Origin of the sequence: Streptomyces sp. NPDC005483 (assembly GCF_040606035.1) — a bacterium.
Classification (GTDB): domain Bacteria; phylum Actinomycetota; class Actinomycetes; order Streptomycetales; family Streptomycetaceae; genus Streptomyces.
In genome coordinates, this window is the sequence record NZ_JBEXEA010000006.1 from 172599 (window position 1) to 285785 (window position 113187).

Sequence of the window (113187 nt, forward strand, 5' to 3'; positions counted from 1 at the left end):
TGCCTTCTGCCGGAACAGAGTTGCCTCGTCCTGCCCGCATCCGTAGACGGTGATGCCCGTTGCCGGGACCGCCGAAGAGGACGAAGTCGCCGGAGATCGGGGGCTGTCGGCCGCCTTTCGGGCTGATTCGCTGTGGGTCATGCCGACAGCCAAGATGACGGGGTGTTGCCGCGGTGTATGCGGTTTTCGATACGCCGACGATAAGCAACAGGCCGGTAGCGTCGAGCACATGGCTCATTTGATCGTCCATCCTATTCCGCTTTTCCCCTGCCCTCTCTCCCGGATCTGCGAGGCCTCGGCGTGATCCCGCTCAGCGTCGGTGAGATCGCCACGGTCGTCGGCGGCTCCATTTCCGGCGACGGCGACAGCGACGGTTCAATGATGGTGACCGCGCCGGCCGTGCTCGACAGCCGACGAGCCGAACGGGGCGGCCTCTTCGTCGCCTTCGCCGGCGAGCGCGTCGACGGCCACGACTACGCCGAGCAGGCAGGGCGGTTCGGTGCCGTCGCCGTACTCGGCTCCCGGCCCACGCCGCTGCCCACCGTCGTCGTCGAAGACGCCCAGGCCGCGTTGCAGGCGCTCGCCGCCCACGTCGTAGGCCGGCTGCGCGACGGGCTGACCGTGTTCGGGGTGACCGGCTCGCAGGGCAAGACCAGCACCAAGGACCTGCTGGCGGCCGTGCTGTCGAGCACAGGACCGACGATCGCCACGTTCGGCTCGTTCAACAACGAGCTCGGTGTGCCGCTCACCATGCTGCGCGCCGATGCCACGACCCGGTTCCTCGTCCTCGAGATGGGGGCCCGACATGTGGGCGACATCGCCCAACTCACCGGCCTGGTCGCGCCCGACATCGCCGTCGTCGTCAACGTCGGCCGGGCCCACCTCGGCGAGTTCGGATCGCGCGCTGCCATCGCCGAGGCCAAGGGCGAACTCGTGCGGGGGCTGGCGCCGGGTGGCACCGCCGTCCTCAACGCCGACGATCCCCGGGCGGTAGCGATGCGCTCGCTCACCGAGGGCCCGGTGCTGACCTTCGGCCGGGCGGAGCATGCCGACGTGCGGGCGTTCGGCGTAGTTCTGGACCGGCTCGGCCGACCGTCGTTCACGCTGCGGACCGCCGACACCTCGGCTTCCGTCGCGCTGCCGCACGTGGGCGCCCACCAGGCGTTCAAGGCGTCGGCTGCCGCAGCCTCGGCGCTGGTGGCCGGCGTACCGCTCGATATGGCAGCGGCGCGGCTGGCCACTGCCGCGCTGTCGCGGTGGCGCATGGAGCTGCGCGGCCTCGCCGGCGGCGCGATGCTGCTCAACGACTCCTACAACGCCAACCCCGACTCGACCCGCGCGGCCCTGGACGCGCTGGCCGCGATCGAGGGCGGGCGCCGCATCGCCGTCCTCGGCGAGATGCTCGAGCTCGGCGACGACAGCGGGGCCGAGCACCGTGCCGTCGGGGAGTACGCCGCCTCGCGGGCCGACCTGGTGGTCGCGGTCGGCAGGGCCGCCCTGTCGATCGCCGAGGGGGCGGGCGAGCGGGCGGTGGTGGTGGTGGCCGACAACGGCGCGGCCGTCGCCTGGCTGCGCACCCAGCTGGCCGCAGGCGATGTGGTACTGGTCAAGGCATCCCGCGGGGCGCGTCTCGACGAAGTGGCCGCCGCGCTCGCGTAGTTCGGCGAGGTGAGCGGGAGGAGCGACGGTCTGCCGGGGGCGCGGGGCGTTCGACGGCCTCCTCACGGTTCTGGACGAGATTGCCGCGGTGGGGAGATCCAGGCTCATCGCCCGCGCCGCTTGATGTACAGGTCGAACGCCCGGTAGACCAACGGCCGCAGCGGCCGGTCCCATTCGCCGGCGTACCTCACCGCCTGGCCGCCGGTGCCGACCTTGAACTGGATCAGCCCGGCGTGCGGATCGTCGGGGTCGAGGGTGGGTGTGATGCCGCGCAGGTCGTAGACGTCGCAGCCGGCCGCGAGCGAGTCTCGGATCATCGCCCATTGGCAGGCGTTGGAGCCGCGCACCTCTCGCTTGCGGGTCGACGAGGCGCCGTAGGCGTACCACGCGTGGGCGCCGACTCGGACCAGGATGGTGGCGGCGACCACGTCACCCTGGTGACGGGCCAGATAGAGCCTGATCCGCTCAGGGTCCTCCGCGGTCAGCGCCTCGAACATGGTCTGGAAGTAGCGCAGCGGCCGGGGTGTGAAGTGGTCGCGCTCGGCGGTGTGGACGTAGAGGTCGTGGAACACCTTCAGGTCCTCGCCGACCGTGACCTCGACGCCCTCTTTGGCCGCCTTCTTGATGTTGCGGCGCCAGAGCTGGTTCATGCTCCTGAGCAGGTCGTCCTCCGTCCTGCCGGCCAGCGGGATCTCGTACTTGAACTGCGGATGCCCGACCCCGAAGCCGTCTTCCGGGCTCTGCGGCAGCCAGCCGGCGTCCCTGAGCCGACCGGTCACCGCGGCGCCGACGGGGTCGTCCCGCTGCCCGGGCAGGTCGGTGAGCCGCTTGATGCCGGGGTCGGCGATCCCCTCCTTGACCTGAGCGGCGCTCCAGGTGTTCGTGCGCACCGGCGGGCCGAGCCGGATCGCGAACGCGCCGCGAGCCCTGAGACGGGCCGCCAGCGGGTCGAGCCACGCGTCGATGTCGCCGGACCAGTCGATGACCGGGCCCTCGGGCAGATAGGCCAGGGTGTAGCGCTCGAGCCGCGGCACCGGGCGGTGCAGGACGAGCCCGGCACCGACCAGCTGTCTGCCGTCGTACCAGCCGAGGGACTCGCCGCGCCACTCGGTCTTGACGCGGGCCCACGCCGGGGTCTGCAGGAAGCTGACCGACCGCTGCGTCCGCACGAACGCCAAGTGCTCGGCGGCGCTGATCAGTTCGACGGTCAGCCTGCCGCCGGGGATCCTGCGCCCTCGGTGAGGCGTGGTCCGGCTCACCGGTCCCCCGCCCTCGCATCGACGTTCCGGGACGACCCGGTCTTGACCGCTGTACGCGATGATTCGCTGTAGGACATGTCCGCCATTGAAGGGAGCGCGGTGTTGCCGGTCCGTATGCGGTTTTCGATACGCCGGCCATATGCGTCGTGTCGCCGCATGGAGCACAGGCGTGTGTGACGACGGGCGCGTCGTGAGGGCGAGGCCGGTGCTCCACGGCGTGCCGTGACCGCAGGCATGATGTGGGCCATGACTCACACCGCCCGTCGCATGTTCGAGCTCCTGGAGCCGATCTGTCTGGTCACCTTCTTCGCCGACGAGTGCAACGAGGAGCTGGCCGCGCTCGGCCACCGCACCTACTGGGACGGCTACTTCGCCAGTCGCGCCGCGCCGTTGGGACGGGTGCCGGCGCAAGTGGTGCACGCGGCCTTCTACAGCTTCGCCGAGGGAGAGGCCGCGCGGCACATCCCGAGCGCGTGGGAGACCATCCCGCCCGAGGCGTCCGTCGCCGCGCGGGAGCGGGGCAGCGCGGCTTCCCTACGGCGGATCCTCGGCGAGGAGCTGGTCGACTCCCCGGGCCTGGTGCGCGCCGCCGACCTCACCACCAAAGCAGCGACGAACGCGCCCATGGAAGGCCGGGTGATGTACGCGGGGATGCGTACCCTTCCGGTGCCGGGCGACCCGGCCGCCCGGCTGTGGCATTCCGCGACCATGCTGCGCGAGCATCGCGGTGACGGGCACGTCGCCGCTCTCGTCGGTGCGCGCATCGGCGGCACGGAGGCCCACGTGCTCTCCGCGCTGGAGATGGGCATTCACCCGCCGGAGTCGTTCGGGCGCATCCATCACCTGCCGAAAGAGCGGCTGACCGCGGTCATGGACGGCTTGCGCGAACGCGGGCTCGTCGACGCCCACGGCCGGTTCACCGACGCCGGCCGCGAGACCAAGCAACACATCGAAGACCTCACCGATGAACTCGCCGCCCCGCCGTACGACGCCCTGTCTCCCGCCGAACTCGACGAGCTGATCACCGAGCTCGAACCCATCACCGCGAGGCTGGTGGCCGCAGGGTCACAGTGACGAACGGGAACTGACGGGAGGAGGAGTCCGCTGCCCCAGCGCCCTACACGGCTGATGAAGGCTGCCGACTCACCGCCGCTACGCACCACCGGTTGACCATGAGGCGCGCACTCATTGCACGGCCAAGCCGCGCTACTCCCGAAGCCCAGCGCCGACGGACGCCCCCAGAGAGCAGACGTGCACCTGCGGGAGCCACCCTCACCCTGGCTGACGGACCGCCTGGTGCTGTGCGGAGGGGATCAGTTGTAACTGATGTAGCAGCGGATGGCCGTTCCGTCGGGGCTGGTGTGGACGCGTACCAGGTCGGCGAGGGAGTTCACGAGCAGCAGGCCCCGGCCGCCGAGCCTGTCCCGTGCGGGTGGGCGACGGCCGGCGAGCGGATCGTTCAGATACCCCTGGTCGCGTACCTCGCACACCACATAGCCGTCATCGGACCACATCCGCAGGGTGCCGGAACCCCCGCCGTGCACGACGCTGTTGGTCGTCAGCTCGGCCACGATCAGGGCCACGTCCTCCAGACGGACCCCGGAAAGACTGCGTCGCGCGGCCTGTTCGACCGCGAACTGCCGGGCTCTCGGCAGCTGGCCGGCGTCGAAGACGAGTTCCTCGGCCGCCGCGGGCTGTTCCAGAGGCTGGTTGTAGCGTGCAACCACGTACTCGGGGGCGTAGGCGGTGCTGGACTGTTCCCTGCCACCTGAGATGACCAGGGGATGGGTCGCGTACGCGTCGGTGAGTACCTGCTCGTCGAGACTGCCGACGTCGTAGGGGCACAGGATGGTGACGTCCCGGCCCTGGAATGCCGGGTTGATCAGTGCCTCGTGCTGGACGCACGCCGGGTACTCCACGGCGCTGCGGCCGGCCCAGATCGGCTCACCGATGATCCGAACCCGCTTCTCACGGTGGGCGTCCGCGAAGGCGCGCAGCACCCTGGGGATGATCCTCCCGGGGTTGCGCCCCGCCTCGGTCATGTCGAGGAGCGTCACGTGGGCGACGTCCTCGCCCAGGGCCGACTTGAGGATGTCGAGGTTCGGCCCGGGCACTGCCACCGCCACAGGCTCCCCGGCCCTCAGGCCGTCGCGGACGAACGGCACGGTGCCGTGCAGGTACTCCTCCTCGCCTCGGTAGAACAAGGCGGGATGGACGAACGGTTCGGTGCTGGGCTCCATCATCGTCCCATCACCTCGACAGTGAGCAGGTCCGGCCAGAACAGGTCAAGAACGCGCCGCAGGGTGGCAGGCGGTTCCTCGAGCACGATGCGTCGCCCCTGGGGAAGGCCCTGGGCGGTCACCGCCAGGGCGGACACGCCGGCGACATCGACGAAGGTGACCGCGGAAAGTTCCAAGTGGCACGCCTCTTCGTCGCTCCGAGCAAGGTGGTGCAGCGTCTGTTCCCAAGCCGGGCGGGTGAGCAGGCTGATCTCGCCTGCCGCCTGCCATCCCGGCCGGTCCGTCAGCGGGAGCACGCGCAGGGCGCCCGCGACGGGGGACGGCGATGCCATCGGCCCGCCCGCCTCCCTCGAACTGTCCACGCCCTCACCCCTGGTTGTCCGCTGTCGTGCTCCCCCAGTATCTCCTACCGGTGGAGTGCAGGCGACGACTGCTCGGCGGAGACGCCGTCCGGCGGCGCTCGGACCTGGCGCGCGAGGGCGCGCGAGTCCGACCGCTCGCCGCTGCGGGGCGACCGGGGTTCCGTTCACACCGACGCTGTAACGGACGGAGGGGTTCGGGCAGATGGTCGTCTCCCCCGGCGGAGAACCCGGACAGCCGGTCGGTGAGCCGGTGGTATCCCCGCGCAGCAGGACGTCACGCAGGGCGTGATCGTCCTCGACGACCAGGATCCTGTGGCCCAGGGTCATCCGTCGGTTCCCGGTCTGTGCCCGTCGTACCTGTGATGGCCCCTTCGGGCAGCCGCCAGGCGGCGGCACATAGGCACATCCCGAGCCAGCCGAGCGCGAACAACCAGCCGCCGACGACATCGGTGAACCAGTGCACGCCGAGGTAGACGCGGGTCAGCCCGACCAGGGCGCCCCAGCAGCCGAAGACGAGGGCGAGCAGGGTCCTGCCGCGTGGAGCGCGCACGTGCACCGCGATGACGAGGAGTCCTGCGGTGAGTGCCGCCGTGGTGGAGTGCCCGGAGGGAAAGGCCCAGCCCGAGGCGTGCGTGGCCCAGTGTGCGTGGGCTGGGCGGGGCCGGGCGACGAGCGCCATCACGCCGTAACGCCCCGCCTGCCCCGCCCCGAGGCAGCCGAGGCACAGGGCGGAGGCGAGGGCCCGTCCACGCGGAGTGCGCCCGGCGATGATCCCCGCCAGCACCACGAGGACGTACGGGATGACACCGGTGCCGGTGGCGGTGAGGCCGCGAGCCAGCGCCAGTGCCACGGCAGGGCGGTGGCCGACGGACCAGGACAACAGGTCCGCGTCGCCGTACAGCGGCTTCCCGTCACCGATCACGGTCATGGTCAGTACGCCGAACGCCGTCCAGGCGCCCAGACCGACGCTGCCGGCCAGGTCGCCGAGGTCGCCGCGTTTCATGACGCCAGTGCCGGCGGACGCGGCCGAGTGCTGGTGATCCGCCGGGCCAGGGTATTCAAACGGCGGCGCACCGCGAGCGCCGCGACGAGGGCGTCCACCACGACTCCGGCCGCGATGTGGTGCGGACAGCACGGACCGGCCCAGATCTTGAAGTCAGCCACCGTGCAGGCGGCCACGGCCGTGTGATCGCTGCGGAACGACCGGTCACCCGGCGCCGGGCACGCCTCCCGCGTGATCATCCGGCGCGTCGGACACGAGGCCGCCCTCCTGGGCGCGGCGAACACCACCGGACCGTAGGCCGACCAGGCCGACCAGGCCGGTACCAGGCCGCCGAACCGGCCGGGCGAGCAGTGAACGAGATCCACCACGCCGGTGTGGGCGGAGCCGTCGAAGGCGGGAGTCATCCGCCTGCCTCCTTCGCCTTGGCCGCACGGCGGGAGCGGTGCACCTCGGTGGCGAGCGGAATCAGTGACACGGCCACGATCACGGCGACGAGGGGCAGCAGGTAGCGGTCCACATCGGGGATGGACGAGCCCAGCGTGTATCCGCCCAGTGTCAGCCCCAGGCTCCAGACGAGCCCGCCGGCCATCTGCCACACGGTGAAGGTGCGCAGCGGAACACCCAGGGCCCCCGCCATCGGATTGAGCACGGTGCGCACCACCGGCACGAACCGGGCCAGCACGATCGCCCTGGCGTGTCCATACCGCTGCAGCAACTCCTCGGCCCGCTGCGCCCCTTCGTGCAGGCGGGCCGAGCGGCTGCGCGCGAGGAGTGCCCCGCCTGCCTTCCGGCCGAGCAGATAGCCGCACTGCGCCCCGGCAAGCGCGCCCACGACCGCGGCCACCAGTAGCGGAGCGAGGGACAGCTGCACGCCGTGCCGACCGCTCCTGGCGCACAGCAGTCCCGCTGTGAACAGCAGGGAGTCGCCGGGCAGGAAGAAGCCGATCAGCAGGCCCGTCTCGGCGAACATCACCAGGCCGACCCCGAGCACACCGAAGGCCGCCAGAAGCGACTGCGCACTGAGGACATTCACCGCTAGCTGTGGGGCTGCTGCGAACAAGGGTGCGGTCATGGACGCGGGCCCTCTCCTAAGGGGTGTGCGGGGGCACGCGTACGCGCCACCCAAGTGACTACAGATCTGTAGACGGTCTACTGAACTGTAGACGAAGACCGGAGCAGGCCGCGGCCCACGTCGGCGGCCGCAACCTCGTCGCCCGTGCTGCCTGGCGCCCGTCGCGAGCGGGAATGGACGGCGAGCACGCAAGGCACCGCAGGTCTTCGCGTAGTACCGCGGTACGACACGTGCGGCGCGGTTCAGCCTCCTGGTACCACCAAATCCGACCGATTCGGCACTTAGCGTTGCCGGTGTGGCGTCGGTGATCACGGACGCCGGAGACCGACAGAAAGAAACGCGAATGATCGACGCACGCCAGTTGACCAAGAGGTACGGAGAGAAGACGGCCGTCGACGGGCTGGACTTCGTCGTGAAGCCGGGCACGGTGACCGGCTTCCTGGGGCCCAACGGAGCGGGGAAGTCCACGACCATGCGCATGATCGTCGGCCTCGACGCCCCGACGAGCGGTTCCGTCACCGTGAACGGCCACCACTACGCCCAGCACCAGGCACCGCTCCAAGAGGTCGGCGCTCTCCTGGAGGCGAAGTCGATCCACCCGGGCCGCTCGGCGTACAACCACCTGAGGGCCCTCGCGCTGACCCACGGCATCCCGGGCCGCCGGGTCGACGAGGTCATCGACCTCGCGGGTCTGGGCAGCGTGGCGAAGAAGCGCGCCGGCGCCTTCTCCCTCGGGATGGGCCAGCGGCTGGGCATCGCGGCAGCGCTGCTGGGAGACCCGCAGACGGTGATGCTGGACGAGCCGGTCAACGGGCTGGACCCGGAGGGTGTGCTCTGGATCCGCAACCTCCTGAAGACGCTCGCCGAGGACGGGCGGACGGTGTTCGTGTCGTCCCACCTCATGAGCGAGATGGCTCTGGTTGCGGACCACCTGATCGTCGTCGGGCGCGGACGGTTGCTGGCCGACACGACCGTGGCGGACCTGATCCGCGAGGCGGGCGGCCACACGGTGAACGTGGCGACGCAGAACCCGGCGCGGCTGCGGGACGTGCTGGCCGGGCCGGGCGTCGACGTCACCGGCCAGATCGGCTCCGAGGAACTGCAGGTGACCGGGTTGACCCCCCGGGAGATCGGGCTGAAAGCCGCCGAGCACGGAATCGCGCTGTTCGCATTGAGTGCTCGAACCGTGTCGCTGGAGGAGGCGTTCATGGATCTGACCAGGGATGCCGTGGAATACCACGGCTCCACGACCGGGATCGAGCCCCTGGGGAGGCCCGCATGAGCACCCTCACCGCGACGGCCGAGGAATCCCGGACCGCCCCGTCCCGCCCCGTCTACCGGGTGACCGGACGCCGTGTCCTGTCCTCCGAGTGGGCCAAGCTGTGGTCCCTGCGCTCGACGTGGATCACCCTCGGCCTCGGCCTGCTGTTCCTGGTGGCCTTCGGACTGATCTCCGCGAGCCACTACAAGTCGGGGATCAACTCCGGACACACGGACCGGGACTTCGCCGATGCCACGGCCGTCAGCCTGTCCCTCTTCGGTACGAACTTCGCCCAGCTGGCCCTGGGCGTGCTCGGCGTGCTGGTCACGGCGGGGGAATACTCGACCGGGATGATCCGCTCGACGCTCGCGGCGGTACCGCGCAGACTGCCGGTGCTGTGGTCCAAGGCGGCCGTGTTCGGACTGGTCGCGCTGGCCGTGGGGACGCTGGGCGGCTTCGTCGCCTTCCTGATCGGGAGCGGCATCGTCTCGGGCACGCCCGCCGCCATGGACCTCTCGCACGCGGGCGTGGTACGCAGCCTGCTCGGCGCAGGGCTCTACCTCGGCCTGGTGGGCGTGATCGGCACCGCCCTGGGCGCCCTGCTGCGGTCGGTGGCCGGCGGGATCTCGGTGCTGGTGGCCTCCCTGATGCTCGTCCCGGGACTGATCTCCCTGCTCCCGAGCTCCTGGCAGGACGACATCAGCCCCTACCTGCCGTCCAACGCGGGACAGGCGATGTTCGCCCTGACCCACGACTCCACCACCCTGTCGCCGGGCACCGGGCTGCTGGTCTTCCTCTGCTGGACGGCACTGGCACTGGGCGGCGCGGCCTACCGGCTCGCGCGCACCGACGTCTGACACCTGCACCATGAACAGGTGACGCTCGTGACCATCGATGACATCAGCGGGATGGGACCGCTGGTCGCCCGTCTGTCCCGGGGCGGCCAGCGGCTGCGGCAGGCCGACCGGACACATCCGTGGGTCCTGGACACCGCGGTCGTGGCCCTGGTCTTCCTGCTGTTCTGCCTGCCCGACCTGCTCCACGACGGTCCGGGTGACGGTGACGGTCCGCCCCGGTTCCGGCTGGCCTTCACCCAGCTGCCCGTCGCGGGCATGCTGGCGCTGCAGGCCGGACTGGTACTGCCCCTGCTGTGGCGGCGCCGCAAACCCCTCCCGGCCTTCGCCGTCATCACCGCGGTGTTCGTCCTCCAGTGGTCCATGAACGTCCCGCTGCGCGCGGACATAGCTCTCTTCATCGCCCTGTACAGCCTGACCCTGCACGGGCGGCTGCGCCATCTGCCGTGGGCCTGTGCGGCCATGGCAGGCGCCATGGTGCTGGTTGCCGTACGCGTGTCCCCGGCGGTGTCCGTCTGGGACGCCCTGTTCTTCCTGCTGAGCACGGCGACCGCGGCTCTCGCGCTCGGCCTGATGGTACGGATCCGCCGGGCCCAGCTCGCCGGACTGCGGGACCGGGCAGCCCGGCTGGAGATCGAGCGCGACCAGCGCAGCAGGCTGGCCACGGCCACCGAACGGACCCGCGTGGCCCGCGAGATGCACGACATCGTCGGCCACAACCTGTCCGTCATCATCACGCTCGCCGACGCCGGCGCCTACGCCACCGACATGGCTCCCGAGCGCGGCAAGGAGGCCCTGCACCTCATCGGCGACACCGGACGACAGGCCCTCGGCGAACTGCGGCGCGTGCTCGGCGTGCTGCGCGAGGCCGCGGACGGTCCCGCCGCCGGGCCCGAACTCAGCCCGCAGCCCGGCATCGCGGACATCGGTTCAGTCTGCGCCAAGGTACGTGCCGCCGGACTGGAGGTCGTCTACCGGACATCCGGCGACGTGGACGGCCTGGACAGCGGGGTACAGCTGACCGTGTACCGCATCGTCCAGGAAGCCCTCACCAACACTCTGAAGCACGCCGCCACGGGCACCCGGGTGCGCCTGGCGATCCTCGCCGAGGGCAGCCGGCTGAGGATAAGGGTCCAGGACACCGGCCCGGCCATACGGCCCGGACCGCCGAACGAGGAAGGACATGGCCTGGTGGGCATGCGGGAACGTGCGGCCCTGTACCAGGGCTCCGTCAGCGCGGGGCCGACGGAGGGCGGAGGCTGGAGCGTCGAGGCCGTCCTCGACCTCACGCCCAGAAGTGGTGATCGATGACCACCGTGCTCATCGTGGACGACCAGCCGCTGCAGCGCTACGGCTTCCATCTGCTCCTGAACTCCGTCGCCGAGACCGACGTCGTCGGTGAGGCCGCCCACGGCGCCGAGGCGGTCCGCAAGGCCGCCGAACTGCGTCCGGACGTCATCCTGATGGACGTCCGGATGCCCGGCATGGACGGCATCGAGGCCACCCGCCGCATCGTCGCCGCCGGTGGCCGCTCGCGGGTCCTGGTGCTCACCACCTTCGACCTCGACGAGTACGTCCATGCCGCCCTGCGCGCCGGCGCCAGCGGTTTCCTCCTCAAGGACGCACGCCCCGAGGAGCTCCTGGCCGGCATCAGGGCCGTTGCCGTCGGCGACGCGGTCATCGCGCCCGCCCTCACCCGCCGCCTCCTGGACGAGTACGCCCGGTACGTCCCCGCTCACAGAAGCGACTCCACCGAGGATCCGCGGCTCAGCTCCCTCACCGACCGCGAGCGCGAGATCCTCGTCGCCGTCGGCAAGGGCTGGACCAACGGCGAGATCGCCGCCCGGTTCGTGCTGTCCGAGTCCACGGTCAAGACCCACGTCGGCCGGGTCCTGGCCAAGATCGGCGCCCGCGACCGCATTCAGGCAGTGATCCTCGCCTACGACCTCGGTCTCGCCCGGCCCAATGGAGACTGAACCGAGTACCGGTCGGCCATCACCGAGGACACGCGACCGCCTGCCCGGACGCCGTACTCACCCGTACGGCCCAGGGCGAGGAGGGCGAAGGCTGGGCAGCGAACCGGGTCAACGCGTCGAGCAGCAGGCAGACGCTGCCTTTCAGGCCAACGGCCGCACAGCCACCGCTGACTGCGTGTCAGCCGAGTTCAACAGCGGCCCCGTGCCATCCGATTGGCTTGCGGACAGCACCCTCGGGCCGCCGGGGAGCAGCAGCATCCCGCCATGTGGGAGTCCGAAGGAGGGCCGAGTGCCCCAGTCGGGCGCATTCGCGGTAGCGGCGGCCACTCCGCGGGTGTAGCGTCGTGATCCAGCAGTCGTGGTTCCGAAGTTCCGTTCGCCCGTGATCGCCATCACGGGCGTTCTTGCGTGTCAGCGCCTCTCCGGACCAGGGCGATCACCTCCCGGGCACGCAGGGTGCGGGCCCGGTTTCCCTCGAAGGAGACGGTTATGGCCAAGGGCACTGTCAAGTGGTTCAACAGCGAAAAGGGCTTCGGCTTCATCGAGCAGGAGGGCGGCGGCCCCGACGTCTTCGCCCACTACTCCAACATCGCCGCCCAGGGTTTCCGCGAACTGCAGGAAGGCCAGAAGGTCGAGTTCGACGTCACCCAGGGTCAGAAGGGCCCGCAGGCGGAGAACATCCGCCCGGTCTGATCGCGCTGTTGCGGCAAGGCCAGGCATCCTGACTTCAGGACGTCGGCCTTGCCGCCTGCCGCAATCGTGACCCGAGGGATGCTCCGGCTCCTCGGGTCACCGCGGCGACACCCGCGCCTCCAGCGCATCGACGTCGACGACGTGCGCGCTCGCCTCCGGCACCCCCAGATGGCGTAACGGCTCGCCCTCATTCTCGCGATTCCCTCGCCCCCGCGACCCGCGCCGGAAGGGCACCGCCGGTGCCGTAGCGGCGCAGCAGTCACACCCCGTACGCGGCGTGGACGACGTACACGCCCACCTGCCACCAGTCCGGTGCCGCACCTGGCGAACGGATCTGGAAGAAGTCGTCCATCGCGTGGACCGCGACCATCGGCCAGACCGAGCCGATCGCATACCGCAGCCCAGCACAGGTGAAGCCGGACAGGCCGCCGGACAGTATCTGCCACAGGGTGTCGTCCAACGGGGCACCGAAGAACAGGTAGTTCCGGAAGTGGCCTCCGCCGAACACGCCGCAAGGGCGATCCAAGTGCCCGCGAAACAGACGGCGTTGACGAGGGTGGCGCCGAGGTCGGGGGCGGAGCCAGGGGAGGCAGGATCACCTTGGCTAGCAGCACCAGCACCACATGCCGGGCGAGCGTGAACTCGACGGCACACCGCAGGGGTTGGCGGCTTACGTGGCCTTTCCACCGAAGTATGACGCGGTGAGCGTAACTGCGGGCACCCGCTCGCCGCCCTGCGCTTTCAGAATGCGTACCCTGCGCACAGTCATCCCGGTCTCCGGGTACATCCCTGACTCCCCCGGTCACTGGCGAGTGCCTGGAGGCGGGTCTCGAGAAGCTACGGGCGACGCCCCGTGGCCCCCCTACTGGCGGCATGTCCGTTCGGCCGTGGGCGACGACGTTTCAGTCCGCACCCGCGCCGTACTCGACGGAGGCACCGCCGCGCTCCTGGCGGGCCTGCGCCCCCTCGCCCGCTGGAACCCGCCGCATCTAGGGCCTGTCGTGTGGATCATCCCGGCGTCGCGAGGTCTGGTACGCCCTCCCCCACTGCCCGAAAGGCGTGGGGGGACCCCCAGCGGCGTTGTCGTCGGTCGCCGACGCTCCGCGTCGACTCCCTCCTCCGCCTTGCAGCTGCACGCACCAGACCCCGCTCGGCTCGGCTGAAAAGCACCGCACCTCACAGCCGGCCTGATCCAAACGACAGACCCTGGACGTCGACTACCCCGTCGACCGGGAACTGCGGCTGCAAGGGCGGGGGTTGACGCTCGTACCGTCGTACTTCTGCTGGCACAGACCCACGGCCCTCGCGGTTCCTGATCTCGATCCGGTTCTCGTCTACCCCGTCAGCAAGCTGCCGCTCGACATCGCCCGAGCAGGCGAGGAGCGGCTGGACCGACTCCTGGCCCAGGCCCAGGCGTCCTGCACGGGGCGTGACTCGTCGTCAGGAGACGAGACCGGGACGACATTTCGAAGAGGATCGAAACCGTAGCGAGCCGCGCAGGTGCGTGGCACTGTTTTCGCAACCGTTGAACGACCAGGGGGAACCACATGGGGCGAGCCGTCAAGGCCGCGCTGATCGCACTGTTGGTACTCGGCTGCTGCTCCGTCCTCGCTGCCAGGTCGGCACCGGCCCAGCGCGTGACGATCACGGCGCACTAGCGGGTGGGACGGAGGCAGCCACCGCTCCTCGTACCGGGTGAGCGGCGACTTCGGTACCGGAGCCGACGCGCGCGAACCGCTTGAGATGCGGGGCGGTGTCGGGTGCCCGTCGTGCTCCGCGCGGTCGAAGTGATCAGTTCACCGACTGTCACCTGTCTGCGTCACCGGAGGGCGCGTCGGGACTGACGTACTCACAAGATCGGCTGGTGCCCCGCCGGTTGCCCGGTCGCGATGTGGCGGACGGACATCCCCGGCACCGCTGATGTCCGGTGATGTCCGGTACCACAACGACGGACAGGACGATCAAACCGATCGCGGGCCCCGGCGCTGCCCTTGCACACGTAGTTGGCGGGGCTGTGCGCACGGCCCAGCGTCGGAACGGGCCTGTCGAGGCTCAGATCCCCTGCCGACCGAGGTCCCCCAGGGCGGTCACTGATCCGACTGACCCGGAGGACGCAGTCGAAAAGGCCGGTGTGCTGATGCCGGCGACGACCTCAAGGCCGCCGCGACCGATCGGGATGCTTCCCCTTATTTGCAGCGAGAGGCGACGTCGCCCTCACAGCACGGCGTGGAGTGCCGCTGCCCGTACCAACCAACCCTTGATGCCCGGGCCATCGGGCCCGGGCATCAATGCCTCGGCAGGCCCAGCTGCCGAGGCCGTGCAGCTGAGAAAACCCTTCTCTCAACGGACGGGGTTCGGGTCAGACTCCGATCGAGGACAGCCTCGGTCACCAGTAGTGGCGTCGGCCGGCGACCGCGTGCCCCATGGACCCCATGACCCAGAAAACGGCGCCCACCACGGCCAGGATGATGCCAAGGGTCCAAAGGATCGATATGCCGGTGAGGAAACCGACGACAAGCAGAATGACGCCGAGCGCGATCATGACGTGCCTCCTGGTGTGAGCTGACGTGTTACCTCCCGGATGCCCCGAAGCGGCAACATCACCCCACCCCCAGCAGTCAAGAAGCGATTACAGCGAACCCGTTGATCACCGTGGGAGTTTGTGTCTGCCCGTGCCCTCGTCGCTGGAACACCGGACGGCAACCCGGTCGCCCCGCTGCTCGGCTCCTCGACCTCACCAGCACCACCAGCACCACCAGCACAGTGATCACCGTGATCACCGCCGATGGCCTTCCACGCGGGCCAACAGCCCCGGCACATCACCCTGTACCCCGCGCAAGGGTCGGCCCAGGCATCCCAAAACCATGGTCAGCAGGCGACGTTGTGGGGAAAATGGCCGTCATGACGTACGAAGGCTCTTCCATCGACCCGTCCAAGCCCAGCATCGCCCGCGTCTACGACTACTTGCTGGGCGGCAAGGACAACTACGCCGTGGACCGCGAGATCGGCGACGTGTTCAAACGCGACCTGCCCGGCTCGGTGGCCATCGCCTTCGCCAACCGCGCGGCCCTCACCCGCGCGGTCGGGGAGATCGTGAAAACCACCGGTATCCGGCAGTTCATCGACCTGGGCAGCGGCCTGCCGACCGCCGACAACGTCCACCAGGTCGCACAACGGCACGCCCCCGAGGCCCGGGTCGTCTACGTCGACATCGACCCCCAAGTCCTGGTCCACGGCCGTGCGCTGCTGGAGAAGGACGAACGGACCCGTGTCGTCGCGGTCGATGTACGCGATCCCGTAGGCGTCCGCACCCACCCCGACACCCAGGCAATGATCGACTTCACCCAACCGGTCGCCGTCATGTTCAGCGCCATCCTCCACCACGTCAACGACGACGAGGACCCGGCCGGCATCGTCCGCTACTGGCGCGAGAACGTGCCTTCCGGAAGCTACTTCTTCATCAGCCACTTCCGCTCCGGCAACAACCCGGAGACCCAGGAGGCCGAGAAGGTCCTCCAACAGACCTTCGGCCGCGGCCGGTGGCGTACCGACGCGGAACTCGCCTCCCTCCTCGACGGCCTGGAGATCCTCGACCCCGGCATCGTCCCCGCCCCCCTGTGGCGCCCGGAACAGACCGCCACCCCCTGGAACGACAGCGGGGAACGGCACCTCACGGTCTGGGAACACCTCATCGCGGCTGCCCTCGCCCGCAAACCCTGACAACCGCGCAACCGGACAGGTCCTCACCCCACAACGTCTGATGGAAGGTCACTGTACGTGCACAGAAGTCGGGTATACGCGGTCATCATCGACACGCCCGAGGCCGACGCTGCCCGGGCGGCGAAGTTCTGGTCAGCGGCTCTCGGCGTCGATGCTCAACCGTTTCCACCGGCACCGCAGTTCACCACCCTCCATCAGGCTCTGCCGGGACTGACCACCGCCGTTCAAGCCGTCGACGACGCACCCCGTATTCACCTGGACATCGAGACTGACGACGTCGAGGCGGAAACCGCGCGCTTGACAGGCCTGGGCGCGGAGGAGATTTCGCGGTGGCAGGATTGCCATGTGCTTCGCGTACCTGGTGGCCAACTGGTCTGTGTGCTGCCGGTGGAGAGCGATCCCGAGGACTTCCAAGCCCGGGCCACCGTCTGGCCGTGACGCGGGGCGGCCAGATCGCCTCCGGGGTCCTGCGCACCGCACGCGGACCTCGCCCGCTACAGCTCGGCAACCTGCGGGCATCTGCCTGCTGACCGACCTGCCGCAGGTGCCCGCTCCGAAGGGCTATGTCGGCGGAACCCTGCCGGGTCGGTCGAGTTCATCCAGGCGCCCTACGACCGCAGGACCGCAACCTGGTGGCAGGCCACCGACGACCAGAGCAACGGCTTCCTCGGCCGTGTCCGCCTCTCCGACGACCTGGGAACGGGACGGCCCGACGACGAGGTAGCGGCCACCAGGAAGATGCATGACGAACGGCACATCCCAAGACCAGTCACCGGTGCACCTGCTGAAGTGGAGGTCCTGGTGGCTGCTGGAAGGATGGAGCTGGCGGAGAAGCGGCTCGGCATGCGCGGCTCGCACCAGTCCGGTGTCCATGTCCTCGCGGCGGAGCAGCCGCTGCCACGCAGCTTCCACGACATCACTCTGCCCAGGCTCGGCGCCATCGGTAGGACTCGGCGCGTCTATCGATCCCATGCGCCTATTCTGCCGACCCGTCCCGCTGACAGAGCTTTGCCGGATCCCCGTCTCGGGCGTGCAGCCGCAACGCACGCAAACTGTTCTGGACAGTCTGCCGGGACCTGGCAGAAGCCGCGGGCCTTCCCCAGCGTTGCTTAAATCCTCGGCCGCACCACCGGTCGGACAGTATCGGACAGAATTGGTCGCCGAAACCCGCCGCCTGGGGCGAACGGGCTGGGCGGCGAGCAAAGCGGAACCCGCTGCCGCGGCGCCCGCCGGCAAAATAACCAATTTCCCGCTCGCCCAGCCCGACGCGACCCCGAGAATTTACTCAGCAGCCAGTGGCGTTGTAATTCCAGAACGCCGCCTTGGTCTGCGGTCCGGCGATCCCGTCGGGAGTTCCGGCGTTTTCACCGACGTCGTTCAAGAACTTCTGGAGCGCCGTGATCGTGTTGGTCCCGACAACCCCGTCGACGGTACCGGCGTTGTAGCCCCAGGCGTTGAGCATCCTCTGGGCCGCCTTCCAGCTGTTGGTGCCCAGCTGCCCGTCCTCGGTACCGGCGTTGAAGCCCCAGGCGTTCAGGCAATTCTGCCAGTTCTTGGCCCGGGCCGTGTTCAGGCCGAGGTTGTTCACTGCGAGGATCGAAGCGTGCGGGCTGCTGACCGCGGGCTTGGTGGCGTGCTGCGAGGCCGCCACGCTCGCACCCGCACCCGCGAGACCTCCAGCGGCGATGCCGACGAGGGCGCTCGCGACAACGAGTGCCCTGGTCAGAGAAGTACGCATTGTTTCCTCTTTCCGATCGACGATGAAGGCATTGGCGCGACCACCCACCTTGGCTGTCCGCGCCGCCGTAAGCGTGCCAGGAACGTGCGTCTTAATCTCGCGAAAATGCGACCTATTTTTTCGTATGACTCAATTCAGGCCACATTTCAAGCACGCTCCGCGGGAGATTCAGTCAGAGAGTCGCGTGAATTCCGGCCGATGTGGCCACCGGCGTGTCGTAGCCGGGGCCATGCGCGGCTGCGGTTGACGCTTGGGCTGTGCGGTCGTCGGCCGTATGACCGGCATCAGGAGGTTGGGACGCATGCTTGTTCTGGGTCGCTCGCAGGTCGAGGCCCTGCTCGACATGGACTCGCTGATCGATGCTCTGGCCCTGGCGATGGCAGACCTCAGTGCGGGCCGCGCCTCGGTACCCGACCGCGTCGCCGCTCTGGTGCCCGAACGCGACGGATTCCTCGCGGCCATGCCGGGCTTCCTGCCGTCGGCCGGGGTGCTCATGACCAAGCTGGTGTCCCTCTTCCCGCACAACGACGTGGCGCGGTTGCCGACGCATCAGGCGCTGATCGTGGCGTTCGATCCGGACACCGGCGAGCCCACCGCCCTGCTGGACGGTACGGCCATCACCGCGGCGCGGACCGGCGCCTGCTCCGCGCTGTCGGCGCGGCTGCTGGCCCGCGAGGACGCGACGGTACTGGCAGTGCTGGGCACCGGCGTGCAGGCGCGGTCCCACGCCCGCGCGATCTGTCGGGTCCGCCCGATCCGGCAGATCCGCGTCGCGGGCCGGAATCCGGCGAAAGCCGCTGCCCTGGCCGCGGAACTCGCCGAAGCACTGCAGGTCGACGTCCAGGCGGTGTCCAGCTACGCCGAGGCACTCGACGGCGCGGACATCGTCGCCGCGGCGACGCACGCCGTCGAACCCGTGGTCCGCCGGTCGTGGTTGACGCCCGGGGTGCACATCACGTCCGTGGGGTACAACCCGGCAGGCCGCGAGATCGACGACGCCACGGTGACCGAGGCGCTGGTGTGCGTCGAATCCCGCCAGGCCGTGCTCGCCCCGCTTCCTGCGGGCAGCAACGACCTGCTCATGCCGATCCGCGACGGCCTCATCACCGCCGATCACGTGCACGCCGAACTGGGCGAACTCATCGCCGGCAGCCGACCCGGACGCACGGCACCGGACGAGATCACCCTCTACAAGTCGGTCGGCGTGGCAGCGCAGGACGCCGCGGCCACGGCCTTGGTCGTCGCCGCCGCCCGTGAGCAGTCGATCGGCGAGGAGACCACTCTGGGGTGATGCGCTCGCCATGCTCCTCGGGCTGTGCGATCTCCGTCAAAGCCGACGGGTCCGGCAGGGCGATCACGCGCTCTCCTCCATAGCTGCTCGTGTCGGCCACAGAGTCCTGGGACGACCTGGCCATGCAGACCCGGCCGTCCGTTGACGTACTAGGTACTGAGTGTAGATACTCAGGTATGACTGTTCCTCTGACGCTCCTCGGACTCCTTGAACGGGAGTCGAGCCACGGCTACGACCTCAAGCGCGACTACGACACCTTCTTCGGCAGGGGTAAACCGCTGCCGGCCGGGCAGGTCTACTCGACCCTCGGGCGCCTCGCCCGTGACGGGAAGGTCGAGGTCGGCGAGACCGGGCCCGGTGCCGGGCCGGACCGCAAGCGCTACGTGATCACCGACCTCGGGGTCACCCAGGTGGAGAACTGGCTGACCGAGCCGGTCGACGGCGAACTGCACCTGCAGACGGTGTTGTTCACGAAGGTCGTACTGGCGGTACTGCTGGAGCGCGACCCCCGCGTGTACCTCGACATCCAACGCGCCGCCCACATGGAGCGGATGAGGGAGCTGACGGAACTGCGCCGGACAGGGAGCACGATCGACTCGCTGCTCGCCGATCACGGCGTGTTCCATCTGGAGGCCGATCTGCGGTGGATGGACCAGACGGTGGCGCGGCTCGGCGCCCTGACAGCGGAGGTGCGCTCATGAGTGCGGACGACGGCTTCCTCGTGCAGGCGCGGGACGCAGTCCTGTCCTTCGGGCCCACGCCCGCGCTCCAGGGCGCGAGCCTCTCCGCCCGCGCGGGCGAGATCCTCGCCGTCACCGGCCCGTCCGGCTCCGGCAAGTCCACGCTGCTGCACTGCCTGGCCGGGATCCTCGTACCCGACTCCGGCGAGATCTGGTTCGACGGCCGGCGCATCGACACCCAGGGCGAGCCGGAGCGCAGCGCGTTACGCCGAGACCGATTCGGCTTCGTCTTCCAGTTCGGTCAGCTCGTCCCCGAACTGACCGCCGAGGAGAACGTAGCCCTGCCGCTGCTGCTGGCCAAGTCCCGCAGGGCCAGCGCCCTGGCCGAGGCCCGCTCGTGGTTCGGACGGCTCGGCCTGGACGGTCTCGAGGGGCGCCGCTCCGGCGAACTCTCCGGCGGACAGGCCCAGCGGGTCGCCCTGGCCCGTGCCCTGGTCTGCCGGCCCGAGGTGCTGTTCGCCGACGAGCCGACCGGTTCGCTCGACTCGCTCACCGGCGAGCACGTGATGGACCTGCTGGTCGACTCCGTACGCCAGGAGGGCACCACCGTCGTCCTCGTCACCCACGAACCGCGGGTGGCCGCCTACGCGAACCGTGAAGTCATCGTGCGCGACGGCACGGTGACATCCCTGTACGTCGAACGGCTCACCTCGTGATCCGCCTCGGGCTGCGCCTCACCCTGAGCGGCGGCAGGGAGGCCGCCGCCCGCCTCGCCGTCATGGTGGCCGCCGTCGCCCTCGGCGTCGGACTCCTGCTGAGCATCCTGGCGGCCATCAACGCCACCGCCACCCAGAACAGCCGGAACGCCTGGCTCAACACAGGCTCCGGCAACAGCGCGACCAGCCGGGCCGCCGCGAAGACAGACACCGACCCGTTGTGGTGGCTGCTGAGAGCGGACCGTTTCGACGGCAGAACCATCGGCCGTGTCGACGTCGCCGCCACCGGCCCGAACTCCCCAGTGCCACCGGGCCTTTCACGCCTGCCCGAACCCGGTGAGTACTACGCTTCACCGGCCCTCAGCAAGCTCCTGCACTCCACCCCGGCCGCCGAACTCGCCGGCCGTTACCCCGGCCGGCAGGCCGGCACGGTCGGCAAGGCGGCGCTCCCGGGCCCCGACTCCCTGATCATCGTCATCGGCCACCGCCCCGACCAGCTCTCGAAGCAGCACGGCGCCACCCAGGCCGCCGCGATCACCGCCGTGACCCCCAGCAGCTGCAACGGCACGAACTGCACGGTCAGGGTGGGCATCGACAACAGGGGCATCAAGCTCATCCTCTCCGTCGCGGGCACCGCCCTGATCTTCCCGGTGCTCATCCTCATCGGCACGGCGACCCGGTTGTCGGCCGCCCGCCGTGAACAGCGCTTCGCCGCGATGCGTCTGGTGGGCGCCACACCGCGCCAGATCTCGATGCTGTCGACCGTCGAATCGTCGGCCGCCGCCGTCATGGGCACGGCCGTCGGCTTCGGCCTCTTCTACCTGTTCCGTACACAACTGGCGGCGGTCGACCTCACGAGTACGCCGTACTTCGCCGGCGACCTCACGCTCGGGACGGGAGACATCCTGCTCGTCGCCCTCGCGGTCCCGTTGGGGGCGGCGATCGCGGCGCGGCTCGCCCTGCGCCGCGTGCAGGTCTCCCCGCTCGGGGTCACCCGGCGCGTCACGCCGCGCCCACCGCGGGTCTACCGCGTGATCCCGCTGGCCGCCGGTATCGCCGAACTCTCGTTCGCTATCGGCCGGGTGCCCAGGAGCACGAACGGCCAGATCTGGGTCTTCGTCCCGGGAATCCTGCTGGTCCTGACCGGACTGGTCATCGCCGGCCCCTGGCTGACCATGGCCGGCGCCCGTGTCCTGGCCCGGGTCACCAGCCGGCCCGCGCTGCTCATCGCGGGCCGACGGCTCGCGGACGACCCGAAGGCCGGCTTCCGCGCGGTCAGCGGGTTGGTCCTGGCCCTGTGCGTCACCTCCGTCGCCGTAGGAATCATCGGCTCGCTCAACGCCGAGCGGGGCATCCCGCAGGCTGGCCGGGCGGTCGCCGGAGCCTTGGACGCCAACTACGTGCAGGGCTTCGACGCGGCCACCGGGCGTCTGACCGGCAGTGTGGCGCCGCTCTCGAAGGCCGCGGTCAGCGATCTGACCTCCGTACCGGGCGTCAAAGGCGTGCTGATGATCCACACGAACCCGCTCGGCACTCCTGACCCGGCCCTTCGCGGCCCACAAGACGTCGGGGCCCCTCCCGTCGCCGGCCTGGCCTCGTGCACCGAACTGGCGAGAATGCCGGCGCACAGCGCATGCGCCCCCGGAGCCCGAGCGGCGTCGGTCACCCTCAACTACGGCACCTTCGGCACGTACGACTGGATGCACTGGCCCGCCGCATGGCCCGCGGCCGACATCTCCGCCCAGCGCCTCGCACGCCTCCCGGTCCGGGAGATCGTCGTGGCCACCGACGGTTCGACATCGGCGATCGAACGTGCGCGCACCGTCCTCGCGAGCGCCTATCCCGACCAGGACGTCCCGTTGACCGTCCGCGAGGACCATGCCCAAAGGGGCGCAGAGCTCGCCGGGTACCAGCAACTGGCCAACGTGGTCATCCTGGTCAGCTTCCCCATCGCCGGCTGCAGCCTGGCGGTGAGCGTGGCCGGGGGGCTGCGTGACCGCAAGCGCCCCTTCAGCCTGCTGCGGCTGACCGGCACACAACTCGGGGTGCTGCGGCGGGTGGTGCTTCTGGAGAGCGCGGTCCCGCTCCTGGTCGTCGCGGTGGTGGCGATCGGAATGGGCTTCCTGGCTGCGCAGTTGTTCGTACAGGCACAGTTCAAGTACTCGGTCCGGGCACCAGGAGCGCAGTACTACGCGATCGTGATTGCCGGCCTTCTCGCGTCGCTGGCGGTGATCGCGTCCACGATGCCGCTGCTCAGGCGCATCACGGGTCCCGAAACAGCACGCAACGAGTAGCGGCTGCGACGATGGCTCGGATCGCCGCCCCAGGCGGTGTCCGAGCCATCCCTCGTCCAGGCAGTATGGAATCACATCAACGCGGTTATCCGACAAGTACATGGCCCCGATCGAGGGAGGCGCGCTCACCCGATGCGGGCGCATCGGTCAGCGCCGGCGTACCACCCCGGTGCCGGATGCGTTGCAGCGGCATGGACCAAACATCCAGCACGACGGGATGCCTCCTGCCCCTTGGGAGACACCGCCTCCCCTATGCCGAACTCACGGACACGTACGGCATGAACGCGCCGATCTACACCGCCCTGGTGGCCGAGTGGTGGGCGCGGGGGCGCATAGTGCCCGGTCGGCACGATGCCCTGTGGGCCACCCCGGCCGCCCCACCCGCGACCGGGACGCCTGACGGTAGGGAATCTGGAATCGGCACCGTGGGCTGGGAGCGCGTTGACCTCTTGTGACCCGGCGCAGGCTGAGCACTCCGCCGGGCGCGCAGGCCGTCAGCCCCGCCTACGACCCGTGTCCGCAGTGCCCCATCCGCGCAGAGCTCGCGTACGGGCTCGGGCCTCGACGGCTGCGGTGTGGGCGTCAGGGCGGAGGGAGGACGCCGGGTTGAGCAGCGTGGCGAGCATGCCGGTGGCTTCCTGGAGGGCGACTTCCACGGCCGCCGGGGCGTACAGGGTGCCGCTGCCGTCGGGCGGTACGAGCCAGCGGAGGGAGCCGGTGGCCCGCTGGAGCGCCGGGACGGCGATCCACGCGCCGCGGCCGGCGTAGCGGACGCCGTCACCGACCCAGCGGCTGCGCGGATCCGGCGGCAGGAAGAAGCCCACCCGGTGGGAGACGAAGTCGGCGAGGGTGGGGCCGGGCTCCTGCCGCGGCGAGCGCAGCAGCACGTCGAGGGCGAACAGGCCCAGTTCCTCCGGCACGCTCAGCACGTCCCAGAACCGGCCGGCGGCCAGCACCGCGGTGCCGGAGTCCGATTGCCATGCCCGCTTGCAGTCCCGGGGGTCGGTCGCGGCGGCGGCGAGCCACTCCACTGCTTGCTGCGCCTGGTTCCTCAAGGACTCTCCTGTGCGGGGCGGCGTGCGGGTGGACCGGAACCTCTGACAGAGCGCAAGATCGTGCGAATTTCCGGTGGCGTGACCGGAATGCGCGGTGCCCATGCTGGTGCATATTTCTACGTGGCGGAAGGGGTGGCGCACCATGGCGCTTTGCTCTGGCGCGACCGATCGCGGGTTGTCGGAGCGCGCTGAGGCTGTCGGAGAGGCAGGCCTGTTGACGAGGTTCAGGGTCCGCGAACGGTTCACCCGTCTTCGCGCGTGGAAGTGCCGGGTGGCCTGGTGTGGATGGCCCACGGCGCGCGACCCGCTGGCTTCACTGGTACGGACGGCGCAACGCCTCGACTACGGCGCGGGCTGGTCCAGCGAGGCCGATGACGAGGACGAGCAGCCGTGAGTTGCCACACCGCAGCAGGGGAAAACCAACTGCCCGCCTGTCGTCCCTGCGGTCCGCGAGTCGTCGGTGTGGCCGGCGTGGACCAACGGTAGGCGCCGGCCGGAACGTTGCCGTGAGCGAGGGCGGTCAGCAGGCCGGCGCACGAAGGAGCGCCTGCGTCGAGACCGGACACACGCGGCACCCGCCGTCCTCTATCCGAGCATGAGCATCGCGTCGGCCACCTCGCCGACCGCCGCATCGGGGATCGCGGTGGCGGCCTCCTCGAGGATGAGCAACCGGGCCCGGGGGATCTCGCGGGCGATCGCCTCGCCATTGCCGACGGGGAAGAAGGGGTTGCGGCGGCCGTGGACGACGAGCGTGGGGACGTCGATCTAGGGCAGGCGCTCGCGCGTCCTGCCAGCCGGGAAGGTTTAGTTCGCCGTCGCGAAGCTGCCACGCCGACTGCCCGGCCGGACGGCGGTCCGGCAACGACCCGCAGCTGCTGCGACCGCTTCATTCGGCCAACCGTCGCGGCCGAGGTCGTCCGCAGACCCCTGCCCCGACGGGACCGCGAGGCAGGCGGGACGCGGTCGGCAGCGTCATCGCACGTGAGAAACCCGGCGACGTCGGCGGTCCTCCCCGGGATACTGGGCCCCCATGGATGAGGTCGAAGTCGTCGTCGCCCATTCCGAACGCGCGACCCTGCGCGTCGGCGACGTGTTCCTGAAGGTGGACGCCGATCAGGCGCGCATCGACGTCGAGGTGGAGGCGATGTCCCTCGCGCCGGTCCCGACCCCAAAGATCCTGTGGCGCAAGCCGCCCGTGCTCGCGACCGCCGCACTCCCGGGGACGACGCTCGGGCGCCTCGGCGGGCCGGCGACCGGGTCACCCACAGCGTGGGCCGCGGCGGGCGCCGCCATCCGGGAACTGCACGACGCGCCCCTGCCGCCCAGGCCCGGGCGAGCCGGCCGGAGCATCGTCGCGCTGGCGGCGGAACTCGACGACGAGTGCGAGGCGCTAGTGACGAACGGCCTCCTGCCCGCCGACCTGGTCACCCGCAACCGCCAGGTCTCCGAGGCCGCGCTCCGGCCGTGGACTCCGGCGTTCACACACGGCGACCTGCAGATCGCGCACGTCTTCGTCGACGGCGACGAGGTGACGGGCATCATCGACTGGTCCGAGGCGGGCCAGGGAGATGCCCTGTACGACCTCGCCACCTTCACACTCGGACACGAGGAGCACCTCGACGACGTCATCGCCGGCTACGGCACCGACATCGACCTCGACGTGATCCACGCGTGGTGGTCGCTGCGAAGTCTGCTGATCGTTCGCCCACTGATGGAACAGGGCTTCGACCCCTTCGCGCCGGGCTGCGAGGTCGACGTGCTGAGGTCCCGGATGTGAGGCTGCGCGGGTCCGGTACTGCTGCGGATGCGTTCTGAGGCATCGAGCCGACAAGTGGCGGCCCAGCCGAGGGTGACGCACGCGCGCGTCGAAGCCCAGTTCACGGTAAGACTTCCACACCACGGCAGAACGGCTTTCCAAACAGGGGGTCGCCGGAACACCGTCTCCTTCTGCCGTTTGTCTCTTCTCAACCGCCGCTCCAGGGGTCCGCCCTGCGCGCCAGCTTCTTCGCCTTCCCCCGTACGTCCGGGGGGAGACGGTGCAGAACCGTACGGGCCGCCCGGCGGATGGGTGGGACCGACGTGGTGCGCAGGTAGATGCGGTGCGGGAGCGTGGCCTGGCCCGGTGGGCGGACGGAGAGGCGGAGTTGGCCGGCCGCGCCACCCCATGCCGGAATAACCAACCGGGGTGGGGTGCCCACCCTGACCGCGCCGAAGCCTAGACCGAGGCCTGCGCCGAGCCCGAGGTCCGGACTGGCACCGCGCGTCGTGTCGTCGCTGCGTGTCACCCTCGCCCTGCGGCCCACGCCCAGGAGTTGGGCACTCGCCCAAACCACGTGCGTGCCTGGTTCCATCGCCCGGCCACCGGCCAGGGTGAGGGGGTCGATGGACGTTTCGCCGGTGAGTACGACGCGGTGGCGGCGACCGCCGAGCGGTTGTGTGCACGGGGTCAGGTCGGCGTCCGGATACCACCACAGGTCCCGGGCCGTGTCGCGGACCAGGAGTTCTCCGTGGGCGTGGCCGAGGGGGTGGGGGGCCTCCCAGCCCTCGGCGCCCTCGATGCCGGCCAGCAGGTCGGGGTCGAGGAGCATACGGCCGTAGCGTTCGACGAGGGTGAGAGGTTCACCGTCGGCGCGGCGCATGCCGATCGTGGTGGTGACGTGGAGTTTTCCGTCGCGCCAGCGGATGTCGTCGACGCTGACTTCAGGCCTGATGCCCCTGGTGCGTCGGGCGAGTTCGACGAGCGAGTCCAGATGGCCGTCCTCCAGCAGGTGGGCCCGGAGCCGGGTCAGGGCGGGGAGGCCGTCGCGGACACCGGACGGGTATGCCTCGAGGGCCATACGGCGGACGACGTCGAAGTGGCGTTCGAGGTCTTTGCCCGTGCGCTGGAGGATGCGGGGTTCGTTCACCGGGCGGAGGAGTTCGACGCGGTAGGAGCGGCGCAGCAGGTGGTTCTGCAGGGGGCCGGGCCGGGTGTCGTGCTTGATGGCCTCGACGACCGTGCGCAGGTGACCGTAGTAGTCCTCCGGGGTGGTGCCGCGGCTGCTGTTGTTGCCGCCGTCGTCCCGGCGGTTCCATATGTAGCAGGGGTGGTCGGCGAGGATCGAGACCGTCTTGGCGAGTACGTAGGCGCGGACCATGAAGAGTTGGTCCTCCAGCCGCACCCGGCCCTCGGGGAACCTGAGGTCGTGGGCGAGCAGGAAGTCGCGCCGGAACATCTTGTGCGGGGTGAGGCTCTCCATGAGAGGCGCGTCCTCGACCGTGCAGCGCTCCACGGTGCGTTTGAAGACGTTGCTGGGGCCCTGCATGGTGCCGATGACCTTGCCCAGAACGATGTCGGAGCCGTTGCGGGTGGCCAGCTTGTGCAGGTGCTCCAGGGCCGCAGGGGTCAACTCGTCGTCCTGGTCGACGAATTGGACGTACTCGCCGCGGGCTTCCCGGATGCCGACGTTGCGGGGTCTGCCGGGCCAGCCGGAGTTCTCCTGGTGGATCACGCGCACATGCGGGTGCTTGTCGGCCAGCTCGTCGAGGCGCTGCGCGGAGTCGTCTGTCGAGCCGTCGTCGACGTAGATGACCTCGTACGAGTCCTCCCCCAGGGTCTGGCGTAAAAGTGACGGCGCGCATATGTCGATGTATCGACCCGCGTTGTACACGGGCACCACGATGCTCACCTTGAGCATGAACGCTCCCCCTAAACGGAGACAACGCGTCTCCTGTTGTTCTTTGGACGTTCAGACTCTGGCAAAGGTTGTCTCATGCGAAGAAATCAGACGGCGGCCTCCGGAAATCGCTTTCACCTGCGGCGCGGCACGGTGGCCGGGTTCTGGAGGTGCCGAGGGAACTGGGGCGGGCAGTTGCCGCACTGACAGAAGGGCCGTGATGCACAGACCGTCGGCTTGCCTGATCGCCTGGGCATCCTCCTCGTCCTGCTCGCCACGGCCCAAGAAGGCCCGTTGGCCATCAGGTCGGTCTCCTGCGGTGTCTCCCCAGCGCTCATCGCGACACTGGGCGGACCGTCGCCCACGCACAGGCCACCGAGAGCAGAAGGTTCGACTTCGCCGCGATCCGGACCGCCCCTACGCTGCCCTGTCGGCGCTGGACGCGATCGACGCTCTCGAAGTTCGGAGGGGATGGCCAGGCGATGCCCCTGCCCGCCGCGCAAGGCCTCGGCAGATCACCGCCCGCGTGCCAGTCCACTCCCCCGGGGACGCCGCCCGCGCTTCCACCCTCAGTTGGTGAACTGTCCGACGCCCTGGCCCAGTTCCCGTCCGACGGACACCCCTGAAGGGCCGTCTGCCGCCCTGGCGTCAGCCGCAGCCGAGCAGTCCGGCACCGGCCTTGGCCGTGAGCACCCGGTGGACGGCGACGCCGACCTTGGTGCGGAAGGAGGCGTCGTTCGCCGTACGGGACTTGATCGCCTGCACCATGGCAGGCACCGTGGACGGCTTGACCGTGAGGACCATGTCACCGCCGGCGGCGAGGAAGTTCACCGCCCGCTGCCCCGGGGTGTAGGCCTGGACCGCGACGGCCTGGCCGAGGTCGTCGGAGATGACCACTCCCTTGAAACCCTCCTGGGCGCGCAGCAGTTTGCCGATCACGATCGAGGAGAAAGCCGCCGGATGCCTCGGGTCGATCTGGGTGTACGTCGCCGACGAGACCATCACGAACGGCGATCCTGCCTTGATCCCGCTGGTGAACGGCTCGAGGCTCGCGCTGGCGGCGGTGGTCACCTGGTCGACGACGTTCGCCGTGGTGTCGGTGTTGCCGATCACGCGGCCCAGCCCGGGAAAGTGTTTGAGGGTGGTCATGACCCCCGCCTCACGGAAGCCCGCGGCGAAGGCACCGCTGTGCGAGGTCACCACGGCGGGTGTGTGGCCGAACTCGCGGTGATAACGCCCGATGGGACCGTTGCGGGTGCCCAGGCTCGCGGGCACCACGTCCGCGACCGGCGCGAGATCGAGGTCGACCCCGGCCGCCTTGAGCTGCCGGGCCCAGCCCTCGGCACGGTCGCGCAGCGTCGTGGTGCTCCAGGTGCCCTGGGTCAGCGCGGCGGGGATGGCCGAGAATCCGGGGCCGCTGAGCACCTGGACCTGGCCGCCTTCCTGGTCGGTCGCCACGATCAGCCCGACCTTCCGCCCGGCGACCGTGTCCTGCTGGCCCCGCACCCCGTCGACCACGCGCTTCGTCGCGCTGATCCCGGCGGAACTGCGGCCTGTCAGCATGACGGACCCCACGTGGTAGGTGCGCAGCGTGCGCAGGTCCGTGGCGCTGGGGCCGGTGGCGGGGACGCCGCCCATGAGGAGCTGTCCCACCCGTTGTGCCGCGGTCATCTTCGCGTACGTCTCGTCGGCGCAGGTACGGGCAGCGACCGCGGAACCGGCGACGCGCGCACCGGATGTCGCGCGCGGAGCGGTCGACACGGCGACGCCGGGCGCCGCGCAGTCGGCGCATGTGGTCGCGACCAGCAGCGACGCGCCGAGTCCGACACCGGCACGCACAGCAAGGGGACGACCGCCCGCACGCGGTCGGGCGCATAGGGCCATGGTGAGCTCCTGATCCACTCGGGGTGCGGGGTCCGGGCCTGCTCGGCACGACGATCCCACGGCCGTCACAAACGCTACGCCGAACGGATACGGCGCGCGCGCCGTACGACGGCTGCCCCGCACGGGCACTGCGGGACCGGTGTCGTCACCACCCGAGACTCACCCTCGCTCGCCATGTGCCAAAAAACTTCGCACCGGCGGGGCTCCACAGCTGTACGTCAGTGGCAGGTTCCGGTCAAAGGTTGGCCAAACTCCCGGATGCCGTGTCCCGCCCGTGGTCGGGTCGCCAGCGACGGCTGTATACACCGCCCGTTTGGGAGGACCTGGTGTCAGCACCAACCCGTAAGAGACGATGGCTCACGATCTGTGCCATCACCGCAACCGCCGGACTCATCGCGATCCCCGCGAGCGCCGCGCCCGGCCGACACGGCAGCAGCCCCTTCGGAGCCCGCACACTCGACCAACTCGCCGCTGAGCGAACGCAGTCGGTGGGCGCCATGAGCCCCAAGGTGAAGGAGGACGACGGCGACGACGGCAACGAGGCCGACGAGATCGCCGAGGGTGCGGACCAGTACGCCGAGGCCCGCACCTCGCCCGGCATCGTCGCCCCGGGCGCGTACGGGGCCGCATGGACCAGCCTCACCAAACTGGCCGGCACCGGCGGCAGTTGGCACAACGTCACCGACCTGCCGTACAACTCCGACGACTCGCGCTACCGTGACATCGACTCCAACTCCAGCGGCGGCTCGGGCAATGTCACCGGCCGGATGGCCGCGGTGGCCGCCGACGACGGCGGGTACGTGTACGCGGGCAGTGCGGGCGGCGGGGTGTGGCGGTCCCGTGGCGGCGGCGGGCACTGGCAGCCCATCAGCGACCGGCTTCCCTCACAGTCCACCGGCGCGCTGGCCCTCGACGGCGGCGGGCGGCTGTGGCTGGGCACCGGTGAGGCGACCACCAACGCTGACGCCTACCTCGGCAGCGGCGTCTACGTCCTGACCGACCCGCACCACGGCACGTTCTCCACCCGCAGCCGGGTCGGTGGCCACGAACTGGAGTCCACCACCGTCCACGAGCTGCGGTTCGGCGGTGGCAAGGTGTGGGCGGCGACCAGCGAGGGCGTGTGGAGCCACTCCACGAAGAAGCTCAGCGGGGCCTGGAAGCTGGAGTACGCGCCCAACCCCGATTACCTGCCCGGTGGTTCGAAGGCCGGCGACCCCGCGGCCGCGTACAAGAACATCACCAACGACATCGCGATCGACCCGAAGAACCCCTCCAAGGTCGTTCTCGCGGTCGGCTGGCGCAGCGGTGACGACTACAACGGCTTCTACACCAAGGTGAACGGCGCCTGGACCCGGATCACCAGCGGCTTCGGCGACCTGCCCACCGACGCGGACAACGTCGGCAGCCTCACCTTCGCCCGCTCCGCCGACGGTTCGCGCTACTACGCCATCGACCAGTCGCCGGAGCAGCTGAACACCAATCCGGACAGCGGCCTGGAGGGCATCTTCGTCTCCAAGTCGGGCTCTCCCAGCGGCCCTTGGACGAAGATCGCCGACTACCAGGGCCTGGCCGCCTCCGGCTCGGCACTGACCTCTCCGGGCTACATGCCCGGCGTGCAGGCCTGGTACAACCAGTTCCTCAGCGTCGACCCGGCCGACCCCGAGCACGTGTACGCGGGTCTGGAGGAGGTGTACGAGACCAAGGACGGCGGCACCAGCTGGTCGACCGTCGGGCCGTACTGGAACTTCGGCTTCTCCTGCTGGAACATCGACCCCGCCAAGCAGACCGGTGACTGCAACCCGACCACGCACTCCGACCAGCACGGCGTCGCGATCGGCCGCTATCACGGCAAGAGTTTCGTGTACGTCGGCAACGACGGAGGCGTCTACAAGCGCCCGGTCAACGGTTCCCAGGACTCCTCCGGTCACGCCACCGACTGGACCTCGCTCAACGACGGCACGATCGACACCCTCCAGTACTACTCGGTCGGTGTCGGCAAGGACCTGGACCACGGCGGCGTCTCCGTCACCGGCGGTCTGCAGGACAACGGCCAGTCCGTCCTGCGCAGCAATGACAAGGTCATGGGCTCCAACTTCGGCGGCGACGGCGGCGACACCCTCACCGACCCCGCCGACGGCTGCAACATCGCCGAGGAGTACGTCTACCTCTCCATCCAGGTGACCCAGAACTGCGCCGTCAACGACGGCAGTTGGATCACCGACCCGAGCAAGGCCACGTCGTACAACGTCGCCCCGCCCGACAACGCCACCGGCGAGGCACGCTTCATCGCCCCGCTCGCGGCCGACGCGAAGAACAGCTCGACCTGGATCGCCGGCGGCCGCCATGTCTGGGTGCAGACCCACGGCTACGCCATCCGCAGTGGTGACGAGTGGAAGAGCGTGTACGACCTCGGCGAAGGCCACACCGCGACCGCCGTCGCCGCTTCGGGCGGCAAGGTGTACGCGGCCTGGTGCGGGCCCTGCAACAACCAGGGCTTCGCCCGCGGCATCTCCGTCGGGAACGCCGACGGCACCGGATGGCACGACATCGCCCTGCCGGCCACCGGCGCGGACGGCACCGTACCCAACCGCTACCTCAGCGGCTTCGCCATCGACCCGAAGAACGCCGACCACGTCTACCTCACGGTCAACGGGTTCTCGCGGCAGTGGACCGAGGGCCCGGGTGCCGGCGTCGGCCATGTCTTCGAGTCCAAGGACGGCGGGACCACCTGGAAGGACATCTCGAAGAACCTTCCCGACGTGCCGGCCGACTCCGCGGTCGTCACACCGAACGGCGGCCTCGCCGTGGGCACCGACCTCGGTGTCGTCTATCGCGCGCCCGGCCGCACGAGTTGGCAGCGCGTCGGCTCGCTCCCGGCCGTCGCCGTGCTCCAGGTGAAGCTGAGCCCCGACGGTCGCACGCTGTACGCGGCCACCCACGGCCGCGGTATCTACACGATCAAGGTGCGGGACTGCGACTGAGGCACCATCGGCGTCGCGGTGAAGGGGTGATCCCGGTTTCCGGGGTCACCCCGCCGTCGTGTGCGGCACCACGTTCACCTGCAGGGTGAAGGCCACGCCGCCCGCACCCGCCAGGTCCGGTTCCTTCGCCAGGGCGGTGATGTCGGCGGTGCCACCGCGCGTGCCCGCGCACCGCAGCACGGCCCTCGCGGCGCCGTCCGCCTCCAGGTGCCAGCCGGACGGCTGGACGAAGGCCGGCGCGGAGCTGCGTAGGGCGGTCCACCGCTTGCCGTCCGAGCGAGGGCGCAGGACGAGCGACACCACGGCCCCGGGCCGCACACACATCTGCCGCCGGACCGGATCATCCGGTGACACGGTGAGATCCACATGCCCGGTGGCACACCTCTTCGGCGCGGAGGGCGCCGAGGGCAAGGGGGACGACGCGGACGGGCTCCGCCCGGTCGAGCTCGCGGTCGGCTCCGTGGACGGGCTCGCAACGGTCGCCTCGGATGTAGCCGTCGACGGCGGCTCGGAGCTGTTCTCGGACGGCCCTCCCGACGATCCACCGCACGCCACCAGAACCACCACCCCCGCCATCACCCACCCCACGGCCCACCGTCGCATCCGCGCACCTCCCGACCAGGCTCCCGTGCACACCAGGATGCCTCACCCGGCACACCCCACGTGGCGCGCACCCGGCGCCGATCGCGGCCATGCTGGGAACGACGGAGCACCGGGCCAGGGGCACGAGGCGGTGACGATGACCATCGACGTGACGGTACGGCGAGAGATCCCGCTGCCTCCCGAGCGGGTGGCCGAGTACGCCATGGACTGGCGCCACGACGCCGAGTGGACGCAGGGCATCCGTACGGCGGAACTGACCCGGCCGACGGACGGCGGGGGCTTCGGGACGGGCGCCGAGGTCACCCGGACGGCGCGCTTCCTCGGCCGGCGCATCGACTACGTCCTGCGTGTGGCTGCGTACGAACCGCCGAAGCTGCTGGACATGATCTCCGTGGCCGCCCCCATGCCGATGCACGTGACCTACTCCTTCGAGACGCACCCGCGCGGCACGCTCGCGGCCATCCGGGTCCGAGGCGGTCCCGGCGGCCTTCTGCGCCTGGCAGGACCCCTGCTCGCCCGTCAGGTCCGCTCCTCCCTCACCAAGGATCTGCGCGACCTCGAACGCAGACTGCTCGAACGCAGACTCCCCGAGCGGCGAGGAGACCTCTGATGGCGTACGACGAAGGACTCGCCGAACGCATCCGCCAATACCTCGGCGCGGATCCCGGCGTCACCGAGAAGCGCATGTTCGGCGGCATCGCCTTCCTGTGCCAGGGCAACATGGCCGTCGGCGTGACCGGCGGCGACCTCATGGTCCGTGTCGGCCCCGACGCCACCGACGCGGCCCTCGCCCGACCCGGCACACGGCTCTTCGACATGACCGGCCGCCCGATGCGCGGCTGGGTCGTGGTCGCCGGTTCCGCCGTGACGGAGGACGAGTCCCTGGGAGCGTGGATCGACGAGGGACGCGCGTTCGCAGCGAGCCTGCCACCCAAGTAGCGGCACTGGCCGCCGCAGTGCGCGACGGACCAGTGACACGACGGGCGACTTCAGTCCTGCCGTCCGACCGCCTCCAGTACGGCCTTCAGCTGCCGCAGCGGATCCGGACCGGCGATGCGCAGTACGACCGTGTCCGCGCCGGCCGTCGCGAGTTCGCGGATGTGCTCGGCGGCCTGTGAGGCGGGACCCGAGACGGTGAACACCTCGTGTGGCGGGCGGCCGAGCCAGGCGCCGTGGCCCTCGATGTGCGGGTGCAGGGCCTGGGCCACCTCGTCGGAGTCGTCACCGATGCAGGCGAAGGCGAACACCATCAGGGCGTGGTCGGACCCGGCGCCGCCCTTATTGGTCAGCGCGCGTGCGTGCTCCAGGTCGCGCGGGCCGTGGCCCTCCGTGATCACGGTGCCGTCCGCGACCCGTCCGGACAGTTCCAGGGAGCGGGAGCGCACCACACCCGCGACCACCTTCGGCACCTCGGCCGGAGGGTGCGTCAACTCGACGCCGTCCAGACGGACTTCACGACCCGCCAGCTGCACCCGCTCTCCGCGCAACAGCGCACGGACCGAAGTGATCGTCTCCTCGAGCAGGGCCAGCGGGGAACGCGCCGCGGCACCCACCTGGGCCATCCACTCCTGCACCCCGTGCCCGATCCCGGCCACCAGCCGCCCGGGGAAGACCCGTGCCAGCGTGGCCAGTTCCATGGCCAGGAGCGCCGGGCTGCGCAAAGGGGCGGGGGCGATGCCGATACCCACTCTGATGCGTTCCGTGGCGCCGAGGGCCACGGCAGCCGCCGACACCCCACCGTTCCACCCGAGGTCCTCCACCACCCACAGGTCGTCCACACCGAGCGCCTCGGCCTGCCGCGCGAACCCGGGCAGCCCCTCCGGAGCCCAGTCGCGGTCGTACATCACACCGATCCGTACGTTCGTCATACGCCGGAACCTATGCGGAGCTGGCAACTGCTTCAACGGTGTATCCAGGCACGGGAGTTCAGCCACCTCAACCGGCGGCGTTCACGGGGTTCGGCCGAGCTGTGTTCGGAGGCCCTTGCTCAAGGCGGCGACGAGGTCGAACGCCGGATCGATCAGCCACTGCAGCTGGAGTCCGTCCCAGAGCGCGACGAAGGCGTAGGCAGCCTTCGCGGCCTCGATGTCCGCCGGCAGGCGCCCCTGGGCGATGTCGGACCGGAAGCCGTTCTCGACGAGGGTCCGGACCCGGTCGTACCGCTCGACGAACCAGGCATGGGCCGGGTGGGAGGCGGACGACGCCTCGGACGACATGACCGCCAGCAGTCGCAGCGCCTCCGGTCGCGCGAGGTTGCGCTCGGCCAGGGGGACGACCGCGTCGATGAGACCGTGATGCAGCAAGTCCCTTTCAAGACCTCCTGTTCGCGTTTGTCCGCGTTCTCGAGCGCCGCGATCAGCAGCGTCTCCTTGGTGGGGAAGTGATGCCGCAGGCTGGTGAAGCTCAGGTCGAGGTCGCGGGCGATCTCCCGCAGTGAGCCCCCGTGATAGCCGGTGACGGCGAAGGCCCGCTCGGCGGCGTCGACGATCTCGGCCTTGCGCCGTGCGGTGTTCGCGTACGGACCACGCCGCCCGGTCGTCCCTGCAAGGTCACCCATGATCCATCCGGTTCCCGCGCTGCGTGCTCGACGACGGGAGCGTGACCGAGACCCTGCCCCTCCTTCTCGCCCGGCGACCTCGACCTGGCCGCGTTCCGCCGTCTGATGGAGTACGTCGAGGAGATCGACGCAGAAGACCGCACCGTGCTCATGGTGCAGATCGAGAACGAGGTCGGACTGCTCGGCGCCTCCCGCGACCGGTCCCGGCAGGCGCAGCAGGCCTTCGCCCGGCCCGTTCCCGAGAACCTCCGCGATGTCGTGCTGTCCTCGCGGGACGCGGCGGCCGTACCCGCGGACGTGTGCTGGAGCGACCTGCCGGGCGATCCCTCGACACGCGACGAGTCGGTCATGGCCTGGGCACTCGCGAGCCACATCGAGAAGCTGGCGAGGGCGGGCCGGGCCGTCTCCCCCGTGCCCTTCTTCATCAACGCCTGGCTGGACAGCGAGATCGACCTCGACATCCCGGGCTTCGCGGTCGCCGGGGGCCAGGTCCCGGGCACCTTTCCCTGCGGAGGGCCGCTGCCACGCGTGGCCGGCGTCTGGCGAACGATCGCGGCCACGGTCGATCTGTTCGCCCCCGACTTCTACTTCAGCCTGCCCCAGACGGTGTTGGGCGACTTCCTGGCCATGTCGGACGGTCTCTTCATACCGGAGATGCGCCGTGACGCGGCGGGTGCCGGGCACGCGCTGCTCGCGATCGGCGAGTACCACGCTCTGGGCGTCTCGCCGTTCGGCACGGACTCGGCCGACCTCCCCGAACTCGCCGACCTTTCCGACGTCTACGACCTCCTCCGTCAGGCCGAGTCCGCGCTGACCCGCGCGGACGCCACACCGGCCGTCACCAGGGGGTTCCACCTCGATGACACAATTCCGCGCATCGAGCTGACCATCGGCTCGGTCGTCCTGACGGTGACCCGGTCGGCCCCCATCGGTGTCGACCCCACGGGCACATACGGTTACGGCATCGTCGTGGCCCAGGAGGAGGACGTCTTCCTCGCGGTCGGCCGAGGTTTCCGCATCGGCTTCACGGCCACGGATCCGGCGTGGCGGAGCGGCCTCGTATCCGTCACCGAGGGGCGTTACGGACCGGACGGCTGGACAGCGGAGCGCCGCCTCAACGGCGACGAGACCGCGGGCGGTACCGCCTGGCTGCATCCGCAGTCCGGGCCGGCTTCCGACAGCCCGTTCCCCATCCCCGCCCACAGCGACCTCGGGTATCTCCCGCTGCCGGATCTACCGCTTCCCCTCTCGAGAAGCACCAGCTCTGAACTGACTGCCGGGCTGCCGACTTCGCGGCGTCTCGTGCAGACACGCGCGACGTAGAGTCCGGTGACGGCCGCACCGGCTCCTCGCACGCAAACAGGGCCCTGCCTCGGCGAAGAGGCAGGGCCCGTTGGGGCGGTGCAGGTGGTCAGATTCCGGCACCGCGCCGCGCTCAGCCCCCGCTCTTGCGCCGGAACGACCGCTGGCTCGAAGCCGGGCCGTGCGCCCCACGGATCTTCGACGCGTTGGGGTTGGCAGCAAGGTCGGCGGCGTCCGCCTGCGCACCGCGCTTTCGTTCCAACGCCTCGCGGAACTTGCGCTTGAGATCGTAGTTGCCGTCGCTGTCGGGCGTGAGGGCAGACGTCTCGGTGTCAGCCGGCTCCGAACCTTCTGGGGACGCAGCTTCTGCGGTCATCGTGACCTCCTGGGTTCGGGCAATGGGAAGCCCAGCTTGTCATGCCGGGCGCGGTACGTGGCGCACCTGTTCCTTCCCCGGACCACCATCGACCTCACCGCACCCCCCACAGCAGCGCCTCTGGTCAGCCCACTCGCCTCAGCTCATTTCCCAGGAGCCCTAGGCGACCGTGAGGACGATCTTGCCTTGGATGTGTCCGCGTGCGGCGCGTTCATGTGCTGTTGCTCGCCGTCGCGGGCGCCGTCATCGCCGAGCAGGGCGTCGAGGTGTCGCTGCGCGACATCGCCCGCAGGGCCGGGGTAGGGCTCGCGACGCTGCTGCGCCACTTCCCCACCCGCGAGGCACTGCTCGAAGCCCTGCTGCGCACCAGCTTCGACGAGCTGACGGCGAAGGCGAGCGAACTCGAGACGTCCGGCTCGCCCGAAGACGCTCTCGTTTCCTGGCTGCGCGACTGCGTCGCATGGACCACCGAGTACCGGGGCGTGACCGTGCTGATGGCCGCCGCCATCGAGGACGCCGACTCCGCCCTCCACGCCTCGTGCGTCACCCTGCGTGCGGCCGGCGCACGGCTCCTCACCCGCGCCCAGACCGCCGGCACCGCCCGGGAAGACATCGACGGCACCGACCTGTTCGCGCTGATCGCGGCACTCGCATGGCTCGGCGACCAACCCACGCTCGCCCCACGCGCCGACCACCTCTTCGACGTCGTCGCAAGCGCCATCCTGAGGACGCCGGCGAGTATCGACCACAGGTGAGACGCCGCCACAGGAACCCCCACGGCAAACCGTTCGACACCGTTCGAGATCGTGGCACGATGTACGGCATGACGACGTACCGAAAGGCCCATGCCGCGTAGACGGCCAGGACACGTCCGGGACGGCATGCCCCGCCACCCGAGACCAGAAGCGACGCCGGTCATCGACGGCTTGTCGGCGCGTGCGCTGTCCGAGATCCTGCACCTCGAACGCACCCGCAACTACCTGCTTACCGGAGACGTCAGCGCGGCGGTGCGCCTGTGGAAGGAATACGTCCACCGACCCGAGCGCCAACTCTGGAACACCTACGAGTGGGGCGACATGCACTGGGACTGCTGCGGCGATCCCTTCGAAGCCCGCGCTCTCCTCGATGCCACGATGCAGGCCCTGTCGCGCAGAAGCGCTCGCGAACTCCGGCAGATCGTCGGCCGCTCCGACGCCGTCCTGAACGCATGAGCCGGGACTGGCCGAGACGTGGCAGCGGCACTCGGCTGGTGCGCCGACGCGCTTCCCGGGATGGTCGAGTGGTCCCCAGTCACGCCGCGTGATTGAGGGGCGCGGCCGCTCCTGTCGCATCACGGCGCGTACGTGCCCGCGCCCGCCGCCCGTGGGGCCGGCCGCACCGTACCGGTCAGCCCTCCAGGCCGACCGCCGCGTCGAGAAGGGGGCCGAGTTCACGAGCCACGGTCGTCAACGGACGTACATCCCGCTCCGCCCGCGCCATGAGGATCGCTCCCTCCAAAGCGCTCACCATGAGGGTGGCCAGCGCACCGGCGCGCTCCTCGGGTACGCCCATGTCGGCCAGTGCGTGGGCCACCGGACCGGTCCAGGTGGCGAACGCCTCCGCCACCGCCGTCCGTGTGGACGCGGTCGACTCCGCCCAGTCCACCGTGGCGGCGGCGACGGGGCAGCCGCCCGCGAAGCCGGCGCTCTCGTACTCGTCCGTCCACTGGCGCACCATCCCGGCGAACAGCCCGCTCGGTGTCGGTTCGGGCAGGGCGGCGAGGAAACGGGCCACGCGCTTGCCCGCGTAGCGGCCTGCCCACTCCACCGCCTCGTTGACCAGTTGTTCCTTGCCGCCGGGGAAGTAGTGCTGGAGCGAACCGCGCGGCGCACCGGCGTGGGCGGCGACCTCGCGCATGCCGGTGGCGGCGACCCCGTCGCGCCGGATGAGCTGGGCCGCGCTGAAGACCATCCGCTCCCGTGCTCCCCTCTCGGACACCGCCATCGCCGACCTCCGCATCTGATGCAGTACGAGGTTCACTCTATGACCGCCGTCATAGACATGCTTACTATGACCGCTGTCATAGCGTGCGGCAACGGCTCGGCCTCGGCGTGGGCCGGAATGGGCGGTGCCTCGTGAACGTGGGATTCATCGGCCTCGGAACCATGGGTCAGCCCATGGCCCTCAACCTCGCCCGGGCCGGGACGCCTCTCGTGGTGTGGAACCGCACTCCCGGCCGGAGCCAGGCCCTACGCGCCGCCGGAGCCGAGATCGCCGCGAGCCCGGCCGAGGTCTTCGAGCGGGCCGGAACCGTGTTCCTCATGCTGGCCGACGAGGCAGCCGTGGACGCCGTACTGGGGCGCGGCACCCCGGACTTCACCGACCTCGTGTCCGGACGGACAGTCGTCCACATGGGCACGACGTCGGCCGAGTTCTCGGCCGGTCTGCAGGACGCCGTCCGGGCTGCGGGCGGCAGGTACGTCGAGGCTCCCGTCTCCGGCTCCCGCATCCCCGCCGAGCAGGGTGAACTGGTGGGCATGACGGCCGGTGACGACGACGCCGTCGCCGCCGTACGCCCCCTGCTGGCCGCCATGTGCCGGGAGACGTTCGACTGCGGTGCGGTCCCCGGCGCGCTGCTGATGAAGTTCTCGGTGAACCTGTTCCTGATCACCCTGGTCACCGGGCTGGCCGAGGCGTTCCACTTCGCCGACCGCCACGGACTCGACCAGCGTCTGCTCCGGGACGTCCTGGACGCGGGCCCGATGGCCAGTGCCGTCTCACGGGTGAAGGGGCCCAAGTTGCTGGCCCGCGACTTCACCGTGCAGGCCGCCGCCGGCAACGTCCTGGAGAACAACCGTCTGATCGCCGAGGCCGCCCGCAAGGCCGACCTGGCCTCGCCGCTCCTCGACGCCTGCCACGCCCTGTACGGCGAGGCCGTCGAACTGGGCCACGGCGACGCGGACATGGTGGCCGTGCTGCACGCCCTGGAAGCCCGGACCGACGGCATGCCCGGCCCCGTCCGACCGCCGATGGACCACGCGAGGCAGCGATGAGCCTGACCGGACGAACGCCTGCCACCGCACCCCCACCGTGACGAACCTCCTGACCAGGCCACATGGCGCCGCACACCGCGAGTGGTCCGGAGCTGGTCAGAAACGCGGCTCGCGACCGGCGGCCTGCATACGATCGTCAGCGCAACCCACCCGGCGCGGGACACCAGGTCTTCGACCTGCGCAACACCTCAGGCACCCCGGCCGAGGTGTATCTCACCGAAGCCCGAACGAGCGCGGCCTGAGGCGAGGTCGAGGGCCTCGGCCCTGCTCCGCATCCCGCGAGAGTATTCGGACCCCCAGACCTGGGCCGAGTGGAACCCTGACGCATTGGGGCGACTCGAAAACCCCGATGTGGGAACCGGGAGAGAAGCCCTGACGCACGAAGGGGGTCGGGTGTGGCGACGCCCCGGCTCCCTCACCGGAGGAGAGGCCACGATGGCGCGCGAACACGACTCCCAGCAGGCCGTCCCGAACACGCCAGGGCTGCGCCCGGACAGCGCCGGCGTCAGGCGCCGTCGGCCCCTGCGGGCGCAGCACGTCGAGGAGACCGTCGAGGTCGCGGTGCCGGTGCGGACGGCGTACAACCAGTGGACGCAGTTCAAGGCGTTCCCCCGGTTCTCGAGCGTGGTGCACGGTGTGGAGCAGGTCAGGCCCACCGTGACCGCCTGGACCATCGGCTACGGGCCGCTGCGCCGCCGCTTCGCGGTGGAGATCGTGGAGCAGGACCCGGACGCCTACCTGGCCTGGCGCGGCCTGGAGCAGCGCCCCTCGCACCAGGGCGAGGTGGAGTTCCGGGCGACGGAGTCGGGCGGCACGGCCATCACCGTCCGGATGCTTCTGGAGCCGCGCGGAGCCACGAAACGGCTCACCGGCTCTTCCAAGGTCACGCAGGTGACCGCCCGGCTGGTGCGCCGCGAACTGCAGAACTTCAAGCAGTTCATCGAGGGGCTGGGACAGGAGGGCGGGGCCTGGCGCGGCACCATCCGCAACGGCCGGGTACAGCACGACCACCCGGAGCCGCCCAGGAGCCGTGTGGCCCAGTGGCCCGTCGGCTGACCCGCGTACCGACGCGGCAGGACACAGCGGCGAGCGAGCCGCGGCAACAGAAAGGCGATGCGATGCAGAACCCGCCCGGCGAGGAGCCGGAGACCACCCTCTCCGTGACACCGCCGAAGAAGTGGGCGGCCGGGGTTCCCGCGGTCGTGCACGCCCTGGAGTACTCCCTGGAGCAGACGTCACCACGCACCACCGGGGTGGACCTGCTGACCATGAACCAGGTGGGCGGCATCGACTGTCCCGGCTGCGCCTGGGCGGATCCGGCCCCGGGCAAGCGCCATCGCAACGAGTACTGCGAGAACGGCGCCAAGCACATCAACGACGAGGCCACCAAACGCCGGATCAGCGCCGACTTCTTCCGTGAGCACAGCGTCTCCGACCTGGCCGGACGCTCCGACATGTGGCTCAACCAGCAGGGCCGCCTCACCGAGCCGATGATCAAGCGGCCGGACTCCGACCACTACGAGCCGATCAGCTGGAACGACGCCCTGGGCGTGCTCGCCGGGGAACTCACCTCGCTCTCCTCCCCCGACGAGGCCGTCTTCTACACCTCGGGCCGGGCCAGCAACGAAGCCGCCTTCGTGCTCCAGCTCTTCGCCCGCGCCTACGGCACCAACAACCTGCCCGACTGCAGCAACATGTGCCACGAGTCCAGCGGCTTCGCCCTGAGCGAGACGCTGGGCACCGGCAAGGGCACCGTCAGCCTCGACGACCTCCACCACGCCGACCTGATCTTCCTGGTCGGGCAGAACCCCGGCACCAACCATCCACGCCAGCTCTCCGCCCTGGAGGAGGCCAAGCGCAACGGTGCCCGCATCGTGGCGGTCAACCCGCTCCCCGAGGCCGGGCTACGGCGCTTCAAGAACCCGCAGAAGCCGAGCGGGGTCATCGGACGCGGCACCCAGATCGCCGACCGCTTCCTGCACATCAAGCCCGGCGGCGACCTCGCGCTGTTCCAGGCCCTCAACCGCCTGCTGCTGGAGGCGGAGGACGCCCGGCCCGGCACCGTCCTGGACCACGACTTCATCGAGGCGCACACCGCGGGCTTCGAGGAGTTCGCCCAGCACGCGCGCGGCGTCGACTGGGACGACGTGCGCGCGGCGACCGGACTGACCCGCGAGGAGATCGAGAAGGTCCGCGACGAGGTCCTGCGCAGTGACCGCGTCATCGTCTGCTGGGCGATGGGCATCACCCAGCACAAGCACGGCGTGCCCACGATCCGGGAGATCGTCAACTTCATGCTGCTGCGCGGCAACCTGGGGCGGGCCGGCGCGGGCGTCTGCCCGGTGCGCGGGCACAGCAATGTCCAGGGCGATCGCACCATGGGGATCTGGGAGCAGATGCCGGACTCGTTCCTCGACGCGCTCCAGGAGGAGTTCGGCTTCGATCCCCCGCGGCCGCACGGGCTCGACTCGGTGAACTCGATCAAGGCGATGCGTGAGGGCCGCGTCAAGGTCTTCCTCGCCCTGGCCGGCAACTTCGTACGCGCCGCTCCCGACAGCGAGGTCACCGAGGAGGCGATGCGTTCGTGCCGGCTGACCGCCCACATCTCCACCAAGCTGAACCGGTCGCACACCGTCTGCGGTGACACGGCGCTGATCCTGCCGACGCTCGGCCGGACCGAACGCGACGTCCAGGCCGACGGCGAGCAGTTCGTCACGGTGGAGAACTCCATGAGCGAGGTGCACACCTCGCAGGGGCGCCTCGCACCGGCTTCTCACCTGCTGCTCAGCGAGGTCGCGATCCTGTGCCGACTGGCCCGCCGCACCCTCGGCGGCAAGCCGGACATCCCCTGGGACCGGTTCGAGGGGGACTACGGCACGATCCGCGACCACATCTCCCGCATCGTGCCGGGATTCCACGACTTCAACGCGCGGGTGACGCGCCCCGGTGGCTTCCAACTGCCCAACCCCGTCAACGAGGGCGTGTTCAACACGTCGGCCGGGAAGGCGCTGTTCACCCGTAACGAGCGGGTGGTCCCGAAGGCTCCCGAGGGCCACCTGCTGTTGCAGACCCTGCGCTCGCACGACCAGTGGAACACCATCCCCTACACGCTCAACGACCGCTACCGCGGCATCCACGGCAGCCGCCACGTCGTGCTGGTCAACCCGGCCGACCTCTCCGGACTCGGCCTCGCCCAGGGCGACCGTGTCGACCTGGTCAGTGTCTGGGCGGACGGCACCGAGCGCCGCGCCCACAACTTCGAGGTCGTCCCCTACCCCGCCGCACAGGGCTCCGCCGCCGCCTACTACCCCGAGACCAACGTCCTGGTGCCGCTGGACAGCGTTGCCGACATCAGCAACCAGCCCACGTCCAAGGGCATCGTCGTACGCCTGGAGCCCACGTCCTCCTGAGTGGAGGGCGAACAGGCGGACGCGGCCTACGCGTCTGCCGGGCGGACGAACCCGTAGGCGCGCTCGACCTTGGCCACGTGCAGCGAGAACGAGGCGTACCAGTGCTCGCGTCCTTGCGCACGGGCCACGGTGTGCTCCGCGTGATTGCGCCAGGCGGCGATCGAGGCCTCGTCCCTCCAGTACGACACCGTGATCCCCAGGCCGTTCGCGCCGCGAGCGGCATCGATGCCCAGGAATCCCGGCTGGTCGGCAGCGAGTTCGAACAACCGCTCGTCCATCTCCGCGTAGCCGTTGTCGCCGGCGGTGCGCACGGCGGTGAACACCACGGCGTAGTAGGGCGGGGCGGGCAGCGACTCGGGCGTGGGAGCGGTCACGGAGGTCCTCCGACGGACGACACCGGCAGTTTCGTCTGAAACGATCTCGCGCTCCCGGCCGAACTCACAACCCTCCTGTCCGGCCTATGAACCGTGCCCTCAGGGGTCACGATCGGCCGAATGCCGTCTGTCCAGGTGTCGGTGACGGCCAATAGCGTGCGACCGTCGCGTTCTGGGGGGTCTCGTGAACGGTCTCCGTGCGGTCGTCGTCTGCCTCGTGATCACGTGCGCCGCGATGGTGTCGCCGGCCGCGGCTGTGACACCGGACCGGGCCGTGACGCCTAGTTGGTCCGCGCTGGCAGTGCCGGCGGCCACCCCGCCCGTGACCGTGTCCGACCTCGCCGCCCGCGGGCCGCGTGAGGCGTGGGCGACCGGGTACGAGCAGGCCCCCGACGGACTGCGGCCGATGCTGTACCGCTGGGACGGCTCGGCGTGGAGCCGGGACACCACCTTCCCCGGGTCCGGCGAACCGGGCTGGCTGGGCAAGGTGCAGTTCGTCGGCGCGGAGGTGTGGATCCTCCACAACCGCGCGGGCGAGGGCGAGATCCTGCGCCGGTCGGCGGGAGGCTGGAGTGGCGTCCCGCTGCCGCAGACCCTGTGGACGTACCAGGACTTCGCCGCCGTACCGGGGGCCGCGTGGGTGGTCGGTGAGGACGACACCGGACTGAAGGTGCTGCGGTACAACGGTTCCGGCTGGACCACGCAGGCCGTCCCGGAGGGTGTGCTGTACCTGATGGGGATCACCGCGCGTACCGCCACCGACGCCTGGGCCTGGGCGGACACCGACACCGGGACCGCCGTGCTGCACTGGGACGGCACGGCGTGGCGGGACGCGAAGGTGCCGCTGCCGCCGGACAGCAACGTGCACACCCTCCTGCTCGAACCGTCCGGCCGGATCACGATCGGCGGCAGCCACTACACCGACGGCGTGGCCCGCACCTATCTGATGACCTTCAACGGGCACGCGTGGCGCACCACCTACCCGCCGCTGGGTGACACCTACACCGAGGCCATGGTGCGCGGCCCGGACGGTGCGCTGTGGCTGCCGGTGCGCAGCGACCGCGCGTTCCAGTCCAAGTACGCGCGCGTGGACGGCCCGCGCACCACCTTCTCCTACGGCCCTGAACGCCCGAACGCGATCGATGTCAGACCGCGTGCGCTGGCGAGGGCCGGGGCGGCGCTGCTGTCCTTCGGCACGGTCGAGATCTACGGCTCGAAACCGAACCTGATGAGCGAGCGGCTGGGAGGCTGACCCATGGCACGCAGACTTCACGTCGCGGTCCTAGCCGTCGTCATGGCCCTCGTCACCGTCATGAGCTCGGCCGCGGCCGAACCCCTGTCCTGGCACCACGTCCCGGTCCCGGCCCAGGTACGCCCGCAGGCCGCGCTGAACGAGGCCGTGGCGTTCGGCCCGGACCGGGCGTGGGCGGTCGGCGCCGACGCCGTGGGCCGCGAGGCGCCGGGCTTTCCGCTGGTGCTGCGCTGGGACGGAACCGCGTGGCAGCGCCAGAGCCTGTCCGGGATGGGCTGGCAGGGTGAGCTGCTGTCCGTCGCCGCCACCTCACCGACCGCGGTCTGGGCGGTGGGCCGCGACGCATCGGCCGGCGCCCGTCTGCTCCACTTCGACGGCGTCGCCTGGTCCGAGAGCCGGCCGCCGGCCGGTGTGGCGCTGACCGAAGTCGTCGCGGGCGGCGGTGAAACCTGGCTGATCGGTTCGCGGGACGGCGCCCAGGTGCTGCTGCGCCGGGAGGGGCAGGTCTGGCAGGACGTGCCGGTGCCGCCGGGCTCGGTGTACGGCCTGGACGTCAAGGCGGCCGACGACGTCTGGGCCGCGGGCGCCACCGACGCGGGTGCGGCCGTGTCCCACTGGAACGGGCAGGTGTGGCAGCAGACGATCGTGGACGGCTCTCCGCGGTCGGCCGTGGGCAGTGTGCTGGCGGTCTCGCCGACCGAGGTGTGGGCGGGCGGCACGGCCGGCTTCGTCGGCGGTCCGCCGGGCCGGCCGATTCCGCCGCTGCTGGTCCGCTTCGACGGGCAGACGTGGAGCCGGGTGAGTGTGCCCACCGATTTCGGCTCGATCAGTTCGCTGGCCGCCTCCCCGTCCGGCGAGCTGGCCTGGGTCTCGGTGGGCCGCTCGCAGAAGTGGGGCCCGCCGGGCAGCACTCCGCCCCTCGTGGCCGGTCCGGACTTCCTCGCCTGGAACGGACAGTCGTTCACCGAGTACGGCGAACCGGCGGTGGCCGGGGAGGGAGACTCCCGGGCGCTGCGGCTGGCGCCGGTGCCGGGCACGGAGACGGTGTGGGCGGTCGGCCGCGCCGACGGCCCCGAAGGCACCTTCGCCCCGCGCATCCTGCGCTTCGGCTGAAGAAGCCGAAATCCGGTCAGCCTTCCCCGGATGGCTCCGTGCATGCGCAGCTTCCCTCAATCGAGAGACATACGGCACACCCACCTAACAACTCGGCGCGACGGGGTAAGCGAGTTCAGGTAAGGGCGGTCGGGCGGCTTGTCGCCGTTCGACGAGGAAGCCAGGAAGCAGCACGGCAACCGTGCCGTACGGGGAAGGACCTGGAATGCTCCGGTGGGCGGAGACCACTCCGTGTGCTGGTCACCCCTGTCGAAAGGTGACGAAGACGCCGGGGGCGTGCTCGGCGGTTCAGGCGGTCCGGCTGCCGGAGCCCGCCGCACCGTCGTGCGTCTGCGTGGCCGCTGCGGCGCAGAACGCCTCCAGGCCTTCCAGCAGCGCGATCCGCTGGGCGGCGGACATGTCCGCCAGCACGGTCTGCAACTCCCTCTCCCTGCGGGCGCGCAGGTCGACGAGGAAGGCGCGGCCCCGTCCGCTGAGGTGCAGCCGCACCTCCCGTCGGTTCTCCTCGCTCACGACCCGTTCGACGAACCCGGCCGCCACCAGCCGGTCGCAGAGCCGACTGGTGGACGGCGGGGTCGAGGCGAGGGATTCGGCGAGGGTGCGCAGGTTGATGCCGTCGTGGTGCTCGAGGATATGCAGGACCCGCAGCTGCGACGGGGAGGTGGGCGCGGTCGAGGCCCGGCCCCACACGACCTCCAGCAGCTCGACGGCCGTGGTGGTCACACTGGCGACCTCATCAGGCTCTGAGCGGCGGCGGAAGGCAGTCACGATCACACTCTCGCAGGCACTGGGGTGCCTGTCAGCGTACTAGGCGAGCTCACCGACCCCACAGGACCGGGATGGTCGAGCGGAGCCGGCCTCGTGAGCGAGGCCCGTACATGGTCCGGCGAAGGACAGGTGTTTTTCCATCATGAAGAGATTTCTGGCCGTTGAACGCGCTCTGCGCACAGCGGCCCCCCACGAGTTGCTCGACGCCATCCGTGCCGTACTGATCGAGCAGTACGGCGCGGAGGACGTCGAGCTGTTCATGGCCGACTACAGCCTGAGCGTGCTCCAGCCGGTGTCGGTACTGCCGCACACGCTGGAGCCGGTGTCGGTGCACAACAGTCCGGCGGGACGGGCCTTCAGTGCACAGCGGCCGTACCGGGAGGAAGGGCGCGGCGGGCGGACGCGTCTGCATCTGCCCGTCAGTGTGCGCGGCGACCGGCTCGGCGTGCTGTCCGTCACCCTCTTCGACAGCGATGCCACGCGGCAGTGGGAGTCCGAACTGGCCGACATCGCCGAGGTGCTGGGCCACGAACTGGTCGTGGCGGAGCGCGACACCGACCTCTACCTCCAGGCGCGGCGCAAGGACCGGCTGACACTGGCCGCCGAGATGCAGTGGCAACTGCTGCCGGGGCGCGCCTGCTCCCGCCCCGAGTACGAGCTGGGGGCACAGCTGGAGCCCGCCTACGCCATCTTCGGCGACAACTTCGACTGGTCCGCCACGGCCGACCACCTGATGCTGTACGTCACCAACGGCATGGGCGAGGGCATAGAGGCGTCCCTGCTGACGAATCTGGCCATCAACGCGCTGCGCAACGCCCGGCGCGCCGGACTGCCCATCGCCGACCAGGCGGCCCTGGCCGACCAGGCCGTCTACGCCCACTACCGGGGGCACAGTTATTTGTCCGTCCTGATGTTCGACTTCGACCTGGCCACCGGCCGGGCGAGCGTCGTGGACGCCGGCTCCCCGCAGCTGCTGCGGCTGCGCGGCGGCACGGTGGAACGGGTCGACTTCGACGCCCAGCTCCCCCTGGGCATGTTCGAGGAGACCGACTACGTCGCGCAGGACTTCCACGCCGAGCCCGGTGACCGGCTCGTCTTCGTCAGTGACGGGGTGCATGCCGTGGCCTCCCCGCGGGGCGAGGCGTACGGGGAGGCGGCTCTCGCCCGGGCCATCCACTCCACCCGCCTGCTGCCCGCCGCGGAGGTGCCGCGCGCCGTCCTGCGGGAACTGACCGGCCACCGCGGCGAAGCCGTCCCGAACGACGACGCGCTGATCGTGTGCCTGGACTGGCACGGCAGGCCGCGGTCCGGCTGACCGACAGACCGCGAGCCTGCCCGACGGCGGTGGGGGCATGTTGTTCCCCGCACACGCTCGCGTTAACGTTTGCCATGCGGCAATAATTGCCACATGGTCTGACCGCTCGGCGGGCCGTACGGCCTCGCAGGCAGGGATGAGGATGCAGGTGGCGGAGCACGACACGGCCCCCCGGACAGCGAAGGAGCTGGGCGCCTTTCTGGAGCGGCGTCGTGAGCAGATCGCCCAGCGCTGGGCGGACGCCGCGCTGTTCCGTACGGTCTTCACCGTCTCACGGGACGAGGCGGTCGAGGCGTGCAAAGCCGTGCTGGACGCCCTGGCCGACGTGGCCCGCTCCGGACGGCTGGAGGATGTCGACGCGCCGGGCTTCGACACCGTACGGGACCAGCTCGGCCGGATGGCCGCGGCCCGGGCCATGACCGGGTCGACGCCGGTGCAGATCGCCGGCGAGGTCGCGGGGCTGCGCGAACCGGTGGCCGCACTGCTGCGGGCCGAGTTCCAGGACACCGCAGACGAGGTGCAGGGCGACGCGTGCGCACAGGCGCTGGCGGTCCTGACGGCCACGCTCCGCCTGGTGATCATGGAGACGACGGTGAGCGCGGGCGAGGAGCTCATCGCCCGGCAGCGTCAGCAGCTGATGGAGGTGGCCACCCCGGTCATCAAGCTGTGGGACGGCGTGGTCGCCGTACCGCTGATAGGGACCCTGGACAGCGCCCGCAGCCAGGTCGTGATGGAGAGCCTGCTGGAGGCCATCGTCGACCAGCGGGCCGCGTACGCGATCCTCGACATCACCGGCGTCCCGACCGTGGACTCGCTCGTGGCCCAGCACCTGATGAAGACGGTGGCCGCGGCCCGGCTGATGGGGGCGGAGTGCATCGTCTCCGGGATCCGTCCCGCCATCGCGCAGACCATCGTCCACCTCGGCATCGACCTCGGTTCGATCATCACCCGGGCCGGCCTCGCCGACGCGCTTGCCTACGCGCTCACCCAGCAGGGCATCGTCGTCTCCCCACGCCCGGTGACGGCAGCGAGCCCGCGGTGACCGACTTCGTCGCCACGCATCGCGGCCCGGGGCCGGTGCCGGTACTAGCGCTGGGAGACGTCCTGCTGGTCACCCTGCAGGGCGAACTGCACGACGGGGCGGCCGAACAGCTCCAGCACGACATCTCCCGGCGGATCGCGTCCAGTCCGACGCCGGTGGACGGTGTCGTGATCGACATCTCCGGAGTGGAGATCGTCGACTCCTTTCTCGGCCGCGTCCTGGCCGAGATCGCCGCGAGCGCACGCCTGCTCGCCGCACGGACCGTACTGGCCGGCATGCGTCCTGCCGTGGCCATCACCCTCGTCGAGATGGGTCTCAGCCTGCCCGGCCTGGGGACCGCCCTGAACGTCGAGAAGGCCCTGGCCCTGCTGGGCCGCGCCTCCTCGGCAGCTCCCACCGCACACCCGGAAGAGGGTGCATGATGCATGCCCCCATGGCCTCGACCACGCGCCTGCCCATCCGCTCGGACGCCGACCTGGCCTGGGTACGGCAACAGGTGCGCCAGACCGCTGCCGACCTCGGCTTCAATCTGGTCCAGCAGACGAAGCTGGTGACCGCGGCCAGCGAACTGGCCCGCAACGCCCTCGTCCACGGTGGCGGCGGGCACATGGAGATGACGGTGCTGGCAGAGGGCACCCACCGCGGACTGCGGTTGTCCTTCGTCGACGAGGGCCCCGGCATCCGGGACGTCGAGCTCGCCATGACCGACGGGTACACCAGCGGAAGCGGCCTGGGCATGGGGCTGAGCGGGGCCAGACGTCTCGTCAAGGAGTTCGCTCTCGACAGCCGCCCCGGCGAGGGCACCACCGTCACGATCGCGGACTGGGTCTCGGGCCTGCCCGCGCCCCGCACGGGTGCGCTTTGAGCAGGGTGTGGGACATCCCGGTCCAGGACAGCACCCGCGTCCGGGACGTACGCGTCGCCGCCGAGGCCGCCTGTGCCCGGGCGGGGCTGGACGCCCACGCCACGGCGGTGGCGGCGCTGGTGGCCACCGAGCTGGGCACCAACCTCGTCAAGCACGCCGGGGGCGGCCGCATCCTCATCCATCTCGCCGCCCCCAGCGACACACGCGCCGAGGACGTGCCCTGTGTGCAGATCGCCTCACTCGATCACGGACCGGGCATCGGCGACATCCCGGCGGCGATGCGGGACGGCCACACCACCGCCTCCTCGTCCCTCGGCGCGGGCCTGGGCACCTGCCGGCGCATCGCCGGCGAGTTCGACCTGCACAGCAGACCGGGTCAGGGCACCGTCGCGGTGGCACGCATCACCCCGGCTCGGGCACCCGGCGACCCGCGCCCCAGGGAGGCTCGCTCGCGTACGGGCACCCGGGCCGGAGGCGTCACCACCTCCCTCGCTCAGGCCGAGCACTCGGGAGACGCCTTCAGCCAGGTGCGCTCCGGAACACGCGTCACGCTGATGCTGGTGGACGGGCTCGGCCACGGGGACAAGGCAGCCGACGCCTCCACCGCCGCCGTGGAAGAACTGCGCCGGTGCGCCGACCTGCCGCCGGCCGAGATCCTGCGGCACCTGCACGCGGCGCTGCGGGCCACGCGAGGCGCGGCCGTCGGTGTCGCACAGCTGGACGAGGGCACCGGCCGGCTCACGTTCGCCGGGGTCGGCAACATCGGCGCCAGACTGCGCACCGGCGGCGAGTGGCGCCCCCTCATCTCCCACCCGGGCATCGTCGGCGCCCACTTCCCCGCCACCGTGCCGCTGCGCGAGGCCGCCTGGACGCCGGACAGCCTGCTCGTCCTGCACAGCGACGGGCTCCCCAGCCGCTGGGTACCGCCCGGCGACGCCCGACTCGACGCCCACGACCCGGCCGTGGTCGCCGCGGTCGTGCTGCGGGACGCCGGCAGCGCCGCCCGGCCCCTGCGCGACGACGCCAGTGTGGCCGTACTGGCCCCCGACCCCCGGAGGGACCCGTATGACCCCACCCGATGACGTCTGGAAGATCGCGTCGGTCGCCGACGCCGCCCGGGCCCGCGCCGCCGTCGACCGCATCGCCACGGACGGCGGGGCACCGACACTGGAGCGGGCCCGCTTCCTGACGGCGCTGACGGCACGACTGCGCAGCTGCCTCAGCCTGGGCGGTGAGTGGGAACTGCGGCTCCACGTCCGGCAGTTCGCCACCGGACAGGCCGGCCGGCTCGAGGCGTCGTTGAGGCCGACCGGCGATCACGAGCCGGGCCCCCAGGACGGGACTCCCCCACTCACCTGTCCCCTGCCTCAGCGGCCCGTCCGGCAAAGCCGCCGTGTCGCCGGCTCGCTGCCGCGGGCCCTGCTGCGCGCCGACGAGGACACCGCGGAGGTGCTGAGCCTCCTCGACGAGCAGGAGAACCTGGTCCGGCTGCACCGGGAGGAACTGCACCACACCAACCAGGGCGTCCTGGCACTGCACGCCGACCTGGAGGCCGCGGCACGCGCTCAGCGCGAGCTCCTGGAAGCCGAGCGGACCGCCCGCACCGAGGCGGAACGGGCCCGGCGGCTGCTGACCTTCCTCGCTGACGCCAGCGCCGCCATCACGTCCTCCCTCAGCCACACCGCCATCCTGCGCCGCCTCTCCGACATGCTGGTGCCGGAGTACGCGGAGCGTCTCGACGTCTGGCTCTTCGACGAGGAGGAGTACGAGGAACACGACGACGAGCACGCGCACCGCGTCCCGGACCACTCGGCAGCTGCCGTGGCCGCCGCCCGCACGGGTCGCCCCCAGCACGCCGCCGCCCACCCCGGCGCCCTTCCCGGGGTCGACGACCTCCCGCCCTCCGCGCTGTCCCCCGAGCGGCCGCTGCTGGCCATCCCCCTCGTCGCACAGCGCCTGTTGGGTGTCCTCACCCTCACCGCCCCCGGCCCCCGTCTCGACGAGGACACCTCGGTGATGCTGGTCGAACTGGCCCGCCGCGTCGGCGTCGCCCTGGACCACGCCCACCGTTACCGGCAGTCGCGCAACACCGCCGAGGCCCTGCAGCGCGCCCAGCTCACCGACCTGCCCACCCCGCCCGGACTGCTGCTCGCCGCGCGCTACCTTCCCGCCACCTGGGGCATGAACATCGGCGGCGACTGGTACGACGCCTTCCTCCAGCCCGACGGCAGCGTGCTGGCCGTCATAGGCGACGTCACCGGTCACGGACTGCACGCCGCCGTCGTCATGGGCCAGTTGCGCACCGCCCTGCGCGCCTACGCCGTCGAGAACGCCACCCCCGGCGAGATCCTCACCCGGCTGCACCGCATGCTCGGCCACCTGCAGCCGGACCTGTACGCCACCGCGTTGATCGCCCGCTTCCGGCCCGGCGAACCGGAAGTGCTCTGGGCCTCGGCGGGCCACCCGCCCGCCGTCGCGCGCGCGGCCGACGGCACCGTACGGGTCCTGGACGCCAAACCCGGTGTGATGCTGGGTATCCCGCTGCCCTACGTGTACACGGACCAACGGGCCGACCTGCCCCCCGGTTCGTCCCTGGTGCTGTACACCGACGGCCTGGTCGAACGCCGGGGGCGGGGCATCGACCCCGGTATCGGGCGGCTGGGCCGCGCCCTGGAAGCCCTCAACACCGCGGAACTGGAACAGAATTTGGACGCCGCCGCGGACGCCCTGCTCAAGCCCCTCCTGTACGACTCCGAACGGGACGACGACGTCTGCCTGCTGCTGTGCCACACCGTGCCCCCCACGGTGCGGGAGCGGCCCCAAAAGGCGGACCGATTCCCCTCCGACTCCCCACCGCCCGACAGCCTGTCCGTGCGCGGTAGCGTGAAGGACACAAGGCGAGAGGGTGGATTTCGTGAAAGCCTCTGAACCGCAGCCGTCCGCGGAAGCGCAACTGCGCGCGGCCGCGCCGCACGCGCTGGTCGCCACCGCCCGCCGTCTGCTCACCGAACGGGTGGGGGCGCAGGAGGTGACGCTGCTCCTCGCCGACTACGGCCTGGCCGTCCTGCAACCGGTGACGCACCTGCCGCACACCGGCGCGCCGGTCTCCGCCCACGAGGGGCCCGCGGGCAGCGCCTTCCGCACCCAGAAGCCGGTGCTCGAAGTCCTCGACGACCCGGCCGGCCACCAGGCGCATCTGCCCATCACCGTGCGTGGTGACCGGCTCGGCGTCCTGTCCGTACATCTGCCCGCGGGCGCCGTCGACCCGCACACCGTGCTCCAGCTCGGCGACTTCGCCACGGCCCTCGGACACGAGGTCACCACCGCGGGCCGCGACACCGACCTGTACCTCCAGGGCCGCCGCACCCGGCGGCTGACCCTCGCCGCCGAGATGCAGTGGCAGCTCCTGCCCGGCCGGGGCTGCGCCCGCGAGGAGTACGTCATCGGCGCCCACCTCGAACCCGCCTACGCCATCGGCGGCGACACCTTCGACTGGTCCACCGGCGCCGACCACCTCGACTCGCCATCACCGACGGAATGGGACAGGGCATCGACGCCGCCCTGCTGGCCGGTCTCACCACCAGCGCCCTGCGCAACGCCCGGCGCGCCGGCATAGGCCTCGCGGACCAGGCGTGCCTCGCCGACCAGGCCGTCTACGCCCAGTACGGCGGCAAGGCGTACGCCTCCACACTGCTGCTGCGCTTCGAGCTGGCCACGGGCGTCGTGCGCGCCGTCGACGCCGGCTCCCCGCAACTGTTCCAGCAGCGCGGCGGCCGTACCGAGCGGATCGAGCTGGAGGCGCAGATGCCGCTCGGCATGTTCGAGGAGACCCTCTACACGGAGCAGACGTTCCAGGTCGAGCCCGGTGACCGGCTCATCGCCGTCAGCACCGGCGTCCATGACACTCGCTCCGCGACGGGCGACCTGTTCGGCGAGCGGGTCCTGCGCCAGCTGCTCGGCGCCACCCGTTCCGTACCGCCGCACGAGACGGCGCGCGCGGTCATCGCCGGGCTGATCGAGCACTACGGCAGCAAGGACCTGCTCTCCGACGCCGCCGTGGTCTGCCTCGACTGGAACGGCCGCCGCGGCTGACCACCCGGTCAGCGTTCGGGATCGTCGCTTTCCTTCACGGTGTCGCCCTGAGCGCTGAGGAAGGCGCGCAGTCCCCCGCTCAGCGCCGCCCGCTCACCGGGTTCCATGGCCGCCAGGACCGCGGCGAGCGCCTGCGATCTGCGCGCGGCCACCTCGTCCAGTACGTGCCGGCCGCGCACGGTGAGAACGAGCTGCACCTCACGGCGCCGGTGCGGATGCAGCAGACGTTCCAGCAGGCCGGCCGCCTCCAGCCGGTCGCACAGCCGGCTCGCGGTCGGCGGCCCGATCTCCATGCACTCCGCCAGAGTGGTGAGATTGAGCCCCGGCTCCGACTCCAGGAACCGCAGAGCTCGCAGTTGGTGCGGCGACAGCCTCAGGCTCGCTCCCTGGGCGGCCACCGACCACAGGTTCGCGAGACCGTCCACGGCGTCGGCGACCTCCAGCGCGACGGAGAGTGGGTCGTCACCCGGTCCGCTCGACTGGTCGTCCCCCGAGCCACTGAGACGAGTCACACACCCATCACTTTCAGTAATCGCCTGTCCATGCAGGTACCACCCTCATTCAAACGCGGTACCCGATGCGCCGCCGAGCAAGCACGCGGCCCCACTCCGGAGGACGGCAAAAGAAAAAGGCAAGGAGAGAACTCTCCTTGCCTCTCCTCAAGTTATAGCGCGCAGGGGGGCTTGCGGCAAGCCCCGGGGCACCCCGCAGAATCGTCGGCCGAGGCCACAACCTGCGGAAATGGGGGAACGACGTGTTGTTGTCGACGAAGTACTCGACCAACAGTTCGACAGGCCTGGACATTCGATCGAGCACCGCAGTGCAGGACAGCACGGCCGCCTCGGAGGTATCGCGATGACCGAGCAGTACGTGCTGGAACTGCAGGAGATCGACGAGGGTCTACTCGCCCTCGTCGGCGGCAAGGGGGCGCACCTGGGCAGCCTGTCGCGGATCGAGGGCATCCGCGTACCCACGGGGTTCTGCGTGACGACGGACGCCTACCGGCGGGTCGTCGCCCGGACGCCGTCGATCGACGACCAGCTGGATCAGCTGTCGCGCGTCGACCCGGACGACCAGGAGACGATCCGCACGCTCAGCGCGGAGATCCGCCGGACCATCGAGGGGATCTCCGTCCCGGACGATCTGGCGGAGGCGATCACCCGTGCGCTCGCCCGGTCCGGCGAGCAGGCCGCCTACGCCGTCCGGTCCAGTGCGACGGCGGAGGACCTGCCCACGGCGTCCTTCGCCGGCCAGCAGGACACGTACCTCAACGTCATGGGACCGAAGGCGATCCTCCAGCACATCAGCCGATGCTGGGCCTCGCTGTTCACCGAACGGGCCGTGACCTACCGCCGGCGCAACGGCATCGACCACCGGACGGTCCACATGGCCGTCGTCGTGCAGCAGATGGTCTTCCCGCAGGCGGCCGGCATCCTCTTCACGGCCGACCCCGTCACGGGCGACCGGACGGTCTCGACCGTGGACGCCGGTTTCGGCCTCGGCGAGGCCCTCGTCTCCGGCCTGGTGAACCCCGACGTCTTCAAGGTGCGGCACGGCGAGATCGTCGCCAGGACGATCTCCGCCAAGGAGCGTGCCGTTCACGCCCTGCCGGCCGGCGGCACGCAGGAAGTCGCGATCGACTCGCGGCGCCAGGAGCAGCCGGCGCTGACGGACGCGCAGGCGGTCCGGCTCGTGGAGCTCGGGCGACGGATCGAAGCGCACTTCGGCTGCCCGCAGGACATCGAATGGTGCCTGGTCGACGACGGCTTCCACATCGTGCAGAGCCGGCCGGTCACGACGCTGTTCCCCATCCCCGAGAGCGGCGACCGGGAGAACCACGTCTATGTCTCCGTCGGCCATCAGCAGATGATGACCGACGCCATGAAGCCGCTCGGCCTGTCCATGTGGCAGCTGACGGCCATGGTGGCGATGCCTGTGGCCGGCGGGAGGCTGTTCGTCGACGTCACCCGGCGTCTGGCCGTGCCCGCGAGCCGCGCCGCGCTGCTGGAGCTCATGGGCAAGGGCGACCCGTTGGTCAGGGACGCGCTGGAGACCGTCCTCGAACGCGAGGATTTCGTCCCGTCGCTCCCGGACGCACCTCCCGCCGGGCCGCGGGCCGGCGGCCCAGCCGCCCCGATCGAGACCGATCCGGCCATCGTCACCAGCCTGATCGAGCGCAGCCAGGCGTCCGTCGCCGCCCTGCGGCGCGACGTCCTGACGAAGACCGGACCGGCGCTGTTCGAGTTCCTGCTGGCGGCCTTCGAGGAGCACAAACGAGTCCTCACCGATCCGCTGAACTTCCAGGCGATCATGGCGGGCATGGAGGCGACGTGGTGGCTCAACGACAAGCTGGAGGAATGGCTCGGCGAGAAGAACGCCGCTGACACGCTGACCCTGTCCGCCCCCGGCAACATCACGTCGGAGATGGGACTCGCGCTGCTCGACGTCGCGGACGCGGTCCGCCCGCATCCGGAGGTGGTCGCCTTCCTGGAGGGCATCGAGGACGACGGCTTCCTCGACGAGCTGGCGAAGCTCCCCGGCGGGACCGAGGCCCGCGACGCGATCGAGGCCTACCTCGACCGGTACGGCATGCGCTGCGTCGGCGAGATCGACATCACGCGGCCGCGGTGGAGCGAACGCCCCAGCACGCTCGTTCCGGTGATCCTCGACAACGTCAGGCACTTCGAAGCGGGCGCGGCCCGGCGGCGTTTCGAGCAGGGGCGCGAGGAGGCGCAGAAGAAGGAACAGGACGTGCTGGCACGCCTGCGGGCCCTGCCGGACGGGGAGCGGAAGGCCGACGAGACGAAGGGCATGATCGACCGGGTCCGCACCTTCATCGGGTACCGGGAGTATCCGAAGTACGGCATCATCAGCCGCTACTTCGTCTACAAGCAGGCCCTGATGGCGGAGGCCGAGCGCCTCGTGGAGGCGGGTGTGCTCGCCGACAAGGAGGACGTCTTCTACCTCACCTTCCAGGAGTTCCACGACGTCGTGCGCGAGAAGCAGGTCGACGACCGGCTCGTCCAGCAGCGCAAGGACGCCTTCCGCTCCTATGAGGCCCTTACCCCGCCCCGGGTCCTCACCTCGGACGGCGAGGCTCTCAACGGGGCGTACCGGCGCGACGACGTACCGGAGGGCGCCCTGGTCGGTCTGCCGGTCTCCACCGGGACCGTCGAGGGAAGGGCCCGCGTCATCCTCGACATGGCGGACGCCGATCTCGAAGCGGGCGACATCCTGGTCACGACCTTCACGGACCCCAGCTGGTCGCCGCTGTTCGTCGGCATCGCGGGCCTGGTGACGGAGGTGGGCGGCCTGATGACCCATGGCGCGGTGATCGCCCGGGAGTACGGCTTGCCGGCCGTCGTGGGCGTGGAGCAGGCCACCCGGCGCATCCGCGACGGGCAGCGGATCCGCGTGCACGGAACCGACGGGTACGTCGAGATCCTGCCCTGACCGCCACCCGGGACGGAGCCGGGACACGGCTCCGTCCCGGGCACACCAGGCGCGCGGGTCAGGAACCGGTGGCGCTCTCGGTGTCGGGGTGGATGGTGAAGATCTGGTCGAGTCCGACGATGCGCAGGACGCGCAGCATGGTCGGCGGTACGGCGGCGAGGGCGACGTCCGCCTGGACGTCCTGCGCGTTGCCGCGCGCGGCGATCAGAGCCGTGATGCCGCTGGAGTCGCAGAACTCCAGTCCGCTCATGTCGAGGACCAGGCACTGGCCCGGCCGGAGGGAGAGGTCGGCGAGCGCCGCGTGCAGTTCGGCGACGTTGGCGTAGTCGAGTTCGCCGCAAAGCTCCAGTACGGGACCGGTCGCGGCATCTCGGGTGGTGATTTTCAGCGGGCTCATCGTTCGTTTCTCGTCTGTGGGTCGGTGGCCGGGACACCGATGGCGAGCAGGGCGGTGTCGTCGTCGAGGCCGTCACCGAAGCTGTCCAGAAGCCCGGTCAGGGCCTCGACGACGGCATGCGGGGATTTGCCCGCGTGAGCGGTGACGAAGGAGAGCAGCGCCTCGTCGCCGTAGAGACCGGCGCGGTCCTGGCCGGTGCGGGCTTCGGTGAGGCCGTCGGTGTAGAGAAGCAGCGTGTCGCCGGGGCCGAGAACCGTACTGGCGCCGACGAAGGGGGCGGAGGGGAGGATGCCGATGAGAAGACCGCCGGGGGTGGGCAGGAAGTCGGCTGTGCCGTCCGCGCGCAGGACGATGACCGGCGGGTGACCGCCCGAGGCGAGGTGGACGACCAGCTGCCCGGTCGTGGGACGGGGTTCGAGGGTGCCGAACACAGCGGTGCAGTAGCGGGGGTCGCCGCCGGCGGCGTAGCGGTCGTGGAGCGCCTTGTTGAGGGTGCCCAGGGCGGACACCGGGTCGGGGTCGTGCAGCGCGGCGGCGCGCAGGGTGTAGCGGGTCAGCGAGGTGACCGCGGCGGCCTGGGGCCCCTTGCCGCACACGTCGCCGAGGAAGAAACCGAAGCGTTTGCCGTCGATGGCGAAGACGTCGTAGAAGTCGCCGCCCAACCGGTCGGGTGAGGCGGTGTGGTAGTGGGTGGCCGTCTGCACGCCGGGTACGGGCGGCAGGATGTCCGGGAGCAGCGACTGCTGGAGTACGGCGAGCGCCTCCTGCAGTCGGGTGCGGTCGGCCTCCGCCTGTCGGCGTGCTTCCTCGGCCGCTTCACGGCGACGCAGGAGCTCCTCTTCATAGGCACGGCGGTCCCGGGCGTCGAAGACGGTGGTGCGGATCAGCAGCTGCTGCCCGGTGGTGCCGTGCTTGATGACGGAGGAGACCAGCACGGGCATCCTGCCACCGCCGGTCTGCTTCATCTCCAGGGCTATTCCACTGATCTTGCTCTGCATCCGCAGCAGCGGCGCGAAATGCGTCTCGTGATACAGCTTGCCGCCGACGGTCAGCAGATCGGTGAACCGCATCCGGCCCACCACGGCCTCTCGCTCCAGCCCGAGCCAGTCCAGCAGGGTGCCGTTGATCTTCGCGATGGTGCCGTCCATCAGCGTGGAGAGGTACCCGCAGGGGGCGTGCTCGTAGAGGTCCTCGGCGCCGTCCTCCAACAGTGCGGCGAACGCCGCGTCGGAAGCGTTGCCGCCGTCGGCGTCCTGTGGATCGGGCTGCCGGCCGGCGCCGCACATCATCACAGGCTCGCGAGGTAATCGACGATCGCCTGGTTGGTGGCCTCGGGCGCGGACAGGTGCGGGCAGTGCCCAGTGGCGTCGAGAGTGACCAGGGTCGAGTCGGGAATCGCCTGGTGGACGAAGGCTCCGACCTCACGGGGGGAGATCACGTCCTGGGTGCATTCCAGCACCAGCGTGGGCACGCTCACGCTCTTCAGGTCGTCCCTCGAATCCGACAGGAAGGTGGTCCGGGCGAAGACGCGCGCCATGTCCGGGTCGGTGGCGCAGAAGCTGTTCGTGAGCTCGTCGCCCAGCTCGGGCCGATCCGCGTTGCCCATGATCACCGGGGCCATCGCCACCGACCAGCCGAGATAGTTCGCCTCCAGCGACGCCAGCAGCTCGTCGATGTCCTCGGCGCTGAAACCGCCCCGGTAACCCTCGTCGTCGATGTACCGCGGGGACGGAGCCACCATCACCAGCGCGGCTATCCGCTCCGGGGCCAGACCAGCCGCGAGTACGCCGATCATCGCGCTGACCGAGTGCCCCACGAACACCGCGTCGCGCAGTTCGAGCGCCTCGCACACCTCGACCACGTCACGGGCGTACCCGTCCAGGGAGGAATACCGGTCCGCCGAGAACGCGGACGCGTCGGAGCGGCCCGAACCCACGTAGTCGAACAGCACCACGCGATAGTCGTCGGCCAGTGCGGGCACCGTCAGCCGCCACATGTTCTGGTCACAGCCGAAGCCATGTGCCAGCACCACCGTGGGTCCCTGCGGGTTGCCGGTGACGGTCACGTGGTTTCTGCTCGCGATGTCCATACCCACCAGTCTCTCAAGCCGCACACCGGCGCCGCGACGCGCCCTCCACCGCCCGGGCCGCGGGCCGGCGCAGGTGGCGGAGAGCAGGCCGAGCAGTGTCACCGGGACGGCCACCTGACGCGGCACGGCGGTCATGGCGAGGCAGCAGGAGTCGTGGGGGTCCCCGACCGTGGTCGTGCGCGCCGTCCCGCCAGGGCGCGGAGCAGGCGGTTGCGGCTGCCGTTGGGCACGGTCCACAACGGGTGGCCTCGTACCGCCCAGGACTGCAGGAGGGCGTTGGCCGCGAGGAAGCCGGTGGTGGCGGCGCGTTCCATCAGGGCGACCGGCAGGTCCGTACGCACCAGGTCGCCCGCGAGCACCAGGCCGGGCTGGGGGGTGCGTACGCCGGGGCGGTCGGTGTGTCCGCCGACGGGGAACAGGGGGCAGTCCTGGCGCCATTCGTGCCGTGCGTCGAGGACGCGCGCGTCGCGGGTCTCGGGATAGACGTCCCGGAGCTGCGCGATCAGGTGCCGGGCCTCCACGTCGGGGTCGGCGTTCTCCGGCAGCGCGTAGCCGTGGAGTTCGACCACGGAACCGCCCGTGCGGGCGGACCACTGTGCGGCCTCCTGTTCCCAGCGTTCCAGGACGCTGACGTTGTCGAGGGAGCCGTATCCGGCCGTGCCCAGGAATCCGGGGCGGCCGGCGTCGACGGAACGGTCGAGCCAGAGGCGGGAGACGAGGAAGGGCGGGGCGGTGCGGAGCCGTCCGACGCGTTCACGCCAGGCCGCGTCGGCGAGCCGGGGTGAGCTGCCGACCAGGGAGCGCAGGCCGGTGGTGTCGAGGGCGAGGACGACGGTGTCGTACCGCCTCTCCTCGCGGTCGGTGGCGACGGTGAAGGCGCCGTCCGCGGTGGGTGAGACGTTCTCGACGGAGGAGGACAGGCGCAGGTCGACGCCGTGGCGGCTCAGGTGCTCGGCGAGGGGATCCCACAGGGCTGTCGGGAAGGGGTCGTCGGGCACGTCGAAGAGAAGCCCCTCGGAGCTGCCGAGGAAGTAGATGTGGAACATCAGGACCATCTCGGCGGCCGAGAGGTCGCGGGGGTCGGCGAAGAAGCTGCGGGAGAACACCTCGAAGGCCAGGTGGCGTGCCGCCGGCGGGAAGCGCAGGGACTCGAGGAAGTCGTGGGCGCTGACGGTGTCCAGTCCGGCGTAGACGTCCGGGACGCGGACGTCGAGCAGGGGCAGGGCCGCGGCGGGGCTCATGCGCGCCAGGTCGCGCCAGCGGAAGGACGGGCTCAGTGCCACGAAGCCCAGTGCGCTCAGTGGCGGGGTGCGCGGCACTCTGCGGAAGCTGTCGTGCAGTCCGTCGCGGTGCCGCAGCGGATAGTCGGGCAGGCCGGTCAGGCGCCCTGGACGGGCATCGGCACGGCTCAGGAGGCTCCGTAGGTTGTAGTACTGGCGGAAGAAGGCGTGGAAGCCGCGGCTCATGGTCGCCGTGGAGCCGTCGTACAGCTCGGTGCTCCAGCCGCCCACGCGGCCGCCGAGGTAGGTCTCGCGTTCGTGGAGCGTGACGTGGACGCCGCGTTCGGCGAGGGCCGTGGCGGCGGCGAGGCCGGCGATGCCGCCGCCGACGACGGCGGTGCTGCGCGGCTTCCCACCGACCCGGGTCGCTCCGGGCGGCGGGGGCAGGAGGACGGCGTGGCGGTCCCGTCCGGGGCGGGCGGGGCCCGCCGTGGCGGCGGTCACCGGCCGCTCCGGACGGGCGGGGCGGCGCGGCGGGCGACGACGGTGTGGGTGATGCCGGTCTGCCAGCCGGGCAGCGGCAGGGCCTGTACGCGGTCGAATCCCCGGGCGCGGACGCGGTCCGTGAACCGGTCGACCGTGTCGAACTCGACGACGCTGCGCCACAGGTGGCGGTACAGGTCGCCGTCGCCGAGGGCGGTGGCGACGGGCAGCACCAGGCCGCGGCACACGGCCGTCCAGACGGCACGGTGCTGCGGGTGTCCGCTGAGGGTGTACTCGTGCACGGAGAGCCGGCCGTGCGGGGCCAGCAGGTCGTGGACGGCGTCCAGCACGGCGTCGGGGTCTGCGACGTTGCGGAAGAGGTAGGCGGCGAACACCGCGTCGAAGGGCCCTGCCACGCCCGCCTTGGCGAGCGCCTCCGCCGGAGCGCACACGAACCTGACCTTGCCGTGCCACCGCTTGGCCCGGGCACGGTCCAGCATCCCGGCGGAGGCGTCCACGGCCGTGATGTCGGCGTCAGGCAGCACGCGGGCGAGCGCCGCGGTGGAGGCGCCGGTCCCGCAGCCCAGGTCCAGGACGCGCAGCCCGGTGCCCGGCTGGGGCAGGCCGAGCCGGCGCGCCGAGCGGCGCAGGTGGGCGTGGTAGCCCGGGTTGGCGGCCACGAGTGTGTCGTAGCGGTGCGCCGCATGGTCGAACGCGGCGGCCAGGTCCGCGTCACGCAGCACGGTCACGTTGCCTCCTGGTGGCGGGTCGTCGGGGAGTCGGGGATCGACCCGGCGCACGAACGGGGGTCGGGGGATCGGGTGTCGCACCGCGCGTCAGGACCCGGGGAAGGGGCGTCGGGGAAGCCGGGGTACCTCCGCGGCTGCTCGCAGCATGGGCAGGACGGGGGTGCGCAGTCCGATGGCGAGTTCTTCGCGCAGTCGTGTTCCGCCGTCGAGGAAGCGCAGGAGCCTGGCCATGGGGATCCGGGTGAACAGCCGCGAGAAGAAGTCCGCGCCGTCCACCAGGCCACTGTCGAGGGCGTGCAGCAGCACCGCGTCCATGGCGCGGGAGCGAGGTGAGTGCGGCAGCGGCGGAACGGGCCGCCGGCCTTGGCGCAGGGCCGCCGCGACGGCCGCGGTCTGGCGCTGCACGCCGGCGAAGGTGTAGCCGGTCGAGGGCCGGGTGGCGCCGCCGGCCGCCCCGATACGGAAGACCGACGCGCCCGTCTGCCGTGCGAACCTGGCGTCGGTCATCGGGATGACGCCGGTCTCGGTCGCGGTCACCTCGAAGTCCTCCAGCCCGAGCACGCGCGTGGTGTAGTCGTTCAGCGCCTTGTCGTACGCGTCCGCTGACAGCACCGTCGGCGAGAACTCCGTGTACTCCACCAGTGCCTGATCGGGGCCGGTGGGCAGGACGTAGCCGAAGGAGAGGCCTTTCGCGGGCTGGGAGGTACGCAGGTCCATGAACTCCGCGCGGGCCGGGTCGAAGACCGGGCGGCCGGTGCGGACGAACCAGCCGTGGAAGTGCTGGAGCAGTGTCGTACGGGCCGCGGGGAGGCTGCCCAGCGGCCGGGAGTCGAACACCCAGCGGGCGTGCACGGGCTCGGGGTGTCCGTCCGCCGTGCGGGCGTCGATCCGGGCCCCTTGCGGGAGTCCTTCGACGCTCTCGACCGTCGCCTCGATCCGCCGTACCCGCCCACTCCGCTCGAGGTCGTACTCGATCAGGGACTCGAAGTCGTCCGAGTGGATCATCTTGTAGCGCAGGGGGGAGATGTCGTGCTCGATCGGCTCCCCCGTGGGCCGGTGTACGCGCAGACGCTGCCATGACCTCATGACCACGGCGTCGTAGGGCCCTCGGCCCCTCTCCCAGAAGCACCAGGTGCGCCGGGGCGGGCGCAGCGGTCCGGGCGGGGCGTCCACGAGGACGACGGACAGGCGCCGCGCGCCGGGGGCGGGGCGGGAGAGGCGGTGGGCCAGGGACAGTCCCGCGGCCCCTGCTCCGATGATGGCGACGTCCGCCTCGTACATGGCCGGGTCACTCCCTCCGCGCCTTCGCCGTGTCTTGCGTCGGTGTTCCGGTCGCAGTACCCGTCCGGATGCGGATCTCACCTGCCGCGCGCCGCGTGGCGCCGGTCGTGGTGGAGGCATGCATCGCTTCTGCGTCGTTGTCACGCGGCGCACTCGACGAGGGCTTCCTTGCGGAGTCGGCCGGCAAGGCGGCGCAAGCCTCGGCGCGCGTGGCTCTTGACCGTTCCCAGCGGCCAGCCGGTGAGTTCGGCGATCTGGGTCTGGGTGAGGTCGTCGTAGAAGGCCAGGTTGAGCACCCGGCGCTGCGGTGCCGGAAGCTGTGACATCTCGTCGGCGAGCAGAACGCGGTCGAGGGCGGCCTCCGGCAGCGCGGTCTCGTCGTCGGCCCGCAGCAGCAGCTGGGCGCCCGCGGCGGCGACGAGTTCGTTGCGGCGGGTGCGGGCGGCGAGCGCGTCGGCGATCTTGCGGCGGGCGATGCCCGTGAGCCAGCCGGGCAGGGTGCCGCGCTCGGGCGCGAACCCGGCGCGGCCTCGCCACGCGGCGAGGAACACCAGTTGGGTGATGTCCTCCGCCTCCCTCGCGTCCCCCAGGGAGCGCCTGGCGAGGGCGTGGACGAGTGGACCCCACCGATGGTGGACGACCGTGAGGCATGCCTCGTCGCCTTTGCGAAACCCGTCCACGAGTTCGCTGTCGTCGATGTCCCCGCCGGTTCGCTGTGCGGTCGTCATCGTCACTCCTCCGCTGGGCCTGGTGGTCGCCGAGAGCGACCGCGGCCCTTCCAGCCTGCGGATTCCTCATCTGTGGGGCAACTTGCATCGACTTCGCATCGAATCGAGCAGCAGCGATGGGACCCGCACCCGCGGGAGACCCGGTCCTACCGTGCCGCCCCGCATCCGTCTGCGCCACCCGAGGGGAACCGGTCATGACGACGCCAGCTCTGATCACGAGGATTCGATGAGGGGTACCGGCATGAGCTCCACCGTGGCGAAGGGCCACAGCGCGGACCGGAGTCCGTGCGCACACCCGTCCGCCGAGCAGGTCTCCCCCGCGCCGCCCCGCCGGACGGCCGGAGAGACGGGCCACGGCCGGGACGATCATCAGCGCGCCTTTCCACCCGGGAACCGTCCGGCCTACGGCGACGACCCGCGCGCCGTGGACGCGGACGTCACCCATGCCGTGCGCGCGGTGCTCGACGACGTGCTCGACGACCAGCTGGCCGCGGCCGAGGCCGTCGATCCGCTCTTCGGTGAGGACCTGGCCGCCCGGGTCGGCCGTTTCACGCGGAGCGGCGGCAGGCTCGGCCGCTCCCGCTTCGTGTGGTGGGCGCTGCGGGCCTGCGGCGGCGACGAGCCCTGGCGGGCGCACGCGGCGCTGCGGGTCGGCGCCGCCCTGGAACTCATCCAGACGTGTGCCCTGGTCCATGACGACGTGATGGACGGCGCGCGGTTGCGCCGCGGCCGGCCGGCATTGCATGTCGAGGTGGCGGCCCAGTACACCGGCGTGTGCAACGCGCGGCGCGGTGAGCGGCTCGGGGAGGCCGCGGCGATCCTGGCCGGTGACCTGGCCCTGGCCTGGGCGGACGACGTGGTGGCGGACACCGAGATGCCGCGCCCTACCGCGCGGCGGGTCCGGGACCTGTGGCGTGCCCTGCGCACGGAGATGGTGGCCGGGCAGTACCTGGACGTGCAGGGTGAGGCCACCTCGGCGCGTTCTCTTGCCCGGGCGATCCGCGCCGCCTGCCTCAAGAGCGCCCTGTACTCCGTGGAACGCCCGCTCGCGCTGGGGGCGGCGCTGGCCGACGCCGGCCCCGTCACCACCCGGGCCCTGTGTTCGGCGGGCCGCTGCGTCGGCCTGGCCTTCCAGCTGCGCGACGACCTCCTCGACGCCTTCGGGGACCCGCGTGACACCGGCAAGCCCGCGGGCGGCGACATCCGCAGCGGCAAACCCACCTACCTCGCCGCGGTCGCGCAGGCACGGGCGGAGACCTCGGGCGACCGAAGCGCCCAGGGCCTGCTGCGTGACACGCTCGGCCGTACGGACGCCTCCGACGCCGAACTCGCCGCGATACGCGAGGTGTTCATGACCACGGGCGCCCGCGACCTCGTGGAGGGGAAGATCCGCAGGTTGGTGGCCCAGGGACTGCGCCATCTGGACACGGCGGCGCTGGAGCCCGAGCCCACGAGGCAGTTGCGGATGCTGATGCGCGCCGCGAGCGGAGTCCTGGACGGTGCGGCCTCCGAGGTGGTTCCCCTCTCCCTGACCCTGGCGACCGGCGAGGGGGCCGGCCGATGACCCGTACCGTTCCCGGGCGCACCGACCATGTGGTGGTCGTCGGCGCCGGCCTGTCCGGACTGGCGGCCGCCCTGCACCTGCTGGGCGCCGGACGCCGGGTGACCCTGGTGGAGCGCGACACGTCACCCGGCGGGCGAGCCGGACGGATCGTCCGGGGCGGCTACCACATCGACACCGGTCCCACGGTGCTGACGATGCCTCATCTGGCGGACGAGGCGTTCGCCGCCGTCGGCGACAGCCTCGGCGCACGGGTCGATCTGGTGCCGCTGCACCCGGCTTACCGGGCCCGGTTCGCCGACGGCAGCACCCTGGACGTCCACACCGGTGCCGAGGCGATGGAGGCGGAGATCGAACGCTTCGCCGGGGCCCCCGAGGCCGCCGGGTACCGGCGGTTGCGCGCCTGGCTGGAGCAGCTCTACCGGGTGCAGATGAGGCGCTTCATCGACACCGACTTCGACTCGCCCCTGCACCTGCTCCATCCCGACCTGGCGCGGCTGGCCGCCCTCGGCGGGTTCGGGCGCCTGGACGCGCGCATCGGACGGTTCCTGCACGACGAACGGCTGCGGCGCGTCTTCTCCTTCCAGTCCCTGTACGCGGGGGTGGCACCCGAACGCGCCCTGGCCGCGTACGCCGTCATCGCGTACATGGACACGGTGGCGGGCGTCTGGTTCCCGCGCGGCGGCATGCACGCCCTGCCCCGGGCGATGGCGGACGCCGCCGCGGACGCGGGGGCCGACCTGCGCTTCGGCGAGACGGTCACGCGCCTGGAACGCTCCGGGGAACGGATCACCGCCGTGGTCACCGACACCGGCCGTATCGCCTGCGACGCCGTCGTCCTCACCCCCGACCTGCCCGTCTCCTACGGGCTGCTGGGCCGCGCCCCGAAGCGTCCGGTGGGTCTTCGGTTCTCACCGTCCGCCGTGGTCCTGCACGCCGGAACGGACCGCACCTGGCCCTGGCTGGCCCACCACACCCTCTCCTTCGGTGCGGAATGGCGGCGGACGTTCTCCGAACTCACCGAGACCGGCCACCTGATGAGCGATCCCTCCCTGCTCATCACGCGCCCGACCGTCACCGATCCGAGCCTCGCCCCGCCCGGACGCCACCTGCACTACATCCTTGCTCCCTGCCCGAACACCGCCCTGGGCCCCGGCGCGGCCGACTGGCGCGAACTGGGCCCGCGCTACCGCGACAGCCTGCTCACGGAACTGGACCGGCGCGGGCTGGACGGGATCGCCGCCGCCGTCGAGGAGGAGTGCCTGATCACTCCGGCCGACTGGCAGGCGCAGGGCCATGCGGCCGGCTCGCCCTTCTCCGCCGCGCACACCTTCGCGCAGACCGGGCCGTTCCGGCCGCGCAACCTCGTGCGCGGCACGGTCAACGCCGTGCTCGCCGGCTGCGGCACCACCCCCGGCGTCGGCGTACCGACCGTCCTGCTGTCGGGCAAGCTCGCCGCGGCCCGGATCACGGGCGGTGCCCGCACCGGGCGACCGCGCCCCGCCGTACGCGAATCCCGGGAACGGAGGCCGGTATGACCGACCGTGAACTCGACGCGGCCGGCGTCACCGATCCGGCACTGCGGCAGGCGTACTCCCGATGCAGGCGGCTGAACGCCCGGCACGGCAGGACGTACTTCCTCGCCACCCGTCTGCTGCCGGTGGCGCGCCGGCCGGCCGTGCACGCGCTGTACGGGTTCGCCCGGTGGGCCGACGACATCGTCGACACGCTCGACGGTACGACCACCGCGGCCGGGCGCGCGGAGCGGCTGACCCGTCTTCAGCACCAGTTGGAGACGGGGCTGGACACGGGTGACAGCGCGGAGCCGGTCGTCCGCGCCCTGGCCGACACCGCGCTGCGCTACGGCATCGACCACCGCCACTTCACCGACTTCATGGCCGCGATGCGCGCCGACCTCGACATCACGGGCTATGCCACCTACGCCGACCTGCGCACGTACACCCACGGTTCGGCGGAGGTGATCGGGCTGCAGATGCTGCCGGTGCTCGGCACGGTCGTTCCGCGCGAGGAGGCGGCACCGCACGCGGCCGCCCTGGGCGTGGCGTTCCAGCTGACCAACTTCCTGCGGGACGTGGGTGAGGACCTCGACCGCGGCCGCGTCTATCTGCCCGCCGACCTGCTGAGCGCCCACGGCGTCGACCGGCGGCTGCTGCGCTGGAGCCGGGACACCGGACGTCCCGACCGCCGGATCACCTCCGCCCTGCGGGAGTTCGCGGAGCTGACCCGCGGGCTCTACCGCACGGCCGCCCCGGGACTGGCCATGCTCGACCCGGTCTCGCGCCCGTGCATCCGCACCGCCTTCGTCCTGTACGGCGGAATCCTGGACGCGGTCGCCGCGGACGGGTACCGCTCGGTGCAGCGCCGCGCCGTGGTCCCGGGACACCGCCGTGCAGTGGTGGCCCTGGACGGCCTGGCCCGGGTGGGCAAGGCGCGGCTGCGGCACAGGAGGGCCGACGACCGGGCAGCACCCATGCCCGGCACGGCGGCCTACACGTCATCGACCTTCCGGAGGACCGCATGAAACCGCGGCACCCCGCAGGACGTGCCCGCTACCCGCTCTCCCTGCGGTGCCGCCCGGTGCGGTGGGAGAAGCAGCGACCGACATGGCGGCAGGCCCGCCCCGCTCTGATCGCCGAGGCGCTGAAGCGGGCCCAGGCCCGCCCGTCCGGCAACTGGTACGTCGTCGGTGCCGTCCGGGACGTACGCGCGGACCGGCCGTTGTCCGCGACGGTGGCCGGGCGGGAACTGGTGGTGTGGCGCACCGCCGACGGGCGGCTCGCGGCGGGCCCCGGTATCTGCCCGCACCTGGGAGCACCGCTCGCCGACAGCCCTGTGCGGTGCGGGACCCTCGTCTGCCACTGGCACGGACTGGCCCTGGACGGCGGGCCGTTCGCCGGCTGGGAGCCGCTGCCCGTGTACGACGACGGAGTGCTGGTCTGGGTACGCCTGGACCAGGTGGGCGGCGAACAGCCGACACGGGCACCGTTCGTCCCGCCGCGGCCCGAGTTGTCGCGTTCCGTCGCCGCCGTCTACGCCGGGGTGGGGATCTGCGAGCCGGAGGACGTGGTGGCGAACCGGATGGACCCCTGGCACGGCGCCTGGTTCCACCCGTACTCCTTCGTCGATCTGACCGTGGTCGGCACCCCCGACGCCGAGGGAGCGGGCGAGGACGGGTTCACGGTGGACGTCTCCTTCAAGGTCGCCGGACGGTTCGTCGTGCCGGTTCGGGCGCTGTTCACCACGCCCGAACCGCGGACGGTCCTCATGCGCATCACCGAGGGCGAGGGCCTGGGCTCCGTGGTGGAGACGCACGCGACCCCGCTCGGCCCGGACGAGCTGGGCCGGCCCCGCACGGCCGTCGTGGAAGCGGTCGTGGCCTCCTCCGCGCGTCCCGGCTTCGCCGCGGCGCGCGCTGCGGCACCCGTACTGCGCCGCCTGATGACGGCGGGGGCCGCACGGCTGTGGCGCGACGACCTGGCCTACGCGGAACGCCGCTGGCTGCTGCGCTCCACCGGACGCTTCCCCGGCTGACCTTCTCGAAGAACGACCGTGCGCCTGCCGCGGTTCAGTCCGCTGGGGCGGCGACCGCGTCGGGGTGATCGGTGAGGTAGTCCTGGAGCACCGACAGGAAGCTCGCGTCGGGGGCGAGCCCCAGTGCGGCGGCGCGCCGGTGGTCGAAGACCGCCGGCCATGAACCGACGATCGCTTCGACCGCCGGGTCGGGAGCGAGGGTGACCCGGTCGGCGACCGTGTCACCGGCCACCTGCCGCAGCGTCGAGAGCATCTCGGCGACCGAGACGGTCAGGGCGGGCAGATTCACCGGCAGAGGGCCCTCCAAGCGCCCCGGTCCGGTACCGCGCCGAACCTCGGCGACGCGCAGGATGCCCTCGACGGTGCGCCGGGGTGAGGCGAGTGCCACCTGCAGAGCGGGATCCACCGGACAGACGGCGGGCAGGCCCGCGAGCGGCTCACGGACGATGCCGGACAGGAAGCCGGAGGCGGCCGCGTTGGGCCTGCCCGGGCGTACCGCCACCGTCACCAGACGCGCGATCCGCCCGTCGACGAAGCCGCGGCGGGTACAGTCCGCGATCAGCTGCTCGCACATCAGCTTCTGGGTGCCGTAACTCGACCGCGGCACCGGGACCGTCGTCTCGCTGACCGCCGGTGGCAGAGGCAGGGCAGCGTCGGAGCCGTAGACGGCGATACTGCTCGCGAAGAGCATCCGCACCACCGTCCCGCCCGACCTGGACTGCGCCCGCGCCGCCTCCAGCAGCGCGCGGGTGACGTCCACATTGGCGCGCATCCCTAGGTCGAAGTCGGCCTCGCACTCGGCCGACACGGCGGCGGCGAGATGGAACAGCACGTCCACCGGCTCGGCGAACACCGTGTCCAGTTGCTCGACCAGTTCCCCATGCAGGACCTGGACCGGCACGCCGGCCGCTTGCGGGTTGTCCGGCCAGGGCACCCGGTCCACCAGCACCAGACGGCTGATCGGCTGACCGCCGAAGGTCCCGGCCCGCGACAACGCGCCGACCAGCAATCGTCCGAGGAACCCGGACGCACCCGTCACGACGATTCTCACGCGTTCATCTCCTCCGGAGGTGGTTCGTCCCCTGGATGTCGTACCCAGGTGGGCCCCGACAACCGACAGACCGAAGTTTCTGCGACGAGTGGTCGCTCCCTGGACGAGGAGGTGAATGGGCGCGCCAGGTCGCGGTCCGGCCCGACGGCCGCGCAGACCGCGGTCACTCGGCCAGTCCCCCGGTCGCGCAGGTGGCCGCCGAGCAGCTGATGGACCGGGACGCCGTGGGTCCTGCGCGCCATGTGATACGGCCGGCATCGGCTTTCGTCCAGTCCCACCGCCGCCCGGCCGTCCGCCGGGTAGCACCCCCGGCTGCCGATGCCGCCGCGCATCGTCGTGCAGGTGGCCGAGGACGCATTGGCCTGGAGGTCGAAGTCGTCCACGGGCCGCGCGCAGCGATCGCGGCGCGGTCGGCGTCGTCGTCGGAATTGCCGGCATGACTCGAGCCCTCGGCCTCGACGCCCTCGGTACACAACCGGACCGCTCGATCAGGGCCGAGCGCTCCGCCCAGGAGCAACTCGCTGCGTCACCCCGGAACGTGAGCCAGTGGCCGGCCGACGTCGATCTCTGACAGGGATCGGCGGGGCGTCGGGACGCCACCGGGGAGGTCAGCGACGCCGTCCGCCGGGTACGTCAGGCGGTACCTTGGTACCCCTTCGTCAGGATCGGCTCTTGGAGACTGCTGCGGTGACCGCCCCGACCGACTCACGTGACCGACGCCCGCGCCGCACGGCACGCAAGCGGGTAGTCGACACCCGTCGGCGGGACGAACTGCTGCGCCAGGCCGAGGCGATCATCCTGTCCGAAGGCTTCACCGCGGTGACCATGGACGAGCTCGCCCAGCGGCTGGAGTGCTCCAAGGCGACGCTGTACAGCCTGGCCTCCACCAAGGAACAGCTGGTACTGGCGATCACCCGCGCCTTCTTCCGGGACGCGACCGCCGAGATCGAGCAGGCCGTCCAGGCAGAACCCGACCCCAGGCAGCGCATCCGGGTCTACCTCGCCGGCGTCGGCACCGCCATGCGCCGCCACTCCAACGCCTTCTACGACGACATGGTCGGCTATGAACCGACCGCGCAGATCTACCGCAAGAACTCCGCCGCCGCGGCGCACCGGGTCCACCAGATGATCGAGGAGGGTGTGCGGGCCGGCGTCTTCCGCGCGCTCAACGGGCACTTCGCCGCCCAGGTGGTGGCGGTGACCATCGACGCGGTCCAGTCGGGGGTCCTTCTGGAGCGCACCGGCCTGACCGCCGGTGACGCCTTCTCCGAACTCGGGGACCTCCTGCTGGACGGGCTCAACGCGGGGCAGGACGCACCCCGATAAGGGCCTGGCCTACAACTTGCCCGTCCTGAAGTCCGCGCTGCTCTTGAGGACCGCGGAGTCCATGCCCCAGTTCTCCGGCTGGACCCTCTCCCAGAGGCTTCCCTTGCCGAGTTCCCTGCCCAGCTGGTCCTCCCGGCGGAACCACTCCTCGGCGGTCCTGATCCGGTCGGGGTGGATTTCGTCGAGCAGGGCGTAGTCCCTGGTGATGATCCCGTGCTTCCACACGTTCCAGAAGCCGGTGAAGTTGTCACGGAAGCTCATGGTGCTCTTGTCGGCGGGGTCGGCGTTGTATCCGGCAGGGTGGTCGGCGAGCCCCGTCAGGTCCGGATGGCTCCAGTACGCGTCCAGATCGGTGTCGATGTACTGCGCCGGATGCCCGGTCACCTTCTCGAACGCCGCGGCCATGTCGGCGTACGTCAAGTGCTCGATGGCTACTTCGAGGTCCATGCCGTTGGCCCGTTCCGGGTGGTCGAAGAGCCAGCGGACGTAGAAGCCGCAGTCCTCCAGAGCCACGTGCGGGACGGCTCCCGCACCGAGGGGGACCCGCCATGTGACGACACCGTCCTCGATGGACGGCGTCATGGGCGTCAGCGGTGAGATCACCATCTCGATGTAGGGGCCCGAGGTGAAGACCGCCGCTCCCATCCGGTCGCTGTTCTTCTCGTTCTGGAACAGCACCCATTCGGCCATGCGGCCCTTGCCGTCATAGTGGCCGGTGCGGAACCGCGAGTCGTAGCCCGACTTCTTGAGGGCATAGTCGAGATTGCCGTAGACGAAGAACTTGATTCCTTCCTCGATCGCGATCTCATACGTACGGATGGCCCAGTAGGTCTCCGTCTTCTCGCCGGTGTTGAAGCCGTCGATGTTGATGAACGCCCCGTCACAGTCGCGGAATCCCTCGCGCAGTACGTCCTCGTCGGCGAACGTCCCTTCGAGGAGGGAGACATTGCCGAGCGCGACGAGTTCCTGGGCTCGGGGGGAGGTGGCGTCCCGGGTGAGGACCTTGACGGAGTACTTCTTGTCGGCGACCAGGGCGCGGACAACGGGCATTCCTTGGGCCCCTGTGCCGCCGATGACGAAGATGGACGAGGTGGCATGCGTGGTCATGGTCTGACTCCAAGCCGGAAACCGATCGGTTTTCAGCACCGTACACCGATCGGTTTCCAGGCGGCAAGCGCGCGGGCACGCGAGACCGACCGACTCGATGGCGGTCGGTGGCTCGGGGTGGGGGCGGAACCTAGGGAAGCAGACCCTGTCGACGTGCGGCGACCACCGCCTCGAAGCGGGTGCTCGCGCCCAGCTTGCGCATCGCGCTGCGCAGATACGACTTGACCGTTTCGGGCAGCAGCGACAGCCTGCGACCGGCCTCGGCGTTGCTGCAGCCCAGCGCCACCTGCGCCAGGACGTCGAGTTCCCGGGGCGCCATGGTCGGGCCCGGCTCCGAGTGGGCGGCGGCGGACGGCTGGGCAAGCCGCCCGGCCACGTCGAGCAGCCGACCGCGCAGGTCGTCATCGGGCACCTGCTGGGCTATGCGCCGCAACTCGGCGTGCACCTGCCGGAGTTCTTCCAGTGGCACACCGCATTGCCCGCCGTCGGCGCGGCCCTGCGCGGCGTCCCGCATCCGCAGGCGGTTGTCGACCTCGTCACGGATGACCAGCTCCGCGGCAAGTCACCGGGAGGCACCGGCGATCTCGTCGGCCGCCCGGTCCCCGAGAGGCGCGGGGCCCCGACTGGCCCCGTAGAGGACCGCGCGCACCGTACCGGACACCATGACGGGCACGGCGACGACGGAGCGGATCCCCTCCGTCAGCACGGGGCGGTCGTAGTCGTGCGTGATCGAGCGAGCCGACCTGTAGTCGGTCACCTTGGCCGGCCGCCCCGTGGTGAGGACCCTGCCGCCCAGGCCGGTCTCGGCGCGCACCCTGAGACCGCGCAGGCCCGCCGTCCGCACACCGATGTACTGCGACAGGCTCAGCAGGGTGTTCTCCACCTGCCCGCCGAACAGGACGGGGATGCCGGAGCGGTCGTGGACCTGACGGAGCACCTGCCTGAGCGCGTCGCCGTCATCGGGCCGCAGAAGGGCGTCGGGAGGGGAGTGCATCACCCGTACCCCTTTCCGGGGGTAGTCCGCCGTCGTCGTGATGCGGAGCATAAACCGCCGCAATACCCCCGCCATAGAGCAGCGGCGGAATCGGAGAGGGGATGACGTGACCATGAACGATCCATCGGCTTCGGTGGTGACCGCGACCGTGAGCGGGGTGTCGGAGGACCGGGTGCGGGAGTTGCTCGGCCTCTTCGGTGCTCCGGACGCCTGTGTCGCGGAGCTGCTCCGCGACCGGCACCCCGCGGACGCGGTCGCCTTCACGGTGGTCGAGCAGGATCTGACGGCCACGGACCTCACGTACGGGGACCTGCGCCGCGACTCGGCCCGTTTCGCCGCCGCGCTCGCCGACCTGGGGGTCGGGCCAGGCGACTCGGTCGCCACCCTGATGGCCAAGTCCGCCGATCTGGTCGTGGCCCTGCTGGGCATCTGGCGCCGCGGGGCCGTGCAGGTACCGCTGTTCACCGCCTTCGCGCCCTCCGCCGTGGCCCTGCGGCTCGGCGCGAGTGCGGCGAAGGCCGTCGTGGTCGACGCGGACCAGCGGGCCAAGCTCGCGCCCGGCGAGGACGGACAGCAGGTCCCCCACCCCGCACGACTCGGCGACCCGGCCGAATTCGCCGCACTGGTCCGGCACATCGCCGAGAACCCCATGCTCAACGGCGAGGGTATCCGCCTCGACGGAGCCATCCGCATGGCACCTCGCTGACGAAGCGGACGGGCGCGGGACCTGCGAATACCGGGGCAGAACTCGCAAGCCAGGACGCCTTTGCGTGCCGAACTCGTGAAAGATTGACGGGAGTTGTGAAGACCGACAAGAATGCGGCTCGCTCGCCGTGATCGAAGCGAGCGAAGTGACGCGAGTGAATCCGCCACGGCCTGCATCCCCACTTTCCGCCACCGCGGCCGCTCGCGTCCTGCCACCTCCCACACTCTCCAATCCGCCAGGACATATCTTGACGCGTCTTTCACGCTCCACAACGTCGGCCGCTGTCGCCGCAACCGCCTTCCTCGCCACCGCCACTCCCCTGTTCGGGGCCGCCGCCGCCAGCGCCACACCCGCGGGTGGTTGCCAGACGGCCACGGTGCAGTACCGCCTCGTCGACGCCACCGGAAAGCCGGATGCCGACTGGACCTCACAGGGCGGCTTCCACCAGTTGTCCGCCGCCCCCGGCACCGTCGAGGTGCGGCTGGCTCCGGGGCAGACGGTCGGCGACGGCTGCAAGTACCCGGTCTCGCTGGCCGAATACACCACCGAGGGGCCCAACTGGTACACCTCCGGTCTCCAGACCCTCGTCGACCACGACACGGTCTACCTCGGCGCCGCGGACCTCCCCGGCGCCGACGAAGCCAAGCAGACCTGGCAGAAGCTCACGGTGAAGACGCCGGACTGCTACGGGCAGATCGACCTGTACGGCGACGACGTCATCTACGACGGCGGTTCGGGCGACGGTCACGGGCCCGCGCCCTACCAGCCTGACAACGTCGTCACGCCCTACCACCTGATCGCGGCGTGGAACGGCGGCGACAAGTCGTGCACCCCCGAGCAGCCGAACTCCCCCACGCCCCCGGCCTCCCCGTCCACGCCGGACAGCCCGAGCAGCCCGCCGGCCAGCCAGCCGCCCGCGGACGAGACGACTCCGCCGGCCACGTCCACGACCCCGCCCCCCAGCTCCAGCACTCCGCCCACCACCCCGGACGTCCCCCCGCTGGAGTCGACGCCCCCGACCGCTCCGGCGCCCTCGCCCAGCGAGAGCACCCCGCCGCTGGCCGAGACCGGTTCCAGCGCGCCGGTCGGCCTGATAGCGGGCGGCGCGGCCGCGGTGACCGCCCTGGGGGCCGCCGTCCTCTACGGCACCCGTCGCACCCGGCGTTCCTGACCAGGACCGCTGCCGGCACCGCCTCGCGGTGAGGCATACGGCGGGTTCGCCCCGGACACCTCTGAGGTCTGGGGCGGATCCGCCGGTGCGGCGAAGGGGGCGCGAACGGGGACGGGCAGGGCGGCCGTGCACGGCCCCCTCGCCGGGTCAGTTGTCGCGACGCGCATCACGGTCGGCAAGGCCGCCGGCGCCGAGCGGGCCGGTGTACTCGACGGTCTGTTCGGCCTCCATACGGGGCAGCGCGCGGCGCGACACGCGCAGCAAGAGGGGCGGCAGGGCCGGGCGCACCGGCTGGACCAGGCGGAGCCAGGCCGGTGCGTACACCGCCGTACGGCGCCGCTCCAGGCCGGTGACCAGGCGGGCGGCCACCGTTTCGACGGGGTGCACCCGGCTGGCCGGCCCCGGCATGGCGGCGCGCAGTTCACGCAGCACGGCGTGCCGGTCGGCGTCGCGGATCATGTCGGTGTCCGTCCAGTTGAGGTAGGCGATGCCCACCCCGACGCCCCGGTGCGCCACCTCCGCGCGCAGGGAGTGCGCGAAGGCCTCGGCCCCCGCCTTGGAGGCGCAGTAGGCGCTCATCAACGGGACTGCGCCGATCGACGCGAGCGAGGCGATCTGGAGGAAGTAGCCCGCCGTGTCGAGGAGGTCCGGCAGGAACGCCCGGGCCGTGTGGGCGCTGCCGGTGAGGTTGACGTCGACGACGCGGCTCCAGGCCTCCGGCGGCGAGGCGTCGAACGGTCCGCCTTCGGCTATGCCCGCGTTGGCCACCACGACCGAGGGGGGCCCGAGGCGGGCCCGCACGGTGCGGGCCGCGGCGGCCAGCGCGTCCGGGTCGGTCACGTCGACCTCGATGGCCAAGGACCGCCCCGGCAGGGCTGCGGCCACCTCGTCCAGGAGGGTCTTCTCGTGGCCCAGTAGCGCGACCCGCGCCCCGCGTCGGGAGATCTCGCGAGCCAGGGCCGCGCCCAGACCGCGGGCGGCTCCGGTGACGGCAACGGTCCTGCCGACGAGCGGGCTGCCGCGCACGGGCTCAGTTCCCGCAGACCGGCGGGCGGGAGGTGTGGTCGGGGTGTCCGGGAGTGCGGCGATCCTCCTTCATCTCCGCCTCGTACAAGTGGTCACGGCCCTGCGCGAGTTCCTGCACCGCGCTCGCCTCGAGTTGCTGGAAGGGCCGGTAGTAGGTGGTGTTGTACGCCTCGACGAGCTGGAAGGTCCAGTGTCCGGGAACGACATTGCGCCCCAGGATCTCCGAGCGGACCTTCGCGGCCCATTCGAGATGCCCGGCCTCCTCCAACAGCTGTACGGCACGGTCCAGTTGGAGGTCGGCCGTGCCGGTCAGCTGGTGGAAGTCGTACAGCCGGCCTCTGGCCCGCTCGGTCGTCTCCAGTGCCTTGGACAGCGCCCCGAGGGCCTCGACGGTCGTGTCGTCGACCCCGGCGGGGCGCCGGTGGCCACGGTCGGGGCCGCCGGGGGCCTCCTGGTGTTCGTCCACTGGTCCTCCTCGACAGGTACGGCCGCCCCGGCGGGCGGCGCCTTGGGTCAGCACCTGCTTCCGGTGCGGTCGCGGCGGGTCAGGAGTCGTTGGGCCCGGGTGAGGCCGGGGGGCCGGTGGCGGTGCAGGGCGGCCCGTGCCGCGTTGGCGCCCGGCGCTCCGTGCACGCCGCCGCCCGGGTGGGCGCCGGAGGAGGCCAGGAAGAGCCCGGGGACCGGGGTCTCCGGGCGCCCGGTGCCGGGCACGGGGCGGAAGACGAGCTGCTGGTGGAGGGCGGTCGTGCCGCCGTTGATGGCGCCGCCGCTCAGATTGGCGTCCATGGCCTGGAGGGTCGGGGGCGCCAGAATGCGGCGGGCCCGGATCAGGGCGCGGAAGCCGGGCGCGAACCGCTCGACCTGACGTTCCACCCGGTCGGCCATGAGTTCCTGGTCCTTGGGGTCCCAGTGGCCGGTGATGCCCTCGTCGGCGGCGTCGGCGCCGATCTCGTGCGGGACGTGGGTGTAGGCCCAGGCCGATTCCGTGCCCTGCGGGGAGCGGGTGGCGTCGGCTGTGGTCATCTGCCCGAACAGCAGGAAGGGACGGTCCGGGACCTGCCGCATGGCGAGCTGCGCGGCGAAGCGGGTGAGTTCGTCGACGCCGTCGGCGAGGTGGACGGTGCCGGCCCGGGACGCCTGCTCGGCCTGCCAGGGCACCGGGCCGTCGAGCGCCCAGTCGACCTTGAACGTGGCGAAGTCCCACTGGAACCGGCGCACGTCCTCCAGGAGCTGCGCCGGCAGGTGCTCGGGGTCGAGGAGGCACCCGTACAGCGCGGGTACCGACACGTCCGCCAGCACCGCCCGGCGGGCCGGTACCGCGTCGCCGCTCGCCGTCCTTACGCCGACGGCCCGGCCGCCGCGGACGACGACCTCCTGGACGCGCTGTCCGCAGCGGACCCGCCCGCCCCGCGACCGCAGACGGCGGGTCAGGGCATCTGTCAGGGCGCCGGAGCCGCCGACGGGGACGGGGAAGCCGTATGTCTGGCCCAGCATGGCCATGAGCCAGCCGAAGCCGCCGCTGCCCGCCGACTCCGGGGCGAGGTCGGCATGCAGGGCGTTTCCCGCCAGCAGCAGCCGGCCGCCCTGGCCGCGGAACTCCTCCTCCCCCATCCGCCGCACCGGAAGGACCAGGGTCCGGGCCATCCGCAGACCGCCCGCGGCTCGCAGGCGCCACGCCAGCCGGGCCGTCGCCCGGACCGGCGGGAACGGTGTGAACAGTGCGTCCAGGATGTCGGGGCGCAGGTTCAGCCACACATCGTGCAGGCGCCGCCATGCGTCCCCGTCGCCCGGCGCGAAGGCGTCGAGGGACCTGGCGGTGGTGTCGAGGTCGCGGTCCAGGAGGGCGCAGCTGCCGTCGGTGAGGGGGTGGGCGAGCACGCTCGGTGCGTTGCTCCAGCGCAGTCCGTGGTCCTCCAGGCGCAGGGCGGCCAGGACCGGGGAGGCGGCCGCGAGCGGGTAGAAGGCGCTGAAGAGATCGTTGACGAAGGCGGGGTCGACCCCGTGGTCGTGGCGCACCGCGCCGCCCGGCTCCGGCTGTTCCTCCAGCACCTCGACGCTCCAGCCGGCGTCCGCCAGCACGTTCGCGGCGACGAGGCCGTTGGGGCCCGCGCCGATGACCACGGCGTCAGGCATGACCGGCTTCCTCCACGCCCGTCACGGCCGACCGGAGCCGTACCGGGGACGGGGCGTCGCGCGCCGGGTTCTCGCACAGCCTGGCGAGTCGGGCGAGCATGGTGCGGTGGCGCAGCTGGATCAGCGCGTCGAAGCCGACGTTGTGCAGTCGGCCTCCGGCTCCCTGCAGTGGGTGCTCGTCCACGATGACCAGGCAGTCTTCGCCCCACGGCCGCAGCTCGATCGCGATGCGGGCCGTGCCCAGCACCCCGGCATGGGCTTCCAGCTCCAGGCTGACGCCTTCCTCGCAGTGGCGTACGACCGTCTCGTTGGACAGTTCGAGCGGGCCGAGCCGGACCTGGAAACGGATCGCCGCGTCCTGGTGCGGCCACTTCCCGCGCACCGGCTCGGACTGCGAGGTTCCCACGACCCACTCCGCGTAGCGGTGACCGTCGGCGAGGACGTCCCACACGGCACTCGGGCTGACTCGGATGAGACGATGGCGACGGGCCACGGATACCTCCAGGACTGTGTGTACAAAGACCTTCCGTCGTGGTCCCTCGGCCGGATGCACCTGTTCCGGCCCGGCCTTCCCGTTCGGGACGCTGCCGCGGTCACCGTTCGTCTCGCGTGATGTCCGGTCCTCCCGTAGGGTCACGGTGCCGCCATGGCAGAAGGGGCCCTACGGCCCGGGTCGCGCGTCGACCGAGCCGCGGACGCATGTGAGCCACCGCGGGGTCCGTGACCCGTCCGGTGAGGAAAGGCGCGTACCCGTTACGGCTCGACCCAGGAGGAGTGCCCATGTCCGGAGAGTTCAAAGCGGTGGTGGAGGTCGACCGGCCGGTCCAGGAGGTGTTCGCCTATCTCGCCGACGGGCGCAACGATCCCGAGTTCAGCCCCCGGGTCCTGAAGATCGAGCGGATCCCGGAGACCCCGACCGCCGTGGGCACGGTCTTCCGGAGCACCGTCAAGGACGCCGGGATGAAGAGCGCCCTGGAGTTCCGCATCACCGAACTCGAAGCGCCGGTGAGGATCCGCTGGACCGAGGTGTCCAAGAACAGCGTGACGGTGCGCGAGGGCGGCTACGACCTGGAGTCCCTGGCCGACGGCAGGACCCGTGTCCGTATCTTCAACGTCCTGGACGGCCACGGAGTGGGCAAGCTCCTGGTCGGTCTGGCGCTGGCCGCCGCCCGCAAGGACGCCCCGGCCTTCGGCAACCGGATCAAGACGGCTGCCGAGAAGGCGATCGCGGCCCGCTGACGCCTCACCGTCACAGGGTCACCGTCGGTGACCATACGTTGCCGACGGAGTCCCTGATCACCCGGCCGGCGGCGGGCCGGGTCTTCGAGAGCGGTTGACGGCGTCACTCCCCGACCGTCCCGAGGATCTGGTCGGCCGTCGCGAAGCTGTGCCCTGTCGGCTTCGGCACTTCGTAGAGGTGCCCGAAGTAGTCCGTGCTCGCCGTTCCGGTGAGCACCGCCAGCAGGAAGGCGACGCACCCCATGCCGTGGTGCTCCCACAGGGGGCCGCGCCCCTCGTTGTAGAGCACGGTCCACTCTTCGGGGCACTGACCGGGCCGCGCCAGCCAGTACAGGAAAGCTCCCGTGCCCTCCTCGAAGGCCCACGGCAGGACCCTCGCGCCCGCCTCCCGCAGCCCCGCGGGCTTGTCCTCGAACTCCCACAGGTCGGCCAGGATCTCGTCCCGCTCCCTCGCCTGCGCGTGCAGGTCACAGTCGTCGTAGGCGGAGTCGGGTACGAGCAGCCAGATCGTCTCGTGGAAAAGGCCGTCGCCGTAGGTCTCCACGAGCTGTTTGTAGTCGGCGGGCAGAGCCGCACCGAGGTCGCGCTCCGCTTGCGCCCAGTCCACGGCCGGTGGTGCAACGGCGGGCGGCGGGCAGAGGCGGACGAGCTCGTCAAGGGCGGTCATGGAACGGACGTTACCGAACACCAGCCTGCACCCGCGGGGCGCGGTGGCAGGCCGGCGAAGACCGGGCGGAACCACCCACAGCGCCGCGCTCACGGAGGTGTCAGGCCGTGCCGGGGCCCGCCGGTCACCGGAGGCTGCGACGCGGGCGGCGTGAGAGCGGTCACTGCCCGTTCGGCTTCACCGCGGATCCGGCGTCGGTGGCGCGAGTAATCGCGGACTCCACGGCGCCGACTCGGTCCGCGAGGAGGCCCAGCGCGGCGACGGCCCGCATGAGGGGGGCGTCGGCCGAGCCGCCGACGGCCCGGTTGCGAACCTGGACCGCTTTCAACTCGGCCCAGCGAGCGCCCTGTTCGGTGGTGAGGGTGCCGCGCAACTCGGCGAGTTCGAGGAGGTTGGCCTCGGCGCCCGACGTCAGGGTCTGTGCCTCGGCTCTGTAGTGGTCGTCGATGACTGCGGCGAGTTCGGCGTCGTTCATGACGGGCTGGATACGTTGGGCGATCTTGTTCAGGTTGCGGTAGGAGCCCTGGAGCCGGAAAGGCGGTTCCGTACGGGTGGCGTCCGTCCGGGCGGCGGAGGCGAGGTACGCGGCGTTCACGGCGAGCACCGTGTCGCGGGCTGTGACCAGGTGGCGCAGGACGGCGAGGATCCGCTCCAGCTCGGCCGGCAGGTAGGGGTGGCTGAGCCGGTCGGCGCGGGCGGCGGGATCGCCCGCGGCGAGCCGGAGCAGCAGGTCCAGGTCCGCGCGTTCGCGGCCGGCCAGCGGGGCCAGGACCGGGTTCGCCGTCAGCGCGTTCTCGACGAAACTCAGCGCGAAGGCGTCCTCCTTGCCGGTCAGGACGTCGCCGAGGTTCCAGACGTCGGCGCGGTTGGCCAGCATGTCGGGGAGATGGAACCGGCTGCCGGACTCGGTGTACGGGTTGCCCGCCATGCAGACGGCGAAGCGCTTGCCGCGCAGGTCGTAGGTGCGCGGTTCGCCGTCCCACACGCCCTCGACACGGCGCGTGGCGTCGCACAACGGGATGAACTTCTGCAGCAGTTCTGGGGAGGTGTGCTGGATGTCGTCCACGTGGAGGAGGGTGTTGTTGCCCGCCGCCAGCGCGAAGTTGATCTTCTCGATCTCCTGGCGGGCGGTGGCGTTCGGGGCCTCGGCCGGATCGAGCGAGGTGACCGCGGGGCCGATGGCGGGGCCGCTGACCTTGACCAGGAGGAGGCCGAGGCGGTCGGCGACGTACTCCACGAGGGTCGTCTTGCCGTAGCCGGGCGGGGAGATGAGCAGGAGCAGCCCACCCGTGTCGGTGCGCTTGTCCGCACCGCTGGTGCCGAGCTGCTTGGCGAGGTTGTCGCCGATGAGCGGCAGGTACACCTCGTCGATGAGGCGGTTGCGGACGAAAGTGGACATCACGTGCGGGCGGTGGTCGTCCAGGTGCAGTCGGGAGCGTTCGGCGGCCGCGAGCGCGGTGCGCCGGCGCTGGTAGGCGCGGAAGGCGGGGACGTCCTGCTGCCTGAACCGCCCTGTGCGGGCCAGGAAATCGTCGATACGGAGGGTCAGGCGCCCGCCGGTGATGCGCGGGTGCGTGCCCAGCAGGCCCTCGACCGTCTCGGTCAGCGGTGCGTCGGACTCGTGGCGCGGCAGGTCGGGGCAGAGCTCGACGGCCACCGCCTCGTCCAGGTCTCCCGGAGTACCGGTGGAGGCGGCGTACGCGGACAGCCACGCCTCGGCCAGCTGGCGGCGTGCGGCCAGGTCGCCGACGGCGGCGAGATCGTCGTCGTAGGCCGAGGTGCCGACCGTACGACGGAACTTGTCGAGCAGCGTGCGGGTGGTGGCGCTGACGACGAAGCCGTCGGGGCCTGTGGTCAGTTCGTCGAAGAGATACGCCGCTGCCGCCGCGCCCACCCGCGACGCGAGCTCGGTCCGGAAGTCGGCGATCGCCGCGGCGAGGCCGAAGGTGTCGCGGGCGCGGGCGAGCGACATCGCGCGCCGGCCGAGGATCGCACGGGCCTCGGGGGACAGCTCGTGGGCCCAGTACAACTGGGCGGCGGCGCGGGCGGACGGTTCGTGCCGCAGTACACCGGCCCCCTGGTCCAGGCGCAGCAACGCCGCGAGGATCACGGTGGCGTCGTGATCGTGCACGCCGCGCTCGTAGCCCTCGTCGTACGCCTGCTCCGCCGCCCGTCGCACGAGCGCCGGCAGGTCCGCCTCGGCGAGGGCCACCGGCCCGTTCTCCTCCAGCAGGCGGGCGGCCAGGTGTTCGGCCCGGTAGACCTCCGGCGACTCGGACGGCAGCGTGCGGTCCCAGTACGGTCGGGTGGCCATGAAGGCGGGGTCGGTGACCGGCGCGCGGTAGTCGGTGCCGGTCAGCGCGAAGGCGAGGGTGTCGCCGTGCGGGACGGTGGTGAGGTCGAGGGGCTGGGTGTTGACCGCGAAGCGGTGCCGGCCCAGGCGGAGGGTGCGGCCGTCGTCGCCGTACAGGTCGGTGCGGTCGCGCAGGGCGCGGGACGCCTCCTGGCGAGCGGCCTTCAGTCTGCCCTCCAGTTCCTCCGCCCTCACCTGGTCACCGAGTTCACGCAGTTCGCCGACGATACGGCGGACCTTGGCCACCATCGGGTCGGAGGCGAAGTACGTGCTGACCGCCTCGGTGTCGGCGGCCATGGCGGAACGGCGGGCGACGGTCTCCAGCACCCGGCCGGCCGAGGCGGCGAGCTGTTCGGCACGACGGGCACGGGCGTCGGCGAGGCTCTGCTTGCGGGCGGCGAACGCCTCGTAGACCTCGGCACGTTTGTCCGCCAGCTCGGTCAGGAAGTCGTCGAAGTCCGCGAAACGGGCCTCCAGACCCTCCAACTGCACCAAGAGGGCGGCCAGTTGGTCGTCACACGCCGCAGGAGTGTCCGCCATCGGCAGAGCACCCGCGACCGTCTGGCCCAGCAGCGCGAACTCGGCGGCGAACCCGGCCCGTCCCTCCCGGTCGAGCAGGACTCGGCGACGCGCGTCGAGGGTGGCGCGCACGCGGTTGGCCGCGCCCAGTACCTCCGAGACGCGCTCCAGGATGGCCGTACGCACCGTGGCGTCGCCCACTTCGAGCGAGGCGACGACCTCGGTGACCGTCCGCAGTCCCTCCGCCAGCTCGTCGACGCGGGCCGCCACGGGGGCGGCCTCGGCGACCGTGACGATCGCCCCGGCGTCCGTGAGGAGCTGTTCGACCTGCCTGCGGTGGGACACGAAGGCGTCCTCGCGGGCCAGGAAGGTGACGGCGCGCCGCCCGAACGAGGTCAGGTCCTCCGCGGCCTGCGCCGCCAGCTCGTCGATGCGGGCGGTGTCCGCGTACCGCGTCTCCTTGAGCGTCAGCAGCCGGCCCTGGGCACGACGGAGTTCGGTCAGGCCGGTGACCCAGGCGGCGGCCTCGCGGGGCGCCTCTCCGCGCAGCCGGCGTACGACGGCCGCGACCCCCTCGGCCGCCGCGTCCAGCGCGTCGGCGGCCCGGCGGGTGAGGGCCCGGACGGTCTCGAACTCGGTCAGCACCTGCTCGGCCGTGACCCGGACCTGCTCCAACGGACCGTTCAGATCCCCGAGTTCGGGGTCGGCGAGCCAGTGGTACGTGTCCGCCGCCCGGACGCACGCGGCGATCAGCGCCGCGTACACCTCCGTCGTCGGGGTCGTCCCGGCGACGGAGGCCGTGATCGCCAGGCAGTCCGAGATACCGCGGACGAGGTCTGCGTTACCGATGCGGGCCAGCGGGCCGGTGCCGATGGGGCGGGTGGCGGCACAGGTGTCCGAGACGTACGGCGAGCGCCACACCTGAAGCGGATGGACGTGGGCCGGTTCGGCGGCTTTTCCCGCCGGGTTCCCGGGCAGCACCATGAGCGTGCCGTCCTCGAAGAGCGCCCAGCCGTGGCAGGACAGCGGGGTGGCGACCTCCTTGCGGATCATGTTGTACGGCAGCAGGAGGCTGCGCCCGTCCACGCGCGCGTGGAACGCGAAGAGGACGTCCTCCCCGTTGGGTGAGCGAGTGACGCCCTCGTACTCCAGGTGTGCGGTGTCGATGCCGTCGAAGGTCTTGTACGCGCCGGTCGCCAGGCAGTAGCCGCCGGGGAAGACGATCCCCTGGTCCTCGGGCAGCCGGCGGCAGGCCTGTCCGATGCCGTCCAGGCGTACGACGGTCTTCGTGAGCGTGTTGAAGACCAGGTGGCGGTGGGTGTCCTCCTTGTAGGGGCGGATCCGCAGCAGAATCAGGGCGCCCACGCGCGCGTACGCGATGTCGGCGTCGGCCAGCGACTGCAGCGGCTCGTCGACCGGCTCGGCGTGGATCCCCTCCCCCGTCTCGGTGTCGTCCTCCACCTTGACCGTGAGGGTGCCGCCGAGCGTCTCGACGAAGACCTCGCCCGCGATCGACACGTGCGGATGGCGGCCGAGGACGTGATCCTCACGGGTCGCCGAGGTCCACTCGAAGTCGTGGGAGGGCGGCAGGACGTGGTCGCGTTCACCGCGGGCGTCGAGGAAGGCGACCTGGCGTCCGTCGTCGGACAGCGTCCAGCGCAGGACGCGGATGTCGTCGGTCTTCTCGCCGGTCCGGAAGACTGCCAGCAGCTTGCCGTCGACGTGCCGGAGCCGCAGGAGACGGGCCTTGCGGTAGTAGCGGTGCAGCGCCGCGAACTCCCGCACGAAAGCGGGATCGTCGAGCAGGCCCGGTACGGCGTCCTCGGGCAGCCGGTCGAGGACTCGGTCGTGCAGGGTGAAGACGTCACCGACTGCCGTCTCGGGCTTGGGGCCCGGGAAGACGTTGTGGCCGAAGAGGAGCACGTCACCGACGGCGACGATGTCCCGGGGTACGCAGGTGTGCTCGGTGCGCAGGCGTTCGGCACCGGTCAGCTCCAGCCGTGTCGAGCCGAACTCCTCGCGGCGGCGGGCGTCGAGTGCGCCGGCTCGCCGGCCGAGTTCGGCGGCCTGTGCGGCGAGCCGGTCGCGCAGCACCTCGTAGGCACCGTCGTCGGCCCTGTCGTACGTACCGGTGTCCGGGCCGGTGGTCATGGCATCCCTTCGAGGAAGTCGGTGACGCGTCCGGAGCCGCCGTCCCCTGTGCGGCGGCTCCGGACGGGTGGACGGGTCAGGCCCTTGCCGTGCTGCCGTTGACGGCGGCGAGCGGTGCGTCCGCCAGGCCCAACTCGTCTGCCTTGTCGAGCAGTTGCCGGAACTGCCCGGAGTTTGTTCCACCGGCCTTCATCAGCTTCATCAGCAGCGCGGAGACGGTCACGTTCTGCACGTCGGCCGTCGACACCGAGCCGAGGATGCGGCTGAGGTCGTCGGTGAAGCTGGACGTTCCGTCCAGCCACGGTCCGGCCAGGGCCCGGGCGGTCTCGGAGTGTTCGAGGAAGCCGTCCACACCCTTGCCGAGCGCGATCGACGAGACGAGCCGGTCGAAGAAGACGGAGTCCCCGCCGACGATGTCGATGTCGGCGTTCTCCAGGCCGGTCGCCAGCACGGTCGCCTGTGCCTCGGCGACCTGCCGCTGGACGTCGAGTCCGGCCAGCCGGATCTCCTTCTCCGCCTGCACACGCAGCCGGTACTCCTCGTGGCCGCGGGAGGCGTCGTCGAGGGCCGCCATCGCCGCGGCCTTCTCGGTCAGGCCGGCCGCCTCCGCCTTGAGCTTCTCGCCGATGCCGGTGGCCTCGGCGAGGGCCTTCTCGCGGGCGCCCTCCGCCTCCGCGCGCAGCCGTGCCTCGGTGGCGGCGGCCTCTGCGCGGCCGGTCTTCTCGGTGACCTCGGCCTCCTTGCCGCGGACCTGAACAGCGGCGAGCCCCTCGGCGGCCGCCTCGGCCTGGACCCCTTCGGCCAGCCGCAGTTTGGCCCGCGCGTCGAGGTCCGCGCACTTCAACCGGGCGTCCGCCAGGGTCAGTTCCTCGGCCGCGCGGTGGGTGGCGGCCTGCTCGGCGGCTTCCGCGGCCTTGATGTCCTTGACCAGCTTCTCCTGCGCCTCGGCCTCGGCGGCGATGACGACGGCCTGCCGCTCCCGCTCCGCCTCCTCCACGGCTCGCAGCGTCTTGATGGACTCCTCCTGCTCGGCGACCGTACGGTCCACCGCCACCCGCTCCCGGATGACCTCGGCGATCTCCCGCTTCTCGGCCTCGACCTCCTTCTCGGCCGCGATCCGGGTCAGCTGGGTCTCCCGCTCCCGCCCGATGACCTCCAGCTGGCGGTCCTTCTCGATCCGCTCGTTCTCGACGGCGATGACCCGTTCGCGGTTCTTCTGCGCGACGGCGATCTCGCGGGCCTGGTTCTCGCGCTGGACGCCGAGCTGTTCCTCGGTACGGATGAACGCGCCCTGCGCGCCGAGCCGTTCCTCCTCCTGCACCTTGGCGGTGGCGGCCTCCTCCTTGGCCCGCAGCGTCTCGACCTCGCGCCGCTGCCTGATCTCCGCCTCGGCCTGCCGGCGTTCCAGCTCCAGGATGGTCTCCCGGGCGTCGACGTCCTGCCGGGTGATCTCCTTCTCCTCCGTGCGCTGGAACTCGTTGGTGCGCACGTGCTCGACCGTCGTCAGCTCGGTGATCTTCCGGATGCCCTGGGCGTCCAGGATGTTCTGGCTGTCGAGCTGGGTCATCGGCGTCTGCTCGAGGAAGTCGATCGCCGCGTCGTCGAGGTGGTAGCCGTTCAGATCGGTGCCGATGACCTGGATGATCCGGTCGCGGAACTCCTCCCGCTTGGTGTAGAGGTCGACGAAGTCGAGCTGCTTGCCGACCGTCTTGAGGGCCTCGGAGAACTTCGCGGCGAAGAAGCCCTGGATGGCCGCGGGGTCGCTGGCGGTCTGCGTGCCGATGGCCTGGGCGACCTTGATGACGTCCTCGACGGTCTTGTTGACCCGGACGAAGAAGCTGATGTGGATGTCGGCGCGGATGTTGTCCTGGCAGATCAGCCCCTCCCGGCCGGTGCGCCGGATCTCGATGGTCTTCACCGAGATGTCCATGTACTCGGCCTTGTGCAGGACGGGCAGCACGACCGCGCCGGTGAAGGTGACGTCCACTTTCTTCGTCTTGGAGATGATCAGCGCCCGCCCCTGCTCGACCTTGCGGAACAGCCGGCTGACCACCAGAAGCATGGTGACCGCTATGAGGAGGACAACGGCGACGAGCACGCCGATGCCCAGGGAGATGGCATCCATGGAGTACGTCCTTGAGGCATACGGAAGGTGAGGTGCGGTCAGGTGTGCGGGGGAGTCGCGGCTCAGCCGGTGGGGCCGCCCGGGTCGAGCGCGCTGTCATAGCAGGCGACCCAGAAGAACTCGCCGGGCTCGTCGTAGGCGTACAGCAGCCCCGTGCTTCCGCTGCCGAGGTCCTCGCCGCCGTTCTGCCGGACCTGTACGACGGCCGTGGAGCCGTCCGGCGCGGTGACCTCGGCCTGGCCGAAGTCAGCGTCCACCCGGCCGGTGCGGACGGTGCAGGTCAGTCCGACGAAGTCCCGCCGGGACGGGCCGGGTTCATCGGGGAAGAGGCGGTGCAGCGGCCGTACGAACACCCGGGTGACGCCCCACGCGACGAGCAGCGCGACGACCAGCGCGGCGAGCCTGGCCAGGACGCGGGGCGGGCCCGGGGCGGCGACCGGATCCAGCAGGACGGTCACGGAGAGGCTGGTGAACCAGCCGAACGCGGTCAGCAACGAGAAGACGACCGTGACCGGTACCCCGCCCATCCCCCAGGCGTCGACGTGCGCGTCCGTGTCGAAGCTGTGGTGGTCGGCCGCGCCGACGGCGACGAGCAGCCAGAAGCACACGACCACGACCAGGGCGGCCGTGAACAGGATGGTCGGAAAGCCCGAGGCGGCCTCGAAGAACGTCCGCATGCCCACCCTCCCCCATCATCTCGACCGGCTGCGGCGGGGGCCGTGGGTCCAGGTGCCGGAACCCTGCCGGGATCCGGCATCTGGATCATCCTCTGTGCTCCCCCACGGACATCCTGCCCGCGCACACCCCGTGGCCGCATTGCCGGTTCCCGGCAGTCTTCACTAGGGTCTCGGTGCCAGACTGCCGCCAAGAACGCGTCACCAGCGCGTCACCGGCGCGTCAACACACGGGGGATCACATGACGGAGCACGCGGTACCCGACGACTATCTCGACGGCTATGCCCGCATCCTGGCCGACGTCTCCGCCACGGGCCGCCGCCTGACCCGCGACGAACTCGAATCACGCCGCGCCCTCGGCGAGGTGGCCGCGGACGCCGGCTACGGCCTGCGCTCGCTGATCGGCGCCCACCTCGCCGCCACCCGCGCCGCCTGGCCGGCCGCCCCCCTGTCCCCCGACTGCGTGCTCGCCGCCGTGCAGCAGGTCGTCGACGCCTTCGCCGAGGGCTACGAACGCGCCCAGCGCCTCGCCGTCCGCCAGGAGGAGGCAACGCGCCGGGAGTTCATCGACGACCTCCTCTACGGCCGCAGCGACCTGGGCCGCCTCGCCGAACGCGCCGAGCGCTTCGGCCTGCGCCTGTCCCACGCCCACGCGGTCGCCGTCGCCCAGGGCCCGGCCGCCTACGACGAGGCCGACCCGGTCCCCCGCCAGGTCGAACAGGCCCTCATCACCCGCTTCGGCGCGCGCAGCATCCTCCTCACGACCAAGGACGGCCGCCTGCTGTGCGTCGCACCGGGCGACCAGGACGAGGTGCTGACCTACTTCGCCAAGCAGGCGTACGCGGCCATGGACGGCGGCCGGGTCGCCATCGGCCGGCCCCAGCCCGGCCCCAGCGGGGTGGTGCAGTCGTACGAGGAGGCCCTCAACACCCTCGATCTCGCCGACCGCCTGGAACTGGAGGCGCCGGTCCTGCACGCCGCCGACCTGCTCGTCTACCCAGTCCTCACCCGTGACCGCCAGGCCATGGCCGACCTGGTGACCAGTACGCTGGGCCCGCTCACCGAGGCCCGCGGCGGTCCCCGGGTGCTGATGGAGACCCTGGTCGCCTACTTCGACTCGGGTTGCGTCGCCGCCGAGGCGGCCCGCCGGCTCTCACTGAGCGTGCGGGCGTTCACCTACCGCCTGGAACGCATCCACCGGCTCACCGGCGCCAACCCGGCCGACACGAACCACCGTTACATGCTGCAGACCGCGGTGATCGGTGCCCGGTTGCTCGACTGGCCCGACAAGGCCCTCTAGGGAGGCCCAGTCCGCCGGACACCTCGATGCCGTGGCCCCCGCTATGTCTCAGCGGTCGCCGGCGCAGGCCGCAGCGCCGTGCTCGTGCCGCCGGTTTTCTCCCGGCGCAGGAGCACGGCGGCTGCGGCCCGCTACGACGGATCGTCGAACAAGGCGAGCCGGGCCGTGATGCACTTGCCGACCGGTTCCTGGCGCACCTCTATTCCCTGGACGACCGCCATCACGATCTCCAGACCGTGCTGGCCCACCCGCCCCGCGTCGGCGGCGCGTGCCAGCGGAAGTGTCGGATCGGTGTCCCACACCTCGATCTCCAGCATGGCGTCGACGATGCGCAGGTGCAGCAGCACCGGCCCGGGCGCGTATTTCAGCGCGTTGGTGACCAGCTCGCTGACGACCAGCTGCCCCAGGTCCATGGTGCGGGCCGCCACCGGCAGCCCGTACTCCCCCTGCACCCGCGTCAGGAACTTCGACGTCTGGGCCCGGGCGTCGGCGATACAGCCGTCCGCTCCGTCCAGGGCCACGGTCACCTCGGCAGGTGCGGCTTCCGGCATCCGCGAACACTCCTCAGGCAGGACCCGCACCCTGCCGACCATCTCCAGTACCCCGTTCATGAGCGCGCGGATACCCCGTGTTTCATGCCTTACGCCTGTGTCGCGCTGTTTCCCTGCTGCGGACGAACTGAAGGGCCGTCTCATGCATCGCGTGCGGACTTCCGGGGCAGCGGTGGCAGCAAGGACGTGACAGCCCCCATCGAGTGCGCAGAGGACGCAAGTGACAGAGAACCGGGAAGCAGCGGGTCATGGCAGATTGTCCGTGGTCCGGACCGACGCCGACGGCATAGCCGTCCTCGGCCTCGACGGAGAGATCGACCACCAGAGCGTGCGGGGCCTGACGCGCGCCCTGGCGCCGACGGAGACGGCCGCGGATCGGCGGGTCGTCATCGATCTGAGCCGGGTCACGTTCATGGACTCCAGCGGTGTCAACGCCGTGATCGCCGCCTTCCACGCCGCTCAGACCGCGGGGGGATGGCTGCGCCTCGTGGTGGTGCCGGGTGCCGTGCTGCGCACCTTGCAGCTCGTGGCGCTCGACACCGTCGTCCCCTTCCACCCGACCCTGGAGGAAGCTCTCGCGCCGACGCCGCCGGACTCGTGAAAATCGTGACGGGTACCCCGCGTCACCTCCCTCATGCCGCCCTGCCGGCCTCTTTTTTCGTCCCGTCACAACGCTCCCGTCGGCCTTTTGTCGCGGCTCGGCACCTGGGTTAATCTTCGACGGATTTCTCATCGGGCAGCTCCGTGGGGTGCGGAATTGTCGCTGGTGAGCGGGCCCTTCACGAGCCCGGCAGGGTTCCGAGTCCTCGGTGCGGGGGCTCTTGGGGAGCGGAACGAGGGCACGCATGACCAGTACGTCGACGGAGGCTCGGGAGAAGGCCCCGGGCGAGCAGGAGCTACGGCAGTTGCTGGCCGGGCTGACCGCCGTGCGCGACGGCGACTTCGGCACTCGGCTGCCGTCCGACGGCCAGGGTCTGCTGGGCGATATCGCCACGGTCTTCAACGGCATGGTCGACCAGCTGTCCGTGTTCACGTCGGAGGTCACCCGGGTGGCCCGCGAGGTGGGCACCGAGGGCACGCTGGGCGGTCAGGCGGAGGTTCCGGGGGTCTCCGGCACCTGGGCCGACCTGACCGACTCGGTCAACGCCATGGCGGGCAATCTGACCACCCAGGTCCGTGACATCGCCCAGGTGGCGACGGCGGTGGCCAAGGGCGACCTGTCCCAGAAGATCGACGTGCCCGCGCGCGGCGAGATCCTTCAGCTGAAGGAGACCGTCAACACGATGGTCGACCAGCTCTCCGCCTTCGCCGACGAGGTCACCCGCGTCGCCCGAGAGGTCGGCAGCGAGGGACGCCTCGGCGGACAGGCGCAGGTGCCCGGTGTGGGCGGCGTCTGGCGCGACCTCACCGATTCGGTCAACTTCATGGCCGGAAACCTCACGTCCCAGGTCCGCAACATCGCCCAGGTGACGACGGCGGTGGCGCAGGGCGACCTCTCCCAGAAGATCACCGTCGACGCCCGCGGCGAGATCCTCGAACTCAAGAACACCATCAACACGATGGTCGACCAGCTCTCCGCCTTCGCCGACGAGGTCACCCGCGTCGCCCGAGAAGTCGGCACCGAGGGCCGGCTGGGTGGTCAGGCCGACGTCAAGGGCGTCAAGGGCACCTGGCGCGACCTCACGGACTCCGTGAACTTCATGGGCGGCAACCTCACCGCGCAGGTCCGCAACATCGCCCAGGTGGCCACGGCTGTGGCCCAGGGCGACCTCTCCCAGAAGATCACCGTCGACGCCCGCGGCGAGATCCTCGAACTCAAGAACACCATCAACACGATGGTCGACCAGCTCTCCGCCTTCGCCGACGAGGTCACCCGCGTCGCCCGGGAAGTCGGCACCGAGGGCAACCTCGGCGGACAGGCGATCGTCCGGGGCGTGTCGGGGACCTGGAAGGACCTGACCGACAACGTCAACGTGATGGCGTCGAACCTGACCGGGCAGGTCCGTTCGATCGCCCAGGTGGCCACCGCGGTGGCGCGCGGCGACCTCTCGCAGAAGATCACCGTCGAGGCCAAGGGCGAGGTCGCCGCCCTGGCGGACGTCATCAACACGATGGTCGACACGCTGTCCGCGTTCGCCAACGAGGTCACCCGCGTGGCCCGCGAGGTCGGCACCGAGGGCCGTCTGGGCGGACAGGCGCAGGTGCCTAACGTTGCGGGCACCTGGAAGGACCTGACGGACAACGTCAACTCCATGGCGAACAACCTCACCGGGCAGGTGCGCAACATCGCCCTGGTGACGACCGCCGTGGCCAACGGTGACCTCTCGAAGAAGATCGACGTCGACGCCCGGGGCGAGATCCTGGAGCTGAAGACGACCATCAACACGATGGTCGACCAGTTGTCGTCGTTCGCCGCCGAGGTCACCCGCGTCGCCCGCGAGGTCGGCAGCGAGGGACGGCTCGGCGGACAGGCCGAGGTGGAGGGCGTCGAGGGCACCTGGAAGCGGCTCACGGAGAACGTCAACGAGCTGGCCGGGAACCTCACCCGGCAGGTGCGCGCGATCGCCGAGGTCGCGAGCGCCGTGGCCGAGGGCGACCTGACCCGGTCGATCAACGTGGAGGCCTCCGGCGAGGTCGCCGAGCTCAAGGACAACATCAACTCCATGGTGGAGTCCCTGCGCGAGACCACGCGGGCCAACCAGGAGCAGGACTGGCTCAAGACCAACCTGGCCCGGATTTCCGGCCTGATGCAGGGGCACCGGGACCTGCCGGTGGTCGCCGAGCTCATCATGGACGAGTTGACCCCCCTGGTCTCCGCCCAGTTCGGCGCCTTCTACCTGGCCGAGGACACCGAGCGCGGGCACGAGCTGCGGCTGGTGGGCTCGTACGGCTATCCCGACGACGACGAGCGGCCCACCCGTATCCCGGTCGGGCGCTCCCTGGTCGGCCAGGCCGCGCGCAACCGCCGTATGGTCACCGTGGAGGAGCTGCCCGCCGGGTACGTCACCATCTCCTCCGGCCTCGGACACGCCGCGCCCACCGCTCTGGTGGTGCTGCCGATCGTGGTCGAGGAGCAGGTCCTCGGTGTGATCGAGCTGGCCTCCGTCAGCCGCTTCAGGAAGATCCACCAGGACTTCCTGGCGCAGCTGATGCCGACCATCGGCGTCAACCTCAACACCATCGTCGCCAACGTCCGCACCGACGAGCTGCTGGACGAGTCCCAGCGACTGACCGCCGAACTCCAGGCCCGGTCCGAGGAGTTGCAGGTCCAGCAGGACGAACTCCAGCGCTCCAACGCGGAACTGGAGGAGAAGGCCTCCCTGCTGGCCTCGCAGAACCGCGACATCGAGGCGAAGAACCTCCAGATCGAGCAGGCCCGGCAGGAACTGGAGACCCGCGCGCAGCAGTTGTCGCTGGCCTCCAAGTACAAGTCGGAGTTCCTGGCCAACATGAGCCACGAGCTGCGTACCCCGCTCAACAGCCTGCTGATCCTGGCCCAGTTGCTGGCGCAGAACCCCTCCCGCAACCTCACTCCGAAGCAGGTCGAGTACGCGGGCATCATCCACTCGGCGGGCTCGGACCTGCTCCAGTTGATCAACGACATCCTCGACCTGTCCAAGGTCGAGGCGGGCAAGATGGACGTCAGCCCCGAGCGGGTGCCGCTGCGCCAGCTCCTGGAGTACGTCGAGGCGACGTTCCGGCCGATGACGACCCAGAAGAGCCTGGAGTTCACGGTGGCCACGGCCCCCGGCACTCCGGCCGACCTGCTCACCGACGACTCCCGGCTGCGCCAGATCCTGCGCAACCTGCTGTCGAACGCGGTGAAGTTCACCGAGCAGGGCGGTGTGGTGCTGCGGATCGAACCGGCCGCCGACCAGGAGGTACCGCCGGGTGTGCACCGGGGCGGCCCCATCGTGGCCTTCCGGGTCAAGGACACCGGTATCGGCATTCCGCAGCAGCAACTGGAGACGATCTTCGGGGCGTTCCAGCAGGCCGACGGGACGACCAGCCGCAAGTACGGCGGCACCGGGCTCGGTCTGTCGATCACCCGGGAGATCGCCCACCTGCTGGGCGGCGCCGTCACGGTCGACAGCACCCCCGGCCAGGGCAGCACGTTCACGCTGTACCTGCCCGTCGCGCGCGCCGACTTCGAGGAGCTGATGGAGGGCGGCGGACGTCCGGCGGAACTGCCGTACGACGGCTCCACGTCCGAGGAGGCGGCCGAGCCCCGGCAGCTGCCGGCTGCCGCGCCCTCCCCGGAGCAGCGCAGGCGCCGGTTGCTGGTCATCGAGGAGCGCCCACGCGGTCTGCTCACGCTGGTCGCCGAGCGGGCCGTCGCGGACCTCGCGCACGACGCCGACGACCAGCACGGGGCGATCGACATCATCACGGCCGTGGGCGCGCAGGAGGCGGCGAGCACGCTGGCCGCCGACCCCTGCCACTGCGTCGTCCTCGAACTCGGCATGCCGCACGACGAGGGCGCCGATTTCCTGGAGGCCATGGGCGGCGACTCGGCACTGGCGAGCGTGCCGGTCCTGATCCACACCGGACACCGGGTGAACCTCGCCCAGGAGCAGGGCCTGCGAGCCCTGGCGGGCGACCGGCCGCTGGACTTCCTGTCCAGCCTGGACGACCTGCGCGAGCGCATCACCCTGCACCTGTCCGCCGAGCAGCCCGGCGACGTGCTGTCGCTGGTGCGCCCCGAGGAGCCGCAGCGCGCCGCCGCGCAGGTGGTGGACGACTCCTTCCTCGGCCGGACGGTCCTCGTGGTCGACGACGACGCGCGCAACCTCTTCGCGCTCAGCGGGGTGCTGGAACTGCACGGCTTCCAGGTCCTGCACGCGGACAACGGCCGCAAGGGCATCGAGATGCTGCTCGCGCACCCGGACATCTCACTGGTCCTGATGGACGTGATGATGCCGGAGATGGACGGGTACGCCGCCACCGCGGAGATCCGGTCGATGCCGCAGTACGCGGAGCTGCCGATCATCGCGGTCACCGCGAAGGCCATGCCGGGCGACCAGGAGAAGAGCCTCGCTTCGGGGGCCAACGACTACGTCACCAAGCCCGTCGACACCGGCGACCTCATCGCCCGTGTCCGACGGTGGCTGCCCGAGTGAGGGCAGGCAGCGCCCACCAGCCGACCGCGTGACGTCCCAGCCGAGGAACAGGCCCACCGTGAGTGATCTCCGTCAGCCGCCCGAGCAACAGAGTGCCCCCGTCCCCGAACATCCCACCGGCCACGGCCACGGCGACGACGGTGACGGGCAGTCCTCTCCGGTCGGAAGGCTGGCGGCGACCGTGGAGCGGCTGCGCCAGGAGGTGCGGGCGGCGCAGGCCGAGGCGGACGGGCGGGCCCTGATCGAACTGGCCAAGGGCATCCTGGTCGAGCGGCTGGGCTGCGGTCCGGCGCAGGCCTCGCGGCAGCTCGCCGAGCTCACCGCGCAGGCGGGGGTGACGCCGCTGGAGTTCGCCGTCGAGGTCATCAACCAGGCCTCGCGCGACCGGATGTCGGAGGTGACGAGCGCCTTCCTCGCCGCCACCGCCTCCGCCGATCTGCCCGACGGGCACGCGCCGGACGGGCACTCGTCCGCGGTACGGCTGCGGACCGCCGAGAGCGGTGCGCTGGCCGCCGATGACACCCAGGCCGTCGCGGACTCCCTGCTGGAGCACGCGCTCACCCCGCTGGGCGCGGAGGCAGTGGCGATCTGGGCCCTGGGGGCCGACGGATCCCTCTCGCTGGCGGGCAGTGCCGGGTTCTCCTCGGCCGAGGCCGGACGCTGGCGCCATGTGCCGCCGGGTGTGACGACCGTGGCCCGCCGCGGACTCACCGAGCGCACGGGGGAATGGGTCCGCAGCCTGTCCGAGACCGGTCTGCCGTCCATCGGCCAGCACCACCACCCCGACGGCGGCCGGGTCGCCGTACCCGCGGGGACCGGCGGGCGGATCCACGGCGTACTGGAGATCGCCTGGCCCACGCCGCTGGAGCCCCCTCCCCCGCCGATCGTCCGCCAGATCGAGGCGCTGGCCGAGCTGTGCGGGCACAGCCTGGAGACCTACACGCTCGAGTACCCCGACGGCGCCCCGGACCCGGGCGTCCTGCCGGACGTCTCCGAGCTGATGGACCTGGCCGACGGGCTCCACGACCCCGCCCTGGTACTGGTGCCGCACCTGGGCCCCGACGGGCACCTCGTCGACTTCCGCATCCACCACGTCAACAGCCGCTTCCTCGACCCGGCCGGCCGGCCGCGGGGCGCCGTGAACGGCGCGCTGCTCCTTGAGGCGTACCCGATGGCAGCGGGCCACAGCGAGTTGTTCGAACGGATAGAGCGCGTCTACGCCACCGGCGAGCCCTTCCGCGCGCACCGCATGCGGCTCACCGCCCTGGTGGACGACGTGCCGCTCGCGGCGGTCGCCGACATCAACGTCACCCGGCACGGCGGCAGCGTCCTGCTGATCTGGCGCATCGAGGACGAGACGGCCCGCCTGGCGAGCCTGCTCCAGCACGCCCAACGCCTGGGCCGCATCGGCGGTTTCGAGGAGAACCTGCTGACCGGCGAGATCACCTGGAACGGTCAGCTCTACCACCTCTACGGCAGGCCCGTCTCCGACGTCCCGGTGCCGCTGGAGGAGCTGCCCGCCCACGCCCACCCCGACGACGCCGTCGCCATCGGCCGGTTCCTGCGCACCGTGCTCCACCAGCGCCGTCCCGCGTCCACCGCGTTCCGGCTGCAGCGCCCGGACGGGGTCACCCGCCACATCCGGGTCGTGGCGGAGCCGGTCCTGGACTCCTCCGGTCAGCTCTACATGCTGCGCGGCGCCTATCAGGACATCTCCGCGCACCACTGGACCGAGGTCGCCCTCGCCGCCACCCGGGACCAGCTCGCCCACACCGAGCAGGAGGCCAGCGAACGCAACCGGCTGACCCTCCAGCTGCAGCACGCCATCATGCCGCCGACGCGGGCGCCGCTGGAGGTTCCGGGACTGGACGTGGCGGTGCGCTACCGGCCCGCGGAGACCCAGCATCTGGTCGGCGGCGACTGGTACGACGCGGTCGTTCTGCCGTCCCGGCTGGTGCTGCTGTGCGTGGGCGACGTCGCGGGTCACGGTATCGAGGCGGCCACCAGCATGGTCGTCCTGCGCAACGCGCTGCGCGGGCTCGCCGTGACCGGTGCCGGGCCGGGCCAGCTGCTGTCCTGGCTCAACATGGTGGCCCACCATCTGACCGGCGCCGTCACCGCGACGGCGGTCTGCGCTCTGTACGACCCGAAGGACAACACTTTGCGCTGGGCGCGGGCCGGGCATCTGCCGCCGGTCCTGGTGCGGGGCTCGGAGGCGGCACCGCTGCCGCTCGTCACGGGGCTGCTGCTGGGCGCCGTACCGGAGGCGACGTACGAGGAGCACGAGGTCCAGCTCGCCGTCGACGACACGCTGCTGCTGTACACGGACGGTCTGATCGAACGCCGTGACCGGTCCGTGGAGGAGTCCCTGGCGCAGTTCCTGACGGTGGCGCGGGCGGTTCCGCCGACCCTGGACCAGCAGTTGGACCGGCTGCTCACGCACAGCAGGTCCGACACGGACGACGACACTTGCATCGTCGGGATCCGCGTGGCCTGAGGCACGCCCGGCGCCGGGGCTTGTGTCCCCGCATACGGGGAACGCGGTTGCTCCGAACGAGCGGGGAGACGTCATGCCACGCGTCAAGGAGTACCACGTCGCCGCGTCCGGCCAGTGCACGGACGAAGAGGAGGGCCGTCGCCGGCTGCCCGCCGGGGAGGTGCACGCATGGGAGCCGGGCATGAACCAGACGGTGCGCGGTCTCTCCCTCAGCCGGTCCCGGCTGATCCGGTTTCCACACGTCACCTGGTCTGACACCTTCCCGGAGTCCGGGGGCGCGGCCGACCGGGTGCGGCGGCTCTGTCCGCGCTGCGCCTCCGTGGCGGGACGTCGCGGGAGCGACGCCCGCCCGAAGTGGCAGCGCACGACCCCAGACCATGAAGGGAACAGGCATGCCCGACCAGAGGAGTACCGGCGTCCCGGAGCGGTTGGCGCGCACCGCCGATGACGTGTTCGGCTGGAGCGAGCTGCGGCCGGGGCAGCTGACCGCGATGGAAGCGGTCATGCGGGGCCGGGACACCCTGGCCGTCATGCCCACCGGCGCCGGGAAGTCGGCGGTGTACCAGGTGCCCGGGCTGCTGCTTCCCGGGCCCACCGTGGTGGTCTCGCCGCTCATCGCCCTCCAGCGGGACCAGATCGCCGGCCTGCTCAGCCATACCGACGCCCCGGACGCCGTCGCGGTCAACTCCGCCCAGGCGGCCGGAGAGACGGAGGCCGCCTGGGCCGCGGTCCGGCACGGGGACGCCGAGTTCCTGTTCCTCTCCCCCGAGCAGCTCGCCAAGGACGAGGTGATCGAGCGGCTGGTCCGGGCCGCGCCCTCGCTGTTCGTCGTCGACGAGGCCCAGTGCGTCGCCGCCTGGGGCCACGACTTCCGCCCCGACTACCTCCGCCTGGCGCAGGCGGCCCAGCGGGTGGGCAGACCTCCCATCCTCGCCCTGACCGCCACGGCCGCCCCGCCGGTACGCGAGGAGATCGTGGAGCGGCTCGGCATGGCGGATCCGGCACTGGTCGTCGCCGGTTTCGACCGGCCGAACATCGCGTTGGAGGTGCGCCGCTTCCTGGACGACACGGACAAGCGTCGGGTGGTCGTGGAGCGCGCCGCGGCGGAGCCCAAGCCGGGCATCGTCTACACCGCCACCCGCCGCGACGCCGAGGCGTACGCCGCCGACCTCGCCGCGCTGGGTCTGTCGGCCGCCGCCTACCACGCCGGGTTGACGGCCGGTGAGCGCTCCCGCGTGCACGACGCCTTCCTGGCCGGCGAGACCGACGTCGTCGTCGCCACCTCCGCCTTCGGCATGGGCATCGACAAGGAGGACGTACGGTTCGTGCTGCACGCGTCGGTGCCCGGCTCGCTGGACGCCTACTACCAGGAGATCGGCCGTGCGGGCCGGGACGGCGGGCCCGCCGTCGCCGTCCTCCACTACCGGACCGAGGACAGCGGTCTCCAGCGCCTCTTCGCCACGCGCGCGCCGGACGAGGACACCCTCGGCGCGGTCGCGGAGCGCGTCCACGAACGCGACGCTCCCGCCGAGCCGGACGACATCGCGAAGGACACGGGACTCACACGCCGACGCGTGACGGCGGCCGTCAACCTCCTGGAACAGGCCGGGGCGGTGCACACCGAGGACGACGGGCGGGTGCGTGCCGCGCCCGGGACGACCGCCGGGGAAGCGGCCGCGCGTGCGGCCGAGGAGGCCGGCGCACGGAGACGGCTGGAGCAGTCGAGGCTGGCCATGATGCTGGGGTACGCAGAGACCACGGGCTGCCGACGCCGCTTCCTGCTCGGTTACTTCGGGGAGCCGTACGACGCCCCGTGCGGGGCCTGCGACATGTGCGCGACCCCAGAGTCCGGGTCCGGGTCCGAGTCCGAGCCCAGTGTCGTCGACGGGGTGGGGGGCACGAGCGAGGAGCCCTCATTCCCTGCGGCCGCCCCCTATGTGTCAGGCACGCGCGTGCAGCACGCGGAGTGGGGAGAGGGGACGGTGATGAGCGAGGAGGGCGACCGCATCACCGTGCTGTTCGAGTCCATGGGGTACCGGACGCTGTCCCTGGCCGCGATCGCCGGCAAGGGCCTCCTCAGTGCCGCGCCACCACCCGCAGCGTCTTGACCGACGGGTCGGCGGCGTCCGGGATCAGGACGCCGTGCTCGACGCCGCTGCGCAGGTAGTCGAGGATTTCGTCGGTGATGACCTCACCGGGGGCGATCGCCGGGACACCCGGCGGGTACGGACTGATCATCTCCGCGGCGATACGGCCCGCGGCACGCTCGGCGGGCACGTGGTCGACCTCGGCGAAGAACGCCTCGCGCGGCAGCATGGCCTGTTCCAGTTCCAGGTCCGAGGGCTCGGGCAGGTGTACCGGCGGCCTGCGTTCGATGGACTCGGCGCCCTTGGTGAGGGCACGCAGGGCGTCCAGCAGCGCCTTCTCCGTCTCGTCGTCGTCGGCGTGCGTGATGGACGCGCTGATCCGACAGGTGTCGGAGCCGCCGACGTCCACGTGCAGCTCGGCCCGCAGCCACTCGGCGGCCTGCATGCCGCTGATCCCCAGCTCGCGTACGTCGATCACGATCTTCAGGGGGTCGAATTCGGCGGCGAGTCCCTCGTCCACGATCTCCTGCCCCATGGGCCGCAGTCCCGGCAGGTCCCCGGCCGCGAGCCGGATCCGTTCCGCACGGCGCAGCGCGGCGTCCAGGAGGTCGTGGCCCTGCTCGACCATCTGTCGGCGCCAGCCGTCCAGCGTCATGTACACCAGGGACGAGGCACTGGTGGTGCCGAGCAGGTCCTCCCGCTGTTTGAGTGCTTCCGGCGAGACCCGGTCGTACTGGAGGTGGAAGACGGAGCTCTGCTCGATCGCCCCGCCCATCTTGTGGACGCTGGTGACCACCAGGTCCGCCTCGGCGTCCATGCCCCAGGCGGGCAGATCGGGGTGGAACGGCAGGTGGGCGCCCCATGCCTCGTCAAGGATGAGGGGGACGTCGAACTCGTGGCAGACCCGTGCCACGCCCCGGACGTCGGCGCAGGTCCCCCAGTCGGTGGGGGTGATCAGCAGCATGCCCTTGGCGTCCGGGTGCTCTTGGAGCCGGCGGCGCACGTCGTCGGGCTCGGGCGGATGGGCGATGTGCCGCTCCCGGTCGAACTTGGGATGGACCCAGATCGGTTCGACGCCGTTGACGACGACGCCCGAGATCACGGACTTGTGCGCGTTGCGCGACAGCAGCAGCTTCTCGCCGGGACCGGCCACGGCCAGCATCGCCGTCTTGATGGACAGGGAGCTGCCGCAGGTGGAGAAGAACGCCTGCTCGGCGCCGACCGCGTCCGCCATCAGTTCCTGTGCCTGGCTGAGCACGCCCTGGGACTGACGGCGGTCGTCCAGTCCGTTGAGGGACAGCACGTCCGAGCGGAACACGTCGAGCCCGACGATCTCCGCCACCCGCGGGTCCACGCCGCGGCCCTGCTTGTGGCCGGGCGGACCGAAGACCATGTCTCCGCGACGCCGGAACTCCTGCAGCGCCTCCAGCACGGGCACCCGCGAGTGGTCCATGGTTCCTCCCAATCCGACCACCGGGTTTACCGCGGGCGCCTTCCGAAACGCCGGGACACCCCCGGGGAGCTCAGGAGGGGTGCAGGTGCCGCTCCATCCAGTCCGCGGCGGCCCGGCGGAACAGGCGGCGGTTGTCCGCGCGCAGGAAGTCGTGCCCCTCGTCCCGCAGGACGAGGAGCTCGGCGGGGACACCGTGCTCCCGCGCGGCCCGCACGAACTGTTCCGACTCCCCCAGCGGCACGTTGGTGTCGTGCTCGCCGTGGACGGCGAGCAGCGGGGCGCGCAGCGCGTCGACACGGCTCATCGGTGACAGGGCGTGCAGCAGTTCCCGGTCGCGTTCCGGGTGGCCGTACTTGTGCGCCGCCGACTCCGCGATCCAGGGCTCGGTACCGGCGAAGAAGGTCAGCAGGTCGGACATGCCGCAGACGGCGACACCGGTGCGGAACAGGTCCGGGTGCCACACGAGGGAGGCGAAGGTCAGGTAGCCGCCGTACGAGCGGCCCATCACCGCCAGCCGGGTCGGGTCCGCGGGGCCCGCCGTGACCGCGTGCGCCGCGCAGTCCGCGACGTCGTCGAGGGCGGCGAAGCGGCCGGTGCCCAGGTCGGCGTCGACGAAGGTCCGGCCGTGTCCGCCGGAGCCGCGGACGTCGGGGGCGAAGACGTCTAGACCGCGCCCCAGCAGCTCGTGGTACAGCGGGTCGAACACCGGGCGTTCCTGGTCCTCGGGGCCGCCGTGCAGGTGGATCACGCAGGGCGCCGGTTCGTTCGGGGCGCGTCCCGGTGCCCGGTAGTACCAGCCGCTGAGGGCCAGGCCGTCCCGGGCGGTGAGGCGCGTGAGGACAGGGCGCACGGGCGGGCGGCCCGGCGGGACGGCGTCCTCGTCCCGGGAGGACCACGGGGTGCGCAGCAGGGACACGCCTTCGTGGGCCCACCACACACCGGGGCGGCGCTGTGAACCGGAAAGCGCCAGCAGCAGCCGCCCCGCCCCGGCCGCCGCGACCCGGGTGACGACCTCGTGGGGCAGCGGCACCGGCCGCGCCGGTCCGGTGGTGGCCGCGGCGCCGGGCCCCGGGGAGGTCTCGACGACGTCGAGTTCGCTGGCGCCCCGCACGTTCCACGCGAGCACGGCCGTGCGGCCGTCGTGCGCCATCGTCAGCAGTTCGAGGTCGGAGTCCTCGCGCTCCGCGACGACGGTTCGGCCGTCCGCGGTGCCGTCGGGGCCGAGAGCGACGGCGAACAGCGCCGCGTACTCCCGGCCGGCGTCGCTGCGCAGCCACAGCGTGCGGCTGTCGGGTGAGAACCGGCCTATCCACGGGTCACCGTCGGCGACGGGCAGGGTGAAGGTCGTCGCCGTGTCGGAGACGCGCCGGACGACCGCCTCCCGGCGCCCGCGCGGCCCCCGGCGCAGCAGCGCGAGCCGGCCGTCGGGGCTGAGGTCGCACACGCGGAGCGTGGGGGCGTCCGGTTCCGTGGCGAGGAGCACGGGAGAGGCCAGACCGTGAGGGTCGATCAGGTAGGCGGACAGGCCTCCGCCCGGCCGGGTCGCCGGTGTCCCGTCGGGCCCCATGGCGTACACGGTGGTGCCGAGGAGGGTCGCCCGGCCGTCCCGCGCCGTCCAGTGGGCGGGGGCGGCGTCCGCGGACTGCCACAGACCGTCTGCCTGGGACCGGGCGGTGGCCGGTGCGGCGAGGGTGACGGCGACGGCCGAGCCGCCGTGGGCCCAGCAGCCGAGGTAGGCGGAGGTCTCCGGGTCGGCACCGGCCAGCAGGCGGCGACCGGTGCCGTCCGGGCGCACGCACAGCACGCGTGAGTGCTCGCCGCCGCCCGGTGCGGTGGTGTAGGCGATCCAGCGCCCGTCGGGTGACCAGGACACCTCCTTCACGGGATCCGGGGAGGAGTCGAGCAGCCGGATCCCCTCCCCGTCCACGGGCCCGGACCACAGCTGGGGGACACCGCCGCGGTCGCAGATGAAGGCCACCTGGGTGCCCTCGGGGTCGGCGGAGGGATACCAGCAGCCGTGCGCGTGCAGCCGGGTCACGGCGTCCCGGGGGCCTTCCGCCTCGGGCAGCGCCATCGGGGCGGGGGCCGCGGTGCGGGCGGGCCCCTGCCCCGGTGCCGGCGCGTGCGAGGGCAGGGTGCTGTACTCGCCGGTCACGTGATTCCGTGCGTCTGCAGCCATATCTCCAGAAGTGCGACCTGCCACAGGGCGTTGGCTCCGCGTTTGGTCCGGTGCTCGTCGGGGGCCGCCAGGAGTTCGGCCACGTACGACTCCTGGAAGATCCCCCGCTTCTTCGCCTCGGGCGCCGCGAGCGCCTCGCGCACCCGTTCCAGAACAGGGCCCGCCATGTGCCGGATGGCCGGGACCGGGAAGTAGCCCTTGGGCCGGTCGACGATCTTCTCCGGCAGGAGCTTGCGGCCCGCCGCCTTCAGTACGCCCTTGCCGCCGTCGGCGAGCTTGAGCTCCGGTGGACAGGCCGCGGCAAGTTCCACCAGTTCGTGGTCGAGGAAGGGGACGCGGGCCTCGAGTCCCCAGGCCATGGTCATGTTGTCGACCCGCTTGACCGGGTCGTCGACGAGCATGACGTGCGTGTCCAGTCGCAGCGCCGTGTCCAGGGCGGTCTGGGCGCCAGGATGGGCCATGTGGTCCCTCACGAAGCGGCCCGAGACGTCGTCCGGGGGCAGCATGTGCGGCTGGAGGATCCCCGCGAGGTCGGCGTGGGGGCGGTCGAAGTACGTCTCGGCGTACTGGCGCGGCTCCTCCTCGCGCGCGACCGCGGCCAGCTCCGGGTACCAGTGGTACCCGGCGAACACCTCGTCGGCGCCCTGCCCGCTCTGTACGACCTTCACCTCCTTGGAGACCTGCTCGGCCAGCAGGTGGAAGGCGACCACGTCGTGGCTGATCATCGGTTCGCTCATCGCGGCGACGGCGTCGTCCAGGGCGGTCGAGACCCGGTCCGAGGGCACCATCATCCGACGGTGGTCGGTGTCGAACTCCCGGGCGATCAGGTCGGAGTAGCGGAACTCGTCACCCTCCTCCCCGCCCTCGGCCTCGAAGCCCACGCTGAAGGTCTTCAGGTCACGCTGGCCCTCGTCGGCGAGCAGCGCCACGATCAGGCTGGAGTCCAGGCCGCCGGAGAGCAGGACGCCGACCGGCACGTCCGAGACCATCCGGCGGCGTACGGCCGTGCGCAGCGCCTCCAGCACCGCGTCGCGCCACTCGTCGGGCCCCATCTCCGCGTACTCGACGCGACGCGTGTAGGACGGCTGCCAGTAGCGGTGGTCGTGGTGGCTGCCATCGGGTTCGACGACCCGGACGGTGGCGGGCGGCAGTTTGCGTACGCCCTTCAAGACGGTGCGCGGCGGAGCGACCGTGGCGTGCCAGCTCAGGTACTGGTGGACGGCGACCGGATCGACGGAGGTGTCCACGTCTCCGGCGGCGAGGAGGGCGGGCAGCGAGGAGGCGAACCGCAGGCGGCCCGGCGCGGGCGCCAGGTACAGCGGTTTGATTCCCAGCCGGTCGCGCCCGAGCACGACACGGCCGGTGCGGTGCTCGACGAGCGCGAAGGCGAACATGCCGAAGAAGCGCTCCACGCAGGCGGTGCCCCACTGCCGGTAGGCGTGGAGCACGACCTCCGTGTCGGACGTCGACTCGAAGCGGTGCCCGAGGCGCCCGAGCTCCTCGCGCAGCTCCTGGTAGTTGTAGACGCAGCCGTTGAAGACGCCGGTGATCTCGCCGTCGGCGTCGGTCATCGGCTGGGCGCCGAGGTCGGACAGGTCGATGATCTTCAGCCGCCGGTGTCCCAGCGCCACCGCGCCCTGTGTCCAGATGCCCCGGCCGTCGGGCCCGCGGGCGGCCATCCGGTCGGTCATGCGCTCGACGGCCGCCAGGTCGGGCCGCTCGCCGTCGAAGCGGATCTCGCCGCTCAGACCGCACATGATGCGCCGCCCCCTTCCCAGGAGCCGACGGTCACGATCCGGGACGGGAGCCCCGGATCACGCCTGCCGGTCGCGACCCGGGCGGAAATGCTGGACATGAACGAACCCTTTCCTCGGGGCTTGTCGGGTGAAACGGCGGCCGGGCGGGGCAGCCCGATGCGCGCCGCGCGGAGCCGGATCAGCTGCCCATGACCTCCGGTGCGCCGGAACCCGCCCGACCCGCGACGAAGCGCGGGACCTTCCTGCGGGTGACGGGGGCGAGCCTGCGGTGCCGCCGCTCGCCGCGGGTCTCCGTGATCAGCAGGTCGGTGCAGGCCAGCAGATCCTCCTCCCGAGCCATTCGGCGCATGCGCTCGGCGGCGCTGCCGCGCGCCAGGGCCGCCTCGGTGAGATCCCTGACGGTCTGCCAGTCGCCGTGGGTCTCCAGCGCGGGACGCAGCCGGGCGAGCATCCCGCGTACGACGTCGGCGGCGGGCGCCTCCCGGTGGGTCCGGGGATCCACCAGGGCGCCCTCCAGGCCGGACCGGGCGGCCCGCCAGGAGGCGCCGCGCAGCCATTCGTGGCGGCCGTCGCACTCCGCCGCACCCCTCACGCGGAGCTCGAGGGCCTCGGTCACCAGCGCACGGAACAGGCCGGCCACGAGCACGACGGTCTCCGCGCGCGGGCAGGCGTCGCAGATACGGAGTTCCAGTGTCCGCAGGTGCGAGGAGGGGCGGACGTCGTAGTAGATCATTCCCGGGTCGCTGATGACCCCGGCCCGGACGAGGTCGTCCACCGCGGCGTCGTAGTCGGCCGCGCCGGCGAAGCAGCCGACGGGACCCGCGGTGGGCCAGCGCTGCCACAGCAGCGTGCGCCAGCTGGCATAGCCGGTGTCGGCTCCCTGCCAGAACGGTGAGCTGGCGGACAGCGCCAGCAGCACGGGCAGCCAGGGGGAGACCGTGCACATCACCCCTACCGCCGTGTCTCGGTCGGGTATGTCCACGTGGACCTGGGCGCCGCAGATGAGCTGCTCGTCGGCCACCTGTCGGTACTCCTCGACCATGTGGCGATAGCGCGCGCCGGCGGTGGGGTGTCCTGAGGCGGCGGGGGCGAGCGGTGCCGTGCCCGCGGCCCCGACCGCGAGCCCCAGCGAGGAGGCGGCCGCGTCGAGCCGCCGTCTGGTTCTGGAGAGGTCGGCGTACAGGCCGGCCAGGGAGGCGTGCACCCCGCTGTTCGACTCCACGGTGGACTGGTGCAGCTCCGTGGTGAAGGTGCGCCGGGGAAGCCTGCGCAGGACCGCGTCGGCACGTGGCACGAGCAGCCCGCTTTCCACTTCCAGGATGTGGAACTCCTCCTCTACTCCGATGCGCATGGCCACAGTCGCTCCTCGATGTGTTGCCGAAGGTCCCGCCTGTCTCAGGCGTGCCCCCCAAGTGCCCAGGAGATCGACAAATAAGCGCGGCCAGGTGCACGTCTGAAGCAGGTGCTCCACAGATGAGCAGTGTCCCTGTTCAGCTGTCGGTTGTCCTGTCGACCAACGCTCCGTAGGTCAGCTGCAACGCGTCCGCCCCGGCCAGCGCCGCCAGCGCGCCCATCGCGGTGCGTGTCGCGCGAGGCCACAGGAGCTGCCCCGCGGTCAGGGTCGACGCCACCCAGACGCTCATGCAGAACGGGCAGGTCATCAGCTCACCCACGGTGTCCTTGCCCGTCTCGGGCTGCGCCTCCTCGTGGAGTTCGGCGGGGCCCTGCGGACCGACGTACTTGGTGAAGGGGGCGCGCAGCGGGCTGGTGACGGATGCCTTGCTGATCAGCCGGCTGAGCCGGAACGTGGCCACCGAGGCCAGGAGCACGTCCCAGGGCTCCGGCCGGTCGGGCAGGGGGCGCCCGCGGAGCCGTACCGCCGTGGCCCAGCCCGCCGTGTACGCGCCGAACGCCGCCATGGCGGCGAGGTAGCCGCGCAGGGGCCGGTCGTGCGTGCCCGCGTAGTCGCGGCCGGTGCGGCGGAGGAAGGCCTGGGCCCGTCGTCCGATGTGGTGGTCAGTGGGTGTGGCCATGAGCGGATCCCCGTTCTGCGTCGTTCCGATGGCGATCCGGTTCCCGGCCGTCCCCGTCCCGCCGTTCTCGTCCGTCCTGCCCGTCGTGCCGGATCAGTCGCACCTCGAGCTGTCCGTCGATGACCCGTGTGTCGAAGGCCGGCTGGGGCGCGATGGCCGGGCCGCGGACGTTCAGGCCGTCCGAGAGCCGGAAGACGCTGCCGTGCCAGGGGCACCGCACGCATCCGTCGGACACCGTCCCCTCGGACAGCGGCCCCGCCAGGTGGCTGCACCGGTCGGCCAGCGCGTAAATCGCCCCGTCGGTCTGGCGCAGCACCATCACCGGCACGTCGTCCACACTGCGCCGCACCATCTGGCCGGGCGGGAAGTCGTCCACCGCGCCGATCGGGTGCCAGCCCTCGGTGACGAGGTGGGGCACGGCCTCGGCGTGGTTGGCGCCGGCGGCCTGCCGGTAGGCCAGGTGGCCGCCCAGCATGCCGCCGGTTCCCACTGCCACGAGTCCCAGGAAGCCGAGGGCGCGGCCCGCACGCGTACGGCCGGTGACGCGGCAGGCGAGCGACGCCGTGTACAGGCCGACGGCCGCCGTGTTGGACACCGCGTGCACCAGCCCGACACGCATCTGCGGGCGCTGCAGTTCCGCCCAGTCCACGGCACCGGTCAGCGCGGCAGGGACAGCCGCTGCCAGGCCGACGCCCACCAGCAGCCGCGCCTCACGGGGGCGGCCCTTGCGCAGGTCCAGGACGGCGGCGGACAGCCAGCTGCCGATCGGGACCTGCACCAGCAGCGGATGCACGGGATGCCCCAGCCACTTGCCGTGCAGCACGTCACGGGCGCGCCCCAGCGGCAGGGACCGAATCCCCGCCCCCAGTGCGTCGATCACCGGGTCCTGCCGCGGTTCCCGTTCCAGCCGGTCGAGCAGCCGCAGGACCCGGTTCTCTCGTGTACGTGGATGACGTGTCAGCGCGCTCATGAGCAGCCGGGTCTCCCCCTGCACGCAGGGCAAACGGACAACGAGGAGCTCAGCCTCCCGGCAGCATCGGGATGTAGCGCCGGCCGTGCTGCTGGGCGCCCCGTACGGTCAGTCCCTTGTTGATGACCGCGCCGAGCGGGAACTTGCCGACGGCACCGGCGAAGACACCCAGCACGAACACCGTGCCGCCCTTGCGACAGGCGTGGACGGCCAGCAGTACGGCGGTGGGGCGGTGGACCGGGCTGTCGCTGTGCGCCTCCATGCCGACCGCCTCGATGCACACGTCGGGGCCGCGGCTCCCGGTGCGTTCGCGCAGTTCCGCGCCGACGTCGGTGGCCGTGTAGTCGATGACCTCACTGCCGATGTACCGCTCCGTCATCTCCGGGCGTTCCGGGCTCCGGTCGATGAAGATCACCCGTTCCGCGCCCAGCAGCACGCGGCGCGCGCCGCCAACCGACCGACGGCGCCACACCCCGTAGCGAGGTGATCAGGGCTTGGAAACCGCGTGCCGCCCGGCCCTCGTGGCGAACAGGCCGTGGTGGGGAGGCCGGGCCGAAGTGGTGGGCTCGAGGTTTCGCAGCCAGTGGGAGGCCATGGCCAGCAGGACGGTGAACACGGTCAGGAGCAGCAAGGAGGTCCACATGGGACGGCTGCCGGGGGAAGCCCACATCGTCCAGGCCGACGACGCCGTCCACAGGACGACACCGGCCGCGTAGAAGGCCCGTATACGGCGCAGTTGCCTCGCGGCCCGGGCCGCAGTGGGGTCGTCAGTGTGTGTCATGCCGAGCCGTGTACCCCGATCAAGGCGGTCCACCGGATGCAAGACAGGACGGGGCGGGACCCGTTCAGCGATCGCGTGGGGGAAGTTCGGCCAGGCCGGTTTCCCGCATGACGCGGTCCACCGTGTCGGTGAGGGTGCTGTCGGGGCCGATGACGGTCTCGACGCCGCCGGGCAACAAATCCAACTCCCGGTACCAGTCCCGAAGTTGCGGTTCGCTCACCTCGTCGGCGATCGGCTTGGTGGCGTGGCGGGCGAGAGTCTGCTCGAACGGCACGTGCAGGTAGTAGCCGTGGGTCGGGCCACGATGGTCGGCCCGTAGCCGGGCGAGCATCTCGCCGTAGTGGTCCGCGTACAGCAGGCCCTCCACCACCACGTGGAACCCGGCCTCCAGCGCGTAGCGTGCGGTCAGTTCGATCAGACCGATGTTCGCGGCGCCGGGCCGGTCGCGCTCTCGGAGCACGATCCGGCGCAGGTTGTCCTGACCGACCAGGGCCAGGCCACGGCCGAACCGGTCACGCAGCCCCTCGGCGATGCTCGACTTCCCCGAGGCGGAGTTGCCGCGCAGGACGATCAGCCGGGTCTCCTCCGTGCCCACCACCATGGCGGCCAACCTACCGATGTTCGTCGGCATCACGGGATGCCCCACCCAGCCGCTGCGGCACAAGCACAGAACAAGACACGTGTCCTGCGTAGTATCACTTGCACATAGGCGTGCGGCAGAAGCTGCCTCAGCACCTCCGGAAGCAGCGACGCAGCACGCTCGGGCCCCAGGAAGAGGTGTGAGCCCATGTCCGAATCCGCTCCCGAAACCACCGAGTTGACCTCGCAGTACAGCAGTCAGGTGGCCGGCGACCTCGAACGCAACCTCAAGGAACAAGAGCGCCTCAGCGGGGAAATCGAGGCACTCCAGGGTCAGTTGGCCGCCCTGCAGCGCGACCACACCGTCCTGCTGAACATCCAGCAGGTGCTGGGCACCTCGCCGAGCGCCGGTTCGTCCGCCACCCCGCCCGCCACGGTGCCCGCTCCCCGTAAGAGGGCCGCCGCCCCGGGCGAGCGACCGGGCGCCCGGAAATCCGCCGCACCGGCCGGAAAGAAGACCGCGGGGAAGCGAGCCGCCAAGGCGTCGGCCGCAGGGGCGGAGCCCACACTCGTGGAGCTTGTCCGAAAGCATCTGGCGGAGCAGAAGGAGCCCCGCTCAGCGGCCGAGATCTCCACGGAGCTCGGCCGGCAGCACCCCGAGCGCACGATCAAGACCACCGTCGTACGCACCACGCTCGAGGGACTTGTCGCGAGGAACCAGGCCCAGCGCACCAAGCAGGGGACCTCGGTCTTCTACACCTCACCCGACGCGGACGAACCCGCCGCGGACCTCGAGGACAGCGCTCGGCAAGCGGATTGACCCACGCTCCCCCTGAGGTCGTTCAGCCGGCCCGACGTGAGGGACGGAGACCGCCGCCGTGCCATCCGGCGGCCGCCAGGACCGCGGCCGCCGCACCGGTGCCCAGGACCGCACCGGCGACGACATCGCCCGGGTAGTGGACGCCGGTGTGGATCCGTGAGTAGCCGACCGCGCAGGCCAGCAGGCCGAGCGGCACCGTGGCGACGGGAAGCGCGGGTCCGACCGCCGCCGCGAAGGCGACCGCGGACGCCGTGTGCCCCGAGGGGAAGGACGCGGACTCGGGCATCGGCACATGCCGTCCCGGGAACGGCGAGTTCTCGGCCCGGTGCGGGCGCGGCCGGCGCACCAGGCGCTTGCCGAGCATGTTCGCGCTCGCCGACGCGACGCCGATGGCCGCTACTCCGAGGGCGGCGGCGCGCCGGGACCGGCCGGGGAACAGAGCGAGCAGTCCGGCGATGGTGAACGAGATCTTGGAGTGGTCCGCCGCCGCCGACAACTGCCGCAGGGCGTGGTCGAGAGCCGGTGTCCTGGTGACCGTGACGGCCTCGTACAGCGCCTGGTCGAGGGCGGCGAGATCCCGCAACAACTCCCGGGAGGTCCGCTGTTCGCGGTGCGGTCGGTCAAGCATCGCTCTGCTCCTGGTTCTTGACGGCCGGAACGGGAGTCCGGGCGAGGGCGAGGCGCACGACACGGCGCCAGTCGACGGAGGGGGCAGTGTACGGCGCGCCGGGACGGCTTCTCGGTACCCGCACCCGCAGGGCTCTGGGTCGTACGGTGCACACGACCGGCTGGGGCAGCAGCAGCGCTTCTCCGTCCACGGCCACCGCGATCGTCTCCGCGTCGGCCGCGACGGTCACCCGTCGCGAGGTCGACGAGGTGATCCCGCTGGCCCGCTCCCCCAGCAGCGCGAGTTCGGCTGCCTGCACCGGGCCGTCGATCCGCAAACTGATCACACCGAGCCGGCCTTCGTCGAGGCGCGCTCTCCGGCCGACGCCCATCGGGCCGGCCTGTGCGTAGGGATTGTTGCTCACCAGCAGCGCGTGCGGGGCCTCGAGTCGGCGGCCGTCCGCCGTGGCGGTCAGCTGTGCCCCGGCCTCACCGACCAGCAGGTCCGGCAGCAGGTCGAGCGTGGTGGACGCCTTGGCATCGCGGTATTCAGGGCTCTGCACGATCTCCGCGTACGTCCCGAACGAGACCGTGTTCACGAACGGCCGGCCCGCCACGTCGCCCAGATCGACACGGATCTCCACGCCGTGCGTGAGGGCATCGAGACCGCTCGCCGGGTCGTCGCGGTCCAGCCCCAGGTCCATCGCGAAGTGGTTGCGGGTCCCGGCGGCGAGGACCATGAACGGCACACCGTGTTCCGCGGCCACCCCCGCCACCAGGGCCTGCGTACCGTCCCCGCCTGCCACGCCGAGCAGATCCGCGCCCTCCGCGAGGGCCTGGCGGGCCAGCGCCGCCGGATCGGGGCTGCTGTCCACGTCGAGCAGGATCACCCGGGCGCCCAACGCCTCGGCCCGCTCCACCAGCGCGTGCTCGACGACCTTGCCGCCACCCGAGCGCGGATTCATGATCAGCACCGGTCGGCGGGGCGGCCGTACCGGACGCGTGTGCACGCCTCGGGGCGCCCGCAGCCGGCGCAGCGCGCTTCTGGCGCTGGCCAGTGCCGCCACCCACAGGCCCAGCGCCGACGCCGCGAACGGCCACATGCCGGACACGGCGTACAGGACCAGGACGGCGACGGGCGCGGCCACCGCCAGCAGGGCGCCGCACAGCCGCGCCAGGCCCCGGTGGGCCAGCGCCCACCAG

101 protein-coding genes and 5 pseudogenes (2 of these 106 running past the window's edge) are annotated in these 113187 nt (G+C 71.3%); 51 read left to right on the top strand and 55 right to left on the bottom strand.

The window, feature by feature from the left end:
* Nucleotides 1-141, bottom strand: the start of a protein-coding gene (locus ABZT06_RS14130; protein ID WP_355739768.1) for a D-isomer specific 2-hydroxyacid dehydrogenase family protein. The gene continues 900 nt to the left of window position 1, outside the view; 141 of the gene's 1041 nt are visible here — the first part of the coding sequence; the start codon lies at nt 139-141; its stop codon lies off the left edge, out of view.
* 159 nt (nt 142-300) lie between these two features.
* Between ABZT06_RS14130 and murF the strand changes: the two genes are divergently transcribed.
* Nucleotides 301-1659: a UDP-N-acetylmuramoyl-tripeptide--D-alanyl-D-alanine ligase gene (murF, locus tag ABZT06_RS14135; protein WP_355739771.1), complete on the top strand. Its 1359-nt coding sequence runs from the start codon at nt 301-303 to the stop codon at nt 1657-1659.
* Between the two features lie 104 nt (nt 1660-1763).
* Here murF and ABZT06_RS14140 read toward each other — a convergent pair whose 3' ends face one another.
* On the bottom strand, nt 1764-2870 hold the full coding sequence (locus tag ABZT06_RS14140; RefSeq protein ID WP_355740171.1) for a peptidoglycan bridge formation glycyltransferase FemA/FemB family protein: 1107 nt from the start codon (nt 2868-2870) through the stop codon (nt 1764-1766).
* Nucleotides 2871-3164: 294 nt separating this feature from the next.
* Between ABZT06_RS14140 and ABZT06_RS14145 the strand changes: the two genes are divergently transcribed.
* Nucleotides 3165-3992, top strand: coding sequence for a MarR family transcriptional regulator (locus ABZT06_RS14145; RefSeq protein WP_355739773.1), 828 nt, complete (start codon nt 3165-3167; stop codon nt 3990-3992).
* Between the two features lie 239 nt (nt 3993-4231).
* On the opposite strand, the gene ABZT06_RS14150 is transcribed toward ABZT06_RS14145, so the two are convergent.
* The 5 genes from ABZT06_RS14150 to ABZT06_RS14170 all read right to left on the bottom strand — a co-directional run bounded on the left by ABZT06_RS14150 (nt 4232) and on the right by ABZT06_RS14170 (nt 7595).
* Complete coding sequence (locus ABZT06_RS14150; protein WP_355739776.1) at nt 4232-5161, bottom strand: sensor histidine kinase; 930 nt, start codon at nt 5159-5161, stop codon at nt 4232-4234.
* Nucleotides 5158-5490: an STAS domain-containing protein gene (locus ABZT06_RS14155; protein WP_355739778.1), complete on the bottom strand. Its 333-nt coding sequence runs from the start codon at nt 5488-5490 to the stop codon at nt 5158-5160. The genes ABZT06_RS14150 and ABZT06_RS14155 overlap by 4 nt, the downstream gene beginning before the upstream one ends.
* Nucleotides 5491-5794: 304 nt before the next feature.
* Nucleotides 5795-6523, bottom strand: a complete 729-nt coding sequence (locus ABZT06_RS14160; protein WP_355739781.1) for a phosphatase PAP2 family protein — start codon at nt 6521-6523, stop codon at nt 5795-5797.
* Nucleotides 6520-6927 (bottom strand): hypothetical protein, encoded by a 408-nt coding sequence (locus tag ABZT06_RS14165; protein ID WP_355739783.1) that lies wholly within the window; start codon nt 6925-6927, stop codon nt 6520-6522. Before ABZT06_RS14165 ends, ABZT06_RS14160 begins: the two co-directional genes overlap by 4 nt.
* Nucleotides 6924-7595 (bottom strand): DedA family protein, encoded by a 672-nt coding sequence (locus tag ABZT06_RS14170; RefSeq protein ID WP_355739786.1) that lies wholly within the window; start codon nt 7593-7595, stop codon nt 6924-6926. Before ABZT06_RS14170 ends, ABZT06_RS14165 begins: the two co-directional genes overlap by 4 nt.
* Nucleotides 7596-7938: 343 nt before the next feature.
* Here ABZT06_RS14170 and ABZT06_RS14175 point away from each other — a divergent pair, with 343 nt between their 5' ends.
* The 5 genes from ABZT06_RS14175 (at nt 7939) to ABZT06_RS14195 (ending at nt 12379) form a co-directional block, all read left to right on the top strand.
* Nucleotides 7939-8877 carry an ATP-binding cassette domain-containing protein gene (locus tag ABZT06_RS14175; protein WP_355739789.1) on the top strand — a complete coding sequence of 313 codons (939 nt, stop codon included), beginning with the start codon at nt 7939-7941 and terminating at the stop codon, nt 8875-8877.
* Nucleotides 8874-9713: an ABC transporter permease gene (locus ABZT06_RS14180; protein ID WP_355739793.1), complete on the top strand. Its 840-nt coding sequence runs from the start codon at nt 8874-8876 to the stop codon at nt 9711-9713. The genes ABZT06_RS14175 and ABZT06_RS14180 overlap by 4 nt, the downstream gene beginning before the upstream one ends.
* Nucleotides 9714-9740: 27 nt before the next feature.
* On the top strand, nt 9741-11021 hold the full coding sequence (locus ABZT06_RS14185; RefSeq protein ID WP_355739796.1) for a histidine kinase: 1281 nt from the start codon (nt 9741-9743) through the stop codon (nt 11019-11021).
* Nucleotides 11018-11686 (top strand): response regulator transcription factor, encoded by a 669-nt coding sequence (locus ABZT06_RS14190; protein WP_355739798.1) that lies wholly within the window; start codon nt 11018-11020, stop codon nt 11684-11686. Before ABZT06_RS14185 ends, ABZT06_RS14190 begins: the two co-directional genes overlap by 4 nt.
* Before the next feature lie 489 nt (nt 11687-12175).
* Nucleotides 12176-12379 (top strand): cold-shock protein, encoded by a 204-nt coding sequence (locus ABZT06_RS14195; protein ID WP_020120296.1) that lies wholly within the window; start codon nt 12176-12178, stop codon nt 12377-12379.
* Nucleotides 12380-12638: 259 nt separating this feature from the next.
* On the opposite strand, the gene ABZT06_RS14200 is transcribed toward ABZT06_RS14195, so the two are convergent.
* A complete protein-coding gene (locus ABZT06_RS14200) occupies nt 12639-12887 on the bottom strand; it encodes a hypothetical protein (RefSeq protein ID WP_355739802.1) in 249 nt (82 codons plus the stop codon).
* 352 nt (nt 12888-13239) lie between these two features.
* Between ABZT06_RS14200 and ABZT06_RS14205 the strand changes: the two are divergent.
* Nucleotides 13240-13867, top strand: a pseudogene (locus ABZT06_RS14205) (hypothetical protein); the annotation flags it as partial.
* A gap of 898 nt (nt 13868-14765) precedes the next feature.
* Here ABZT06_RS14205 and ABZT06_RS14210 read toward each other — a convergent pair.
* Nucleotides 14766-14921 (bottom strand): DUF6131 family protein, encoded by a 156-nt coding sequence (locus tag ABZT06_RS14210; protein WP_355739804.1) that lies wholly within the window; start codon nt 14919-14921, stop codon nt 14766-14768.
* Nucleotides 14922-15280: 359 nt separating this feature from the next.
* Between ABZT06_RS14210 and ABZT06_RS14215 the strand changes: the two genes are divergently transcribed.
* Both ABZT06_RS14215 and ABZT06_RS14220 read left to right on the top strand, forming a co-directional pair.
* Nucleotides 15281-16099, top strand: coding sequence for an SAM-dependent methyltransferase (locus ABZT06_RS14215; protein ID WP_355739807.1), 819 nt, complete (start codon nt 15281-15283; stop codon nt 16097-16099).
* 57 nt (nt 16100-16156) lie between these two features.
* Complete coding sequence (locus tag ABZT06_RS14220) at nt 16157-16537, top strand: VOC family protein (protein WP_355739811.1); 381 nt, start codon at nt 16157-16159, stop codon at nt 16535-16537.
* A 123-nt stretch (nt 16538-16660) separates the two neighbouring features.
* Here the strand turns inward: ABZT06_RS14220 and ABZT06_RS14225 are convergent, their stop codons facing one another.
* Both ABZT06_RS14225 and ABZT06_RS14230 read right to left on the bottom strand, forming a co-directional pair.
* Nucleotides 16661-17071 (bottom strand): DUF6193 family natural product biosynthesis protein, encoded by a 411-nt coding sequence (locus ABZT06_RS14225; RefSeq protein WP_355739814.1) that lies wholly within the window; start codon nt 17069-17071, stop codon nt 16661-16663.
* A 313-nt stretch (nt 17072-17384) separates the two neighbouring features.
* The gene (locus ABZT06_RS14230) at nt 17385-17837 is read right to left on the bottom strand and encodes a peptidoglycan-binding domain-containing protein (protein WP_355739816.1); all 453 of its coding nucleotides are present in this window, start codon (nt 17835-17837) and stop codon (nt 17385-17387) included.
* 301 nt (nt 17838-18138) lie between these two features.
* Between ABZT06_RS14230 and ABZT06_RS14235 the strand changes: the two genes are divergently transcribed.
* From ABZT06_RS14235 to ABZT06_RS14250, 4 genes are all read left to right on the top strand, one after another.
* The gene (locus ABZT06_RS14235) at nt 18139-19128 is read left to right on the top strand and encodes an ornithine cyclodeaminase family protein (RefSeq protein ID WP_355739819.1); all 990 of its coding nucleotides are present in this window, start codon (nt 18139-18141) and stop codon (nt 19126-19128) included.
* A 176-nt stretch (nt 19129-19304) separates the two neighbouring features.
* Nucleotides 19305-19829 (top strand): PadR family transcriptional regulator, encoded by a 525-nt coding sequence (locus ABZT06_RS14240; RefSeq protein WP_355739822.1) that lies wholly within the window; start codon nt 19305-19307, stop codon nt 19827-19829.
* Entirely contained in the window at nt 19826-20524 is a 699-nt protein-coding gene (locus tag ABZT06_RS14245; RefSeq protein WP_355739825.1) for an ABC transporter ATP-binding protein, read from the top strand. Before ABZT06_RS14240 ends, ABZT06_RS14245 begins: the two co-directional genes overlap by 4 nt.
* Nucleotides 20521-22818, top strand: a complete 2298-nt coding sequence (locus ABZT06_RS14250) for an FtsX-like permease family protein (RefSeq protein WP_355739827.1) — start codon at nt 20521-20523, stop codon at nt 22816-22818. Before ABZT06_RS14245 ends, ABZT06_RS14250 begins: the two co-directional genes overlap by 4 nt.
* A 494-nt stretch (nt 22819-23312) precedes the next feature.
* Here the strand turns inward: ABZT06_RS14250 and ABZT06_RS14255 are convergent, their stop codons facing one another.
* The gene (locus ABZT06_RS14255) at nt 23313-23873 is read right to left on the bottom strand and encodes a hypothetical protein (protein ID WP_355739830.1); all 561 of its coding nucleotides are present in this window, start codon (nt 23871-23873) and stop codon (nt 23313-23315) included.
* Nucleotides 23874-24087: 214 nt separating this feature from the next.
* Between ABZT06_RS14255 and ABZT06_RS14260 the strand changes: the two genes are divergently transcribed.
* Nucleotides 24088-24267 (top strand): hypothetical protein, encoded by a 180-nt coding sequence (locus ABZT06_RS14260; RefSeq protein WP_355739834.1) that lies wholly within the window; start codon nt 24088-24090, stop codon nt 24265-24267.
* Nucleotides 24268-24458: 191 nt separating this feature from the next.
* Here ABZT06_RS14260 and ABZT06_RS14265 read toward each other — a convergent pair.
* A pseudogene (locus ABZT06_RS14265) lies at nt 24459-24656 on the bottom strand (alpha/beta hydrolase); the annotation flags it as partial.
* 247 nt (nt 24657-24903) lie between these two features.
* Between ABZT06_RS14265 and ABZT06_RS14270 the strand changes: the two are divergent.
* Nucleotides 24904-25650: a phosphotransferase gene (locus ABZT06_RS14270; RefSeq protein ID WP_355739837.1), complete on the top strand. Its 747-nt coding sequence runs from the start codon at nt 24904-24906 to the stop codon at nt 25648-25650.
* Between the two features lie 187 nt (nt 25651-25837).
* Here ABZT06_RS14270 and ABZT06_RS14275 read toward each other — a convergent pair whose 3' ends face one another.
* Complete coding sequence (locus tag ABZT06_RS14275; protein ID WP_355739839.1) at nt 25838-27550, bottom strand: glycosyltransferase; 1713 nt, start codon at nt 27548-27550, stop codon at nt 25838-25840.
* Nucleotides 27551-28177: 627 nt separating this feature from the next.
* Nucleotides 28178-29413 (bottom strand): glycoside hydrolase family 3 N-terminal domain-containing protein, encoded by a 1236-nt coding sequence (locus ABZT06_RS14280; protein WP_355739842.1) that lies wholly within the window; start codon nt 29411-29413, stop codon nt 28178-28180.
* Between the two features lie 326 nt (nt 29414-29739).
* Between ABZT06_RS14280 and ABZT06_RS14285 the strand changes: the two genes are divergently transcribed.
* Complete coding sequence (locus ABZT06_RS14285; protein WP_355739844.1) at nt 29740-32394, top strand: glycosyl hydrolase; 2655 nt, start codon at nt 29740-29742, stop codon at nt 32392-32394.
* A 45-nt stretch (nt 32395-32439) separates the two neighbouring features.
* On the opposite strand, the gene ABZT06_RS14290 is transcribed toward ABZT06_RS14285, so the two are convergent.
* Complete coding sequence (locus ABZT06_RS14290; RefSeq protein ID WP_355739847.1) at nt 32440-32748, bottom strand: acetyl-CoA synthetase; 309 nt, start codon at nt 32746-32748, stop codon at nt 32440-32442.
* Nucleotides 32749-33133: 385 nt separating this feature from the next.
* Here ABZT06_RS14290 and ABZT06_RS14295 point away from each other — a divergent pair, with 385 nt between their 5' ends.
* Both ABZT06_RS14295 and ABZT06_RS14300 read left to right on the top strand, forming a co-directional pair.
* Complete coding sequence (locus tag ABZT06_RS14295; RefSeq protein ID WP_355740173.1) at nt 33134-33607, top strand: SRPBCC family protein; 474 nt, start codon at nt 33134-33136, stop codon at nt 33605-33607.
* Entirely contained in the window at nt 33607-33936 is a 330-nt protein-coding gene (locus ABZT06_RS14300; protein WP_355739850.1) for a TfoX/Sxy family protein, read from the top strand. Before ABZT06_RS14295 ends, ABZT06_RS14300 begins: the two co-directional genes overlap by 1 nt.
* A 50-nt stretch (nt 33937-33986) precedes the next feature.
* Here the strand turns inward: ABZT06_RS14300 and ABZT06_RS14305 are convergent, their stop codons facing one another.
* The 3 genes and pseudogenes from ABZT06_RS14305 to ABZT06_RS14315 form a co-directional block, all read right to left on the bottom strand.
* Nucleotides 33987-34865, bottom strand: coding sequence for an LLM class flavin-dependent oxidoreductase (locus ABZT06_RS14305; protein WP_355739853.1), 879 nt, complete (start codon nt 34863-34865; stop codon nt 33987-33989).
* An 81-nt stretch (nt 34866-34946) separates the two neighbouring features.
* Nucleotides 34947-35300 (bottom strand): hypothetical protein, encoded by a 354-nt coding sequence (locus ABZT06_RS14310; protein WP_355740199.1) that lies wholly within the window; start codon nt 35298-35300, stop codon nt 34947-34949.
* 104 nt (nt 35301-35404) lie between these two features.
* Nucleotides 35405-35554 (bottom strand): annotated as a pseudogene (locus ABZT06_RS14315) (TetR/AcrR family transcriptional regulator); the annotation flags it as partial.
* Between the two features lie 105 nt (nt 35555-35659).
* Here ABZT06_RS14315 and ABZT06_RS14320 point away from each other — a divergent pair.
* On the top strand, nt 35660-36877 hold the full coding sequence (locus tag ABZT06_RS14320; protein WP_355739856.1) for a DUF5597 domain-containing protein: 1218 nt from the start codon (nt 35660-35662) through the stop codon (nt 36875-36877).
* Between the two features lie 112 nt (nt 36878-36989).
* Here ABZT06_RS14320 and ABZT06_RS14325 read toward each other — a convergent pair whose 3' ends face one another.
* Nucleotides 36990-37232: a DUF5302 domain-containing protein gene (locus tag ABZT06_RS14325; RefSeq protein ID WP_355739859.1), complete on the bottom strand. Its 243-nt coding sequence runs from the start codon at nt 37230-37232 to the stop codon at nt 36990-36992.
* Between the two features lie 200 nt (nt 37233-37432).
* Between ABZT06_RS14325 and ABZT06_RS14330 the strand changes: the two genes are divergently transcribed.
* Nucleotides 37433-37987, top strand: coding sequence for a helix-turn-helix domain-containing protein (locus tag ABZT06_RS14330; RefSeq protein ID WP_355739861.1), 555 nt, complete (start codon nt 37433-37435; stop codon nt 37985-37987).
* A gap of 90 nt (nt 37988-38077) precedes the next feature.
* The gene (locus ABZT06_RS14335) at nt 38078-38443 is read left to right on the top strand and encodes a hypothetical protein (RefSeq protein ID WP_355739864.1); all 366 of its coding nucleotides are present in this window, start codon (nt 38078-38080) and stop codon (nt 38441-38443) included.
* Nucleotides 38444-38618: 175 nt separating this feature from the next.
* Here the strand turns inward: ABZT06_RS14335 and ABZT06_RS14340 are convergent, their stop codons facing one another.
* Entirely contained in the window at nt 38619-39215 is a 597-nt protein-coding gene (locus ABZT06_RS14340; protein WP_355739867.1) for a TetR/AcrR family transcriptional regulator, read from the bottom strand.
* A 131-nt stretch (nt 39216-39346) separates the two neighbouring features.
* Between ABZT06_RS14340 and ABZT06_RS14345 the strand changes: the two genes are divergently transcribed.
* The 3 genes from ABZT06_RS14345 to ABZT06_RS14355 all read left to right on the top strand — a co-directional run bounded on the left by ABZT06_RS14345 (nt 39347) and on the right by ABZT06_RS14355 (nt 43674).
* Nucleotides 39347-40264, top strand: coding sequence for an NAD(P)-dependent oxidoreductase (locus ABZT06_RS14345; RefSeq protein WP_355739870.1), 918 nt, complete (start codon nt 39347-39349; stop codon nt 40262-40264).
* Between the two features lie 435 nt (nt 40265-40699).
* On the top strand, nt 40700-41320 hold the full coding sequence (locus ABZT06_RS14350) for an SRPBCC family protein (RefSeq protein WP_355739873.1): 621 nt from the start codon (nt 40700-40702) through the stop codon (nt 41318-41320).
* 62 nt (nt 41321-41382) lie between these two features.
* Entirely contained in the window at nt 41383-43674 is a 2292-nt protein-coding gene (locus ABZT06_RS14355) for an FdhF/YdeP family oxidoreductase (protein WP_355739875.1), read from the top strand.
* Nucleotides 43675-43700: 26 nt separating this feature from the next.
* Here ABZT06_RS14355 and ABZT06_RS14360 read toward each other — a convergent pair whose 3' ends face one another.
* The gene (locus tag ABZT06_RS14360) at nt 43701-44048 is read right to left on the bottom strand and encodes an antibiotic biosynthesis monooxygenase (protein ID WP_355739878.1); all 348 of its coding nucleotides are present in this window, start codon (nt 44046-44048) and stop codon (nt 43701-43703) included.
* Between the two features lie 184 nt (nt 44049-44232).
* Between ABZT06_RS14360 and ABZT06_RS14365 the strand changes: the two genes are divergently transcribed.
* Nucleotides 44233-45300, top strand: a complete 1068-nt coding sequence (locus tag ABZT06_RS14365) for a hypothetical protein (protein ID WP_355739881.1) — start codon at nt 44233-44235, stop codon at nt 45298-45300.
* A 3-nt stretch (nt 45301-45303) separates the two neighbouring features.
* Complete coding sequence (locus ABZT06_RS14370) at nt 45304-46413, top strand: hypothetical protein (RefSeq protein ID WP_355739884.1); 1110 nt, start codon at nt 45304-45306, stop codon at nt 46411-46413.
* A gap of 288 nt (nt 46414-46701) precedes the next feature.
* Here the strand turns inward: ABZT06_RS14370 and ABZT06_RS14375 are convergent, their stop codons facing one another.
* Entirely contained in the window at nt 46702-47136 is a 435-nt protein-coding gene (locus tag ABZT06_RS14375; RefSeq protein ID WP_355739887.1) for a MarR family transcriptional regulator, read from the bottom strand.
* Nucleotides 47137-47323: 187 nt separating this feature from the next.
* Between ABZT06_RS14375 and ABZT06_RS14380 the strand changes: the two genes are divergently transcribed.
* From ABZT06_RS14380 to ABZT06_RS14410, 7 genes and pseudogenes are all read left to right on the top strand, one after another.
* Nucleotides 47324-48496: a PP2C family protein-serine/threonine phosphatase gene (locus ABZT06_RS14380; protein ID WP_355739889.1), complete on the top strand. Its 1173-nt coding sequence runs from the start codon at nt 47324-47326 to the stop codon at nt 48494-48496.
* Nucleotides 48497-48638: 142 nt separating this feature from the next.
* Nucleotides 48639-49538 carry an STAS domain-containing protein gene (locus ABZT06_RS14385; protein ID WP_355739892.1) on the top strand — a complete coding sequence of 300 codons (900 nt, stop codon included), beginning with the start codon at nt 48639-48641 and terminating at the stop codon, nt 49536-49538.
* On the top strand, nt 49535-49960 hold the full coding sequence (locus ABZT06_RS14390; protein WP_355739895.1) for an STAS domain-containing protein: 426 nt from the start codon (nt 49535-49537) through the stop codon (nt 49958-49960). The genes ABZT06_RS14385 and ABZT06_RS14390 overlap by 4 nt, the downstream gene beginning before the upstream one ends.
* Nucleotides 49960-50403, top strand: a complete 444-nt coding sequence (locus tag ABZT06_RS14395) for an anti-sigma regulatory factor (RefSeq protein WP_355740175.1) — start codon at nt 49960-49962, stop codon at nt 50401-50403. The genes ABZT06_RS14390 and ABZT06_RS14395 overlap by 1 nt, the downstream gene beginning before the upstream one ends.
* Nucleotides 50400-51485, top strand: coding sequence for a SpoIIE family protein phosphatase (locus tag ABZT06_RS14400; RefSeq protein WP_355739897.1), 1086 nt, complete (start codon nt 50400-50402; stop codon nt 51483-51485). The genes ABZT06_RS14395 and ABZT06_RS14400 overlap by 4 nt, the downstream gene beginning before the upstream one ends.
* Nucleotides 51469-53331 carry a GAF domain-containing SpoIIE family protein phosphatase gene (locus ABZT06_RS14405; RefSeq protein ID WP_355739900.1) on the top strand — a complete coding sequence of 621 codons (1863 nt, stop codon included), beginning with the start codon at nt 51469-51471 and terminating at the stop codon, nt 53329-53331. Before ABZT06_RS14400 ends, ABZT06_RS14405 begins: the two co-directional genes overlap by 17 nt.
* A pseudogene (locus ABZT06_RS14410) lies at nt 53309-54495 on the top strand (GAF domain-containing SpoIIE family protein phosphatase). The gene ABZT06_RS14405 and the pseudogene ABZT06_RS14410 overlap by 23 nt, the downstream one beginning before the upstream one ends.
* Nucleotides 54496-54503: 8 nt before the next feature.
* Here the strand turns inward: ABZT06_RS14410 and ABZT06_RS14415 are convergent.
* Nucleotides 54504-55007 (bottom strand): MarR family transcriptional regulator, encoded by a 504-nt coding sequence (locus ABZT06_RS14415; RefSeq protein WP_355739902.1) that lies wholly within the window; start codon nt 55005-55007, stop codon nt 54504-54506.
* Between the two features lie 343 nt (nt 55008-55350).
* On the opposite strand from ABZT06_RS14415, the gene rph reads away from it, so the two are divergent.
* Nucleotides 55351-57948, top strand: coding sequence for a rifamycin-inactivating phosphotransferase (gene rph / locus ABZT06_RS14420; protein WP_355739905.1), 2598 nt, complete (start codon nt 55351-55353; stop codon nt 57946-57948).
* Between the two features lie 58 nt (nt 57949-58006).
* On the opposite strand, the gene ABZT06_RS14425 is transcribed toward rph, so the two are convergent.
* From ABZT06_RS14425 to ABZT06_RS14455, 7 genes are all read right to left on the bottom strand, one after another.
* On the bottom strand, nt 58007-58345 hold the full coding sequence (locus tag ABZT06_RS14425) for an STAS domain-containing protein (RefSeq protein ID WP_355739907.1): 339 nt from the start codon (nt 58343-58345) through the stop codon (nt 58007-58009).
* Entirely contained in the window at nt 58342-59631 is a 1290-nt protein-coding gene (locus ABZT06_RS14430) for a SpoIIE family protein phosphatase (protein ID WP_355739910.1), read from the bottom strand. Before ABZT06_RS14430 ends, ABZT06_RS14425 begins: the two co-directional genes overlap by 4 nt.
* A 2-nt stretch (nt 59632-59633) precedes the next feature.
* Nucleotides 59634-60434: an alpha/beta hydrolase gene (locus ABZT06_RS14435; protein WP_355739912.1), complete on the bottom strand. Its 801-nt coding sequence runs from the start codon at nt 60432-60434 to the stop codon at nt 59634-59636.
* A 131-nt stretch (nt 60435-60565) separates the two neighbouring features.
* The gene (locus tag ABZT06_RS14440) at nt 60566-62158 is read right to left on the bottom strand and encodes an FAD-dependent oxidoreductase (protein WP_355739916.1); all 1593 of its coding nucleotides are present in this window, start codon (nt 62156-62158) and stop codon (nt 60566-60568) included.
* Nucleotides 62155-62886 (bottom strand): methyltransferase domain-containing protein, encoded by a 732-nt coding sequence (locus ABZT06_RS14445; RefSeq protein ID WP_355739919.1) that lies wholly within the window; start codon nt 62884-62886, stop codon nt 62155-62157. Before ABZT06_RS14445 ends, ABZT06_RS14440 begins: the two co-directional genes overlap by 4 nt.
* Nucleotides 62887-62973: 87 nt before the next feature.
* The gene (locus ABZT06_RS14450) at nt 62974-64167 is read right to left on the bottom strand and encodes a lycopene cyclase family protein (RefSeq protein ID WP_355739921.1); all 1194 of its coding nucleotides are present in this window, start codon (nt 64165-64167) and stop codon (nt 62974-62976) included.
* 140 nt (nt 64168-64307) lie between these two features.
* Nucleotides 64308-64895: a sigma-70 family RNA polymerase sigma factor gene (locus tag ABZT06_RS14455; protein WP_355739924.1), complete on the bottom strand. Its 588-nt coding sequence runs from the start codon at nt 64893-64895 to the stop codon at nt 64308-64310.
* A gap of 241 nt (nt 64896-65136) precedes the next feature.
* Between ABZT06_RS14455 and ABZT06_RS14460 the strand changes: the two genes are divergently transcribed.
* From ABZT06_RS14460 to ABZT06_RS14475, 4 genes are read left to right on the top strand one after another with little or no spacing between them, the layout of a single operon-like run.
* Complete coding sequence (locus ABZT06_RS14460) at nt 65137-66459, top strand: polyprenyl synthetase family protein (RefSeq protein WP_355739927.1); 1323 nt, start codon at nt 65137-65139, stop codon at nt 66457-66459.
* Nucleotides 66456-67994, top strand: coding sequence for a phytoene desaturase family protein (gene crtI, locus ABZT06_RS14465; protein ID WP_355739930.1), 1539 nt, complete (start codon nt 66456-66458; stop codon nt 67992-67994). The genes ABZT06_RS14460 and crtI overlap by 4 nt, the downstream gene beginning before the upstream one ends.
* Complete coding sequence (locus tag ABZT06_RS14470; protein ID WP_355739932.1) at nt 67991-68998, top strand: phytoene/squalene synthase family protein; 1008 nt, start codon at nt 67991-67993, stop codon at nt 68996-68998. Before crtI ends, ABZT06_RS14470 begins: the two co-directional genes overlap by 4 nt.
* Nucleotides 68995-70008 (top strand): DUF5914 domain-containing protein, encoded by a 1014-nt coding sequence (locus ABZT06_RS14475; protein ID WP_355739935.1) that lies wholly within the window; start codon nt 68995-68997, stop codon nt 70006-70008. Before ABZT06_RS14470 ends, ABZT06_RS14475 begins: the two co-directional genes overlap by 4 nt.
* A 34-nt stretch (nt 70009-70042) precedes the next feature.
* On the opposite strand, the gene denD is transcribed toward ABZT06_RS14475, so the two are convergent.
* The gene (gene denD / locus ABZT06_RS14480) at nt 70043-71059 is read right to left on the bottom strand and encodes a D-erythronate dehydrogenase (protein ID WP_355739938.1); all 1017 of its coding nucleotides are present in this window, start codon (nt 71057-71059) and stop codon (nt 70043-70045) included.
* Nucleotides 71060-71495: 436 nt separating this feature from the next.
* Here denD and ABZT06_RS14485 point away from each other — a divergent pair, with 436 nt between their 5' ends.
* Both ABZT06_RS14485 and ABZT06_RS14490 read left to right on the top strand, forming a co-directional pair.
* Entirely contained in the window at nt 71496-71630 is a 135-nt protein-coding gene (locus tag ABZT06_RS14485; RefSeq protein ID WP_355739941.1) for a hypothetical protein, read from the top strand.
* A gap of 116 nt (nt 71631-71746) precedes the next feature.
* Complete coding sequence (locus ABZT06_RS14490; RefSeq protein WP_355739944.1) at nt 71747-72385, top strand: TetR/AcrR family transcriptional regulator; 639 nt, start codon at nt 71747-71749, stop codon at nt 72383-72385.
* A gap of 9 nt (nt 72386-72394) precedes the next feature.
* Here the strand turns inward: ABZT06_RS14490 and ABZT06_RS14495 are convergent, their stop codons facing one another.
* The 3 genes from ABZT06_RS14495 to ABZT06_RS14505 form a co-directional block, all read right to left on the bottom strand.
* Complete coding sequence (locus tag ABZT06_RS14495; RefSeq protein ID WP_355739947.1) at nt 72395-73492, bottom strand: NmrA family NAD(P)-binding protein; 1098 nt, start codon at nt 73490-73492, stop codon at nt 72395-72397.
* 130 nt (nt 73493-73622) lie between these two features.
* Nucleotides 73623-74006: a helix-turn-helix transcriptional regulator gene (locus tag ABZT06_RS14500; protein ID WP_355739950.1), complete on the bottom strand. Its 384-nt coding sequence runs from the start codon at nt 74004-74006 to the stop codon at nt 73623-73625.
* A 48-nt stretch (nt 74007-74054) separates the two neighbouring features.
* Entirely contained in the window at nt 74055-74486 is a 432-nt protein-coding gene (locus tag ABZT06_RS14505; RefSeq protein WP_355739953.1) for a GAF domain-containing protein, read from the bottom strand.
* Between the two features lie 112 nt (nt 74487-74598).
* Between ABZT06_RS14505 and ABZT06_RS14510 the strand changes: the two genes are divergently transcribed.
* Complete coding sequence (locus ABZT06_RS14510) at nt 74599-75192, top strand: AMP-binding protein (RefSeq protein WP_355739956.1); 594 nt, start codon at nt 74599-74601, stop codon at nt 75190-75192.
* Between the two features lie 247 nt (nt 75193-75439).
* A complete protein-coding gene (locus ABZT06_RS14515; RefSeq protein ID WP_355739959.1) occupies nt 75440-76363 on the top strand; it encodes a hypothetical protein in 924 nt (307 codons plus the stop codon).
* Nucleotides 76364-76510: 147 nt separating this feature from the next.
* Here ABZT06_RS14515 and ABZT06_RS14520 read toward each other — a convergent pair whose 3' ends face one another.
* The 4 genes from ABZT06_RS14520 to ABZT06_RS14535 are packed head-to-tail and all read right to left on the bottom strand — an operon-like array spanning nt 76511 to nt 80015.
* On the bottom strand, nt 76511-77389 hold the full coding sequence (locus ABZT06_RS14520) for an SDR family oxidoreductase (RefSeq protein WP_355739962.1): 879 nt from the start codon (nt 77387-77389) through the stop codon (nt 76511-76513).
* Between the two features lie 4 nt (nt 77390-77393).
* Nucleotides 77394-77855 carry a hypothetical protein gene (locus ABZT06_RS14525; RefSeq protein WP_355739965.1) on the bottom strand — a complete coding sequence of 154 codons (462 nt, stop codon included), beginning with the start codon at nt 77853-77855 and terminating at the stop codon, nt 77394-77396.
* 47 nt (nt 77856-77902) lie between these two features.
* On the bottom strand, nt 77903-79522 hold the full coding sequence (locus ABZT06_RS14530) for an NAD(P)/FAD-dependent oxidoreductase (RefSeq protein ID WP_355739968.1): 1620 nt from the start codon (nt 79520-79522) through the stop codon (nt 77903-77905).
* Nucleotides 79515-80015, bottom strand: coding sequence for an SRPBCC family protein (locus tag ABZT06_RS14535; protein ID WP_355739970.1), 501 nt, complete (start codon nt 80013-80015; stop codon nt 79515-79517). Before ABZT06_RS14535 ends, ABZT06_RS14530 begins: the two co-directional genes overlap by 8 nt.
* Nucleotides 80016-80302: 287 nt before the next feature.
* Between ABZT06_RS14535 and ABZT06_RS14540 the strand changes: the two genes are divergently transcribed.
* Nucleotides 80303-80761, top strand: a complete 459-nt coding sequence (locus tag ABZT06_RS14540; protein WP_355739972.1) for an SRPBCC family protein — start codon at nt 80303-80305, stop codon at nt 80759-80761.
* Between the two features lie 103 nt (nt 80762-80864).
* On the opposite strand, the gene ABZT06_RS14545 is transcribed toward ABZT06_RS14540, so the two are convergent.
* The 4 genes from ABZT06_RS14545 to ABZT06_RS14560 all read right to left on the bottom strand — a co-directional run bounded on the left by ABZT06_RS14545 (nt 80865) and on the right by ABZT06_RS14560 (nt 89253).
* Nucleotides 80865-81428, bottom strand: coding sequence for a hypothetical protein (locus tag ABZT06_RS14545; RefSeq protein WP_355739974.1), 564 nt, complete (start codon nt 81426-81428; stop codon nt 80865-80867).
* A gap of 160 nt (nt 81429-81588) precedes the next feature.
* On the bottom strand, nt 81589-86451 hold the full coding sequence (locus ABZT06_RS14550; protein ID WP_355739976.1) for a DNA repair ATPase: 4863 nt from the start codon (nt 86449-86451) through the stop codon (nt 81589-81591).
* Nucleotides 86452-86527: 76 nt separating this feature from the next.
* Nucleotides 86528-88576, bottom strand: a complete 2049-nt coding sequence (locus ABZT06_RS14555) for a flotillin family protein (RefSeq protein WP_355739978.1) — start codon at nt 88574-88576, stop codon at nt 86528-86530.
* Nucleotides 88577-88638: 62 nt separating this feature from the next.
* Nucleotides 88639-89253: a hypothetical protein gene (locus ABZT06_RS14560; protein ID WP_355739980.1), complete on the bottom strand. Its 615-nt coding sequence runs from the start codon at nt 89251-89253 to the stop codon at nt 88639-88641.
* 239 nt (nt 89254-89492) lie between these two features.
* On the opposite strand from ABZT06_RS14560, the gene ABZT06_RS14565 reads away from it, so the two are divergent.
* Nucleotides 89493-90551: a helix-turn-helix domain-containing protein gene (locus ABZT06_RS14565; protein WP_355739982.1), complete on the top strand. Its 1059-nt coding sequence runs from the start codon at nt 89493-89495 to the stop codon at nt 90549-90551.
* Nucleotides 90552-90682: 131 nt separating this feature from the next.
* Here the strand turns inward: ABZT06_RS14565 and ABZT06_RS14570 are convergent, their stop codons facing one another.
* On the bottom strand, nt 90683-91162 hold the full coding sequence (locus ABZT06_RS14570; RefSeq protein ID WP_355739984.1) for an ATP-binding protein: 480 nt from the start codon (nt 91160-91162) through the stop codon (nt 90683-90685).
* A gap of 202 nt (nt 91163-91364) precedes the next feature.
* Here ABZT06_RS14570 and ABZT06_RS14575 point away from each other — a divergent pair, with 202 nt between their 5' ends.
* The 5 genes and pseudogenes from ABZT06_RS14575 to ABZT06_RS14595 all read left to right on the top strand — a co-directional run bounded on the left by ABZT06_RS14575 (nt 91365) and on the right by ABZT06_RS14595 (nt 100827).
* Nucleotides 91365-91703: an STAS domain-containing protein gene (locus tag ABZT06_RS14575; RefSeq protein ID WP_355739986.1), complete on the top strand. Its 339-nt coding sequence runs from the start codon at nt 91365-91367 to the stop codon at nt 91701-91703.
* A 244-nt stretch (nt 91704-91947) separates the two neighbouring features.
* Nucleotides 91948-96222 (top strand): HAMP domain-containing protein, encoded by a 4275-nt coding sequence (locus tag ABZT06_RS14580; protein ID WP_355739988.1) that lies wholly within the window; start codon nt 91948-91950, stop codon nt 96220-96222.
* Between the two features lie 58 nt (nt 96223-96280).
* Nucleotides 96281-98719: a SpoIIE family protein phosphatase gene (locus tag ABZT06_RS14585; protein WP_355739990.1), complete on the top strand. Its 2439-nt coding sequence runs from the start codon at nt 96281-96283 to the stop codon at nt 98717-98719.
* Nucleotides 98720-98792: 73 nt separating this feature from the next.
* Nucleotides 98793-99086, top strand: a pseudogene (locus ABZT06_RS14590) (hypothetical protein); the annotation flags it as partial.
* 25 nt (nt 99087-99111) lie between these two features.
* A complete protein-coding gene (locus ABZT06_RS14595) occupies nt 99112-100827 on the top strand; it encodes a RecQ family ATP-dependent DNA helicase (protein ID WP_355739992.1) in 1716 nt (571 codons plus the stop codon).
* Here the strand turns inward: ABZT06_RS14595 and ABZT06_RS14600 are convergent.
* From ABZT06_RS14600 to ABZT06_RS14640, 9 genes are all read right to left on the bottom strand, one after another.
* The gene (locus ABZT06_RS14600; RefSeq protein ID WP_355739997.1) at nt 100796-102259 is read right to left on the bottom strand and encodes an ornithine decarboxylase; all 1464 of its coding nucleotides are present in this window, start codon (nt 102257-102259) and stop codon (nt 100796-100798) included. The genes ABZT06_RS14595 and ABZT06_RS14600 overlap by 32 nt on opposite strands.
* Nucleotides 102260-102329: 70 nt before the next feature.
* Complete coding sequence (locus tag ABZT06_RS14605; protein WP_355739999.1) at nt 102330-104438, bottom strand: prolyl oligopeptidase family serine peptidase; 2109 nt, start codon at nt 104436-104438, stop codon at nt 102330-102332.
* Nucleotides 104411-106195, bottom strand: a complete 1785-nt coding sequence (locus tag ABZT06_RS14610) for an N-acetylglutaminylglutamine amidotransferase (RefSeq protein ID WP_355740001.1) — start codon at nt 106193-106195, stop codon at nt 104411-104413. The genes ABZT06_RS14605 and ABZT06_RS14610 overlap by 28 nt, the downstream gene beginning before the upstream one ends.
* Nucleotides 106196-106373: 178 nt before the next feature.
* Nucleotides 106374-107546: a glutamate--cysteine ligase gene (locus tag ABZT06_RS14615; RefSeq protein WP_355740003.1), complete on the bottom strand. Its 1173-nt coding sequence runs from the start codon at nt 107544-107546 to the stop codon at nt 106374-106376.
* Between the two features lie 139 nt (nt 107547-107685).
* Nucleotides 107686-108228 (bottom strand): DUF1360 domain-containing protein, encoded by a 543-nt coding sequence (locus ABZT06_RS14620; RefSeq protein ID WP_355740006.1) that lies wholly within the window; start codon nt 108226-108228, stop codon nt 107686-107688.
* A complete protein-coding gene (locus ABZT06_RS14625; RefSeq protein WP_355740008.1) occupies nt 108212-109198 on the bottom strand; it encodes a Rieske 2Fe-2S domain-containing protein in 987 nt (328 codons plus the stop codon). The genes ABZT06_RS14620 and ABZT06_RS14625 overlap by 17 nt, the downstream gene beginning before the upstream one ends.
* Before the next feature lie 49 nt (nt 109199-109247).
* Nucleotides 109248-109634 (bottom strand): zinc-binding dehydrogenase, encoded by a 387-nt coding sequence (locus ABZT06_RS14630; protein ID WP_355740010.1) that lies wholly within the window; start codon nt 109632-109634, stop codon nt 109248-109250.
* A gap of 51 nt (nt 109635-109685) precedes the next feature.
* Entirely contained in the window at nt 109686-109979 is a 294-nt protein-coding gene (locus ABZT06_RS14635) for a hypothetical protein (protein ID WP_355740012.1), read from the bottom strand.
* Nucleotides 109980-110043: 64 nt separating this feature from the next.
* Nucleotides 110044-110589, bottom strand: coding sequence for an AAA family ATPase (locus tag ABZT06_RS14640; RefSeq protein ID WP_355740014.1), 546 nt, complete (start codon nt 110587-110589; stop codon nt 110044-110046).
* Between the two features lie 177 nt (nt 110590-110766).
* Between ABZT06_RS14640 and ABZT06_RS14645 the strand changes: the two genes are divergently transcribed.
* Nucleotides 110767-111378, top strand: coding sequence for a hypothetical protein (locus ABZT06_RS14645; RefSeq protein ID WP_355740016.1), 612 nt, complete (start codon nt 110767-110769; stop codon nt 111376-111378).
* Between the two features lie 22 nt (nt 111379-111400).
* Here the strand turns inward: ABZT06_RS14645 and ABZT06_RS14650 are convergent, their stop codons facing one another.
* Both ABZT06_RS14650 and ABZT06_RS14655 read right to left on the bottom strand, forming a co-directional pair.
* Nucleotides 111401-112006 (bottom strand): phosphatase PAP2 family protein, encoded by a 606-nt coding sequence (locus ABZT06_RS14650; RefSeq protein ID WP_355740018.1) that lies wholly within the window; start codon nt 112004-112006, stop codon nt 111401-111403.
* On the bottom strand, nt 111999-113187 hold the 3' portion of the coding sequence (locus ABZT06_RS14655; protein ID WP_355740020.1) for a diacylglycerol kinase family protein. 161 nt of this gene lie beyond the right edge of the window; only the last 1189 of its 1350 coding nucleotides appear in the window; its start codon lies off the right edge, out of view — the gene reads right to left on this strand; its stop codon occupies nt 111999-112001. Before ABZT06_RS14655 ends, ABZT06_RS14650 begins: the two co-directional genes overlap by 8 nt.

Excerpts from the sequence above, each read along its gene's own strand:
- ABZT06_RS14145 (WP_355739773.1), top strand. The coding sequence starts at position 3,165 with ATGACTCACACCGCCCGTCGCATGTTCGAGCTCCTGGAGCCGATCTGT.
- ABZT06_RS14150 (WP_355739776.1), bottom strand. The coding sequence starts at position 5,161 with ATGATGGAGCCCAGCACCGAACCGTTCGTCCATCCCGCCTTGTTCTAC.
- ABZT06_RS14155 (WP_355739778.1), bottom strand. The coding sequence starts at position 5,490 with ATGGCATCGCCGTCCCCCGTCGCGGGCGCCCTGCGCGTGCTCCCGCTG.
- ABZT06_RS14160 (WP_355739781.1), bottom strand. The coding sequence starts at position 6,523 with ATGAAACGCGGCGACCTCGGCGACCTGGCCGGCAGCGTCGGTCTGGGC.
- ABZT06_RS14165 (WP_355739783.1), bottom strand. The coding sequence starts at position 6,927 with ATGACTCCCGCCTTCGACGGCTCCGCCCACACCGGCGTGGTGGATCTC.
- ABZT06_RS14170 (WP_355739786.1), bottom strand. The coding sequence starts at position 7,595 with ATGACCGCACCCTTGTTCGCAGCAGCCCCACAGCTAGCGGTGAATGTC.
- ABZT06_RS14175 (WP_355739789.1), top strand. The coding sequence starts at position 7,939 with ATGATCGACGCACGCCAGTTGACCAAGAGGTACGGAGAGAAGACGGCC.
- ABZT06_RS14180 (WP_355739793.1), top strand. The coding sequence starts at position 8,874 with ATGAGCACCCTCACCGCGACGGCCGAGGAATCCCGGACCGCCCCGTCC.
- ABZT06_RS14190 (WP_355739798.1), top strand. The coding sequence starts at position 11,018 with ATGACCACCGTGCTCATCGTGGACGACCAGCCGCTGCAGCGCTACGGC.
- ABZT06_RS14195 (WP_020120296.1), top strand. The coding sequence starts at position 12,176 with ATGGCCAAGGGCACTGTCAAGTGGTTCAACAGCGAAAAGGGCTTCGGC.
- ABZT06_RS14210 (WP_355739804.1), bottom strand. The coding sequence starts at position 14,921 with ATGATCGCGCTCGGCGTCATTCTGCTTGTCGTCGGTTTCCTCACCGGC.
- ABZT06_RS14215 (WP_355739807.1), top strand. The coding sequence starts at position 15,281 with ATGACGTACGAAGGCTCTTCCATCGACCCGTCCAAGCCCAGCATCGCC.
- ABZT06_RS14225 (WP_355739814.1), bottom strand. The coding sequence starts at position 17,071 with ATGGGATCGATAGACGCGCCGAGTCCTACCGATGGCGCCGAGCCTGGG.
- ABZT06_RS14230 (WP_355739816.1), bottom strand. The coding sequence starts at position 17,837 with ATGCGTACTTCTCTGACCAGGGCACTCGTTGTCGCGAGCGCCCTCGTC.
- ABZT06_RS14235 (WP_355739819.1), top strand. The coding sequence starts at position 18,139 with ATGCTTGTTCTGGGTCGCTCGCAGGTCGAGGCCCTGCTCGACATGGAC.
- ABZT06_RS14240 (WP_355739822.1), top strand. The coding sequence starts at position 19,305 with ATGACTGTTCCTCTGACGCTCCTCGGACTCCTTGAACGGGAGTCGAGC.
- ABZT06_RS14245 (WP_355739825.1), top strand. The coding sequence starts at position 19,826 with ATGAGTGCGGACGACGGCTTCCTCGTGCAGGCGCGGGACGCAGTCCTG.
- ABZT06_RS14270 (WP_355739837.1), top strand. The coding sequence starts at position 24,904 with ATGGATGAGGTCGAAGTCGTCGTCGCCCATTCCGAACGCGCGACCCTG.
- ABZT06_RS14275 (WP_355739839.1), bottom strand. The coding sequence starts at position 27,550 with ATGCTCAAGGTGAGCATCGTGGTGCCCGTGTACAACGCGGGTCGATAC.
- ABZT06_RS14280 (WP_355739842.1), bottom strand. The coding sequence starts at position 29,413 with ATGGCCCTATGCGCCCGACCGCGTGCGGGCGGTCGTCCCCTTGCTGTG.
- ABZT06_RS14295 (WP_355740173.1), top strand. The coding sequence starts at position 33,134 with ATGACCATCGACGTGACGGTACGGCGAGAGATCCCGCTGCCTCCCGAG.
- ABZT06_RS14300 (WP_355739850.1), top strand. The coding sequence starts at position 33,607 with ATGGCGTACGACGAAGGACTCGCCGAACGCATCCGCCAATACCTCGGC.
- ABZT06_RS14305 (WP_355739853.1), bottom strand. The coding sequence starts at position 34,865 with ATGACGAACGTACGGATCGGTGTGATGTACGACCGCGACTGGGCTCCG.
- ABZT06_RS14320 (WP_355739856.1), top strand. The coding sequence starts at position 35,660 with ATGGAGTACGTCGAGGAGATCGACGCAGAAGACCGCACCGTGCTCATG.
- ABZT06_RS14325 (WP_355739859.1), bottom strand. The coding sequence starts at position 37,232 with ATGACCGCAGAAGCTGCGTCCCCAGAAGGTTCGGAGCCGGCTGACACC.
- ABZT06_RS14335 (WP_355739864.1), top strand. The coding sequence starts at position 38,078 with ATGCCGCGTAGACGGCCAGGACACGTCCGGGACGGCATGCCCCGCCAC.
- ABZT06_RS14340 (WP_355739867.1), bottom strand. The coding sequence starts at position 39,215 with ATGGCGGTGTCCGAGAGGGGAGCACGGGAGCGGATGGTCTTCAGCGCG.
- ABZT06_RS14350 (WP_355739873.1), top strand. The coding sequence starts at position 40,700 with ATGGCGCGCGAACACGACTCCCAGCAGGCCGTCCCGAACACGCCAGGG.
- ABZT06_RS14355 (WP_355739875.1), top strand. The coding sequence starts at position 41,383 with ATGCAGAACCCGCCCGGCGAGGAGCCGGAGACCACCCTCTCCGTGACA.
- ABZT06_RS14370 (WP_355739884.1), top strand. The coding sequence starts at position 45,304 with ATGGCACGCAGACTTCACGTCGCGGTCCTAGCCGTCGTCATGGCCCTC.
- ABZT06_RS14380 (WP_355739889.1), top strand. The coding sequence starts at position 47,324 with ATGAAGAGATTTCTGGCCGTTGAACGCGCTCTGCGCACAGCGGCCCCC.
- ABZT06_RS14385 (WP_355739892.1), top strand. The coding sequence starts at position 48,639 with ATGCAGGTGGCGGAGCACGACACGGCCCCCCGGACAGCGAAGGAGCTG.
- ABZT06_RS14395 (WP_355740175.1), top strand. The coding sequence starts at position 49,960 with ATGCATGCCCCCATGGCCTCGACCACGCGCCTGCCCATCCGCTCGGAC.
- ABZT06_RS14405 (WP_355739900.1), top strand. The coding sequence starts at position 51,469 with ATGACCCCACCCGATGACGTCTGGAAGATCGCGTCGGTCGCCGACGCC.
- rph (WP_355739905.1), top strand. The coding sequence starts at position 55,351 with ATGACCGAGCAGTACGTGCTGGAACTGCAGGAGATCGACGAGGGTCTA.
- ABZT06_RS14425 (WP_355739907.1), bottom strand. The coding sequence starts at position 58,345 with ATGAGCCCGCTGAAAATCACCACCCGAGATGCCGCGACCGGTCCCGTA.
- ABZT06_RS14430 (WP_355739910.1), bottom strand. The coding sequence starts at position 59,631 with ATGTGCGGCGCCGGCCGGCAGCCCGATCCACAGGACGCCGACGGCGGC.
- ABZT06_RS14435 (WP_355739912.1), bottom strand. The coding sequence starts at position 60,434 with ATGGACATCGCGAGCAGAAACCACGTGACCGTCACCGGCAACCCGCAG.
- ABZT06_RS14450 (WP_355739921.1), bottom strand. The coding sequence starts at position 64,167 with ATGTACGAGGCGGACGTCGCCATCATCGGAGCAGGGGCCGCGGGACTG.
- ABZT06_RS14455 (WP_355739924.1), bottom strand. The coding sequence starts at position 64,895 with ATGACGACCGCACAGCGAACCGGCGGGGACATCGACGACAGCGAACTC.
- ABZT06_RS14460 (WP_355739927.1), top strand. The coding sequence starts at position 65,137 with ATGAGCTCCACCGTGGCGAAGGGCCACAGCGCGGACCGGAGTCCGTGC.
- crtI (WP_355739930.1), top strand. The coding sequence starts at position 66,456 with ATGACCCGTACCGTTCCCGGGCGCACCGACCATGTGGTGGTCGTCGGC.
- ABZT06_RS14470 (WP_355739932.1), top strand. The coding sequence starts at position 67,991 with ATGACCGACCGTGAACTCGACGCGGCCGGCGTCACCGATCCGGCACTG.
- ABZT06_RS14475 (WP_355739935.1), top strand. The coding sequence starts at position 68,995 with ATGAAACCGCGGCACCCCGCAGGACGTGCCCGCTACCCGCTCTCCCTG.
- ABZT06_RS14485 (WP_355739941.1), top strand. The coding sequence starts at position 71,496 with ATGACTCGAGCCCTCGGCCTCGACGCCCTCGGTACACAACCGGACCGC.
- ABZT06_RS14495 (WP_355739947.1), bottom strand. The coding sequence starts at position 73,492 with ATGACCACGCATGCCACCTCGTCCATCTTCGTCATCGGCGGCACAGGG.
- ABZT06_RS14500 (WP_355739950.1), bottom strand. The coding sequence starts at position 74,006 with ATGCGGGACGCCGCGCAGGGCCGCGCCGACGGCGGGCAATGCGGTGTG.
- ABZT06_RS14505 (WP_355739953.1), bottom strand. The coding sequence starts at position 74,486 with ATGCACTCCCCTCCCGACGCCCTTCTGCGGCCCGATGACGGCGACGCG.
- ABZT06_RS14510 (WP_355739956.1), top strand. The coding sequence starts at position 74,599 with ATGAACGATCCATCGGCTTCGGTGGTGACCGCGACCGTGAGCGGGGTG.
- ABZT06_RS14530 (WP_355739968.1), bottom strand. The coding sequence starts at position 79,522 with ATGCCTGACGCCGTGGTCATCGGCGCGGGCCCCAACGGCCTCGTCGCC.
- ABZT06_RS14540 (WP_355739972.1), top strand. The coding sequence starts at position 80,303 with ATGTCCGGAGAGTTCAAAGCGGTGGTGGAGGTCGACCGGCCGGTCCAG.
- ABZT06_RS14545 (WP_355739974.1), bottom strand. The coding sequence starts at position 81,428 with ATGACCGCCCTTGACGAGCTCGTCCGCCTCTGCCCGCCGCCCGCCGTT.
- ABZT06_RS14550 (WP_355739976.1), bottom strand. The coding sequence starts at position 86,451 with ATGACCACCGGCCCGGACACCGGTACGTACGACAGGGCCGACGACGGT.
- ABZT06_RS14555 (WP_355739978.1), bottom strand. The coding sequence starts at position 88,576 with ATGGATGCCATCTCCCTGGGCATCGGCGTGCTCGTCGCCGTTGTCCTC.
- ABZT06_RS14560 (WP_355739980.1), bottom strand. The coding sequence starts at position 89,253 with ATGCGGACGTTCTTCGAGGCCGCCTCGGGCTTTCCGACCATCCTGTTC.
- ABZT06_RS14565 (WP_355739982.1), top strand. The coding sequence starts at position 89,493 with ATGACGGAGCACGCGGTACCCGACGACTATCTCGACGGCTATGCCCGC.
- ABZT06_RS14570 (WP_355739984.1), bottom strand. The coding sequence starts at position 91,162 with ATGAACGGGGTACTGGAGATGGTCGGCAGGGTGCGGGTCCTGCCTGAG.
- ABZT06_RS14580 (WP_355739988.1), top strand. The coding sequence starts at position 91,948 with ATGACCAGTACGTCGACGGAGGCTCGGGAGAAGGCCCCGGGCGAGCAG.
- ABZT06_RS14595 (WP_355739992.1), top strand. The coding sequence starts at position 99,112 with ATGCCCGACCAGAGGAGTACCGGCGTCCCGGAGCGGTTGGCGCGCACC.
- ABZT06_RS14600 (WP_355739997.1), bottom strand. The coding sequence starts at position 102,259 with ATGGACCACTCGCGGGTGCCCGTGCTGGAGGCGCTGCAGGAGTTCCGG.
- ABZT06_RS14605 (WP_355739999.1), bottom strand. The coding sequence starts at position 104,438 with ATGGCTGCAGACGCACGGAATCACGTGACCGGCGAGTACAGCACCCTG.
- ABZT06_RS14610 (WP_355740001.1), bottom strand. The coding sequence starts at position 106,195 with ATGTGCGGTCTGAGCGGCGAGATCCGCTTCGACGGCGAGCGGCCCGAC.
- ABZT06_RS14615 (WP_355740003.1), bottom strand. The coding sequence starts at position 107,546 with ATGCGCATCGGAGTAGAGGAGGAGTTCCACATCCTGGAAGTGGAAAGC.
- ABZT06_RS14620 (WP_355740006.1), bottom strand. The coding sequence starts at position 108,228 with ATGGCCACACCCACTGACCACCACATCGGACGACGGGCCCAGGCCTTC.
- ABZT06_RS14625 (WP_355740008.1), bottom strand. The coding sequence starts at position 109,198 with ATGAGCGCGCTGACACGTCATCCACGTACACGAGAGAACCGGGTCCTG.
- ABZT06_RS14635 (WP_355740012.1), bottom strand. The coding sequence starts at position 109,979 with ATGACACACACTGACGACCCCACTGCGGCCCGGGCCGCGAGGCAACTG.
- ABZT06_RS14645 (WP_355740016.1), top strand. The coding sequence starts at position 110,767 with ATGTCCGAATCCGCTCCCGAAACCACCGAGTTGACCTCGCAGTACAGC.
- ABZT06_RS14650 (WP_355740018.1), bottom strand. The coding sequence starts at position 112,006 with ATGCTTGACCGACCGCACCGCGAACAGCGGACCTCCCGGGAGTTGTTG.